The 114,639-nt window shown below is 68.9% G+C and carries 93 protein-coding genes and 1 tRNA gene (2 of these 94 cut by a window edge); 34 read left to right on the top strand and 60 right to left on the bottom strand.

Annotated elements, in window-relative coordinates:
- Positions 1–1,126: the 5' portion of an IlvD/Edd family dehydratase gene (locus ACAM42_RS22330; RefSeq protein WP_369629449.1), read on the bottom strand. Its footprint begins 665 nt before the window's first position; the window shows 1,126 of its 1,791 coding nt (coding positions 1–1,126); its start codon is at positions 1,124–1,126; the stop codon falls past the left edge of the window.
- A gap of 260 nt (positions 1,127–1,386) precedes the next feature.
- On the opposite strand from ACAM42_RS22330, the gene mutL reads away from it, so the two are divergent.
- Positions 1,387–3,282, top strand: coding sequence for a DNA mismatch repair endonuclease MutL (mutL, locus tag ACAM42_RS22335; RefSeq protein ID WP_369629450.1), 1,896 nt, complete (start codon positions 1,387–1,389; stop codon positions 3,280–3,282).
- A 3-nt stretch (positions 3,283–3,285) separates the two neighbouring features.
- Here the strand turns inward: mutL and ACAM42_RS22340 are convergent, their stop codons facing one another.
- Complete coding sequence (locus ACAM42_RS22340) at positions 3,286–4,851, bottom strand: MFS transporter (RefSeq protein WP_369629451.1); 1,566 nt, start codon at positions 4,849–4,851, stop codon at positions 3,286–3,288.
- Between the two features lie 103 nt (positions 4,852–4,954).
- Here ACAM42_RS22340 and ACAM42_RS22345 point away from each other — a divergent pair, with 103 nt between their 5' ends.
- A complete protein-coding gene (locus ACAM42_RS22345; protein ID WP_369629452.1) occupies positions 4,955–5,758 on the top strand; it encodes a helix-turn-helix transcriptional regulator in 804 nt (267 codons plus the stop codon).
- 215 nt (positions 5,759–5,973) lie between these two features.
- The gene (locus ACAM42_RS22350; protein ID WP_175497121.1) at positions 5,974–6,966 is read left to right on the top strand and encodes an alpha/beta hydrolase; all 993 of its coding nucleotides are present in this window, start codon (positions 5,974–5,976) and stop codon (positions 6,964–6,966) included.
- Positions 6,967–6,997: 31 nt separating this feature from the next.
- On the opposite strand, the gene ACAM42_RS22355 is transcribed toward ACAM42_RS22350, so the two are convergent.
- Genes ACAM42_RS22355 through ACAM42_RS22365 form a run of 3 tightly spaced genes read right to left on the bottom strand, consistent with a single transcriptional unit; the run spans position 6,998 to position 10,130 of the window.
- Positions 6,998–9,262, bottom strand: coding sequence for a molybdopterin cofactor-binding domain-containing protein (locus ACAM42_RS22355; protein WP_369629453.1), 2,265 nt, complete (start codon positions 9,260–9,262; stop codon positions 6,998–7,000).
- A 9-nt stretch (positions 9,263–9,271) separates the two neighbouring features.
- Complete coding sequence (locus tag ACAM42_RS22360; protein WP_062478499.1) at positions 9,272–9,745, bottom strand: (2Fe-2S)-binding protein; 474 nt, start codon at positions 9,743–9,745, stop codon at positions 9,272–9,274.
- A 37-nt stretch (positions 9,746–9,782) separates the two neighbouring features.
- Complete coding sequence (locus ACAM42_RS22365) at positions 9,783–10,130, bottom strand: c-type cytochrome (protein WP_307635475.1); 348 nt, start codon at positions 10,128–10,130, stop codon at positions 9,783–9,785.
- 205 nt (positions 10,131–10,335) lie between these two features.
- Here ACAM42_RS22365 and ACAM42_RS22370 point away from each other — a divergent pair, with 205 nt between their 5' ends.
- The 3 genes from ACAM42_RS22370 to ACAM42_RS22380 all read left to right on the top strand — a co-directional run bounded on the left by ACAM42_RS22370 (position 10,336) and on the right by ACAM42_RS22380 (position 12,993).
- Positions 10,336–11,265, top strand: coding sequence for an AraC family transcriptional regulator N-terminal domain-containing protein (locus ACAM42_RS22370; RefSeq protein ID WP_369629454.1), 930 nt, complete (start codon positions 10,336–10,338; stop codon positions 11,263–11,265).
- 94 nt (positions 11,266–11,359) lie between these two features.
- Positions 11,360–12,346, top strand: coding sequence for a tRNA (adenosine(37)-N6)-dimethylallyltransferase MiaA (miaA, locus tag ACAM42_RS22375; RefSeq protein WP_369629455.1), 987 nt, complete (start codon positions 11,360–11,362; stop codon positions 12,344–12,346).
- Positions 12,343–12,993 (top strand): ABC transporter ATP-binding protein, encoded by a 651-nt coding sequence (locus ACAM42_RS22380; protein WP_369629456.1) that lies wholly within the window; start codon positions 12,343–12,345, stop codon positions 12,991–12,993. The genes miaA and ACAM42_RS22380 overlap by 4 nt, the downstream gene beginning before the upstream one ends.
- A 6-nt stretch (positions 12,994–12,999) precedes the next feature.
- Here ACAM42_RS22380 and ACAM42_RS22385 read toward each other — a convergent pair whose 3' ends face one another.
- Positions 13,000–13,956 (bottom strand): threo-3-hydroxy-L-aspartate ammonia-lyase, encoded by a 957-nt coding sequence (locus ACAM42_RS22385; protein ID WP_369629457.1) that lies wholly within the window; start codon positions 13,954–13,956, stop codon positions 13,000–13,002.
- A 115-nt stretch (positions 13,957–14,071) separates the two neighbouring features.
- On the opposite strand from ACAM42_RS22385, the gene ACAM42_RS22390 reads away from it, so the two are divergent.
- The 5 genes from ACAM42_RS22390 to ACAM42_RS22410 all read left to right on the top strand — a co-directional run bounded on the left by ACAM42_RS22390 (position 14,072) and on the right by ACAM42_RS22410 (position 18,769).
- Entirely contained in the window at positions 14,072–14,776 is a 705-nt protein-coding gene (locus ACAM42_RS22390) for a GntR family transcriptional regulator (RefSeq protein WP_095949049.1), read from the top strand.
- A complete protein-coding gene (locus ACAM42_RS22395) occupies positions 14,773–15,648 on the top strand; it encodes a phytanoyl-CoA dioxygenase family protein (protein WP_369629458.1) in 876 nt (291 codons plus the stop codon). Before ACAM42_RS22390 ends, ACAM42_RS22395 begins: the two co-directional genes overlap by 4 nt.
- A 5-nt stretch (positions 15,649–15,653) precedes the next feature.
- On the top strand, positions 15,654–17,015 hold the full coding sequence (locus tag ACAM42_RS22400) for an NAD(P)H-dependent oxidoreductase (RefSeq protein WP_369629459.1): 1,362 nt from the start codon (positions 15,654–15,656) through the stop codon (positions 17,013–17,015).
- Positions 17,016–17,165: 150 nt separating this feature from the next.
- Positions 17,166–17,540 (top strand): YciI family protein, encoded by a 375-nt coding sequence (locus tag ACAM42_RS22405; RefSeq protein WP_062478473.1) that lies wholly within the window; start codon positions 17,166–17,168, stop codon positions 17,538–17,540.
- Positions 17,537–18,769, top strand: a complete 1,233-nt coding sequence (locus tag ACAM42_RS22410) for an RNA polymerase sigma factor (RefSeq protein WP_369629460.1) — start codon at positions 17,537–17,539, stop codon at positions 18,767–18,769. Before ACAM42_RS22405 ends, ACAM42_RS22410 begins: the two co-directional genes overlap by 4 nt.
- Before the next feature lie 12 nt (positions 18,770–18,781).
- Here ACAM42_RS22410 and ACAM42_RS22415 read toward each other — a convergent pair whose 3' ends face one another.
- Complete coding sequence (locus ACAM42_RS22415) at positions 18,782–19,498, bottom strand: NUDIX domain-containing protein (protein ID WP_369632797.1); 717 nt, start codon at positions 19,496–19,498, stop codon at positions 18,782–18,784.
- A gap of 115 nt (positions 19,499–19,613) precedes the next feature.
- Here ACAM42_RS22415 and ACAM42_RS22420 point away from each other — a divergent pair, with 115 nt between their 5' ends.
- The 3 genes from ACAM42_RS22420 to ACAM42_RS22430 are packed head-to-tail and all read left to right on the top strand — an operon-like array spanning position 19,614 to position 21,718.
- A complete protein-coding gene (locus ACAM42_RS22420; protein ID WP_369629461.1) occupies positions 19,614–20,234 on the top strand; it encodes a DUF4291 domain-containing protein in 621 nt (206 codons plus the stop codon).
- 12 nt (positions 20,235–20,246) lie between these two features.
- The gene (locus ACAM42_RS22425; RefSeq protein ID WP_354345049.1) at positions 20,247–20,822 is read left to right on the top strand and encodes an NADAR family protein; all 576 of its coding nucleotides are present in this window, start codon (positions 20,247–20,249) and stop codon (positions 20,820–20,822) included.
- On the top strand, positions 20,819–21,718 hold the full coding sequence (locus tag ACAM42_RS22430) for an ADP-ribosylglycohydrolase family protein (protein ID WP_369629462.1): 900 nt from the start codon (positions 20,819–20,821) through the stop codon (positions 21,716–21,718). Before ACAM42_RS22425 ends, ACAM42_RS22430 begins: the two co-directional genes overlap by 4 nt.
- Before the next feature lie 12 nt (positions 21,719–21,730).
- On the opposite strand, the gene ACAM42_RS22435 is transcribed toward ACAM42_RS22430, so the two are convergent.
- Entirely contained in the window at positions 21,731–23,161 is a 1,431-nt protein-coding gene (locus ACAM42_RS22435; protein WP_369629463.1) for a serine hydrolase domain-containing protein, read from the bottom strand.
- Between the two features lie 73 nt (positions 23,162–23,234).
- Between ACAM42_RS22435 and ACAM42_RS22440 the strand changes: the two genes are divergently transcribed.
- Positions 23,235–25,820 (top strand): FtsX-like permease family protein, encoded by a 2,586-nt coding sequence (locus tag ACAM42_RS22440; RefSeq protein WP_369629464.1) that lies wholly within the window; start codon positions 23,235–23,237, stop codon positions 25,818–25,820.
- A gap of 4 nt (positions 25,821–25,824) precedes the next feature.
- Here the strand turns inward: ACAM42_RS22440 and ACAM42_RS22445 are convergent, their stop codons facing one another.
- From ACAM42_RS22445 to ACAM42_RS22470, 6 genes are all read right to left on the bottom strand, one after another.
- Complete coding sequence (locus tag ACAM42_RS22445; protein ID WP_369629465.1) at positions 25,825–26,505, bottom strand: RNA polymerase sigma factor; 681 nt, start codon at positions 26,503–26,505, stop codon at positions 25,825–25,827.
- Positions 26,492–38,242 (bottom strand): filamentous haemagglutinin family protein, encoded by an 11,751-nt coding sequence (locus tag ACAM42_RS22450; RefSeq protein WP_369629466.1) that lies wholly within the window; start codon positions 38,240–38,242, stop codon positions 26,492–26,494. Before ACAM42_RS22450 ends, ACAM42_RS22445 begins: the two co-directional genes overlap by 14 nt.
- A gap of 506 nt (positions 38,243–38,748) precedes the next feature.
- On the bottom strand, positions 38,749–39,741 hold the full coding sequence (locus ACAM42_RS22455) for a FecR domain-containing protein (RefSeq protein ID WP_369629467.1): 993 nt from the start codon (positions 39,739–39,741) through the stop codon (positions 38,749–38,751).
- Positions 39,742–39,813: 72 nt separating this feature from the next.
- Positions 39,814–40,341 carry an RNA polymerase sigma factor gene (locus ACAM42_RS22460; protein WP_095949059.1) on the bottom strand — a complete coding sequence of 176 codons (528 nt, stop codon included), beginning with the start codon at positions 40,339–40,341 and terminating at the stop codon, positions 39,814–39,816.
- 3 nt (positions 40,342–40,344) lie between these two features.
- Positions 40,345–41,052: an STN domain-containing protein gene (locus ACAM42_RS22465; protein WP_369629468.1), complete on the bottom strand. Its 708-nt coding sequence runs from the start codon at positions 41,050–41,052 to the stop codon at positions 40,345–40,347.
- Positions 41,053–41,276: 224 nt separating this feature from the next.
- Positions 41,277–43,784, bottom strand: coding sequence for a penicillin acylase family protein (locus ACAM42_RS22470; RefSeq protein ID WP_369629469.1), 2,508 nt, complete (start codon positions 43,782–43,784; stop codon positions 41,277–41,279).
- A 96-nt stretch (positions 43,785–43,880) separates the two neighbouring features.
- Here ACAM42_RS22470 and ACAM42_RS22475 point away from each other — a divergent pair, with 96 nt between their 5' ends.
- Together ACAM42_RS22475 and ACAM42_RS22480 are read left to right on the top strand one after the other, a co-directional pair.
- On the top strand, positions 43,881–44,960 hold the full coding sequence (locus ACAM42_RS22475) for a PLP-dependent cysteine synthase family protein (protein ID WP_070063094.1): 1,080 nt from the start codon (positions 43,881–43,883) through the stop codon (positions 44,958–44,960).
- Between the two features lie 5 nt (positions 44,961–44,965).
- Positions 44,966–46,057 (top strand): lipocalin-like domain-containing protein, encoded by a 1,092-nt coding sequence (locus ACAM42_RS22480; protein ID WP_369629470.1) that lies wholly within the window; start codon positions 44,966–44,968, stop codon positions 46,055–46,057.
- Positions 46,058–46,078: 21 nt separating this feature from the next.
- Here the strand turns inward: ACAM42_RS22480 and ACAM42_RS22485 are convergent, their stop codons facing one another.
- The 8 genes from ACAM42_RS22485 to ACAM42_RS22520 form a co-directional block, all read right to left on the bottom strand.
- Positions 46,079–46,837 carry a hypothetical protein gene (locus tag ACAM42_RS22485; RefSeq protein ID WP_369629471.1) on the bottom strand — a complete coding sequence of 253 codons (759 nt, stop codon included), beginning with the start codon at positions 46,835–46,837 and terminating at the stop codon, positions 46,079–46,081.
- Positions 46,838–47,234: 397 nt separating this feature from the next.
- Positions 47,235–47,684 carry a cupin domain-containing protein gene (locus tag ACAM42_RS22490; RefSeq protein WP_062474067.1) on the bottom strand — a complete coding sequence of 150 codons (450 nt, stop codon included), beginning with the start codon at positions 47,682–47,684 and terminating at the stop codon, positions 47,235–47,237.
- 107 nt (positions 47,685–47,791) lie between these two features.
- A complete protein-coding gene (locus ACAM42_RS22495; protein WP_174254353.1) occupies positions 47,792–48,778 on the bottom strand; it encodes a branched-chain amino acid ABC transporter permease in 987 nt (328 codons plus the stop codon).
- A gap of 10 nt (positions 48,779–48,788) precedes the next feature.
- Positions 48,789–49,664 carry a branched-chain amino acid ABC transporter permease gene (locus ACAM42_RS22500; RefSeq protein WP_062474069.1) on the bottom strand — a complete coding sequence of 292 codons (876 nt, stop codon included), beginning with the start codon at positions 49,662–49,664 and terminating at the stop codon, positions 48,789–48,791.
- 132 nt (positions 49,665–49,796) lie between these two features.
- Positions 49,797–50,993 (bottom strand): ABC transporter substrate-binding protein, encoded by a 1,197-nt coding sequence (locus ACAM42_RS22505; protein ID WP_062474071.1) that lies wholly within the window; start codon positions 50,991–50,993, stop codon positions 49,797–49,799.
- A gap of 31 nt (positions 50,994–51,024) precedes the next feature.
- Positions 51,025–52,224, bottom strand: a complete 1,200-nt coding sequence (locus ACAM42_RS22510; protein ID WP_307693421.1) for an ABC transporter substrate-binding protein — start codon at positions 52,222–52,224, stop codon at positions 51,025–51,027.
- 37 nt (positions 52,225–52,261) lie between these two features.
- Positions 52,262–52,969, bottom strand: coding sequence for an ABC transporter ATP-binding protein (locus ACAM42_RS22515; RefSeq protein ID WP_062474075.1), 708 nt, complete (start codon positions 52,967–52,969; stop codon positions 52,262–52,264).
- A gap of 1 nt (position 52,970) precedes the next feature.
- Positions 52,971–53,741 carry an ABC transporter ATP-binding protein gene (locus ACAM42_RS22520; protein WP_307693422.1) on the bottom strand — a complete coding sequence of 257 codons (771 nt, stop codon included), beginning with the start codon at positions 53,739–53,741 and terminating at the stop codon, positions 52,971–52,973.
- Between the two features lie 340 nt (positions 53,742–54,081).
- Here ACAM42_RS22520 and ACAM42_RS22525 point away from each other — a divergent pair, with 340 nt between their 5' ends.
- The 3 genes from ACAM42_RS22525 (at position 54,082) to ACAM42_RS22535 (ending at position 56,510) form a co-directional block, all read left to right on the top strand.
- Positions 54,082–55,290, top strand: coding sequence for an AGE family epimerase/isomerase (locus ACAM42_RS22525; RefSeq protein WP_369629472.1), 1,209 nt, complete (start codon positions 54,082–54,084; stop codon positions 55,288–55,290).
- Between the two features lie 107 nt (positions 55,291–55,397).
- Positions 55,398–56,015, top strand: a complete 618-nt coding sequence (locus ACAM42_RS22530; protein ID WP_369629473.1) for a cysteine hydrolase family protein — start codon at positions 55,398–55,400, stop codon at positions 56,013–56,015.
- Between the two features lie 51 nt (positions 56,016–56,066).
- A complete protein-coding gene (locus tag ACAM42_RS22535; RefSeq protein WP_369629474.1) occupies positions 56,067–56,510 on the top strand; it encodes a cupin domain-containing protein in 444 nt (147 codons plus the stop codon).
- 16 nt (positions 56,511–56,526) lie between these two features.
- On the opposite strand, the gene ACAM42_RS22540 is transcribed toward ACAM42_RS22535, so the two are convergent.
- The 5 genes from ACAM42_RS22540 to ACAM42_RS22560 are packed head-to-tail and all read right to left on the bottom strand — an operon-like array spanning position 56,527 to position 62,421.
- Positions 56,527–57,435, bottom strand: coding sequence for a LysR family transcriptional regulator (locus tag ACAM42_RS22540; RefSeq protein ID WP_369629475.1), 909 nt, complete (start codon positions 57,433–57,435; stop codon positions 56,527–56,529).
- Between the two features lie 19 nt (positions 57,436–57,454).
- Complete coding sequence (locus ACAM42_RS22545) at positions 57,455–59,017, bottom strand: DHA2 family efflux MFS transporter permease subunit (protein WP_062474087.1); 1,563 nt, start codon at positions 59,015–59,017, stop codon at positions 57,455–57,457.
- A gap of 35 nt (positions 59,018–59,052) precedes the next feature.
- Complete coding sequence (locus tag ACAM42_RS22550; RefSeq protein WP_369629476.1) at positions 59,053–60,378, bottom strand: efflux RND transporter periplasmic adaptor subunit; 1,326 nt, start codon at positions 60,376–60,378, stop codon at positions 59,053–59,055.
- A 35-nt stretch (positions 60,379–60,413) separates the two neighbouring features.
- Entirely contained in the window at positions 60,414–61,892 is a 1,479-nt protein-coding gene (locus ACAM42_RS22555) for an efflux transporter outer membrane subunit (protein WP_369629477.1), read from the bottom strand.
- Positions 61,885–62,421 carry a MarR family winged helix-turn-helix transcriptional regulator gene (locus ACAM42_RS22560; protein WP_159271080.1) on the bottom strand — a complete coding sequence of 179 codons (537 nt, stop codon included), beginning with the start codon at positions 62,419–62,421 and terminating at the stop codon, positions 61,885–61,887. The genes ACAM42_RS22555 and ACAM42_RS22560 overlap by 8 nt, the downstream gene beginning before the upstream one ends.
- 78 nt (positions 62,422–62,499) lie before the next feature.
- On the opposite strand from ACAM42_RS22560, the gene ACAM42_RS22565 reads away from it, so the two are divergent.
- Positions 62,500–64,287: an ABC transporter transmembrane domain-containing protein gene (locus ACAM42_RS22565; RefSeq protein WP_369629478.1), complete on the top strand. Its 1,788-nt coding sequence runs from the start codon at positions 62,500–62,502 to the stop codon at positions 64,285–64,287.
- 22 nt (positions 64,288–64,309) lie between these two features.
- On the opposite strand, the gene ACAM42_RS22570 is transcribed toward ACAM42_RS22565, so the two are convergent.
- The 27 genes from ACAM42_RS22570 to ACAM42_RS22700 all read right to left on the bottom strand — a co-directional run bounded on the left by ACAM42_RS22570 (position 64,310) and on the right by ACAM42_RS22700 (position 90,035).
- Positions 64,310–64,795, bottom strand: coding sequence for a DUF1178 family protein (locus ACAM42_RS22570; RefSeq protein ID WP_369629479.1), 486 nt, complete (start codon positions 64,793–64,795; stop codon positions 64,310–64,312).
- Between the two features lie 7 nt (positions 64,796–64,802).
- Positions 64,803–65,408 carry an NUDIX domain-containing protein gene (locus ACAM42_RS22575; RefSeq protein WP_369629480.1) on the bottom strand — a complete coding sequence of 202 codons (606 nt, stop codon included), beginning with the start codon at positions 65,406–65,408 and terminating at the stop codon, positions 64,803–64,805.
- 5 nt (positions 65,409–65,413) lie between these two features.
- On the bottom strand, positions 65,414–65,719 hold the full coding sequence (locus tag ACAM42_RS22580; RefSeq protein WP_062475381.1) for a DUF2818 family protein: 306 nt from the start codon (positions 65,717–65,719) through the stop codon (positions 65,414–65,416).
- Between the two features lie 16 nt (positions 65,720–65,735).
- Positions 65,736–67,223: an NADH-quinone oxidoreductase subunit NuoN gene (gene nuoN / locus ACAM42_RS22585; protein WP_062475383.1), complete on the bottom strand. Its 1,488-nt coding sequence runs from the start codon at positions 67,221–67,223 to the stop codon at positions 65,736–65,738.
- Between the two features lie 24 nt (positions 67,224–67,247).
- Entirely contained in the window at positions 67,248–68,726 is a 1,479-nt protein-coding gene (locus ACAM42_RS22590; RefSeq protein ID WP_062475386.1) for an NADH-quinone oxidoreductase subunit M, read from the bottom strand.
- 25 nt (positions 68,727–68,751) lie between these two features.
- Positions 68,752–70,797, bottom strand: coding sequence for an NADH-quinone oxidoreductase subunit L (gene nuoL, locus ACAM42_RS22595; protein WP_095746056.1), 2,046 nt, complete (start codon positions 70,795–70,797; stop codon positions 68,752–68,754).
- Positions 70,798–70,804: 7 nt separating this feature from the next.
- Positions 70,805–71,113, bottom strand: a complete 309-nt coding sequence (gene nuoK, locus ACAM42_RS22600; RefSeq protein WP_007837741.1) for an NADH-quinone oxidoreductase subunit NuoK — start codon at positions 71,111–71,113, stop codon at positions 70,805–70,807.
- Positions 71,110–71,769: an NADH-quinone oxidoreductase subunit J gene (locus ACAM42_RS22605; RefSeq protein WP_062475392.1), complete on the bottom strand. Its 660-nt coding sequence runs from the start codon at positions 71,767–71,769 to the stop codon at positions 71,110–71,112. The genes nuoK and ACAM42_RS22605 overlap by 4 nt, the downstream gene beginning before the upstream one ends.
- Positions 71,770–71,806: 37 nt before the next feature.
- Positions 71,807–72,352, bottom strand: a complete 546-nt coding sequence (gene nuoI / locus ACAM42_RS22610) for an NADH-quinone oxidoreductase subunit NuoI (RefSeq protein WP_062475395.1) — start codon at positions 72,350–72,352, stop codon at positions 71,807–71,809.
- 18 nt (positions 72,353–72,370) lie between these two features.
- Positions 72,371–73,447: an NADH-quinone oxidoreductase subunit NuoH gene (gene nuoH / locus ACAM42_RS22615; RefSeq protein ID WP_095949076.1), complete on the bottom strand. Its 1,077-nt coding sequence runs from the start codon at positions 73,445–73,447 to the stop codon at positions 72,371–72,373.
- The gene (gene nuoG / locus ACAM42_RS22620) at positions 73,444–75,609 is read right to left on the bottom strand and encodes an NADH-quinone oxidoreductase subunit NuoG (protein ID WP_369629481.1); all 2,166 of its coding nucleotides are present in this window, start codon (positions 75,607–75,609) and stop codon (positions 73,444–73,446) included. The genes nuoH and nuoG overlap by 4 nt, the downstream gene beginning before the upstream one ends.
- 20 nt (positions 75,610–75,629) lie before the next feature.
- Positions 75,630–76,970, bottom strand: a complete 1,341-nt coding sequence (gene nuoF, locus ACAM42_RS22625) for an NADH-quinone oxidoreductase subunit NuoF (RefSeq protein ID WP_159271073.1) — start codon at positions 76,968–76,970, stop codon at positions 75,630–75,632.
- Positions 76,970–77,512 (bottom strand): NAD(P)H-dependent oxidoreductase subunit E, encoded by a 543-nt coding sequence (gene nuoE / locus ACAM42_RS22630; protein ID WP_062475406.1) that lies wholly within the window; start codon positions 77,510–77,512, stop codon positions 76,970–76,972. Before nuoE ends, nuoF begins: the two co-directional genes overlap by 1 nt.
- 10 nt (positions 77,513–77,522) lie before the next feature.
- Positions 77,523–78,776, bottom strand: a complete 1,254-nt coding sequence (locus tag ACAM42_RS22635; protein ID WP_070063113.1) for an NADH-quinone oxidoreductase subunit D — start codon at positions 78,774–78,776, stop codon at positions 77,523–77,525.
- A gap of 5 nt (positions 78,777–78,781) precedes the next feature.
- Entirely contained in the window at positions 78,782–79,393 is a 612-nt protein-coding gene (locus ACAM42_RS22640) for an NADH-quinone oxidoreductase subunit C (RefSeq protein ID WP_369629482.1), read from the bottom strand.
- 13 nt (positions 79,394–79,406) lie between these two features.
- Entirely contained in the window at positions 79,407–79,886 is a 480-nt protein-coding gene (locus tag ACAM42_RS22645) for an NADH-quinone oxidoreductase subunit B family protein (RefSeq protein WP_007837763.1), read from the bottom strand.
- A gap of 15 nt (positions 79,887–79,901) precedes the next feature.
- A complete protein-coding gene (locus tag ACAM42_RS22650; RefSeq protein WP_055805154.1) occupies positions 79,902–80,261 on the bottom strand; it encodes an NADH-quinone oxidoreductase subunit A in 360 nt (119 codons plus the stop codon).
- 67 nt (positions 80,262–80,328) lie between these two features.
- Positions 80,329–80,413, bottom strand: a tRNA-Leu gene (locus ACAM42_RS22655).
- A 119-nt stretch (positions 80,414–80,532) separates the two neighbouring features.
- Positions 80,533–80,946 (bottom strand): preprotein translocase subunit SecG, encoded by a 414-nt coding sequence (secG, locus tag ACAM42_RS22660; RefSeq protein ID WP_062475415.1) that lies wholly within the window; start codon positions 80,944–80,946, stop codon positions 80,533–80,535.
- A 38-nt stretch (positions 80,947–80,984) separates the two neighbouring features.
- Positions 80,985–81,749 (bottom strand): triose-phosphate isomerase, encoded by a 765-nt coding sequence (gene tpiA / locus ACAM42_RS22665; protein WP_369629483.1) that lies wholly within the window; start codon positions 81,747–81,749, stop codon positions 80,985–80,987.
- 13 nt (positions 81,750–81,762) lie between these two features.
- Positions 81,763–82,761: an NAD(P)H-quinone oxidoreductase gene (locus ACAM42_RS22670; RefSeq protein WP_307635450.1), complete on the bottom strand. Its 999-nt coding sequence runs from the start codon at positions 82,759–82,761 to the stop codon at positions 81,763–81,765.
- A 90-nt stretch (positions 82,762–82,851) separates the two neighbouring features.
- A complete protein-coding gene (gene pnp, locus ACAM42_RS22675) occupies positions 82,852–85,185 on the bottom strand; it encodes a polyribonucleotide nucleotidyltransferase (RefSeq protein WP_307589260.1) in 2,334 nt (777 codons plus the stop codon).
- 204 nt (positions 85,186–85,389) lie between these two features.
- Positions 85,390–85,656: a 30S ribosomal protein S15 gene (gene rpsO, locus ACAM42_RS22680; RefSeq protein ID WP_056579564.1), complete on the bottom strand. Its 267-nt coding sequence runs from the start codon at positions 85,654–85,656 to the stop codon at positions 85,390–85,392.
- The gene (locus ACAM42_RS22685) at positions 85,653–86,663 is read right to left on the bottom strand and encodes a DMT family transporter (RefSeq protein ID WP_369629484.1); all 1,011 of its coding nucleotides are present in this window, start codon (positions 86,661–86,663) and stop codon (positions 85,653–85,655) included. The genes rpsO and ACAM42_RS22685 overlap by 4 nt, the downstream gene beginning before the upstream one ends.
- A gap of 83 nt (positions 86,664–86,746) precedes the next feature.
- Entirely contained in the window at positions 86,747–87,541 is a 795-nt protein-coding gene (locus ACAM42_RS22690; RefSeq protein WP_369629485.1) for an AraC family transcriptional regulator, read from the bottom strand.
- Between the two features lie 11 nt (positions 87,542–87,552).
- Positions 87,553–88,716 (bottom strand): pyridoxal phosphate-dependent aminotransferase, encoded by a 1,164-nt coding sequence (locus ACAM42_RS22695; protein ID WP_369629486.1) that lies wholly within the window; start codon positions 88,714–88,716, stop codon positions 87,553–87,555.
- Between the two features lie 35 nt (positions 88,717–88,751).
- Positions 88,752–90,035 (bottom strand): branched-chain amino acid ABC transporter substrate-binding protein, encoded by a 1,284-nt coding sequence (locus ACAM42_RS22700; RefSeq protein WP_369629487.1) that lies wholly within the window; start codon positions 90,033–90,035, stop codon positions 88,752–88,754.
- Positions 90,036–90,162: 127 nt separating this feature from the next.
- Between ACAM42_RS22700 and ACAM42_RS22705 the strand changes: the two genes are divergently transcribed.
- Positions 90,163–90,531, top strand: coding sequence for an Hsp20/alpha crystallin family protein (locus ACAM42_RS22705; protein WP_159276089.1), 369 nt, complete (start codon positions 90,163–90,165; stop codon positions 90,529–90,531).
- Positions 90,532–90,721: 190 nt separating this feature from the next.
- Entirely contained in the window at positions 90,722–91,480 is a 759-nt protein-coding gene (locus ACAM42_RS22710; RefSeq protein ID WP_369629488.1) for an alpha/beta hydrolase, read from the top strand.
- Here the strand turns inward: ACAM42_RS22710 and tsaD are convergent.
- Complete coding sequence (gene tsaD / locus ACAM42_RS22715; RefSeq protein ID WP_369629489.1) at positions 91,416–92,477, bottom strand: tRNA (adenosine(37)-N6)-threonylcarbamoyltransferase complex transferase subunit TsaD; 1,062 nt, start codon at positions 92,475–92,477, stop codon at positions 91,416–91,418. The genes ACAM42_RS22710 and tsaD overlap by 65 nt on opposite strands.
- Positions 92,478–92,577: 100 nt before the next feature.
- Here tsaD and ACAM42_RS22720 point away from each other — a divergent pair, with 100 nt between their 5' ends.
- The 4 genes from ACAM42_RS22720 to ACAM42_RS22735 all read left to right on the top strand — a co-directional run bounded on the left by ACAM42_RS22720 (position 92,578) and on the right by ACAM42_RS22735 (position 97,154).
- Entirely contained in the window at positions 92,578–93,843 is a 1,266-nt protein-coding gene (locus ACAM42_RS22720; protein WP_062475447.1) for a nitrate regulatory protein, read from the top strand.
- A 320-nt stretch (positions 93,844–94,163) separates the two neighbouring features.
- On the top strand, positions 94,164–95,411 hold the full coding sequence (locus tag ACAM42_RS22725) for a CmpA/NrtA family ABC transporter substrate-binding protein (RefSeq protein ID WP_062475451.1): 1,248 nt from the start codon (positions 94,164–94,166) through the stop codon (positions 95,409–95,411).
- Between the two features lie 13 nt (positions 95,412–95,424).
- Positions 95,425–96,348, top strand: coding sequence for a nitrate ABC transporter permease (ntrB, locus tag ACAM42_RS22730; protein WP_369629490.1), 924 nt, complete (start codon positions 95,425–95,427; stop codon positions 96,346–96,348).
- Positions 96,345–97,154, top strand: coding sequence for an ABC transporter ATP-binding protein (locus tag ACAM42_RS22735; protein ID WP_070063125.1), 810 nt, complete (start codon positions 96,345–96,347; stop codon positions 97,152–97,154). Before ntrB ends, ACAM42_RS22735 begins: the two co-directional genes overlap by 4 nt.
- A 25-nt stretch (positions 97,155–97,179) precedes the next feature.
- On the opposite strand, the gene ACAM42_RS22740 is transcribed toward ACAM42_RS22735, so the two are convergent.
- The gene (locus tag ACAM42_RS22740) at positions 97,180–98,463 is read right to left on the bottom strand and encodes a type IV pili methyl-accepting chemotaxis transducer N-terminal domain-containing protein (RefSeq protein ID WP_369629491.1); all 1,284 of its coding nucleotides are present in this window, start codon (positions 98,461–98,463) and stop codon (positions 97,180–97,182) included.
- 260 nt (positions 98,464–98,723) lie between these two features.
- Here ACAM42_RS22740 and ACAM42_RS22745 point away from each other — a divergent pair, with 260 nt between their 5' ends.
- On the top strand, positions 98,724–99,989 hold the full coding sequence (locus ACAM42_RS22745) for a nitrate/nitrite transporter (RefSeq protein WP_369629492.1): 1,266 nt from the start codon (positions 98,724–98,726) through the stop codon (positions 99,987–99,989).
- 20 nt (positions 99,990–100,009) lie between these two features.
- Here the strand turns inward: ACAM42_RS22745 and ACAM42_RS22750 are convergent, their stop codons facing one another.
- Entirely contained in the window at positions 100,010–101,728 is a 1,719-nt protein-coding gene (locus ACAM42_RS22750) for a protein kinase (protein WP_369629493.1), read from the bottom strand.
- A gap of 64 nt (positions 101,729–101,792) precedes the next feature.
- On the opposite strand from ACAM42_RS22750, the gene nirB reads away from it, so the two are divergent.
- Genes nirB through cobA form a run of 6 tightly spaced genes read left to right on the top strand, consistent with a single transcriptional unit; the run spans position 101,793 to position 110,032 of the window.
- On the top strand, positions 101,793–104,225 hold the full coding sequence (gene nirB, locus ACAM42_RS22755) for a nitrite reductase large subunit NirB (protein ID WP_369629494.1): 2,433 nt from the start codon (positions 101,793–101,795) through the stop codon (positions 104,223–104,225).
- Between the two features lie 13 nt (positions 104,226–104,238).
- The gene (locus ACAM42_RS22760; RefSeq protein WP_369629495.1) at positions 104,239–105,027 is read left to right on the top strand and encodes a type IV pili methyl-accepting chemotaxis transducer N-terminal domain-containing protein; all 789 of its coding nucleotides are present in this window, start codon (positions 104,239–104,241) and stop codon (positions 105,025–105,027) included.
- A 35-nt stretch (positions 105,028–105,062) separates the two neighbouring features.
- Positions 105,063–105,467, top strand: a complete 405-nt coding sequence (nirD, locus tag ACAM42_RS22765) for a nitrite reductase small subunit NirD (RefSeq protein WP_307588925.1) — start codon at positions 105,063–105,065, stop codon at positions 105,465–105,467.
- A 7-nt stretch (positions 105,468–105,474) separates the two neighbouring features.
- Positions 105,475–108,276 (top strand): molybdopterin-dependent oxidoreductase, encoded by a 2,802-nt coding sequence (locus ACAM42_RS22770; protein WP_369629496.1) that lies wholly within the window; start codon positions 105,475–105,477, stop codon positions 108,274–108,276.
- A 47-nt stretch (positions 108,277–108,323) separates the two neighbouring features.
- Positions 108,324–109,229, top strand: a complete 906-nt coding sequence (gene ybiB, locus ACAM42_RS22775; protein WP_369629497.1) for a DNA-binding protein YbiB — start codon at positions 108,324–108,326, stop codon at positions 109,227–109,229.
- Positions 109,226–110,032, top strand: a complete 807-nt coding sequence (gene cobA / locus ACAM42_RS22780; RefSeq protein ID WP_369629498.1) for a uroporphyrinogen-III C-methyltransferase — start codon at positions 109,226–109,228, stop codon at positions 110,030–110,032. The genes ybiB and cobA overlap by 4 nt, the downstream gene beginning before the upstream one ends.
- Before the next feature lie 11 nt (positions 110,033–110,043).
- Here cobA and ACAM42_RS22785 read toward each other — a convergent pair whose 3' ends face one another.
- The 3 genes in view from ACAM42_RS22785 to ACAM42_RS22795 are tightly spaced (each overlapping or abutting the next) and all read right to left on the bottom strand, a layout consistent with a single transcriptional unit that may run on beyond the window.
- On the bottom strand, positions 110,044–110,376 hold the full coding sequence (locus ACAM42_RS22785; RefSeq protein ID WP_369629499.1) for a copper-binding protein: 333 nt from the start codon (positions 110,374–110,376) through the stop codon (positions 110,044–110,046).
- Positions 110,373–113,540: an efflux RND transporter permease subunit gene (locus ACAM42_RS22790; RefSeq protein ID WP_369629500.1), complete on the bottom strand. Its 3,168-nt coding sequence runs from the start codon at positions 113,538–113,540 to the stop codon at positions 110,373–110,375. Before ACAM42_RS22790 ends, ACAM42_RS22785 begins: the two co-directional genes overlap by 4 nt.
- Positions 113,537–114,639, bottom strand: the 3' portion of a protein-coding gene (locus ACAM42_RS22795) for an efflux RND transporter periplasmic adaptor subunit (protein WP_369629501.1). The gene runs 391 nt beyond the window's last position; 1,103 of the gene's 1,494 nt are visible here — the last part of the coding sequence; its start codon lies off the right edge, out of view — the gene reads right to left on this strand; it ends in the stop codon at positions 113,537–113,539. The genes ACAM42_RS22790 and ACAM42_RS22795 overlap by 4 nt, the downstream gene beginning before the upstream one ends.

Below are 114,639 nucleotides of genomic sequence, written 5' to 3' on the forward strand. Positions count from 1 at the left end.
GCAGCGGCTGGTCGAAGGGGCGGATCACGTCGGCGTCTTTCACCGGCGCGTCGGCGCAGTTGGTCGCCAGGGTGTGGCCGTTGACGGTGCGCGCGTCGGTGCGGATCAGGCCGTGGCGGTGCAGTTCCGCGACCACGGCGGGCACACCACCCGCGCGGTAGAACTCCTCGCCGAGGTACTTACCGGCGGGCTGCATGTCGAGCAGCAGCGGCACGTCGAGGCCGACCTTTTCCCAGTCCTGGATGTTGAGTTCGACACCGGCGTGCTTGGCGATGGCGATGAGGTGGATCGGCGCGTTGGTCGAACCGCCGATGGCCGAGTTGACGACGATCGCGTTCTCGAAGGCCGAGCGCGTGAGGATGTCCGAGGGCTTGAGGTCTTCGCGCACCATGTCGACGATGCGCCGGCCGGTTTCGTAGGCCATCTGGCCGCGCTCGCGGTACGGCGCGGGAATGGCCGCGCAGCCGGGCAGGCTCATGCCCAGTGCTTCGGCCAGGGCGTTCATGGTCGAGGCCGTGCCCATCACGTTGCAGTGGCCGGCCGAGGGCACGGTGGAGCCCACGAGGTCGATGTAGCCGGGGAAGTCGATGCTGCCCTTGGCGAACAGCTCGCGCGCCTTGAACAGCGTGGTGCCGGTGCCGGTGCGCTGGCCTTCGTGCCAGCCGTTGAGCATGGGGCCGCCCGACAGCACGATGGCGGGGATGTTGGCGGTGGCCGCGGCCATCAGCGCGGCGGGCGTGGTCTTGTCGCAACCGGTGGTCAGCACCACGCCGTCGATCGGGTAGCCCGTGAGGATCTCGACGAGCCCCAGGTAGGCCAGGTTGCGGTCGAGCGCGGCCGTGGGGCGGCGGCCGTTCTCCTGGATCGGGTGCATCGGGAATTCCATCGCGATGCCGCCCATCTCGCGGATGCCTTCGCGCACCCGCAGCGACAGCTCGCGGTGGTGGCGGTTGCAGGGCGTGAGGTCGGAGCCGCTTTGCGCGATGCCGATGATCGGCTTGCCCGATTGCAGCTCTTCGCGGGTGAGGCCGTAGTTCAGGAACCAGGCCAGGTGCAGGACCGAGAGCTCGCTGTGTTCGGGGTTGTTGAACCAGGCGGCGGAGCGCAGGGGGCGGGGTGTCGTCATGGCGTCGGCTTTCAGGGTGGTCGGCGAACGCGCGCGGCGGCCCCCTGCGCGGCATGGCGGTGGGCCATGGCGATGTCCTGGGTGTCTCCGGTGCGTTCTTGTTGTGCGAATACGTTGGCGAGAGGGAGCTTAGGTTTTCGCCTTCGCCAAAGCCAATGAGATCGGTTGAGGATCGGTATAAGCGCGCCAAATACACCTCCCGAACACCTCGATACCCTGTAGAAAGTCCGGTCCGCGCCCCCGCTTTTAGAATGTTTCCGGTGAGTGCCCTACCCTCCTCCCTCCCCCCCGCCGAACGCCGCCCGATCCGTGAACTCCCCGACGAGCTGATCAGCCAGATCGCCGCCGGTGAAATGGTCGAGCGCCCCGCCTCGGTGGTGCGTGAACTGCTCGACAACGCGCTGGACGCCGGCGCGCGCCAGATCACCGTGCGGCTGGCCTCGGGCGGCGTGCGGCTGATCTCGGTGGAAGACGACGGCCTGGGCATTCCCCGCGAAGAACTCACGGTGGCACTGCGCCGCCACGCCACCAGCAAGATCGCGAGCCTGAGCGACCTCGAAACGGTCGGCACCATGGGCTTTCGCGGCGAGGCGCTGGCGGCCATCAACGCAATCGCCGAGCTCAGCATCCTTTCGCGCTTCACCGGCGCCGACAGCGCCTTCGTGCTCGACGGCGGCACGGGCGAGCTGCGGCCCGTGGCGCGCTCGGTGGGCACCACGGTCGAGGTGCGCGAGCTGTTCTTTGCCACGCCCGCGCGGCGCAAGTTCCTGAAGACCGACGCCACCGAGCTGGCCCACTGCATCGAGGCCGTGCGCCGCCATGCGTTGGCCCGGCCCGAGGTGGGCTTTTCGGTCTGGCACGACGGCAAGTTGATCGAACAATGGCGCGCCGCCGCCACGCCCGAGCAGCGGCTGGCCGATGCGCTGAGCGACGACTTCGTGTCGCAGAGCGTCTCCGTGCTGCGCGAAGGCGGCCCGGTGCGCGTGGTCGGCCGTGCCGGCATTCCCGACGCGGCGCGCTCGCGCAACGACCAGCAGTTCTTCTACGTCAACGGCCGCTTCGTGCGCGACAAGGTGCTGTCGCACGCGGTGCGCAGCGCCTACGAAGACGTGCTGCACGGCCAGCGCCAGCCGGTGTACGTGCTGTACCTGGAGATCGACCCGGCGCGCGTCGACGTCAACGTGCACCCGACCAAGATCGAGGTGCGCTTTCGCGACGGGCGCGAGGTGCACCAGGCGGTGCGCCACGCCATCGAGGACGCGCTGGCCGCGCCGCGCGCCGGCGATGCGCTGGCACCGGCCGACGCGCCGCCGCAGCCCTTCTTCAAGCAGACCCCGCTGCCGCCGAGCGCCAGCTGGTCGCAGCCCGCGATCCCGTTCCAGGCGCGCGAGCGCGGCACCGGCGACTTCGAGGCCATGTGGCCGCGGCGCACCGAGGAACAGGGGCATGCGCCGGTCACGGCCCCGTCACAGTGGCAGACCGAAGCGCCGGCGATGTCGTTCCGCGCGCCGGTCGGACTGCCCGACAGCGAGGCCCTGGCCCCCATGCCAGCGCCCGTCATGAACCAGGACGCCTGGCCGCTGGGCCGCGCGCTGGCCCAGTTGCAGGGCATCTACATCCTGGCCGAGAACAGCCAGGGCCTGGTGATCGTCGACATGCACGCGGCGCACGAGCGCATCGTCTACGAGCGGCTCAAGACCCAGCTCGACGGCGCGGCCATCACGAGCCAACCGCTGCTGATTCCGGCCACCTTCGCCGCCACGCCGCAGGAAGTGGCCACGGCCGAAGCCTGCGCCGAGGTGCTGCCCACGCTGGGGCTGGAGATCACGCCCTTCTCGGCCCGCACGCTGGCGGTGCGCGCCGTGCCCGGCACGCTGGCCGACGGCGACCCGGTGGAGCTGGCGCGCAGCGTGCTCGCCGAACTGGGCCAGCACGACGCGAGCACCGTGGTGCAGCGCGCGCAGAACGAGCTGCTGTCGACCATGGCCTGCCACGGTGCAGTGCGCGCCAACCGCAAGCTCACCATCGACGAGATGAACGGCCTGCTGCGCCAGATGGAAGCCACCGAGCGCTCCGACCAGTGCAACCACGGCCGGCCGACCTGGCGCCAGCTGTCGATCCGCGAGCTCGATTCGCTGTTCATGCGCGGGCGCTGAGCCTCAAGGTTTCGCGTCATCGGCGGCCACGCCGACATGCCGCAGCGTGACGGCGGCCAGCACTGCCAAGATTGCGATGCTGACGGCGCTGGTGGCTGCGGCGGCATTCAGTCCTGCGAGGAAGGCGGCTTGCGCCTGTTCGAGCACGCCAGCGGGCAATTCATGCGCGACCGCCGTGGCGCCGGCCAGGCTGTCCGATACCGCGCGTTGAAGGTTCACGGCCATGCCGCCGATCGGCTCGCCCATCCGCGTGCGATACACCGCCGTCGTCAGGCTGCCCAGCGTGGCGATGCCCACGGCCAGGCCCAGCTCCTGCACCGTTTCGGACAAGGCCGAGGCCGATCCCGCCTTCTCGGGCGGCGCGGCGCCCACGACCAGGTCGGTCCCCAGCGCGGCGATGGTGCCCAGGCCGAGGTACACGAGCGAGAACGCGGCCGTCACCCACGCGATGCCATGCGGCGTGCGATCGAGCTGGCTCAGCACCAGGTAGCCCACGACCGACAACCCCAGCGCACCCGCCATCACATGGCCCGGCCGGATGCGCCGCGCGAGCAGCGGCGCGGTGATGCCGGCCACCAGCATCGCGAGCGCCGGCGGGCCCATCCACAGCCCGGCCTGCAGTGGTGACAGACCCGCCACCAGCTGCAGGTACTGGGTCACCAGCAGCATCGTCCCACCGACACCGATCAGCCCCACCAGCAGCACCACGAGCGCGACGCTGAAGGCCCGGCTGGCGAACAGGCCGAGGTCGATCAGCGGATGGCGCAACCGCCGTTGCCGCCGGACGAACCCCAGCGCGAACGCCAGCCCACCGACGAGCGCCAGCACGGCGCCAATGCCGATTCCGTCCTTCGCGACCTGCTTGATGCCGTAGACCACCGGCAGCAACGCAAGCAGCGACAGCGCGACGCTGGGCAGATCGAGCCGCCCCTGCTGCGGCGCGCGGTACTCCGGCAGCAGGAACGGCGCGGCCACCAGCAGCAGCCCGACCACCGGCAGCGCGACCAGAAAGGCCGCGCCCCAGCCGTGGTGCGCGAGCAGCAGGCCGCCCACCACGGGCCCGGCCGCCATGCCGAGCGCGAACATGGTCGCCCACAGCCCGATCGCCAGCGCGCGCTGGTGCGGGTGCAGGAACATGTTGCTGATCAGCGCCAGCGTCGACGGCATCAGCGTCGCGCCCGCCACGCCGAGCACGGCACGTGCGGCGATCAGCTGGTTGGCGCTGGTCGAACAGGCCGCGATCACCGACGCCGCGCCGAACGCCGCCGCGCCCACCATGAGCAGCTTGCGCCGCCTGATGCGGTCGCCCAGCGTGCCCATCGTGACGAGGAAGCCGGCAATCATGAAACCGTAGGCATCGACGATCCACAGCGCCTGCGCGCTCGTGGGGCGCAGGTCCAGGGCCAGCGCGGGCAGTGCCAGGTGCAGCAGCGTGAGGTCGAGGCCGAGCAGCAAGGTCGGCAGCGCCAGCAGCGCGAGCCCGGTCCATTCGCGGGCGCCGGCGCGGCCTTCGCGCCTCGCGGCCGGAAGGTGGTCGGAAAGGGAAAGTGAATCGCAAGGTGCGGTCAAAAGGGGCCTCCGGGTGCGCGTTCGGGTTGCGGAAGCCCCATCTTCAGGACAAGATCATCACATTACAATTTAAGCGCTTATCCTATTACTGGAGACAACAGGCTTGATCGAACGCAGCCTCAGCCGCACCAAGAACGAGCTGTCGGAGTTCCTGACCCGGCACCGCCGCAAGCTCACGCCCGCCGATGTCGGCCTGCCCTCGCAGGGGCGGCGCCGCACGCCCGGCCTGCGGCGCGAAGAGGTCGCGGTGATGGCCGGCGTGGGGCTCACCTGGTACACCTGGTTCGAACAGGGGCGCGAGATCCAGGTGTCGCAGAAATTCCTGCTCGGCGTGGCGCATGCCCTGAAGCTGGACGACGCCGAGTGCAGCCACCTGTTCCTGCTGGCCCACAAGCGCCCGCCACCGCCCGAGGCCTATCAGCCGGTGTCGGTCACGCCCCACATCCAGCAGCTGATGGACGACCTGCCAACCCGCCCCGCCTACGTGTGCAACCTGCGCTGGGATGTCGTGGCCTGGAACGCCGCGGCCGAGGCGCTGTTCGGCTTCAGCGCGCGCGAACCCGAAGTGCGCAACCTGCTGCGCATGGTGTTCGCCGACCCCGAACTGCGCCGGCACCTGCCCGCCTGGCGCGACGATGCGCCCGGGCTGCTGGCGCAATTCCGATACGACTTCGCCGTCGCACCCGACGATCCGGCCATGCTGGGTCTGGTCACGGACCTGAAAGCACTCTCCCCCGACTTCCGCCGCTGGTGGGACACCCCCGACAGCGCGCCCGCCCGGCGCGGGCTCGGATGCGTACAGATGGCCGACAGCGGACCGTTGGAGTTTCACCACGAAACCTTGGTGGTCGACACGCACCGGCACCTGCGGATGGTGGTGTATTTCGTGCAGCCGGCGCCGGGCTGAACACCGGGGCCTGTGCGGCAGATAAGCGCCATCAGCGCCGTTTTTGAGGGTTTTCGAGGGTTTTGTGGCGTCATCCACGGTGCGGGCACGCACGTTGCATGGTCTCGTGCCAGGCGCCGGCGAGCGCTGCACAGGGGGAGCTGACACGCGATGCCGACGCGTTTCAGAAAGCAAGCAGATGAACTTTCGGCCGACTTTCGCTGTCCCTCCACCCCATGATCAAACGCTGGCCCCTCCTCGCGTCCATCTTTTCGCTCTGTGCCCTCCTGGCAGCCGGCTGTTCGACCCTCGACGAACGCCAGCGCGAATGGATCTTCCAGCCCAGCGACCGCAGCTGGGGCAATTCGGCCCAGATGACCGAAGGCATGCAGGACGTGTGGATCGACTTCCAGTCGTCCATCACCGGTGAACCGGCGCGCCTGCACGGCCTGTGGCTCGGCGGCGCCCCCGAAACCACCGAGACCCCCGTGCTGCTGTACCTGCATGGTGCGCGCTACAACGTGGCCGGCTCGGCACCGCGCATCCAGCGCATGCACGAGCTGGGCTTCTCGGTGCTGGCCATCGACTACCGCGGCTTCGGCAAGAGCTCCAAGGGCCTGCCCTCGGAAGCCTCGGCCCGCGAAGACGCCCGCGCCGCCTGGACCTGGCTGGCCGCACGCCATCCGCGCCAGCACCGTTACATCTTCGGCCACTCGCTGGGCGGCGCCATCGGCATCGACCTGGCGGCCACGGTGAACGACGAGAGCGGCACCATCGTCGAGAGCACCTTCACCTCCATCGCCGACGTGGCCAGCAGCTTCAAGTGGGGCTGGCTGCCCTTCGGCCCGTTCATCACGCAGCGCTTCGAGGCGATTCGCACGGTCAAGGACATCGGCGCGCCGCTGCTCGTGGTGCACGGCACCGCCGACAGCCTGATCAACCCGACGCTCGGGCGCAAGCTGTACGACGCGGCCACGGTGCCCAAGATGTTCGTGCTGGTCGAGGGCGGCTCGCACCACAACACCAACTCGGTGGGCGCGACGCAGTACCGCGCGGCGCTGTCGCAGCTGTTTCGCATGAAGCCCGAGGACAGCAGCACCGTGGCGGACAGCCGGCCGCAGCCGCGGCTGGTGTCGCCGCGGCCTGCACAGCCTTCATTGCCTTCCGCGGCGCTGTCGCCGCAAGAGGTGCGGGGCGAGGCGCACACGCCCGCCCCCGCCGCCATCTAAACCGGCTTCTTCAACCGGTTCCGTTCCCGCGTCAGGCCGAGGCCAGATCGAACGGCAGCTGGCGCAAGGGCTTGCCCGTCAGCCGCGCCACGGCGTTGGCGAAGGCAGGCGCCAGCGGCGGCAGGCCGGGTTCCCCCATCCCCTTGGGCGCATCGGCACTCGGCACGATGTGCACATCGAACTCGGGCACCTGCGTGATGCGCGCCACGCTGAAGTCGCCGAAGTTGCCCTGCTGCACGACGCCGTCCTTCAGCGTGATGGCGCTGCCCTGCAGGCAGGTCGACAGCCCCATCACCGCCGCGCCCTGCACCTGCGCTTCCACGCTGCGCGGGTTCACCGCCAGGTTGCAGTGCACGCCCGAGGTCACGCGGTGCAGCACGGGCTGGCCGTCCTTCACCGACGCTTCGACCACATAGGCCACCACCGACTCGAAAGACTCGTGCACGGCCACGCCCCAGGCGCGGCCTTCGGCCAGCTTCTTCTTGCCGTAGCCGCTCTTGTCCACGGCCAGCTGCAGCGCGGCGCGGTGGCGCGGGTGCTTGTCGCCGAAGAGGCTCATGCGGTAGGCCACCGGGTCCTGCTTGGTCGTGCGGGCGATCTCGTCGATCAGCGTTTCCATCACGAAGGCGGTGTGCGTGGAGCCCACGCTGCGCCACCACAGCACCGGCACGTTGACCTGCGGGTGGTGCACCGTGAGGCGCATCGGCACGGGGTACGGATCGCGCATGCCCTCGACGGCCGTGGCGTCGATGCCGTCCTTCACCATGGAACCCGCGAACACCGTGCCCGCGGTGATGGACTGGCCGACGATCACGTGGTCCCACGCGAGGATCTTGCCGCGCGCATCGAAACCGATGCGTGCGCGGTGCAGGTGCATGGGGCGGTAGTAGCCGCCCTTGATGTCGTCCTCGCGGCTCCACAGCAGGCGCACGGGGGCGTCTTTCAGGCCGGCGGCGCGCGCGGCCTTGGCGATCTCGCAGGCCTCGACGACGAAGTCGCTCGAGCCCACGAAGCGCCGGCCGAAGCCGCCACCCGCCATCTGCACGTTCACCTTCACCTGCGCGGGGTCGAGCTTCAGCGTGCGTGCCGCGGCCTGGCCGTCGAGGTCGGCGGACTGCGTGCCGACCCACAGCTCGGCGCGGCCGTCCGACAGCTTCACGGTGCAGTTCTCCGGCTCCATGGGCGCGTGGGCCAGGTAGGGAAACACGAACTCGGCCTCGAGCTTGTGCGGCGCGCCGGCCAGCGGCGCCATGTCGGCGTCGAACTTGCGGTTGCCGGGGCGGCCGGCCAGTTCGCGGTACTGGGCCAGCTGCTTGTCGCTGTCGACCTTCTCCACCGCGTCGGTGTTCCACTGCAGCTTGAGCGCGTCGCGACCCAGCTTGGCGGGCCAGTAGCCGTCGGCCACCACGGCCACGCCCTCGGCGCCGCGGTCCAGCGGAATGCGCAGCACGGCCTTCACGCCCTTGACGGCGCGCGCGGCGCTGTCGTCCACCGAGGCCAGACGGGCGCCGAACACCGGCGGATGCGCCACCACGGCCGTGAGCTGGCCGGGCTGCTTCACGTCGATGCCGAAGTCCTGTCGCCCGCTGCTCTTGGCGCGCGCGTCCAAGCGCGTGGTCGGGCGGCCGATGATCCGGAAGTCCTTCGGGCTCTTCAGCGTGACCGTCTCGGGCACCGGCAGGGCCATGGCCGCTTCGGCCAGTTCGCCGTAGCCCGCCTTGCGCCCGCCCGGGCCGATGACCGTGCCGGCCTGCGTGCGCAGCGTGGCCACGTCGACCTTCCAGCGCTGCGCCGCGGCCGACAGCAGCATGGCCCGCGCACGCGCGCCCAGTTCGCGGTACTGCGTGTAGCTGTTCTTTATCGAGTTGGAACCGCCGGTCAGGTGCATGCCGAACAGCGGGTCGGCGTAGGCGGCATCGTTGGTGCCGCTGCGGCTGCGCACCAGGGCCCAGTCGGCGTCGAGCTCTTCGGCCAGGATCATCGGCAGGCCGGTCTGCACGCCCTGCCCGAACTCGAGGCGGTTGATGGTGACCGTGACCTCGCCGTTGGGCGCGATCTGCACGAAGGCCGAGGGCTGTTGCGTCGGCTTGAGTGCGCCGCCGGCCTTGGCCGGACCGTTGGCCTGCGCCATCGCCATGTGAGGGAAAGCGCCGAGCACGAGGCCGCCGGCGCCGGCCATCTTCAGGAAGCTGCGACGGGGCAGCGTGGCGGCCGCGTCGGCGTCATCGGTCGCAGGCTGGGCCATCAGGCGCTGCAGCGCGCGCGGCAGGTCGTTGTAGTCGATGTTGGGCAGCATGTCGGCTCCTTAGGCGAGGGTCTTGGCCGCATCGGCCACGGCGGCGCGGATGCGGGCGTAGGTGCCGCAGCGGCAGATGTTGCCGGCCATGGCCGAGTCGATCTCGTCGGTGCTGGGCTGCTTGCCCTTGGGCAGCGACTGCAGGAAGGCGGTCGCGCTCATGATCTGGCCGCTCTGGCAGTAGCCGCACTGCGCGACGTCGTGCTTGACCCACGCGGCATGCACGGCCGCGCCCACGCGGTCGCTGCCGCCGGTCACGGCTTCGATGGTGGTGATCTTCTTGCCCTCGGCCGCGGCGATGGGCGTGATGCACGAGCGGATGGCCTGGCCGTCCATGTGCACGGTGCAGGCGCCGCACAGCGCCGCGCCGCAGCCGAACTTGGTGCCGGTCATGCCCAGCGTGTCGCGCAGGGCCCAGAGGATGGGGGTGCCGGGGTCGGCGTCGACCGTGTGGTCACGGCCGTTGACGTGGAGCGCGCTCATGTTGGTTTTCTCCGTGGGTAGGTGGGATGGGTCGGATTCACTTGGCGCCGTCGAGCACCCATTGCGCGAGCGCCTGCAGGTCCGCGTCGGGCACCTGGGCTTGCGCGGGCATGGGCATCGCACCCCACTTGCCCGAGCTGCCGGCCTTCATGCTGGCGGCCAGTTGCGCGGCCGTGCCCTTGCCGTCGCCGTAGCGCGCGCCGATCTCTTTCCAGGAAGGGCCCACCACCTTCACGGCGGGCTGGTGGCAGGCCACGCATGCGTACTTCTGCGCCAGCGCGGTGCTGGCAAAGGCGGGCGCGGACCCGGCCATGCTCGCGCCGATGGCCAGTGCGGCCACGAGCGAGGCGGTGATGCGATGCGGATGTCGTTCGTCGTGGGTCATTTCTTTTTTCATCATCGTGGAGGGGAAAGCACGGTCCTCGCGCCGCGCGCGGCGGGACTTCACGGCGGCCAGTGTCCGATGAAGCGCCCGCCGCCACTTGCCCAATCCGCGCGCGTTCTTGCCTGAAACAACGAGACTGCGCCAAAAACGCCAAGCGCATGAGAAGCGCCCGCTAGACTTTGCGCAAGCACCCGAAAGGATTCAGATGGAAGTGCTACAGCCGACGCAGCCAGACGATTCGGCCGTCCTCGGTGCCCTGGCTACGGCCGTCGGGCGCATTGCCCGAAACGACGGCGACCACGCCACCGCCATTCCCGAACTCTCGCTGCACCGTCGCAGCGCCGCGACCGAGCCCGTGCATTGCATCTACGGCTTCGGCCTGGGCATCACCGTCGGCGGACAGAAGCGCGCGGCGCTCGGCGACGAGATCTATGAATACGGCGCCGGCCAGTCGCTGCTGATCACGGCCGACCTGCCCGTGGTGGCCCATGTCACCCGCGCCAGCGCGGCGCAGCCCTTCCTGGGCCTCATGATCCGACTCGATCCGCGCGCCATCGTGCAGGTCGCGACCGAGATGGCACTTCCGCCGCCGTCCAGGGAGCCCCACAACCAGCGCGCCCTGTCACTGGGCGCACTCGACCCGACGCTGCTGGGCACCGTCACGCGGCTCGTCGAGCTGCTGGCCGAGCCCCAGCTCGTTCCGCAGCTCGCGCCGCTGCTGCAAAAGGAGATCGTCGTGCGCCTGCTCGCCGGGCGCCACGGCCCGCAGCTGCAGCGCCTCGTGACCGTCGGCTCGCCCTGCCAGCAGGTGGCGCAGAGCCTGGCGTGGCTCAAGATGAATTTCAGGAAGCCCGTGCAGGCGGACGAGCTGGCCGCGTCGGCGCACATGAGCCCGTCGACCTACCGCCAGCACTTCCGCGCCGTGACCGGCATGAGCCCGATGCAGTACCTGAAGCAGCTGCGCTTGCAGGAAGCCCGGCAGCTGATGCTGAACCAGAACATCGATGCCGGCACCGCCGGCGTGCGCGTGGGCTACGAAAGCGCCTCGCAGTTCAGCCGCGAATACGCGCGCCTGTTCGGTGCGCCGCCGCTGCGCGACATCCGGCGGATGCGGGACGCGACCGCCGTCGCCTGAGCGCTGCGTCGCAGGCAAGCCCCGCGCTGCTGGCTGGCGTTCCAGACAAGCCCCGGGCAGCCGCCCGGTGCGTGCCATTTGCTACCCTCGACGCATGCCCCCCGCTTCCCCTGTTCCCCCGCGCTACATCGCGCTCGCCGGCCCCACCGCGTCCGGCAAGACCGCCGTCGCCCTGGCCGTGGCCCGGCTGCAGCCGGTCGAGATCGTCAGCGTCGACTCGGCACTGGTCTACCGCGGCATGGACATCGGCACCGCCAAGCCCACCGCCGCCGAGCAGGCCGCCGTGCCGCACCACCTGATCGACATCCTCGACGCGCGCGACAGCTACAGCGCCGCAGCCTTCGTGGCCGACGCCACGCGTCTGATCGATGACATCCGCGCGCGCGGCGCACTGCCGCTGCTCGTGGGCGGCACCATGCTGTACTTCAAGGCGCTGTTCGACGGAATCGACGCCATGCCCGCGGCCGACCCCGCCGTGCGCGCGCGCCTGGACGCCGAAGCCGCCGCGCTCGGCTGGCCCGCCATGCATGCGCGGCTGGCGCAGGTCGACCCCGTCACCGCCGCGCGGCTCGCGCCGCAGGACAGTCAGCGCATCCAGCGCGCGCTCGAGGTGTGGGAAAGCAGCGGCCAGCCGCTGTCGAGCTTCCACGCCAGCGACACCAAGGCCGCCAAGGCCGTCGATGGCGGCGTGCTCGTGTCGCTCGAACCGGAGGACCGCGCCTGGCTGCACGGCCGCATCGCCGAGCGCTTCGACACCATGCTCGCAGCCGGTTTTCTCGACGAGGTGAAGGCGCTGCGCGCGCGCGGCGACCTGTCGCCCGACCTGCCCTCGATGCGCTGCGTCGGCTACCGCCAGGCCTGGGAAATGTTCGACGCCTGCGGCGACGCACCGCCCGACGCCAAGGCCCTGAACGAACTGCGCGAGCGCGGCATCGCCGCCACGCGCCAGCTCGCCAAGCGGCAGATCACCTGGCTGCGCAGCATGCCGCAGCGCACCGTGATCGCCTGCGACGCGCCCGATGCGGTGCAGGCCGCCGTGCAGCACATCGCCCACATCGCACGCGGGGCGACGCCCGCATGACGCTGCACCTCACCAACCTCGGCAAGCACTACGGCGATGCACCGGTCTTCGAACACGTGAGCCTGCAGGTCGCGCCCGGCGAGTTCGTCGCCATCGTGGGCGAATCGGGCGTCGGCAAATCGACCTTGCTCAACTGCATGGCCGGCCTCGACAGCTGGGACGAAGGCAGCGTGTCGCACGACGGCACCGACATCGGCGCGCTCGACGGCGAGGCCCGCGCGCTCTGGCGCCGCCAGCACGTGGGCTTCGTGTTCCAGGCCTTCCACGTGCTGCCGCACCTCGACGTGGCGCAGAACGTGTCGCTGCCGCTGATGCTGCTGGGCCGCCCACGCGAAGACGCGCGCGTGGCCCACATGCTCGAAGCCGTCGGCCTGCCCGGCATGGGTTCGCGGCTGCCGCAGACGCTCTCAGGCGGCCAGCTGCAACGCGTGGCCATCGCCCGCGCGCTGGTGCACCGTCCCGCGCTGCTGCTCGCCGACGAGCCTACCGGCAACCTCGACCCGTCCACCGCCGCGAAGGTGATGGACCTGCTGATCGGCCAGACACGCGAGCACGGTGCCTCGCTGGTGCTGGTCACGCACTCGGAGAGCGCGGCGGCGCGCGCGGACCGGTTGCTGCACCTGACGGCGAGCGGTATCCGGGCCTGAAAAGAATCAGCCGATCAGCGACGCGTATCGCGACAGATCGACGTTCCCGCCGCTGATCACGATGCCCACGCGCTGGCCTTCGATGGTCTTCGCCGCCGCAATGGCGCCCGCGAACGCGAGGCACCCCGTCGGCTCCACCACCATCTTCATGCGCTCGGCGAAGAAGCGCATCGCCTCGACGAGCTGCTCGTCGGTGACGGTGAAGATGTCATCTACATCCCGTTGGATGATCCCGAAGGTGTACTCGCCCAGGTGCTGCGTCTGCGCGCCGTCGGCGATGGTCTTGGGTGTTTCGATGTGCACGATCTTCCCGGCGCGCAGCGACTGCTGGCCGTCGTTGCCGGCCTCGGGCTCCACGCCGTAGACCTTGCAGGCGGGCGACAACGCGCGCGCCGACAGCGCCGAGCCCGACAGCAGCCCGCCGCCGCCGAGGCACACGAACAGGTGATCGAGCGGGCCGGTCTCTTCGATGAGTTCCTTCACCGCCGTGCCCTGCCCCGTGAGCACATCGGGGTGGTCGTAGGGCGGAATCATCGTCATGCCGCGCTCCTGCGCGAGCCGCTTGGTCAGCGCCTCGCGGTCTTCGGTGAAGCGGTCGTACATCACCACTTCGGCGCCGTAGCCCTTCGTGGCCGCGACCTTGGCGGCGGGCGCGTCCTTGGGCATGACGATCACGGCCGGCATCGACAGCAGCCGCGCCGACAGCGCGATGGCCTGCGCGTGGTTGCCCGACGAAAAGGCGATCACGCCGCCTTGGCGCTGCGCCGCGTCGAACTTCGACAGCGCGTTGAACGCACCGCGGAACTTGAACGCGCCCATGCGCTGGAAGTTCTCGCACTTGAAGAAGAACTGCGCGCCCCAGCGCTCGTTGGCGGTGGTCGATTGCAGCACCGGCGTGCGGTGGGCATGGCCTTCGAGCCGCGCGGCCGCGGCGATGACGTCGTCGTAGGTAGGGAGTTGCATGGGTCGAGCTTAGCGGCGGCGTGCCGTTCCTTGCAGCCCCGATGGGTAAAAACCCGGGGATGCGCCCCGGTGCCGAAGTCCGTACTCTGTATACAGAGTTCAGAAAAGGCCCACCATGCCCGCCCAGTTGCTCAGCATCGAAGTCGCCCCCGACCTCGTCGACCAGGTCTACCGCGCCCTGCTCGGCGCCATCAGCAGCGGCGCGCTCGCGCCGGGCGAGCGGCTCACGCAGGAGGACATCGCGGCGCGGCTCGCGGTGTCGCGCCAGCCGGTGCTGCAGGCGCTGCGGCTGCTCAAGAAGGACGGCTTCGTGCAGGACGCGCCCGGGCGCGGCGTGCTGGTGGCGCCGCTGGAGGCCGAGGCGATGCGCAAGGTCTACCAGGTGCGCGGCGCGCTCGACGTGCTGGCCGCGCGGCTGGCGGCGCAGCAGCGCTTTCGCATCGACCCGAAGCTCATCGAACGCGGCCGGCGCGCGGCGCGCGGGCGCAATGTCGAAGCCATGATCGACGCCGACGTGGCCTTTCACCAGGCCATCTACGCCGCCTCGGGCAACCCGCTGATCGGCCAGAGCGCCGACCCGCACTGGCGCCACCTGCGCCGCGCGATGGGCGCGGTGCTGCAGGCCGAGCCGCAGCGCGAGTCGCTGTGGGACGAGCACGAAGCCATTGCCGACGCCATTGCCGCCGGCGACGTCGAACGCGCTGCGCGCCTGAGCGACGAGCACGTCTCGCGCGCCAGCGACGCGCTGGCCGAGCGGCTCGCGCAGCAGCTGGCGCGCAGGGCATCCGCATCCCCCACCCGAAAAGGAGACAAGGCATGAAGCTGACCCCCGAGCAACGCGCGCAGTTCGAGCGCGAGGGCTACCTGTTCTTCCCCGGCCACTTCTCACCCGAAGAGACCAAGGTGCTGACCGAGGCGGTGCCCGACCTGTACAGCAAGCGCGCGGCCTTCAACGTGCGCGAGAAAGGCTCCGACGCCGTGCGCACGAACTTCGCGGCGCACCTCATCAGCGAACCCTTCGCGCGGCTGGCGCGGCACCCGCGCATGGTCGAGCCGGTGATGGACCTGTTCGACGAGGCGGTCTACATGCACCAGTTCAAGATCAACGGCAAGATGGCCTTCGAAGGCGACGTGTGGCAGTGGCACCAGGACTACGGCACCTGGCTCAACGACGATCTGATGCCCACCGAGCGCGCGATGAACGTGGCCATCTTTCTGGACGAAGTGACCGAGCACAACGGCCCGCTGATGTTCATTCCGGGCAGCCACCGCAAGGGCGTGGTCGATGCGAAGCATGACCTCACGACCACGAGCTACCCGCTGTGGACGGTCGACAACGACCTGATCCGCCAGCTGGTCGACCGCGCCGGCGGCACGCAGGGCGGCATCGTCTCGCCCAAGGGGCCGGCCGGTTCGATGATCCTGTTCCACAGCTGCCTCGTGCATGCCTCGGGCAGCAACCTCTCGCCCTTCAACCGCGTGGCCGTGTACCTGAGCCTGTGCGCGGTCAGCAACCACATCCGCCGCCACAAAAGGCCCGAGTACATCGCGCACCGCGACTTCACGCCCATCGAGGTGCTGCCCGACGACTGCCTGCTGACGCCCTACCCCGTCGAGGTGCCGTGGAAAGACGGCCTGCCCGAGAGCGCGCTGCGCACCTCGCCCGACGTCATCGAAACCGTGGAAGCCTGACCGCCATGAGCCTGCACACCCGCCTGCAACAGCGCGCCGCCGAAGGCCGCCCCATCCGCATCGGCCTGATCGGCGCCGGCAAGTTCGGCGCCATGTACCTGGCGCAGATCCCGCGCACGCCCGGCGTGCAACTGGTCGCCATTGCCGACCTCTCGCCCGCCGCCGCGCGCGTCAACCTGGAACGCGTGGGCTGGCAGGCCGAGCGCAGCAACGCCGGCTCGGTGCAGGAGGCGCTGAAGACCGGCGCCACCTGGATCACCGACGACTGGCAGGCCGTGACGCGCGAGCCCAGCATCGACATCGTGGTGGAGTGCACCGGCAACCCGATTGCCGCGGTCGACCACTGCCTGGATGCCTTTGCGCACGGCAAGCACGTGGTCAACGTGACGGTCGAGGCCGACGCCTTCTGCGGCCCGCTGCTCGCGCACAAGGCGCAGCAGGCCGGCGTGGTGTATTCGCTGGCCTTCGGCGACCAGCCCGCGCTGATCTGCGACCTGGTCGACTGGGCCCGCACCTGCGGCTTTCCGGTGGTGGCGGCCGGGCGCGGCCACAAGTGGCTGCCGCACTTCACCGAATCGACGCCCGAGACCGTGTGGGGCAACTACGGCCTCACGCCCGAGCAGGCGAAACGGGGCGGGCTCAACCCGAAGATGTTCAACAGCTTCCTCGACGGCTCCAAGCCGTCGATCGAAAGCTCGGCCGTGGCCAACGCCACCGGCCTGGGCGTGCCCTCCGACGGCCTGCTCTATCCGCCCGCGAGCGTGGAAGACATTCCCTTCGTCACGCGTCCGCGCAGCGAAGGCGGCGTGCTGGAGCGCAAGGGCATGGTCGAGGTGATCTCGTCGCTCGAGGCCGATGGCCGCAAGATCCCGTACGACATCCGCATGGGCGTGTGGGTCACGGTCGAGGCCGAGACCGACTACATCAAGAACTGCTTCGAGGAGTACAACGCCCACACCGACCCGAGCGGGCGCTACTTCACGCTGTACAAGCGCTGGCACCTGATCGGGCTCGAAGTGGGCATGTCGGTCGCCAGCGTGGCGCTGCGCGGCGAGCCCACCGGCGTGGCCACCGGCTGGAACGCCGACGTGGTCGCCACCGCCAAGCGCGACCTCGCCGCGGGCGAGATGCTCGACGGCGAAGGCGGCTACACCGTCTGGGGCAAGCTGCTGCCGGCCGAGCGCTCGCTGCGACTGGGCGGCCTGCCGCTCGGGCTGGCGCACAACGTCAAGCTCGTGCGCCCCGTGAAGAAGGGCCAGAGCCTGAGCTGGGCCGACGTGGCGATGGACACCACCACCGCCGCCTACCGGCTGCGCCAGGAAATGGAAGCGCTGTTCACGCCCGCGGTGCGCGCCCGCGCGGCCTGAGCGCGGGGCCTGGCGCCCACGTTGCGCCAAAGAGCGAACAGATCAAGAATCTTCTGCTCGGCACCGGTCCGGTGTCGAAATGACCGGTTGCGGGCCGTCATTGTGGTGAGCGATCTTGCTCGGCAAGCTTTTCCTTCACGGAGAAACACCATGCAGTACATGTTGATGTTCTACCAACCCGCGGCCGAATTCGAACAACGCAACGACGCCTCGTCGCAGGCCTACCGCGCCAGCTGGGTCGCGTACGCCGACGCGGTGCGCCAGTCGGGCATTTCGCTCGGCGGCCACGGCCTGCTGCCGCCCATGACCGGCACCACGCTGCGCGTGCGCGGCGACAAGCGCCAGGTGCAGGACGGCCCCTTCGCCGACACCAAGGAACAGCTCGGCGGCTACTTCGTCGTCGACGTGCCCGACCTCGACGCCGCGCTCGAATGGGCCGCGCGTGCGCCCTGCGCCGCCAGCGGCGGCGTCGAAGTGCGGCCGGTCTTCACCGCCACCGCAGCGGCGGGCGCGAGCCAGACGTGACCACCCCGGCGGCACACCACGCCGCCGAACGCGCGGCACGCGAGTCGTACGGGCGGCTGCTGGCCATCCTGTCCGCCCGCACGCACGACATCGCGGCCTCCGAAGACGCCCTGGCCGACGCCTTCGCCCGCGCGCTCGAGCGCTGGCCCGCCGACGGCGTGCCCGTGCAGCCCGACGCCTGGCTGCTGAGCGTCGCGCGGCACCGCAAGCTCGACGCCTGGCGCCACAGCCGCGTGCAGGACGACGCCACGCAAACGCTGCTGCTGCTCGCCGGCGAGATGGACGAGGCCGACCCCGATGCCGGCACCGTGCCCGACGAGCGCCTGCGCCTGCTGTTCGTCTGCGCGCACCCGGCCATCGACGCCGCCGCGCGCGCGCCGCTCATGCTGCAGACCGTGCTCGGTCTCGACGCCGCGCGCATGGCCGGCGCCTTCCTCACCTCGCCTTCCGCACTGGGGCAGCGGCTGGTGCGCGCCAAGGCCCGCATCCGCGCGGCCGGCATCCCTTTCGAGTACCCGCAGGCGCGCGACCTGCCGCACCGGCTGCGCGACGTGCTCGACGGCATCTACGCCGCCTACGGCACCGGCTGGGACGATGTCGACGGCGCCGACGCCCTGCCGCGCGGCCTGACGACCGAGGCCATCGACCTGGGCCGCATCCTGTGCCGCCTGCTGCCCGCCGAGCCCGAGCCGCTGGGCCTGCTGGCGCTGATGCTGTTCTGCGAGGCGCGCACCGCCGCGCGCCGCACCGAGGCCGGCGCCTACGTGCCGCTCGACCAGCAGGACATCACGCGCTGGGACCACGCGCTGCTGGCCGAGGCCGAGCACCACCTGCGCATCGCGTCGGCCATGCAGTCGCTCGGGCCCTACCAGCTCGAGGCCGCGATCCAGTCGGCCCACTGCGAGCGCCGCGCCGGCGCACCGGTGCCGCCCGAGGTGCTGGTGTCGCTGTACGAAGGCCTGCTCGCGCTGCGGCCGAGCATCGGCGCGCAGGTCAGCCTGGCGTGCGCGCTGGCGAATGCGCGCGGGCCCGAGACCGGGCTGCGCGCGCTCGATGCGATTCCGTCGGACGAAGTGGCGAGCTACCAGCCGTTCTGGGCGGCGCGCGCGCACCTGCTCGCGGCCGGCGGTGCGCGCGTGGCGGCGCGGCAGGCGTACGACCGGGCGATCGGGTTGAGCAGCAATGGCGCGGTGCGGGCGTACCTGCACACGATGTCGGAACGGGCCTGAGGCGACCCGCGCCTACCGCGCATTGAACGTGCGCGGAAACAACGCGGCCTGCGAACGGTCTCGCAGCCGGTACCCCATGGCGGGCCGGCCCAGGCTGCCCGCCACCATGCCCGCTTCTTCCATGAACCCACCGTCCAGCATCCGCTTGCGGAAGGCGCTCTTGTCGATGTCACGGCCCAGCACGACCTCATAGGCGTGCTGCAGCGACGGCAAGGTGAAAGGCTCTTCCAGAAGAAAGGCCGGCAGCGAGGTGTATTCCACCTTGCTGCGCAGACGTGCAACGGCCGCCTCGAGCAGTTCTCCGTGGTCGAACGCCAGACGTTTGCGCAAGGCCGCATCGACCTCGAACCACGCCACCTCGGCGGCGTTGGCGCCGCTTCGCAGTTGCATGGCCTGCGCCGGGATGAGTGCATAGAAGCAGTGCGTGGTCGACCACCCGCGCGGATCGCGCTGCGCCCCGCCCCAACTCCCGAGCTGCTCGAGATAGGGCGTGACCACGCCGGTCTTCTCGCGCAGCTTGCGCAATGCGCAGTCGAGCAACGAGGCATCTTCATCGGTGTTGATGAAGCCGCCCGGCAATGCCCATTTGCCAGGAAACGGCTCGTTGCTGTCGGCCGCCCGTTTCACCAACAAGACCTGCAGCGCGTCGTCGAGCACAGTGAACATCGCCACATCGACAGTGACCAACGGGCGGGGAAAGGTCAAGGCAGGGAACGTTGAGGCGGGCATGGTCACGATCAGCTTGACTCCTGATTTATTAGTTGTACTATACAACCCATCATTAGTTGCACAGAGCAACTCAATGAAATGACAAGAAGAACAACAACGAGAAGAACCCAGAACAATGAACAAGCAGACCACGCCGCTTCCCACCGAGCCCCATCTCGCCCAACGCGAGCGCTGGCCGCAGGACGGAAAGCACATCCTGGCGCATCACGATGCCCAGTCCGTCATCGTCTACCAGGCCTACCGCCCCGCCATCGGCGAATACGCGATCCGGCATGGCCGTCTCGACGGACCGGACTTCAGCCTTTCACGGATGAGCTGGATCAAACCGAACTTCCTCTGGATGATGTATCGCTCCGGCTGGGGCACCAAGGAAGGCCAGGAGGTCACGCTCGGGCTGCGGCTGCGCCGTGCGTTCTTCGAACGGGTCGTGGGTGAGGCCGTCCCTTCGACCTTCGATGCCGAGCGCTATCCTGATCGCGATGCGTGGCAGGAGGCGGTCAACCGCTCCGAGGTTCGCCTGCAATGGGACCCGGACCACGCACCGGCAGGCAACAAGCTGGAACGCCGCGCGATTCAGTTGGGCCTGCGGGGCCGAACGCTCGCCGCGTTTGCGAATGAAGAACTGCTCGAGGTGATCGACATGCGCGCCTTCGTGGACGCTCAGCGCCCGATGGCGCAGAACGACAACCCCGGGCTGCAATTGCCGGTCGAGCATGTGCTCGGCTTCGAATCCTGAGGACCACAAGAAATGACGACGAACAGACCCCACGCGCTGCGCAGCAACGAAGACCTGCTCGCGCACATCGCCCAAGGCCACAAGATCGACTGCCTGTTCTTCTGGGGCCACCAGGTTCCGAAGGACGGCAGCATCGGCAAGAGCTGCTTCAGCCAGTGGTACGAGGCGCCCTTCACTGTCGGAGGCGTCGCGTACCGTACCGCCGAGCATTTCATGATGGCCGGCAAGGCGCGGCTCTTCGGTGACGCGGCCACCTGCGAAAGGATCATCGCCGCGCGCACGCCCGGCGAAGCAAAGAAGCTGGGGCGCCAGATCGGCAACTTCGATGAAGCGGCGTGGCTCGAAGCGCGCTTCGACCTCGTGACACGCGGAAACGTTGCGAAGTTCTCGCAGAACGCGGCGCTCGGCGCGTACCTGCTCGGCACTGGCCGGCAGGTGCTGGTTGAGGCGAGCCCCGTCGATGCGATCTGGGGCATCGGCCTCGCTGCGACGGACGCGGCAGCGCAAGACCCGCGCACCTGGAAAGGCCTGAACCTGCTGGGCTATGCGCTGATGGCGGCCCGCGACGAACTGGGGGCGGCCCCATGAACGCGGCGCGCTACCAGGGGTGCCTGCTCGGGCTGGCCTGCGGCGATGCGGTGGGCACCACGCTGGAGTTCCGCACGCGCGGCACGTTCGAGCCCGTCACCGACATGCGCGGCGGCGGACCTTTCGGCCTGATCCCCGGCGAATGGACCGACGACACCTCGATGGCGCTGTGCCTCGCGGCGAGCCTGATCCATTGCCAGGGCTTCGATGCCACCGACCAGATGAACCGCTACTGCAACTGGCGCAGCGTGGGCTACATGAGCAGCACGGGAAGCTGCTTCGACATCGGCTTCACGGTGTCGGGTGCCCTCACCCGCTACCTCGCATCGGGCGATCCGTTCGCGGGCGACCCCGATCCGCGCACGGCAGGCAACGGCGCGCTGATGCGGCTCGCGCCCGTGCCGATGTTCTACGCGCCGAGCGCCGAAGCCACCTGGCGGCAGGCCGGCGAAAGCACACGCACCACGCACGGCGCGCAGGAGGCCATCGAGTGCTCGCAGCTTTTCGCGTTGCAACTGCGCGCAGCGCTGCAAGGCGAAAGCAAGGCGGCGATCCTTGCCACCGTACCGTTGGCGCCCTTGAGCGAGAAGGTCGCGGCGCTGGCACGCGGCGACTACGCCTCGAAGCCGATCGAACGCATCAAGGGCTCCGGCTATTGCGTCGAATCGCTCGAAGCAGCGCTCTGGTGCTTCGCGCACACCGACTCGTTCGAGCAGGCGGTCCTCGCGGCCACCAACCTGGGTGACGATGCCGACACCACCGCGGCGATCTGCGGCCAGATCGCAGGCGCGTTCTACGGCGTGGACGGCATTCCCGCCGGCTGGCTGCGCCAGCTCGTGATGCGCGACGAGATCACGCAGATGGCCAACGACCTGCTCGCGCTGGCGCAACGCTGAACTCGCCCGCGCTCAATCCGAGGTCACGGCAGCGGCGGCCCCCACGCGCCGCCCTTCGAGCCGGCTGCCACCCTGCGTCAGCGTGACGCCGATCACCTCGCCCCCATCGCCGCGCCGAAACACGAACTGCGCGCCGATGGCCGTCACCGCAAAACGATCCGGCCCCGTGGGCGTGAGAAGGTTGTAGCCCTTGCCCGATTCACGCGCCAGCAAACGCCCGTCGCGCACGGTGAAGCCAAGCACCTGCGCCTTGCCGATGCGGAACTCGCCCGCGTAGTCGGCCAGGCGCTTCGGATCGATGGGCACCTCGGTCGTCGGCACCGGGTAGCGGCTCTTGCCGATGGCGAGCATCACGGGCTGCAGCGGCGCGCGCTGGTTGCTGGCCAGCACGATGAGCGCCTCGCCGGTGTCGGGCGCCAGCAGCCAGAGCGTGCGGTAGCCCTCGGTGACGCCCGCGTGGTAGTAGGTGCGCCGGCCGGTCTCGGGGCCGCGCACCATCACGGCATAACCGATCTCGGCGCCCTCGTAGCGCGCGAGCGGCGTGAGCAGGCGCGCGGCGGCCGGGCCCAGCGGGCCGTGGGCGCCCGCGAGGATGGCGCGGCTGAAGGCCAGCATGTCGGCGGCGGTCGAGCGCAGCGCGCTGGCGGGCGCGTAGGCATGCATGTCGAAGCGGCGCTGGCGCTGGTCGCCCGCGAACGGCGGCGCCATGCGCGAGGCCTTGTCGCCGAGCGGGATCACGGTGTCGTTCATGCCCAGCGGTTCGGTGATTCGCGCACGCACCAGCTCGCCCCACGAGGTGCCGTAGCGCAGCGCCAGCAGCTGTCCGAGCAGCGCCATGCCGAAGTTGCTGTAGCGCGCCTCGCACGGCGCCGCGACGCCCGTGAGGTGGATGCGCGCGAGCGCGGCCCAGAACATCGGCAGGTCGAAGCTGCGGAACTGCTCGGCCAGCGCGGCGCCGCCGGTCACGCCGTCGGCCATCACGGGCAGGCAGCCGGTGTGGGTGACGAGCTGCCGCAGCGTGATCGACGCCACGGCGGGCGGCACGCCCTCGGCATGGCCGGCGAGCAGCTTGCCCACGCTGTCGTCGAGCGCCACGTCGCCGCGCTCCACCGCCTGCGCCAGCAGCAGGCCGGTGAAGACCTTGGTGACCGAGCCGATCTCGAACATCGGCTGCTCCGCGCTGGCGGGCGCAATGGCGCGCGCCACCAGCGGCTCGGGGTTGTGGGCGATGCCGTAGGCGGCCTTGTCGCCGCGCAGCACGCCGACCACCAGCGTGCCGCGCTCGGCGCCGAGCGCGGTGCGGGCCAGCACGGCGGGGTCGCTGGCGAGCGAGAGCGGTGCGGACGGTGGTGCGAGTTGCGCACTCGCCGCGCCCGCCAGCCAGGGCACGAGAAGCCAGGGCGCCAGCCAGCGGCGGCACCAGGCGGAGGGCAGAAGCCGCATCGTCGGAATCCTCGGGCGTGAAGTCGTCATCGTCGAACAGACGCCATCCTGCCACGGCGGCCACAATGACCCCATGCGTGCATTGCTTTCGACTTTCTCCTGGCAGGAACTGCGCCACCACCCCTGGCGCAACGCGGCGGCCGTGCTGGCCGTGATGCTGGGCGTGGCGCTGGCGTTTTCGGTGCAGCTCATCAACGCCTCGGCGCTCGACGAGTTCTCCAGCGCGGTGCGCTCGGTGAACGGCCAGCCCGACCTCGAGGTGCGCGCCGCACAGGGCAGCTTCGACGAGGCCGTGTTCGGCCGGCTCGCGCGCCGGCCCGAGGTGGCGCTGGCGAGTCCGGTGCTCGAGTTCCAGGCCCTGGCCCAGGACCACGACGGGCGCCAGGTGCCGCTGCGCGTGATCGGTGTCGATGCGCTCGCGCTGCCCACCATCGCGCCCGCGCTGATGCCGCAGTCGGCGGCCGGCGCCGACCGCTTCGCGCTGTTCGCGCCCGGCCATGTGTTCCTCAACGCGGCGGCGCGCCAGGCGCTGCAGCTGCCGCTTCAGCCCGCGACCGGTGAAAGCCTGCAGCTGCGCAGCGGCGCCGCGTGGCAGCGCCTTGCGGTGTCGGGCCATGTGACGGCCGGCGGCGCGGCGCTGGCGGTGATGGACATCGCGGTCGCGCAGGAGCTGTTCGGTCCGCTCGGCCAGTTGAGCCGCATCGACCTGCGGCTCGCACCGGGCACCGACCGCGCGGCCTTCGTGGCCGCGCTCGAGAAGTCGCCCGATTGGCCCGCGGGCCTGAAGTTCGCCGAGCCGGGCGACGCGGCCGAGCGCGTGAGCAACCTGTCGCGCGCCTACCGCGTCAACCTCACGGTGCTGGCGCTGGTGGCGCTGTTCACGGGGGCGTTCCTGGTGTTCTCGGTGCTCGCGCTCAGCGTGGCCAAGCGCGCGCAGCAGTTCGCACTGCTCGGCGTGCTGGGCCTCACGCCGCGCGAACGGCTGCGGCTGGTGCTGGCCGAATCGCTGGTGCTCGGGCTGATCGGCAGCGCCGCCGGCCTGGCGCTCGGCACCGCGCTCGCCGCCTTCGCGCTGCGCGTGCTGGGCGGCGACCTGGGCGGCGGCTACTTCGAAGGCGTGGCGCCCCGGTTGCACTGGAGCAGTGGCGCCGCGCTGCTGTACGGCGGACTCGGCGTGGTGGCCGCGCTGGTGGGCGGCTGGTGGCCCGCGCGCGCCGCGCAGGCGCTGCCCGAGGCGCAGACGCTCAAGGGCCTGGGCGCGGCACCCGCGCAGGGCCGCCACCACTGGCTCGCGCTCGGGCTCATCGGCGCGGGCGCGGCGCTGGCCAACCTGCCGGCCATCGGCGGCATTCCGGTGGCGGCGTATCTGTCGGTGGCCTGCCTGCTGGTGGGCGGCATCACCGCCCTGCCCTGGCTCATCGCGCTGTTGTATGACCGCGTGGCGCCCGCGTTTGCGCGGCGCGTGCTGCCGATGCTCGCCGTCGAACGCGCGCGGCGCATGCGCGGCACGGCGGCCGTGGCGGTGAGCGGCGTGGTCGCGAGCCTGAGCTTGGCCGTCGCGCTCACGGTGATGGTCGCGAGCTTTCGCGAGTCGGTCACGCACTGGCTCGACGTGGTGCTGCCGGCCGACCTGTACGTGCGCGCCACCTCGGGCGGGCGCGGCAGCGGCAACAGCGGCGGCACCAGCAGCACCGACACCGCGACCTTCGCGCCGGCCTTCGTGCAGGCGCTGGCGCAACTGCCCGGCGTGGCGCGCACCGGCACGCTGCGCACGCAGTCGCTGCAGCTCGACCCCGCGCAGCCCGCCGTGACGCTGATCGCGCGCAGCCTCGAAGGCGGCGTGGTGCGCGGCCTGCCGCTGGTGGGCGAGGCGCTGCCGGTGCCGCCCGGGCAGACCGGCATCTACGTGAGCGAGCCGATGGTCGAGCTGTACGGCGCGAAGCCGGGCACGGCGTTTTCTCCGCTGTCCGATGCGATGCGCACGGCGACGCCGCAGGTGTTCTTCGTGGCCGGCGTGTGGCGCGACTACGCGCGGCAGTTCGGCGCCATCGCGATGGACGCGCGCGACTTCGAGCGCATCACCGGCGAGCACGACGTGAGCGACGTCGCGCTGTGGCTCGCGCCCGGCGCGTCCGAGGCCGAGGTGCAGGCGGCTGTGCGCGCCCTCGCCTCGCGCGCATCACGCGACGGCGCGGTGGAGCTGGCCTCGGTCGGCCAGATCCGCGCCACCTCGCTGCGCATCTTCGATCGCAGCTTTGCCGTCACCTACTGGCTGCAGGCCGTGGCCATCGCCATCGGCCTGTTCGGCATCGCGGCCAGCTTCAGCGCGCAGGTGCTGGCGCGGCGCAAGGAGTTCGGCCTGCTCGCGCACCTGGGCTTCACGCGGCGGCAGGTGCTGGCCGTGGTGGCCGGCGAAGGCGCGGCCTGGACCGCCATCGGCGCGGTGGCCGGGCTGCTGCTCGGGCTGGCCGTGTCGGTGGTGCTGGTGAAGGTGGTGAACCCGCAGAGCTTCCACTGGAGCATGGACCTGCTGGTGCCCTGGGTGCGGCTGCTGGCGCTGTGCGCGGCCGTGGTGGCGGCCGGCACGTTCACGGCGTGGATGGCCGGGCGCGCCGCGGCGGGGCGCGATGTGGTGCTGGCGGTGAAAGAGGACTGGTAGCGCCTCACTTCTGCGCGCGTGGCGCGCTGGCGCGCATCGGGGCGACGACTTTCTCCTGCCATCGCCGCGAAAGACCGCGTCGGGGCGAAGCGCCCTCCGCCCGCACGGTGTGACCGGACGCATGCGCGCAGTAGTCCAGGGCCTGGCGAAGTGCCGTGTCCACCCGGCGCAAGGAGATGCAATGCCGGTCCGCCACGTCCTGGCGGGTCATCTCCTCGATCTGCAGTGCCACGAGCACCGAGCGATGCCGATGCGAAAGCCGCTGCATCGCCTGCTCCACGGCCTCCATCGCCGAACGCGCCTCGGCGATGGCATCGGGGCCGGGCGCGTGATCGGCCAGGAGATCGAGGGCCGTATCCCATTCGCCCACGTACTGCCAGGACCGGTCGCTGCGCAGGCGGTCCATGGCCAGGTTGCGCGCCGTTCGATAGACATAGGCCCCGGGACTGCGCACGGGCTCCGATGCCGTCATCTCGCCCAGGCGCAGCCAGGCGTCGTGCAGGCACTCGCTGGCCTGGTCGGAACAGCCGAGATCGCGGGCCAACCGGCGATGCAGGTACGTGTAGTTCGCCGTCAGGAATGCCCGCAGCGCCACGCCGGCGGGCTCGCCGTGACCCATGAATGGCCCTTGAAAACAAGGACCGGGATCGAACTCAGCCGCGGACATCGTCTTACTTGCCGGCATGGCGCAACCTGCTCTTCTCGGCGTCGGTCAGCAGCGACATCACCGATGCGTCGAACTGATTGCCGTGCCCAAAGACCTGCACGGGGTTGGCAGGGTCGTACCGAGGCGCAGCGCCCGCTTGCGCGCCGGGGCGTGGCGGCGACGATGCGCCCGCACCGCCCGACGGCAGGCTGTCGTTGCCGAAGCCCAGCACCCGCACCGTGAAGACCGAGGGCAGGTTCTGCCGTGCTGCGGCCCGCTCCTGGCGCATGGACTCCTGCGCCGCCATGGCCGCCGCTGACGCCGCCGCGCTGGCGGTGGTCAGTGCACCGATGTTCACCGCGGCCACCACGGGCAGCCCGGTCGTTTCGCCCTTGACCTGGATGTTGTCGGCGTTGCGCACCTGCAGCGCGGCAATGTTGAGGTTGCTGGCGACCCGGATGCCGGCATCGCCCGCATCGATGGTGCCCCGGGGCGCGACCAGGTCCACGTCGCCTTCGCCCACGGTGCCGATGCCGGCGCCGCTCATGTCGCGCTTTTCCTCCACGGTGATGTTGCCGTCCACGTCCGACGTGACTTCTGGCGCCTGCGGGATGCGCACGGTCTTGGCGCCGCGGCCGGCGTCGATGTCGCCCTGGCTGGACCACAACACCTGGTCGCTGCCCAGCGGCTCGGCCTGCGAGACGAAGGACAGGATGCGCGAACGGTTCACGATGATGTCCCGGTCGGTGAACACATTGACCTGCCCGGGCGAGGCCAGCGTCACCAGGCCGTATCCGTCCGGCACCACCGCGCCCAGCCCCGCCACCTGCAGGCCGCCGCCGGGAGTGAAGACGTTGATGTCGCCCCCCTGGTGGGTGCGCGCGGCCATCCGGGTCGCGGCGATGCTGCCCACGCCGGACCAGCTGCTGCGCCAGTTGTCCGGCAGGTCCGCGGCGTAGCGAACGGGCTGGCCTTCGGCCGTCGCACCGCGGAACAGCGTGTCGATGGCCGCGGAGCCGCGGCGGTAGCCGCCGTTGATCGGACCGTTCTGCCCATCGCCCCCGTTCTGGTCGCGCCCTCCTTCGCGCAGTTCATAGACAAAGACCTGGCGCAGGAACTGCTCGCGCACCAGGGGCGGCAGTTGCCGGTATTGCTCCCACGCCTGCTGCGGGCTCAGCTTGCCGTCCGCGTTGGCGGTCAGGCTGGCGACCTTGTCGGCACCGAGCATGCCTTCCACGAAGGACACCAGGCCCCGGCGCGCCAACTTGGCCAGGTCGCCGCGGTTTTCCACCCCGTCGCTCAGGTACAGCGGCGCCACGGTGCCGTCGGCCAGGGTGGTCTTCAGATAGTCCGGCATGGCGGCCACGTTGGCCGGGTTCAGGTAGGCCCGCTCGAAGGCGTCGTAGCTGGCGGCCTTGTTCATGCCGGCCATCAGGGTGATGCCGGCGCCCTCGGCGGGCAGGGCCTTGATGACGTTCGATTCTTCGCCGAGCGGCGTTGCCGACACGTAGTCCCAATAGCGATTGGCATTGGTGTACAGCGACAGGTTGTTGCCCTGGATGTCGCGCCCGGCCAGCAGCAGCAGGGATCCCGGCCCTTGCAGCGCGGTGCGGCTGCCCCTGTCGTAGTAGTAGGCCGCCGCGTCGCCGCTGTATCGCGCATATCGGTGCGACAGGAGCCTGTTGGCGACAGCCAGGATGTCGTTGCCCGCCGCCAGCATGGTGGTGTCGGTGGGGCGCAGGTTGCGCGCGCTGAGCTCGAAGTTGCGGATGTCGGTGCCGGCCTGCACGTGCACCGATTCCGACGCGATCAGATTCAGGTCGCTGATGGAACCGGTCGCCGCGTACAAGCGGCTGGGCGTGAAGTCATGCACCTGCATCGGCAGCACATCGGGGTTGTCGAACAGCTCCACGCCATTGAGGCTGTTGGTCAGGAACGTGTTCGTCACCGAGAAGCCGCCATAGACCGACTTCAGCGGCGCGCCGAACGCCGATGCCCCGCCCAGCGTGATCGTGAAACCCATCCACGGCCGGAATATCGACGGCCACTTGTCCAGCGTGGTCTGGGTCATGACGATGGCACCCGTGTTCTGCAGGCTGCTGCCGCGCAGGAAGCGCAGGTCTTTCGCGGCCAGCAAAGACAGGTCGCTGCTGTTCGCCGGCGCCATCGCCAGCAGGCCCGCGACGTCGATGTTGCCGCTCAGGGCCGACACGCTGACCTTGGCCGGATACAGGCCCACCATGTCCGTCTGGAGCTTGGTGTCCGTCATGCCGCTCACCAGCCTGGTGGTGTTCTCCGTGTCGTTTCCTGCCACGAATTCCGACTGGTTGACCAGGCGCACGTTGCCGCCGGTGGACACCAGGCTGACGGCGCTGCGCTCTGTCTGACTGCTCATGAACATCGCATGGCTGGACGCGCCGCTGGTGTCCCGGTCGGCCTGGTCGACGTAGGCACGGCGTATCTGCATCGGGTCGATCACGGTCTGCAGGACCAGGTCGCCCAGCGTCTGCAGCTTGAGCGTGGCGTCCGACAGCGCCAGCACGGGCGCGATGTCGTAGGAATAGGCGGTGTTGGGCCAGCTGCTCGAGATGCCGGTCAGGGCATAGCCGGAGGCGCTTGCGCCGGCTTCGATCTCGCCGGCGCCGCGGCCCACGTAGTACTGGCCGGCCTTCAGGGTGCCGCCCGCCGCCACCTGCAGCTGCCCGCCGTTGCGGGTCACCGTGGAGGCCGCGGCATCGCCAGCGGAACGCCCGCCCGTCACGCGCATGGTGCTGGGCAAGGCCACCACCAGGTTCACCAGGTCGCCGCCCGCCGACAGCTTCACGTTGCCGCCGCCCAGCGCGCCCAGGCCCTGCTGGAAGCTGGCGTGGTTCACCCACCAGCTCGGTTGCTGGCCCCGGGCGGACATGACCGGCGCCCAGCTCTCGCCCATGTTGTACGCGTCGTAGTAGCCGGTGGGACTGCTGAGATCTCCGCCATAGCGGCCCTGGCGGAACAGCCATTCGGTCAGGATCTGGTCCGAACGCGCGCCCTGCGCGGTGGGCGCACGCACGCTGCCCTGGACCGCGACATCCACGTGGCCACCTGCGGTGCCGTACTGGGCATCGACGCTGGCGGTGTCGAAGCCGCCGCCCAAGGTGGGATCGGCCTCGGCCCGGCCTGCGGTGTACAGCGCGGACTCCTTGTGCGCCAGCACGAGGTCGCGCCCGGCGCGTACCGTCAGGTCGCCGCTGCCGGTGCGCACCAGCTTGCCGGTGCCCGACTCGGTGCCGGCCGTGCCCACGCGGATCGTGCCGGTGTCGGCTGCAAGCGCGCCCGATGGCCGCGTGGCCAGTGCATCGACCGACCCCAGGTCCGCGCCCGCCACCAGGCGCAGGTTCCACGAGGCCGCCTGCTGCAGCCGCGCCGCCCGGCCCGCGCCGTTGTCGCGGCCCGCCACGTCGAAGCCGTCGCTCAGATGGCCGTCGATGTTCAGGTTGCCGCCGGCGCGCAGCGTGAGCGTGCCTTCGCGGTGCGCCGCACCGAAGCTGTCGAACAGGTTCCAGTCGCGGCCCAGCGTCAGGTCGCCCGGGCTGGTGATCTCGATGCCCGCCGCCAAGGTGTAGGCGGCGGCGTTGCCACCCAGCCTCGCCAGGATGCCTGTGTGGCCTGCAAAGGCATTGGCCTCGGCGATCGCCTGCGGGGCCACGGATTCCACTGTGCCATCCGTGCTGGCATGGCGGCGCACGCCTTCGAGCACCGCGGAGCGCGCGCCCTGCACGACGGCGTTCAGCGCCGTGACGTTCAGGCCGTCGTTGCCTGCGGTGCGCTGCGCCCGCAGTCGCAGCTTGCCGCCTTCGCCGCCGCTCAGGTCCAGCGTGCCACCGGCCAGATGCAGTTGGCCGTCGACCGCTTCCAGGTCGATGCGGCTGCTGCCCAATCCATCGATGGCGTCGGTGGCATGGGCCGCCAGCACCGCGCCAGGCTGCATCGTCAGCCCTGCCCCGCCGACCAGGCGGATGCTGCCGCCGTAGGCCGCGTTGGCCTCGACGCGCGCCGTGCCATCGACAGAGATCACGCCGCGGTCGGTGATGACTTCGAAGTCGGCCACCCGCGTGGTGCCCGCGATCGTGAGGTCGCCCTGGCGGACGTGGAACTGGCGCGAGCGGCTGAAGCCCGCATCGTTGAGCGTTCGCGCCAGCGCGCCGAAATCGTCCAGCCGATCGATGGCCAGCGCGAAGTTGCCACCGTTGCCGCCGGCACCGGCCTGCGCTTGCACAGTGCCACCGAAGTGGACCCGTCCACCGGCCGATGCATCCACCGTCAGGCGGCCCGCGTCGCCACCGCGCGGATGGGCGGACAGGTCCAGCAGGCTGCCCGGGGCCAGGTCGATCAAGCCGCCCCGGGTCGCGAGGCTGATCTGGCCCGCATCCACGTACTGGGCCGCGTCGAAGAAGACTTTTTCCAGGCCCCCCGCGTGCAGGCGGCCCGACGCTGCAACCGTGAGGTTGCCCGTGCCGGCATCGACCGCGATGCTGCCGCCCAGCGCGAGCACCGGCAGCGCCACGGTCACGCCCTGGCCCGACAGATTGAGGCGCGCGCCCAGGCTGGCGCGGCCCAGTGACGCCATCTCTTGCGCATCCAGCTGCGCGTCCTGCTGCAACACCAGTTGGCCCTGCGTTCGCAGGGCCTGGTCTGAGCCGGACACCCCTTGCAGCACCGGCGTGCGCAGCGTCAGCGCCGCCGCACCGGCGTCCAGGCTCCCGGTGCCTTCGCCGGCGATGCGCCGGCTGCCCGACAGCAGCACCTGGTCGAAGCCGGACATCGTCTTGTCGCCCGCGCCCAGCACCAGTTCGCCAGCCGACAGTTCCAGACGACCACCGCCCGTGCCCGCACTGCTCAGCGACGCGCCCGTGTTCTGCAGCGTCAGGTGGGAGGCCTGTACCTGCACGGCATCGGCGCCATGCCCCCGCAGGGCTGCGGCGTCGAACACCACCTGCGCCAGGCCGCGCATGTCGAGCGAGCGATAGAAGTCCAGGCTGCCGTAGCTGTGCAGCGTCAATGACTGCGCGCGCGACAGCTGCGCCAGGGCGTCGGTGTCCAGCACCAGGCCGCCGCTGCCGCCGCCGATGCCGATGCGGCTCGCGGCCACCGACAAGGCCTTGCCCGACAACTGCGCGCCGGCGGCCATCTCGGTGTTGTTGGTGGCGTCGAGCAGCAACGCCTCGCCGCCCTTCAGCAGCGCGCCGGCGCCGATGCGCACCTGGCCGCCGACCGTGGTGTCCACGTTCTCGCGCAGCGCCCGCACGGCCTGGCCGCTGCTCACGCGCACCAGCGCACCCCAGTCTCTGGAAGGCGTGACGATGTGGTCGTCGCTGGTGTCGTTCGGCGTGTTGTTGTCGCTCCACACGGGCGCCACCTGCGGCTTGAGCACCAGGTTCGCCTCGTCGCCCGACGCGGCGCCGTGCGCGCGCAGCACGCTGCCCGACTCGATCGACACCGCATTCGCCGCGGCCAGGATCACCTCCGGGCCGCTCAACGCGGTGCCCGCCGTGTTGCGCAGCACCACGTCGCTGGCGGCCACGTCCACCTGCAGACCGCGCACATTGCCCGTGCGCGTTCCGCCCACCAGCAGGCTGCCCGCGCCGAAGCGCGTCAGGCTGCCGGCATCCACGACCAGGTAGCCGTCGGCGCGCAGGTCGCTGCTGTCCTGCCCCGCGCCGACGATGGCGATCTTGGCGGCGGCGATGTCCACCAGGCTGCCGCGACCGCCCGCATCGGGTTGCGCGCGCAGTTCGCCGTCCAGCGTCAGCGCGCGGTCGGCCTTGAACACCACGGCGCCGCCATCGCGGGCCAGGCGCGGGGTCACGACGTCCTGCCCTGTGAGGCGGTATTGCGTCAGCTTGAACGCATCCGATGAGAAGAAGGCGTTGCCCCGCGCTTCGTTGTATTCGCTGACCTTGCGCACCAGGCTGGCGGGCAGCACGCGCCAGCCCGAGGCCGTGGCATCGCGCGCGCCGCTGATCGTGTTCTGTTCCCGCCCGGCCACGATCGTCGAGCCGTCGCGCAGGCTCACCACCTCGCCACGGGACGCGGCCCACGCCGGCAAGGCCTGGCCCGTGCTCTGCACCGCGAAGGCGCCGGGCAGCAGCGCATAGCGTGCCGGCAGGAGCGTGTACCAGCCGGCGCCCAGGCCTCCGCCGGCCAGCCAGACCTTCTGGCCCGCCGCACCGCCCGCCACGGGCGACAGGCCCTGGTAGCCCGGCAGCACGGCGTACATGCCGGGCAGCGTCAGCACGTCGTGCGAGCCGCCCGAGCCGGGCACGTGCTCCCACGCATGCAGGTCGCCGCCGCCCGCGATGTCCACCACCGCGCCCGCGGCCATGGCCACATCCGGCGCTTGCAGGAGCACGCGCTTTTCCGGCAGGGACGACAGGTAGCGGTTTTCGTCCAGGGAACTGGCATCGCCGGCATTGGCACGGTTGCGGCCCTGCGGGTTGGCCGGGTCCAGCCAGTATTCGGCGTTGCGCAAGCTGCCGTAGAGCACGTCCAGGCCCGCACCGGACACCGAGGTCAGGCTGTTCGTGCCCAGCGTCAGGCGCTCGCCGGCATTCAGCGCAATCTGCCCGAAGGGCGCGCGCAGCACGCCGTCCTGCTCGATGACGGGCGCGTTCAGCGTCAGGCTGCCGCCGGCCGACAGAGGCGCCGCGGCGCTCCCGTTGCCGCGCACGGTGATGGAATGGTCCGAGTTGATTCGCGCCGTGACGGCCGTGGCCGGATAGACCTGCGCGGCCTTGATCTCCAGCGCGCCCCCCACGTCGAGCGTGGCCCGCAGCTGCGGGTCGTCGTAGTCGGTGCCGCCTTCGCTGTAGGCCCCCGCCACGAAGCGCAGGTCGCCGGTGTCCAGCACCGTGCGTTCGAAGCCGCGCAGCTTGACGTCGACGGGCGATGCGGACTCGCCCTTCGCACCCCTGCCTGCGATGTCGATGGCCTGGCTGGCCGACAGGATCAGTTCGCCCGCATTGCGGGCCGGGGCGCCGACCGCACCGACCGCGCCCACCGCACCTGTCAGTGGGTTCAGTTGCAGATGGTGGGCATGCAGGCGCACCACGCCGCCCAGCCCGTCGCTCTGGATGACCGGGGCGGTGATGCCCAGGCGACCGGCGACGCTCAGGTCGACGCCGCTGGCCAGCTGCACGCCCACTTGCGTGGAACGCAGATCGACCGCCGAGAAGCCCGTGTCCTGCAGCGCCTTCGCCGACACGTGCAGGGTGCCGTCCGAAGTGGCGATGTTGCCGATGTGGATCTTGTGGCTCAGTGCCGTTCCGGTGCCGCTCCAGAAATACTTGTTGAGCAGGTCGACCACCCGCTTGTCGATGATCGCGTCGTGCTCCCACGGCGCCCTGTCGGCGCCCGGCCCCGCGGCCAGCGCCGCGCCCGCGTCGAGGACGAGCCCCTTGCTGCTGGACACCGACGTGGGCAGCGTGGTGTTGATCGCGGTGCGCATGGCGCTGCTCATCTTGACGTCGCCGGCGTACTCGTCGCGCACGTCGAGGTTGCCGCTGGTGCCGATGATCCGCGCGTACTTTTCGCCGTTGAAGGTGTACGTGCCGGTGGGGCTCTTGTAGTAGAGGAAGGAGCCGATGTCCGGCGCCACCAGGTCCCCGGACGAACTACCGGCCGCGCTGGTGTCCGTGATGGACAACGACCCGCCCGCCGCCTGCGCATTGCCGCCGTGCGCGCGCAGCCTGGCATTCATGGCACCGCCGGCGGCGGCCTCCATCACGACCGCGCCGCCGTCGCTGCCCAGTTCCTGGTCCACGCGCCGCAGGGCGCCGAGCGCCCCCGTGCCGCGGTCCCAATACGCCACCGTGCCCCGCGCACCCGACACGTCGATCAGCGCACCCGCCTGCGCATCCAACGTGCCGGCGTTCAGCGTGACCGTGCCGCCCGGCAGCACCTTGCCCAGGGGCAGGCGCATGGCCGGGTCGTGGAAGATCTGCGCCACGCCGGGCAGCAGCAACTCGGCCCCGTCGGCCAGCGTCAGGGTTTTCTTGGCGCGGATGTTCAGCGTCCCGGCCGGCGCCTGAAGGCGACCTGCCACCCGCACGGAAGCCTGCCCGGACCCGTCCGCGTCCAGCGAGATCGTGCCGCCGGTTTCGGTCTGGATGCTGGCGTTCGCGTCGATGCGGATGCCGCCGCCGGTCGCACCGGTCGCCAGCGACAGGCCGCCGGGCGCGCGCGCGGCGCGGCGCTGTTCGCTCAGTTCGTCCAGTGCCTTGGGGGCCAGCACATCGCCCAAGGCGCTGCCGCTGGGCAGCGTGCGCAGCGTCGATACCGCGGCGGGCATGTCCCAGCTCGTGGGCTGGATGTGCACCTGTGCGCCTTCCGCGACCACGACGTCCCCGCCGAGCGAACGGATGCCGATCGTGCCGAAGCCGCGCTCGGCGTACAGGGTCTGCGGCAGGTGCAGCGGCTTGGCTGCGCCCGATGCCTTCCCGCCCGTGGCGTCGGCCGCAGGCGCGGCGCCGCCCACCTGCACGTCGCCGATCGCCGTGAGGGTGAGCCGGGACGCATCGCCCCCCGCCCAGCCGCGCAGGTCCAGCGTCTCGAGCGCGGTGTTGTCGAACGCCGTCAGGCTGATGGCCCCGCCGTTGCCGGCCTTCACCTTGCCGGCCTTGCCGCCCGCCGTGACACCGGACAGCCAGCCGCCGCCGGACACGTCCAGCGCCGCGCCGGCGGCCACCTCCACGTTGCCGTACACCGTGCCCAGGCCCTCTTTCATCGGGGTCCCCAGTGCGATCGAGCCGCCGTGGATGGCGCGGCCCAGCGTGACGCCTTGGCCGGTGTCGTTGACCCACTGGCCCGCGACGCTCAGCAGGCTGTTCGCACCCAGGCGCAGCACGCTGTCCGCCTTGCCGCCGGCGCTCAGCGCAATGGCGCCGCCCGGGGCGATGAGCTTGCCCTGGATGTCGAAGTTGCCGGGGATGCCCTGGCCGTCGTAGACCGCGGCCGTGAAGCGCGCCCCCGGCTGCAGAGTCACCACCGCGCTGTCTTCCAGCACGAAGCCGGTGTTGAGGTTCAACTCGATGGCGCCCAGGCCCGAATGGCTCAGCCCCGCGGCGGACAGCCACGTGGTGCGGCCCACGCCCGCGCCAGCGCCGGGGGATTGCCCTTCCGGCTCGGTCAGGAAGGCGTCCTTGCCCAGCGGGCTGTCGATGCTGAAGCCCGCCGGCAGCAGCGCGGGCTTGTCGCTGATGACGACCTGGCCCAGGGTCCACATGCCCTCCTGCGCCCGGTTGGAACCCACCGTGAGGCGGCCGGCCCGAGGCAGCTCGGCCACTTCCTGCACCCGGTCGCCCGGCTGCACCGAGCCCCTGAACTCGCCCTCCAGGATGAAGGCGCTGCCGGCACGGATGTCGATCGAACCGGCATTGCGGCCTTCCTCGTAGCCCGGCTCCCAGCGCCGCCCCGACAGCATCGGATTGACGTAGGTCTGCGTGACGCCCCAGCGCGCATGCGCCTGCAGGTACTGGCCCGCGATGCCCGTGTAGGTCATGTCCGCCGGCGCGGACGACATGGTGTAGGTGCGCCCGTCCGCGCCGCGCAGCCGGGTTTCCGTGTTCCAGCCGTCGCTGTAGCGCACCGAGCCGCCGGACACATCCAGGATGGAACCGGGCCGTGTGATCACCGAGCCATTGGATTGGATGGTGATGTCGCCGCCTCGCGCCGCCAGCTCGGACAGGCCGACCAGGCCGTTGCCCACCCAGCCCGTCACGTCCGCCAGCGGGGTGCCGACCCAGACGCCCTTGAGCGCCTTGCCCGACTCGTCGGTGACCCATTCGACGCCCGCCATGAGCCCCTTGAAGGTGCCCGACCGGCGTCGATCCACGATGACCTTCCGGCCATACAGCCAGGTGTTCGCCTGCAGGTGGGAGTCGCGCAGTTCGTTGATGCGCAGTTCGGCCTCGACGAAGTTGCTGGCCATGTCCACCGGCATCTGCATCAGACCCGCGGTACTGACGGTGGCGTGTTCACCGATGAGGATGCGGCTGCCGTCGCCCACCTGGGTGTTGCGCTGCAGGGCCGCCGGGTTGGCCTGGGCCTGGATGTCGATGTGGCCCGCAGCGGCGGTGACCTGCGCACGGGTCTGCACGTCGATCGTCTTGCCGTAGAGCTCGATGCGCCCGGGCTGGTAGCGGTTGGCCAGCGAGCCGCTTTCGATCCGCGTGGTGTCCTGCCAGTCGTTGACGACCTGGGTGATGCTGTCCGGCCCCAGGGTCAGCGTGCCGCCCGACCAGGCCGTCAGGCGCGGGACGTCGGCCGCCAGGTTGATGTCGATGTTGTGCACGCCCTGGCCCCAGGCGCGCAGGCGGATGGAGCCCGTGCGGTTGTTCAGCGCGGTGCTGGCTTGCAGGATGCCGCCCTGGTGGATCTCGCGTGACACCATCGTGATGTCGCCGTGATCGGCCTGGATGATGCCGGTGTTGTGCACGCTGTAGCCGACCTGGGCCGCGCGCTGCTCCATCAACGGCAGGATGTCGGACACGATGCGCCCGATGAGATAGGGCTGGAAGGCGGGCGCCGTCTGCGGGTTGATCAGGAACTTGGCCGGAAAGAGCCAGGGCCGCACCGACGAGGTGACGGCATCGAAGCCGCGCACGGTGGGGCTGATTTCCTTGGCTTCCAGCCACACGTTCTCGCCGGCGCCCAGCAGCGTTTGGCCACTCGGCGTGCGGATGCTGCCCGCATTGCTGACCTTGGGCGCGAACATCAGCACGTGGCCGCCCTGGCCCGTGATCTGCGCACCGGCCGCCACCTTGACGTCGCCCGGCGGCTTGCCCGGATCGAAGGCCGGGCCCATGTCGGCGAACTGCACGTTCGAATCGACCGGCATCTGCTTGGAGTTCTCGCCGAAGGTGGGAATGCCGACGCCCACTTCGAGGCCGCTCCAGTAACCGGGGTCACCCGATTTCGCGCCCAGGCGCGTGTTGAGGCCGGCCTTGAACTGTTCGTCGCTGAGCTTCAGGCTGGAGGCGACCAGGTTGCGCACGTTGACCTGGCTGCTGCCGGTGAACAGGATGCCGTTGCGATTGATGAGGTAGACGCTGCCCTCGGCCTCGATGCGGCCGGCGATCTGGCTGGGTCGGCCGCTGGGGTCGTTGATGCGGTTGAGCGCGATCCACTCGTTGGCGCCGGTCTTGGCGTGGGTGCCTGCACGCTGGTCGAACTTCACCGTCGTGTTCTTGCCGACGTTGAAGGTCTCCCAGTTCAGGATGGCCTTGTCGGCGGTCTGCTCGATGGTGACCGTGGTCCTGCCGTTCGCTGCGGCCTGCACGGGGTCCCTGGCGTTGAGCCAGCCGGCGGTCAGCGAATTCGTGTCGACCTTCAGGCCGCCTTCGGTAAGGCCGTCCGGCGCGGAGTCGCCGCTGGCCAGCGCCTCGGCCCGCTTCTGTGTCTGCTGTGCCTGCTGCGCGGCGATCGCGCGCGCGGCCAGGTTCAGGTTGGTGATGGACGTCTGCAGCTGCTGGCTCGCCGCCGACGACGGCTGCGTCGGGTGGATCAGGCTGGACGCCGGCGCGCCGTTCGGCAGCTTGCCCGTGGCGATCGCGCCCGCCTGCGCCGCGCCCTTGTCGGCGAACCACGCCGGACTGAACGCTCGCTGCGCGTGCGCGCTGCCGAGGACCCCACCGGCGGCCAGCGCCACCGCGATGGCCCGCGCGAGGGGCGCCCTCCTGAAAACCTGCTGCGCCGCGCGCGCCGGTCGCTTCTTTTCGTTGCACCCACTGATGGTCATTTCTCGTTCCCGCCGAAGTAAAGCCTGTGCCGAAGGAGCTGCGCGCGTCGCGCAGGCCAGCCCCATTCAAGAAGCCCCTGCGATGGCGATCGAAAGCCAAGGCGACAGGAGCCGTCAGTTTCTTGACGGGACGGAAACGTCGAATTCCAGAAGAATATTTTTGGACTCATTGCGGGCGCGCGCGTGTCGCTGCAGCCTCGGTCCGGAAAGTCCTTGCAGATCAACGGCAAGGGCGCGCTGCACCTCGGCAAAGTCACGAAAGCTTCACAGTGGCTGCGCACGACCACCATGGGAAGCCGCGACATCGAGACAGGGTCACCACCCAATCCCGGGGGATCCACCTCTAGTGTGGTGTCCCGCAAATAGCTGCGCAAAATGAAATCGATGCGTTTCGCGTCAGGGCAAGGCGCAAACCGCAGCGATACCCGTAGGTATCGCGAGGATTTGCAACGCCGCCCTGGCGTGAAAGGCGCGATTTCATGCGCAGCTATTTGCGGGACACCACACTAGCTCAGGACCAGCACGCCGGCAGGGAGCGACCGGGCGTTCAAACCGAAGGAGCGCTGCATCTGGAGCAAGGCCAGATCGAGACGGTCGAGCTTGAAGGTCGCGGTGACCGTTTTCCCCCGCAGCGAATCCACCATCAGGACCACACGCCCGGGGCGGTAGCGATTGATCTCGTCCAGCACCACCGACAAGGGAGTCTGCTTGAACACGAGCTCACCGCGCCGCCAGGCAGAAGCCACCTCGGGGTCCGCGGCGGCGATGCCGCTGATCGAGTGGTCGCGGTAGACCGCCTGCTGGCGTGCCAGCAGCACACGGTCGCCGGCCGGATGCTCGATGCGCACGTGCCCCGCCAGGCAGGTCACGCACACCCGCCCTTCCAGGCGGCTGATCTCGAAGCGCGCCGATTCGCCAATGCTGCGACCGGCGCCGGCCAAGACGCTGAAGGTGCGTGCACTGGGCAGCATCTCGATCGCCGCTTCGCCGTTCAGCAACTCCAGCCCCTCGGCCTGGTCGTCCGAGGCCACCCGGCGGATGCTGGTGCGGGTGTTCATGGTCACGTCAACCTGGTCGGACCACGCGATGGCACGCTGCTCGCCGGCGGCTGTGCGCCAGTCCGCACGCCATTCATTGGCCGCGGGCCACAACCCCAGGGGCGAATAGACCGCCACCCCTGCAACACCCGCCGCGGCGGCTGCGCCCGCCACGCCCAGGAAGGCCCGGCGGCTCGCCGCGGGCTTGCGCAGGGTCTCGCGGTGAAGGCTCGCCGCTTCGGCGTCGGTGCGCACCAGCCTGTTCAGCTCGGGTTGAAGCACGCGCCACTGCTGCCGGGCCTCGACGAACGCCGCCTGATGCAAGGGACTCGCGTCGCGCCAGCGGCGGAACGCCTGCGCCTCCCACTGCGTGGCGGCGCCCGAATGCAGCTTGCGCACCCACGCGCGCGCGTCTTCGCGCAGCGTCTCGGGAAGCGTCGGTGGTGAAGGGTGCGTCGTCATGTGGGTTTCAGGGGCCCCGTACTTGATAGACGGTTGCCGACACCGCAATCCGCAAACTATTTCTTCGTGCCGTCATGAAGACCTGCCAGGGCGCGGCTCCAGCCGCGAGAACAGAAGATCCTGCGCGGCCTTCAGTTCGTACTCGACGGTCCGCACCGGAATGCCAAGCCGCGTGGCCACGTCCCGCTGCGACCAGCCCTCCAGGCGAACCAGCAGCAGGATTTCGCGGCGGCGCGGCGGCAGGCGCGACAGCAGGCCGTCCAGCGCCTCCAGCTGCGAACGGGCCTCGGCGACCTCGGCCGGACCGGGCGCCGGGTCCGGCAGCTCGTTCATCAGCATCTCGATGTCGTCGGACAGCAAGACCTGGCTCTGTGCGCGCCGGACGTCGATGGCCAGGTTGACCGCCATGCGCAGCAGGTACGCCTGGGGTGTGGCAATGGGGCCCGCCATGGGCTGGCTGCGCTCCAGCTTCAGCCAGGTTTCGTGCAAGGCGTCTTCCGCCAGTTCGCGATTGCCCAGCCGCACGGCCAGGCGCTGCCTGAGCTGCTCGTAGCGTTGCACCAGGAAGCTGCGCAGCAGCGGGATGACGTTCTCCGTCATGCGTCAGTGCACCGTGGCACAGCGGGGCCCGGGCAACACGTCGTGCGGAAGGATGGCCAGCGTGAGCGGCAGCGCCAGGTCCGCCGGCGGGGGACGGTCCATCTTCAGAGGGGCCAATGCCGCAAGCATGGCGGCGTCCCGCGCGGGGTCTCCCGAAGACGACACCAGGCGGGCCTGGCTGAGGCGGCCCGACGCGGTCACCTGCAGTTGCAGGATCGCGCGGTAGTGGCCGGGGGCCGTGCGCAGATCGGCGCACAGCGCGTCCCAGACACGGGCCTGGACCAGGGCGTCGTACCCGCGTTGCGAGCCACCAGTCGACGCCACCCCGGGCGCCGCTGCAACGCGCTTCAATATGAAGGCACCGGAAAGCTGCGTGTCCACGTCATCCGCAGTGAAACCCGTGCCGGCCAGCAAGGCCCGCAAGGCGGCATGCGGCGCATGGCGCCCGCGCACCGGGGCCGAAGTTCGCCCCGCCACCCACTCGTCGATGAACATCACCGATCGGCCCGACACCGCGGCGTATTGCGCCAGGGCAGCCGCCAAGGGCTGCGCCGGCAGGTCGAAGTCCAGCATCTGCGATTCGGACGACGCGCGGGTGGCGGCATCTGCCGACTGCACGTCGGTGCCCGCGGCCACGGCCTTCGCTGTCGATCCCCAGGCGATGCAGACGCACACTGCCGTGCACGTCAGGCCGGAGACGAAGGCTCGCACGAACCTGTCGTCCCTGCCCCGGCCCAAGCCCCGTCCAACCACTCGCCCACGACCACCATGCGCTGAAGTCAACAAGGAAGAAGTGGATCGTGTCAGCAAGCTTGTGGGCAGTATTTCAACTCCTGCAAGCATCACATCGGCGAATGACGACCGCGTGACGACCGGCAGGGCCGGGCGCGCCGCGGCGGGGCGCGGGGCAGCGCCCTCTTGCGTGACCGGTCCTGCTAGCGCCCCGGCGTCAGCTGGATTCGCTCCACCGTTTCTTTCTCGACCGCGCCGCGGCTGTAGACCAGCGGCACGTATTTGCCTTCGAGCCACAGCGGCGCCAGGTCGCGGTAGTTCGGGCTGTCGGGGTTGCCCGACTGGCCCGGCGTGTTGATGACGCGCGAGGCGTCCCAGTTGCCCACGTCGAGCACCATGCGAAACGACGCGCCGGAGGTCAGCTTGTAGTCGTTCGCGCGGTAGGTGGCCGCCATCGGCGTGAACGACGAGCCGGACATCGGCCAGTCGCCCACCTCGAGCTTCTTGCGCGTGGCCGCATCGACCACGCCGCCCAGCGGATGCCGGAACTCGGCGCGGTGCAAGGCGCCCCACTTCCACGCCGACGTGTCGGGCCCGAGCTTGGCGGACAGCTCCTGCATCGCGGCGGGCAAGGCCGTCAGCAGCAAGGCGTCGCGCTGCGCGTTGCTGACCCAGCCGGACGGGTTCTCCAGCAGCAGCACCATGCGCGTGTTGTCGCCGGGCGCGGCCAGCGCAGCAGCGGCATCGCCCGCCCCCGCCTTGAGCACGGCCTGGCGCAGGAACTTGCTGCTCCACACCTCGTACAACGCGGCGGCCGCGCTGTCGCGGTCCATGGCGCCGTCCCAGCCTTGCAGCAGGCGCAGCGCCGCCGCGGTCTGTGCGTCGTCGCTGCGCTGGCCGGCCAGGAGCTTCAGCACGCGCTGCGCCGGCGTCGCGACGATGTCGTTCTGCATGCGCTCCGAGTCTTCGATGGTGAAGCGCGAACCCGCCGCCACCTTGGCCGCGAACAGTTCCTTGAGCCGGCGCGCGCGGGCCGCATCGCTCCACTCGTAGCCCACGCCCTTCTTCGCGGCGGGATGGTCGGGCGGGATGTTGTTCTCGTTGGCCGTGACCACATAGCCGCGCGCGGGGTTGAACTCCGAGGGCAGCTCGTCGCCGTTGCGAAAGCCCGACCATTCATAGCGGCCGTCGCCCGGCACGGGCATGAGGCCGTCCCAGTTCGGGCGGATCGGCGTGAGCCCGCCCGGAATCCAGCCGACGTTGCCGCTGCTGTCGGCATACACCTGGTTCTCGCCCGGTGCGCCCCAGCGGTTCATGGCGGCGCGGAACTGGTCCCAGTTGCGCGCGCGCATGTAGTCCATCGAACCGAAGTACGGCGCCATGCCGGGCTCCAGCCAGGCGGCGCGCAGGGCGAAGGCGCGGCGCTTGCCGGGCTCCGCGACCAGCACCGGGCCGTGGCGCGTGAAGGTGTTGACCACCTCGCGCGGCGCGGCCTCGCCCTTGACCGCGATGCGCTCGGTGACGCGCGTCATCGGCTCCCAGCGGCCCTGGTAGCGGTATTCCTCGGGGTTGCCCGGGTTCAGTTCGTACACGTACAGGTCTTCCTGGTCCATGTAGAAGCGCGTGAGGCCGAAGGCGATGGTGCCGTTGTGGCCGATCGACAGGCCCGGCAGGAAGGGCTCGCCGGCGCCGATGGCGTCCATGCCGGGCGCGCTCAGGTGCGTCATGTAGCGCAGGCTCGGCGCGCCGTGCGCGCGGTGCGGGTCGTTGGCCAGAATCGGCCGGCCCGTGGACGTGAGCTTCGGCGCGATGACCCAGTTGTTGCTGCCGTAGGCGGCCGTGGGATCACCCTGCGCCGCCTCGTCCTGCTCGGCCTTCGCGGCGATCGCCTCGGCGCTGCCGGGCAGCAGCGCGACCGGCGCGGAAGACGCGCCCGCGTTCATGCCCACGCGCGTGTTCTCCTTGGTGAAGCGCGGCGCATCGGTCGCCCGCAGGTAGGCCGCGCGCAGCTCCGCCACCGGAAGGCTGCAGGGATCGAAGCCCTCGGGCACCTTGGGCGTCACCGGCGGATCGAGTTCGCGGCGCAGCCAGTCGGCCTTGGCGCCCGGCGCGCCGGCGCAGAACGCGCGTGCGCGGTCGACCTCCGACGTGAAGTTCAGCGTGAGCCCGTGGTGCCGGATGCGCACCACGTCTTCGGGCGACCACGTGGCCGGCTGGTAGCCCAGCAGCGCGAACTCGGTCGGCAGCAGCGCGGGCTGCGCACGCACCTGCGCCACGTAGGCATTGACGCCGGCCGTGAAGGCCTCGGCCACGCGCTTGGCGTCGGAGCCGTAGGCCAGCCATTCGCGGTACATGTCGCCGCGGTAGAGCACGGCGCGCGCGGCGCGGTCGCTCTCGACCCAGGCGGGGCCGAAGTCCTTCGCCATCTCGCCCAGGCCGCGCTTGCGCCACAGGTCCATCTGCCAGAGCCGGTCGCGCGCGGCGATGAAGCCCTGCGCCACGAAGGCGTCGTAGAGCGTGCCGGCGTACAGGTGCGGCACACCCCAGCGGTCGACCAGCACTTCGGCGGGCTTCTCCAAACCAGGCACCGCGAAGGATGAGGAGGGTCGCGTGGGCGTGTTCACGCCCGGGGCATTGGACGCACACCCTGCGAGGGCGAGCACCGCCAGCGACACGGCGCCCAGGGAAAGCCGATGGTTCATTCTCTTCATGCAGTTCGTCTCCGGTCTTGTTGTGGATTGGCAGCGGGCAGTATCCCGATTTCTGTCACCCGCCGGGTTACAAGGCATGACTTGTAGACTGGCGCTATGCAGCCCACCACCCCTTCAACCTCCTCCTGCGACAGCTGGCTCGCCGGCGCGATCCGCCGCATCGAAGCCGACTACCAGCGCAGCGCCGACACGCACCTCATTCCGCTGCCGCTGCCCGCACTGGCCGCGCACGGCATCGACCTGTACCTGAAGGACGAATCGACGCACCCCACCGGCAGCCTCAAGCACCGGCTCGCGCGCTCGCTGTTCCTGTACGCGCTGTGCAACGGCTGGGTGCGCGAAGGCACGACCATCGTCGAGGCCTCGAGCGGCTCCACCGCCGTGAGCGAGGCCTACTTCGCGCGGCTGCTGGGCCTGCCCTTCATCGCCGTGATGCCGCGCAGCACCTCGCCCGAGAAGGTGGCGCAGATCGCCTTCTACGGCGCGAGCTGCCACTTCGTGGACCACGCGGCGCAGGTGTACGACGAGGCCCGCGCGCTGGCCGAGCGCACCGGCGGCCACTACATGGACCAGTTCACGTACGCCGAGCGCGCGACCGACTGGCGCGGCAACAACAACATCGCCGAGAGCATGTTCCAGCAGATGGCGCGCGAGCGGCATCCGGTGCCCGCGTGGATCGTGGTGGGCGCCGGCACCGGTGGCACCAGCGCCACCATCGGGCGCTACCTGCGCTTTCGCTGCCACGACACGCAGGTGTGCGTGGCCGACCCCGAGGGCTCGGTGTTCTCGGCCTACCACCGCAGCGGCGACGCCACGCTCACGGCGCCCGGCTCGCGCATCGAAGGCATCGGCCGCCCGCGCGTGGAGCCCAGCTTCGTGCGCACGCTGGTCGACCGCATGCTCGAAGTGCCCAACCTCGACTCGGTGGCCGCCATGCATGCGCTGTCGGCGCTGCTGGGCCGCAAGGTCGGCCCGTCGACCGGCACCAACTTCGTCGGCATGCTGGCCGTGGCGCACGAGATGCGCGCAGCCGGCCAGCAGGGCTCGATCCTGTCGCTGCTGTGCGACGCGGGCGAACGCTACCTGCCGAGCTACCACGACGCCGACTGGGTGCGCAACGCCTTCGGCGACATCGCGCCGGCGCAGCAACGCATCGACGCGCTGGTGGCGGGTTGATGGCCATGCGCCCGCCCCGTGGCCTCATCGCGCGGCGGCAGCTGTTGCTGCTGGCCGCGCTGGCCGCCTCGGGCGCGCCGCATGCCGCCTGGGCCCTGCCCGCGAAGGCGCTGCAGTTTCCACGCGACTTCGGCAGCCACCCCGAGCTGCGCACCGAGTGGTGGTACATCACCGGCCACGGCCAGACCGCCGCGGGCCGCGCGTTCGGCTTCCAGGTGACCTTCTTCCGCTCGCGCGTCGACGCCACGCAGGCCATGCGCTCGGCCTTCGCCGCCAAGCAACTCGTGTTCGCGCACGCCGCCGTCACCGACCTCGAAGGCCGCGTGCTGCGGCACGACCAGCGCATCGCACGCGCGGGCTTCGACGTGGCCTCGGCCAGCGAGGCCGACACCGACGTGCGGCTGCGCGACTGGTCGCTGGTGCGCGACGCCGGCAGCGGCGCCTACACCGCGCGCATCCCCGCCGGCGAATTCACGCTCGACCTGCGCTTCGCGCCGTCGCAACCCGTGCTGCTGCAGGGCCGCGAAGGCCTGTCGCGCAAGGGCCCCGAGCCCGAGCAGGCGAGCTACTACTACAGCGAGCCGCAGCTGCAGGCACAGGGCCGCCTCACCTTGCAAGGCCAGGCCCCGTTCGAGATCGCCGGCACCGCGTGGCTCGACCACGAGTGGAGCGAGGCGCTGATGCACCCCGAGGCCGTGGGCTGGGACTGGATCGGCATGAACCTCGACGACGGCAGCGCGCTCACCGCCTTCCACCTGCGCCGCCGCGACGGCAGCGCGCTGTGGTCGGGCGGCTCGTTCCGCCCGCGCGGCGGCGCGGCGCGCATCTTCCAGCCCGGCGAGGTGCGCTTCGAGGCGCTGCGCAGCTGGACCAGCCCGCGCACGCGCGCGAGCTACCCCACGCACTGGCGCATCGACACGCCCGCGGGCCGCTTCGAGGTGCAGGCCCTGCTCGACGACCAGGAACTGGACAGCCGGGGCTCCACGGGCGGTGTGTACTGGGAAGGCTTGAGCGAGCTGCGCGATGCGCAGCAGGGCCAGCGCGTGGGGCGCGGTTACCTCGAGATGACGGGGTACGCGGCGCCGCTGCGGCTGTGAGCCGAAGCCCGGCGCGAGGGGCTACTTCACGCCCTGGCTCAGCGCCTGCGCCGTGTTGCGCGACAGCGCGCGGACGTGGTCGTCGATCGCCGAAGCGACCGGCGCGAACTCGGCAGTGCTCAACCGCTTGAGGTCGCGCGGTTCCGGGAAATCCTTGAGTTGCCGCACCCGTTGCCGCTGCTGGGCGAGCATCGGCTCGTAGGCCGCGAGGTTCAGCGGCGGGTCCATGACGAAGACCTTGGCTTCGATCGCGGGCACCGCGAAGTAGCGCGTCGACCCCAGCATGCTGCGCGTGAAGAGGCCCGAGTTCTGCATGAAGCTCTCGCCGCAGGGCCCACCGGTGCACTCCATGCGCGCCTGCGTTTTCGTCGCCTCGACGAGGACCACGGCGGAGATCTGATCGTCCTTCAGCTTTCGTGCAGCCCACGCCTGCGCGGGATTCGCGATCCAGCGACCGTCCTTGAAGACGGCCAGCGCGTTGACGGAGGTCGTGGCAAAGCTCGTCAGGCGCACCACCTGGAAGCCGGCCTTTTCGAGCTCCGACGTGAAGGCCTCGTAGACCTTGGCCGTGGGGTTCCAGGGAAACGGGTACGTGGTCGAGAAGTTGTTGAAGACGGTCGTGCCCACGTGCATGTGTTCCGCGGATGCGGTGGGGATGCGCACCAGCAGGCCGACCTTTGCGCCCTTCGCGAGCTGGCCGCCGTTCGGCGGCAGCGGCGGTGGGGTCATGCACCCTGTCAGCGCGAGCGCCACGAAAAGTGCGAGCAGCCAACTGCGCATGGGGGTCTCCTCCATCTTCTTGTCGGTGTGGGCCTGTGCGGCCGGGTGCGGATGATTGTGCCGAGCGCTGCATGCGGCGTCGCCACGGGAACCGGTGGTTTTGGATAGAGTCGGCCTCACGCCATGCCGAGCAGCCCACCGCCCACGAACCCCACACGCCGCCAGAAGCTGCGCACGGCATTCATCGCGGTCGCCGTGTTCGCGGCGATCGCCCTCGCGGGAGTGCTGTTGGGCTCCGGCCGCAGCGGCAATTCGACAGGCCTCGCAGGCCGCGAAATCTGCCGGGCAACCTGCATCGCACGCGGCTGGAAAGACGGCACGATGCAACCCCCATCGCACGCGACGACCGGCTCGACGCAAGGCCCGAACGCGTGTCAATGCCGATGAGGGCCGCGGCTCACGCCGAGACCGTCACCCCATTGCGCGCCAGCACCGCCAGCAGCTTCGGAATGTCGGGCGCCGGCCCGACCGGAATCTCGCGGTCGATGGCGGTGAACATCTGGGCGGCCATCGCGTCCTGCCCCGTGATCTCGAGCATCTGCCCGCCGCCCTTGCCGTAGTGAAAGCCGTGCACCGTGCCGCGCGGCACGTGCACCAGCGTGCCGGGCTGGCACCGATGGGCCTGGCCATCGCACAGGAATTCGACCTCGCCGCCGAGCACATAGAACGACTCGTCCCAGTCGTGGCTGTGCGGTGGTGGGCCCGTGCCTTCGTCGCCGCGCTGGAAGGTGACGCCGTAGCTTTGCGTCGAGGCATTCGACGCCAGCACCGTCACCTGCGTGCCGAGCACGTTGAGCGGCGTTTCGCGCCGCTCGGGTGTGAGGACAAAGTACGGAAGAAGGGCCATGGCCGGCTCCTCGAAGTGGGAGCCGGATTCTGCGCCCCGGGCACGGGGGGCACAAGCGGTGGCGCTGCAGGGAGGGTAACCACCCCGCCGCCGCGCCACCTGCATCGCTACTTCGCGCGGCGGCGCTCGATGAAGGCGATGATCTCGCCCATGATGCCCTTGCGGAAGGCCAGCACGCAGATCACGAAGATCAGGCCCGTGACCATGGTGACCGACTCGCCCAGCGTGTTGAACCAGTCGACGGTCGTGATGCGTGCCAGGAAGTTGCCGAGTTCGCCGATCTTGTTCTCGAGCAGCACGACCACCGCCGAGCCCACGATGGGACCCGACAGCGTGCCCAGGCCGCCCACCAGCGTCATCAGGATGACCTGGCCCGAGGCGGTCCAGTGCACGTCGGACAGCGTGGCAAAGCCCAGCACCAGCGTCTTGAGCGAACCGGCCAGGCCCGACAGCGCGGCCGAGATCACGAAGGCCAGCAGCTTGAAGCGGCTCACGTCGTAGCCCAGCGAGAGCGCGCGCGGCTCGTTTTCCTTGATGCCCTTGAGCACCTGCCCGAACGGCGAATGGATGGTGCGCACGATCAGCAGGAAGGCCGCGACCACGATCACCAGCGCCACGTAGTACATGGTGAGGTCGTTCGACAGGTCGACGATGCCGAAGAGCTTGCCGCGCGGCACGCCCTGCAGGCCGTCTTCGCCGCCCGTGAACTTGGCCTGCAGCGCGACGAAGAACATCATCTGCGCGAGCGCCAGCGTGATCATCGCGAAGTAGATGCCCTGGCGGCGGATGGCCAGCACGCCGAACAGCCAGCCCAGCAAGGCGCCGGTGAGCGTGCCCGCGATCAGGCCCAGCTCGGGCGTGAGGCCCCAGACCTTGATCGCATGGCCCGCCACGTACGCGGAGCCGCCCAGGAAGGCCGCGTGGCCGAAGGACAGCAGCCCGGTGTAGCCCAACAGCAGGTTGAAGGCCGCGGCGAACAGCGCGAAGCACATGAGCTTCATCACGAACACCGGGTAGGCGCCGAAGAACGGTGCGAGCACCAGGGCGACCAGCAGCAGCGCGTAGACGACGGTGGAGATTTTTTTCATGTTCATGCCGCTCGCCTTATTTCTCTTTGCCGAACAGGCCGGCGGGGCGGATGAGCAGCACGATGACCATGATCACGAACACAACCGTCGAAGAAGCCTCGGGATAGAAAACCTTGGTGAGCCCTTCGATGACGCCCAGGCCCAGGCCCGTGAGGATGGCGCCCATGATGGAGCCCATGCCGCCGATCACGACCACCGCGAACACCACGATGATGAGGTTCTGCCCCATCAGCGGCGACACCTGCATCACCGGCGCGGCCAGCACGCCGGCGAAGGCGGCGAGCGCACAGCCGAAGGCGTAGGTCAGCGTGATCATCAGCGGCACGTTGACGCCGAAGGCTTCCACCAGGCGCGGGTTCTCGGTGCCGGCGCGCAGGTAGGCGCCCAGGCGCGTCTTCTCGATCACGTACCAGGTCGCAAAGCAGATCACCAGCGACGCCACGACCACCCAGGCACGGTAGTTGGGCAGCACCATGAAGCCCAGGTCGGTGGCGCTGGACAGCAGCTCGGGCGCGTCGTAGGGCAGCCCCGACACGCCGTAGACCGAGCGGAACACACCTTCGATCAGCAACGTGAGGCCCAGCGTGAGCAGCAGGCCGTAGAGGTGGTCGAGCTTGTAGATCCAGCGCAGCAGCAATCGTTCGATGACCACGCCGAACAGGCCGATGAGGACCGGCGCGGCGATCAGCATCACCCAGTAGTTGACGCCCAGGTACTCCATCGCCATCCAGGTGAGGACGGCCCCGAGCATGAACAGCGCGCCGTGCGCGAAGTTGATGACGTTGAGCAAACCGAAGATCACCGCCAGCCCGAGGCTCAGGATGGCGTAGAACGAGCCGTTGACCAGCCCCAGAAGGAGCTGGCTCAACAAGGCGGGAAGGGAAATATTCATAGACGTTTCAGAAAACCGACGGGCTCTTTCTGTGCGTGGGGGCCGCCGCGCACGGCCGCCCGAAGCGGCCGGCCCGCCCCCCTTGCAAAGGGGGGTTGGCGAAGCGACACGAAGTGCGCGAAGCCTGGGGGGTTACTTCCACAATGCGCAGCGGCTTTCGGCCTTGGTCGTGAAGACTTCTTCGCCCTTCAACTTCTGGACCACCTTGTAGTAATCCCACGGCTGCTTGGATTCGGCCGGCGACTTGACCTGCACCAGGTACATGTCGTGCACGAAGCGGCCGTCGGCGCGGATGCTGCCCTTGGCGTAGAAGTCGTCGATGGGCGTGGACTTGAGCGTGGCCATGACCTTGTCGGCATCGACCGTCTTGGCGGCCTGCACGGCCTTCAGGTAGGTCATGGTGGCCGAGTAGTCGGCGGCCTGGATGTCGGTGGGCATGCGCTTGGTCTTCTCGAAGAAGCGCTTGCCGAAGGCGCGCGTCTTGTCGTCCAGGTTCCAGTCCCAGCTGGTGGTGAGCAGCAGGCCTTCGGTGTTCTTCAGGCCCAGGCTGTGCACGTCGGTCACGAACACCAGCAGGCCCACCATCTTCATGCTCTTGGTGATGCCGAACTCTTTCGCGGCCTTGATGCTGTTGATGGTGTCGCCGCCGGCATTGGCCAGCGCCAGCACCTGCGCCTTGGAGTTCTGCGCCTGCAGCAGGAAGGACGAGAAGTCGGAGGTGTTGAGCGGCGCCTTCACCGAGCCCAGCACGGTGCCGCCCTTTTCCTTCACGACCTTGGTCGCGTCGGCTTCGAGGGCCTGGCCGAAGGCGTAGTCGGCGGTCAGGAAGTACCAGCTCTTGTCGCCACGGCCGATCACGGCCGCGCCGGTGCCCTTGGCGAGCGCGACGGTGTCGTAGGCGTAGTGCACGGTGTAGGGCGAGCACTGTTCGTTGGTGAGCGCCGAGCTGCCGGCGCCGTTCACGACGAAGACGCGCTTCTTCTCCTGCGCCACCTTGGCCATGGCCAGGGCCGTGCCGGAGCTGGTGCCGCCGAACAGCATGGTCAGGCCCTGCGTGTCGATCCACTCGCGCGCCTTGGAGGCGGCGATGTCGGCCTTGTTCTGGTGGTCGGCCGTGAGCAGCTCGATGGGCATGCCGTTGACCTTGCCGCCGAAGTCGTCGATGGCCATCTGGATCGCCAGCGCGCCGTTCTTGCCTTCGACGTCGGCGTACAGGCTCGACATGTCGGTGACGAAGCCGATCTTGACCTTGTCCTGTGCCTGGGCGGCACCGGCGGCCAGCGCAGCGGCGGCGAAAACGGCGGAGAGAGCGAATGTGGTGGTCTTCATGGATGTTGTTCCTGTGGGGTGTTCGGTGGTGTCACTTCCAGAGCGTGCACTTGGACTCGGCCTTGGTGGTGAACACCGTGTCGCCGGGCAGCTTCTTCACGAGCTTGTAGTAGTCCCACGGCGTCTTCGATTCGGCGGGCGACTTGACCTGCATCAGGTACATGTCGTGCACGTAGCGGCCGTCGGGGCGGATCTGGCCGGTGCCGAAGAAGTCGTTGAGCTTCATCTTCTTGAGCTCGGCCATGACCTTGTCGGCATCGTCGGTCTTGGCGGCGTCCACGGCCTTGAGGTAGGTCATGGTGGCCGAGTAGTCGGCGGCCTGGATCTCGGTGGGCATGCGCTTGGTCTTGTCGAAGAAGCGCTTGGCGAACTTGCGGGTCTCGTCGTTCAGATCCCAGTACCAGCTGGTGGTGAACTGCAGGCCCTCGGTGTTCTTCAGGCCCAGGCTGTGCACGTCGCTCAGGAAGATCAGCAGGCCGGCCAGCTTCATCGACTTGCCGATGCCGAACTCCTTGGCGGCCTTGATGCTGTTGACGGTGTCGCCGCCCGCGTTGGCCAGGCCCAGGATCTGCGCCTTGGAGTTCTGCGCCTGCAGCAGGAACGACGAGAAGTCGGAGGCGTTGAGCGGATGGCGCACCGCGCCGACGATCGTGCCGCCCTTGGCCTTCACGACCGTGGAGGTGTCGGCTTCGAGCGCGTGGCCGAAGGCGTAGTCGGCCGTCAGGAAGAACCAGGTCTTGCCGCCGCCGTCGACCACCGCGGCGCCGGTGCCCTTGGCCAGCGCGACGGTGTCGTAGGCGTAGTGCACGGTGTAGGGCGAGCACTGTTCGTTGGTGAGCGCCGAGGAGGCCGCGCCGTTGTTGAAGTACACGCGCTTCTTCTCGGCCGCGACCTTGGCCAGCGCCAGGCCCACGCCCGAGTTGGTGCCGCCGAAGACCATGCTCAGGCCTTGCGTGTCGATCCACTCGCGCGCCTTCGAGGCGGCGATGTCGGGCTTGTTCTGGTGGTCGACGGTGAGCAGCTCGACCGGCTTGCCGGCCGCCTTGCCACCGAAGTCGTCGATGGCCATCTGGATCGCCAGCGCGCCGTTCTTGCCTTCGAGGTCGGCGTACAGGCTGGACATGTCGGTGATGAAGCCGATCTTGACCTTGTCCTGGCCTTGCGCCTGGGCGGACGCTGCGAGCGCCAGTGCGCTGAAAGCCAGGGCGAAAGCGGTGAGCCGATTTTTCATGGATGTCTCCAGCAGTAGCAAGAAGGGGTGAAAGAACTCAGACGCCGAGCAACTCGGTCAGCACGGGCATCTTGGCTTCGAGCTCGGCGGCGCCGAACTTCTCGACGATGCGGCCGTGCTCCATCACGTAGAAACGGTCGGCCAGCGGCGCCGCGAAGCGGAAGTTCTGCTCGACCATGACGATGGTGTAGCCCTTGGCGCGCAGCGTGGTGATCATGCGGGCCAGCGCCTGCACGATGACGGGCGCCAGGCCTTCGGAGATTTCGTCGAGCAGCAGCAGCTTGGCGCCGGTGCGCAGGATGCGCGCCACGGCCAGCATCTGCTGCTCGCCGCCCGACAGGCGCGTGCCCTGGCTGTGGCGGCGCTCGGCCAGGTTGGGGAACATGGCGTAGATCTCGTCGACCGACATGCCCTGCCCCGCGCCCTTGAGTTCGGGCGGCAGCATCAGGTTTTCTTCGCACGAGAGGCTGGCGAAGATGCCGCGCTCTTCGGGGCAGTAGCCGATGCCCAGGTGGGCGATGCGGTGCGTCGCCATCGAGACGGTCTCGACGCCGTTGACCTTGATGCTGCCCTTGCGGGCGCCGGTGAGCCCCATCACGGCGCGCATCGTCGTCGTGCGGCCCGCACCATTGCGGCCCAGCAGCGTGACGACCTCGCCCGGCTGCACGACCATGTCGACGCCGTGCAGCACGTGCGATTCGCCGTACCAGGCCTGCAGGCCCTTGATTTCGAGTGCAGCGGTCATCTCAGTGAGCCCCCTGCATTTCGCCGTCGGTGGTGCCCATGTAGGCCTCCATCACCTGCGGGTTCTTCGAGACTTCGGCGTAGGGGCCTTCGGCCAGCACGGCGCCGCGCTGCAGCACCGTGATGGTGTCGGCGATGGTCGAGACCACGCTCATGTTGTGTTCGACCATCAGGATGGTGCGTCCGGCCGACACGCGCTTGATGAGTTCGGCCACGCGGTGCACGTCTTCGTGGCCCATGCCCTGCGTGGGTTCGTCCAGCAGCATCAGCTCGGGCTCCATGGCCAGCGTGGTGGCGATCTCGAGCGCGCGCTTGCGGCCGTAGGGCAGGTTCACGGTCTGTTCGTCGGCCAGGTCTTCGAGGCCCACCTCGGCGAGCAGTTCGCGGGCGCGCGCATCGAGCGGCTTGAGCGACTTCTCGCTCTTCCAGAAGTGGTACGAGGTGCCGAGCTTGCGCTGCAGGCCCAGGCGCACGTTCTCGAGCAATGTGAGGTGCGGGAACACGGCGGAGATCTGGAACGAGCGGATCACGCCGCGCCGCGCGATCTGCGCCGGGCGTTCGCCCGTGATGTCGTGGCCGTTGAACAGGATCGTGCCGGCCGTGGGCTCGAGGAATTTGGTGAGCAGGTTGAAGCAGGTCGTCTTGCCGGCACCGTTGGGGCCGATGAGCGCGTGGATCGAACCGCGCTTCACCGAGAGGTCGACCTTGCTGACCGCGGTGAATCCCTTGAATTCCTTGGTGAGCTGGCGTGTTTCAAGAATGACGTCGCTCATCTCGCGGCGTCGTCCGTGTGCGGAAAAAAGAAATCGGTCATGCGGTCCATCTCAATGCGCCACCATCGAGCGCGGACCGATTGTTGGTGGCTGCTATGCAATTGCATACTGGGGCAAATGCCTATGCTGCACTGCAACCATTCACAGAGTGCGCACCCTCTGCGCGAGCGACTGTCGTCCCGACGACATTGCGCACCGCAGCACGCACAGGTGCGAACGCGCGATGCATGCACGCGCAAGGTCATGAGGATGTCGAGCACGCATGCACGCTTCGTGAAAAACTGGCGTGCCCGCTGCGCTGCCGCGATGCGCTTTCACCCGGATTGAATCCATCACCGCCATGCCGAACTTCCGCTCACCCGAATTCCTTGCCGACCACGTCGCCCACACGCTGGCGTTCTACGCGCCGCGCAGCCGCGATGCCTCGGGCGGCTTCTTCCATTTCTTCAAGGACGACGGCACCGTGTACGACCGCCGCACGCGCCACCTCGTGAGCAGCACGCGCTTCGTGTTCAACCACGCGATGGCGTGGCGCCGCTTCGGGCGGCCCGACGACCTTGCGGCGGTGCGCCACGGCCTGGCGTTCTTGCAGGCCGCGCATGCGCAGCCGAATGGTGGCTATGCATGGCAGATCGACTGGGATGGCCATCAAGCCACCGTGCAGGACGGCACGCAGCACTGCTACGGCCTGGCCTTCGTGCTGCTGGCGCACGCGCATGCGCTGATGGCCGGCGTCGAGGAAGCACGCACCGGCCTCGCGCACACCCGCGACCTGATGGAACGGCATTTCTGGGAGCCGCAGCACCAGCTGTACGCCGACGAGGCGACACCAAGCTGGCAGGTCGGCCCCTACCGCGGCCAGAACGCCAACATGCACGCCTGCGAGGCGATGCTCGCGGCCTACGACGCCACGCGCGAGCCCTTCTACCTTCAGCGCGCACGCACGCTGGCCGAAAGCATCACGGGCCGGCAGGCTGCGCTCGCCGACGGGCTGGTGTGGGAGCACTACCGCGAGGACTGGTCGGTCGACTGGGCCTACAACCGCGGCGACAAGACCAACATCTTCCGGCCCTGGGGCTTCCAGACCGGCCACCTCACCGAGTGGGCCAAGCTACTGCTGCAGCTCGAGGGCCACCTGGGCCCTGGTGCGCCCGGCACCGAATGGCTCGTGCCGCGCGCACGCCACTTCTTCGACACCGCGATGCAGCGCGGCTGGGACGCCGCGCACGGCGGGCTGGTCTACGGCTTCGGGCCCGACGGCGCGGTGTGCGACGGCGACAAGTACTTCTGGGTGCAGGCCGAAAGCTTCGCCGCCGCCGCCCTGCTCGCGGTGCGTACGGGCGACGCCGGCTACTGGGACTGGTACGACCGGATCTGGGCCTACAGCTGGGACCACTTCGTCGACCACGCGCACGGGGCGTGGTACCGCATCCTCACGCCGCAGAACGCGAAGATCAGCGACGAGAAGAGCCCGGCCGGCAAGACCGATTACCACACGATGGGTGCGTGCCATGACGTGTTGAAGGCGCTGGGCCACGGCGTGAAGTAGCCGCGTCACCCTTCACGATCCGCACAAATCTTGTGCGGCCACGCATCTACCCCGCAGCGCACGGGCTGCCTACGCTTCAGGCCTTCTTTCACTCACGCAGAGAACGCATGAAGCACCCCAGCATTCGCAGCCTCACCGGCGCCGTGCCCACGAGCCGTCTCGATCCCGCCGCCACGGCGCTGATCGCGATCGATTTCCAGAACGAATATTTCGACGGGCGCATGCCCATCCCTGATGGACTGGCCGCCTTGCGCCAGGCGCGGCGCCTGATCGATGCCGCCGACCGGCATGCGATGCCGGTGTTCCATGTGCAGCACGTGGCACCCGCCGACAGCCCGATCTTCGCGGACGGCAGCCACGCCTTCGGCATCCACGATGAACTGAGTCCGGCGTCTCAGCATGCCGTGCTGCGCAAGGCCACGCCGAGCGCTTTTGCTGGCACCACGCTCGAGGCCGAGCTGCAGGCGCGCGGCATCACGACGCTGATCCTCACGGGCCTCATGACGCACATGTGCGTGTCGGCCACGGCCTTCGACGCCGCACCGCGCGGCTACCAGAGCCTCATCGTGGGCGATGCCTGCGCGACGCGCGACCTCGACCTGGAAGAAGGCGGCGTGCTGGGCCACCGCGAGCTGCATCGTGCGGCGCTGCGCGGCGTGTCGGATGTGGTGGCCGAGGTGCGCTCGACCGACGAGGTGCTGCGGCTGCTGGAGGCGGACGCCTGACGCCCTGCCCTTCGCATGCCCCCACGACTCCACCCTCTTCGATCCATGACCATGAAGTTCTCTTCTGCCTTGCTCCTCGCCCTGTCCTGCACCCTGTGCGCGCCGGGCCTCGCAACCGCCGCCACGCCGGCACCCCGCACACCGATCTCGGCGCCGGCCGACACATTGCAATGGCAAGCCCTCGCGGGCGGTATCCGCTACGCCAACGTGCGCGGCAACCTGACGGGCAATGGCCCCTACGAAGCCTTCGTCGAATTCCCGGCCGGCTTCGACAACCCGCACCATCGCCACACGCAGGCGCTCCCGTCCGTCGTGCTCTCCGGTGTGTTCTATGCGATCTTCGATGATGGCAAGAAGGTGCTGTACCCGGCCGGCTCGTACTACCTGCTGCCGGCGCGGCTTCCGCACCGCAGCGGCTGCGAGCCGGGCGCGAACTGTCTGCTGTTCCAGTACCAGAGCGATCGCTTCGACCTGGTGTCCACCGCAGCGAAGTAAGGCGCTGACGCCGCGCTCAGTCGCCCTGCCCGTCCGCGGGCAGGTAGCGCGCAGCGGCGAAGTCGACAAACGCCCGCACCTTCGGCGACAGGTGCCGGTTCTGCGGATACAGCGCGTACAGGTTCAGCGGTTGCTGGCGGTATTCGGGCAGCACGCGCACCAGGTCGCCGCGCGCCACCTGTGCGCGCACGAGGAACGCGGGTGACGCCGCCAGCCCCGTGCCCGCCAGCGCGGCGCTGCGCAGTACGAGCCCGCTGTTGGCCTGCAGCCGCCCGCCGACATCGACTGTGTGGACGCTGCCGTCCGGCGCGGTGAAGCTGGGCTGCGCGGCCTTCGCGGCCAATGAATAGTTCAGGCAGTCGTGCGCCGCCAGGTCGGCGGGCGTTTGCGGCGTGCCGCGCCGCTGCAGGTAGGCGGGCGACGCCACCCACCACTCCTCGAAGCTCGCAAGGCGCTTGACGATCAGCGTCGAGTCCGAGAGTGCATACGCCAGTCGCAATCCCACGTCGAAGCCCTCTTCGATCAGGTCGACGAAGCGGTCGTTGCACACGAGGTCGACCTTGACCTGCGGGTGCGCGTCGAGAAAAGCCGGCAGCCACTGCGCCAGTTCCTCCAGTCCGAAGGACATCGGCGCGTTGATGCGCAGCAGGCCCGTGGGCTCGACCTGGTGCTGCGCCACGACCAGCGCCGCGGTCTCGACCTGGTCGAGGATCTGCCGCGCGTGCTCGTAGTAGGTCTGGCCCGCCTGCGTGAGCGCGAGGCGGCGCGTGGTGCGATTGAGCAGCTGCACGCCCAGCGCCGTTTCCAGCTGCTTGACGTGGCGCGAGACCACCGTGTGCGACACGTCCATCGCGTCGGCCGCGGCGGTGAAGCCGCCGGCCTCCACGACGGCGCGGAACGCCTTCATGGCCGCGAACTGGTCCATGCGCGAGCGCTGCCGGTTGTCAGTGCGCGCCGGCGGCCGCGTCGCCGCCCGCGCCGCCCTTTTGCGGCCGCGCCAGCCACACCAGCGGAATCAGCAGCAGGAACAGCACCGCCGAGGCATAGAAGATGTCGTTCGTCGCGAGCATGAACGACTGCTGGTCGACCAGCCGGTTGATCTGCCCGAGCACCTGCTCGGAACTGAAGCCGCTGCCAGTCAGCCCCGAGATGGCGCTGGTGGCCGCGCTGTTGCCCGGGTTCACCGACTCCACCAGCTGCGCGTGGTGCAGGGCCGCGCGGCTGTCCCACAGCGTGGTCGCGATCGAGGTGCCCATGGCACCCGCCGTGATGCGCAGGAAGTTCGACAGCCCCGACGCGGCCGGGATGCGGTCGGGCGTGAGGCCCGACAGCGTGATGGTCACGAGCGGAATGAAGAAGAACGCCATCGCGATGCCTTGGATGATCGTCGGGATGATGATCGTCACGAAGTCGGCCTGCGTGTTGAAGTTCGAGCGCATCCACAGCACCAGCGCGAACACCAGGAACGAGAAGGTCGCGTAGCGGCGCGGGTCGATCTTGGACACGGTGAGGCCCACCACCGGCGAGAAGAAGATCGCCAGCAGCCCCACGGGCGCCATGATCATCCCCGCCTGCGTGGCGGTGTAGCCCATCCACTGCTGCAGCCACAGCGGCAGCAGCACCACGTTGCCGAAGAACAGGCCGTAGGCAATGGCCGTGGCCACCGCGCCCGACCAGAAGTTGCGGCGCTTGAACAGCGACAGGTCGACCACCGGGTGCTTGTCGGTCAGCTCCCAGACCAGGAAGAAGGCGAAGCCGACCACGGCCACCACGGCCATCGTGACGATCTCGGCCGAGTGGAACCAGTCGAGTTCCTTGCCCTTGTCGAGCATGAGCTGCAGCGAGCCCACCCACAGCACCAGCAGCGCCAGGCCGATGGCGTCGATCGGCACCTTGTGCGTCTTGCTCTCGCGCTTGTGGTACAGCGTCCAGGTGATGGCCGCGGCCACGATGCCCACCGGGATGTTGATGTAGAAGATCCACGGCCACGAGATGTTGTCGGTGATCCAGCCGCCGAGCAGCGGCCCCATCACGGGCGCGACCAGCGTGGTCATCGACCACATCGCCATGGCCAGGCCGGCCTTGGCCTTCGGGTAGCTCGACAGCAGCAGCGTCTGCGACAGCGGGATCATCGGCCCCGCCACGAAGCCCTGCAGCGCGCGAAACAGGATGAGCGTGGTCATGTTGGGTGCCAGGCCGCACAGCAGCGAAGCGACCATGAACAGGATCACGCTGGCCATGAACAGGCGCACCTGGCCGAAGCGCTGGGTCATGAAACCCGTGAGCGGCACCGCGATGGCGTTGGCCACCGCGAAGCTGGTGATGACCCAGGTGCCTTGCGTGGTGCTCACGCCGAGGTCGCCCGAGATGGCCGGCAGCGACACGTTCGCGATCGACGAGTCGAGCACGTTCATGAAGGTGGCGGCGGACAGCGCGACCGTGCCCCACACGCGGGCGGAGCCCTCGAGCGGGGGGTGCGCGATATAGGCAGGAGCAGCAGTGGCCATGGCGCGAGCTGTGAGGGTTCAGCAGCCGGCGGCGATCAGCCCGGCTGGCCCTGCGTGGCGACGTGCGCGGCCGGCGCAGCGTTGGAGGCCGCCGGACGGCTCACCGCCGCCGTGGGCGTACCGCGGCCGAGGTTGGCGGCCACGATGCGGTCCACCTCGGCGTCGGCACCGCGGTCGAGCTGGCTGTAGACCTGCGTCTGCGCGAAGGCGGTGCTGCGCGGTGCGTCGGCCAGCATCTTGCCGGTCTTCTGCGTGATGTCGATCTCGGCGTCCATCGACAGGCCGATGCGCAGCGGGTTGGCCTTGAGCTGCTCGGGGTCGAGCGCGATGCGCACGGGCACGCGCTGCACCACCTTGATCCAGTTGCCGGTGGCGTTCTGCGCCGGCAACAGCGCAAAGGCGGCGCCGGTGCCCACGCCCAGGCCAGCCACCTTGCCGGTGTACTCGACCTTCTTGCCGTAGACGTCGGCGGTGAGCTTCACGGGCTGGTCGATGCGGATGTTGCGCAGCTGCACTTCCTTGAAGTTGGCGTCGACCCACAGCTGGTGCAGCGGCACGATGGACATCATCGGCGTGCCGGCGGCCACGCGCTGGCCCAGCTGCACGGTGCGCTTGGCGACGTAGCCGTCGACCGGCGCGGGCATGGCCACGCGCTGCGTGGCGAGGTAGGCCTCGCGCACCTTGGCGGCGGCGGCCAGCACGCTCGGGTGCTGGGCCACGCTGGTGCCTTCGGTCAGCGACTGGTTGCTGGCCAGCGCCTCGCGCGCGGCGACCACGCCGGCCTGTGCGGCGGCCAGTGCGCTCTTGGCGTTGGCCAGCTGCGTCTCGGCGTGGTTGAGTTCTTCCTTCGACACGGCGCCGTTGCCCGACAGCGCGCGGCGGCGCTGCAGGTCGTCCTGCGCCTTGGCGATGTCGCTCTGGGCCTTGGCGATGTCGCTCTGGCGCAGCGTGACCTGCGCGGCCAGCGAACCGTTGTTCGCGTACAGCGTGCGCACCTGGCGCACGGCCTGCGCGAGCGCGGCCTCGGCCTGCTCGAGCGCGACCTTGGCATCGGCCGGGTCGAGCTGCACCAGCGGCTGGCCGGCCTTCACGAAGTCGGTGTCGTCGGCGCCGATAGCCATGACGGTGCCGCCGATCTGCGGCGTGATCTGGATGACGTTGCCCTGCACGTAGGCGTTGTCGGTGTTCTCGTAATGGCTGGCGACCAGCCATTCGTACAGGCCCCAGCCGCCGCCGGCGACCAGCACCACGGCGGTGAGCGCGGTGAGTGCGCGGCGGCGCTTGCCGTTGCTAGCAGGCGCCTCGGGCGCTGCGGTGGGGGGCACGGGGGAAGCGGATGTCGGAGTGTTGTTATCGCTCATGATGGAGTTCTTTCCGAAGAAGGCGGATCAGCAAATCAGTTCTGGGTGGCGGCCGTCGGCGCCGACGCCGTCGCGGTGGCCGGCGGCTGCCAGCCGCCGCCCAGGGCGCGTGCCAGGCCCACCTGCGTGTCGAGGGCGCGGGCCGCCAGGTCGACCGCGAGGCGGCGCTGGGCCAGCACGGCGGTTTCGGCGGTCAGCACGTTGAGGTAGTTGCCCAGGCCGGCGCGGTAGCGCTGCACGGCAATGTCGTAGGCGCCTTCGGCGGCCGTCTGCGCGGCGCGCTGTTCGGTCTGCTGGCGCGTGATCGACTGCGCGCTCGACACCTGGTCGGCCGCGTCGCGCACGGCATCGAGCACGGTGGCGTTATAGCTTTCGATGGCCACGTCGAGGTCGGCCGACTTGCCGCGCAGGTTGGCGCGCAGGCGCCCGCCCTCGAAGATCGGCAGGTGGATGGCCGGGCCCACGCCCCACTGCTCGCTGCCCGACTTGAGCAGCTTGCCGAAGCCCAGGCTCTGGAAGCCGGCAAAGGCCGTGAGGTTCACGTTGGGATAGAACTGGGTCTTCGCATTGGCCACGTCGCTGGTGGCCGCTTCGACGCGCCAGCGCGCGGCGGCGATGTCGGCGCGGCGGCCCAGCAGGTCGGCCGGGATGTTCGCCTGCAGCGCCATCGGCTTCACGCCCGCGAGCACCGGCGGCTTGAGCGAGGCCGACACGTTGGGCTGGCCCACGAGCGCATCGAGCGCGTGCTGCTGCAGCGCGATCTGCTCGTTGAGCGCTTCGATCTGCTGGCGGGCTTCGGGCAGGCCGCCTTCGCTCTGGCGCAGTTCGAGGCGGGTGTCGAGGCCGGCCGAGACGCGGTCGCGCACCAGCTTGAAGGTCTCGTCGCGCTGGGCCAGCGTGCGCTTGGCCACTTCGACCTGTTCGTTCAGGCGCGCCCACTGGAAGTAGCTGCGCGCCACGTTGCTCGCGAGCAGCACGCGCGCGGCATCGGCGTCGGCTGCGGCGGCATTGGCCGCGCCGAGGGCGGTGTCGAGCGCGCTGCGGTTCTTGCCGAAGAAATCGAGCTCCCAGCTCGCGCCGAGCTGCAGCAGGCCGATGTTCTGCGTCGAGCCGCCCAGCGGCGCCGGGTAGATGTAGTTGCTGTTGAACTTCTGGCGGTTCAGGTTCAGGTCGGCGCCGACCTTGGGCAGCAGCGCCGCGCCGGCGATGTCCGCCGAGGCCTGGGCGCGCACGAGGCGCGCACGCGCGACCTGCAGGTTCGGGTTGCCGGCCACGGCCTGGTCGACCAGCGCATTGAGCTGGCTGTCGCCGAAGGCCTGCCACCACTGGCTGTCCAGGCTGGGCACGTTGGCGCGCGCGGGGTCGGCCGCGATGCCGAGCGTGGATGCATCGCGCAACTTCGCGTGCGAGCCGATGCCGGCCATGTCGGCGCAACCGGCGAGCGCGACCACCGCCAGCGCGGCGGCCACGACGGGCGTGCGGCGCAGCGCGCGCACGGCGAAAGACTCAGTCATTCTTCTCTCCACGGGCCGCGAGGCCCTGTGCGTTGTCGAGGATGCGGCGCAAGTAGTCCTTGAGCTGCTCCCATTCTTCGAGGCTGAAACCGGCCAGGTACTCGTTCTGCACCCGGCTCAGCACATAGGGCACTTCCTTCGCGGCCGCACGGCCTTCGTCGGTGAGTTCGATGTTGACCACGCGGCGGTCTTCGAGCGAGCGCACGCGCCGGCACAGGCCCTTGGCCTCGAGGCGGTCGAGCAGGCGCGTCATGGCGCCGGTGTCGAGCTCGCAGGCGCGGGCCAGTTCGGCCACGGTGGTGGCGGCGCCGACGTGCAGCTTGTACAGCGGCACCCACTGCGGGTAGGTGGGGCTGCCGGGCTCGCACATGCGCGTGCCGACGGTCTGGCCCACGGACGTGACGATGCGGCGCATCAGGTAGCCGATGCTCTCTTCGGCGCGGTAGTCCTCGGCGCGATAGAAGTCAGCCGGCGGGCGCACGGCCTCGTCGGGCGTCGGAGGAACCGGGGAAATGGGGGCATCGCTCATGGCCCAAATATTAGTTGTCATGGCAATTACTGTCAAGGCGACCTTTGTGGGGGCAAGGGCTCGGTAGAATTCGCGCCCATGGCTTCTTCCCCTCCGTCGTCCTCCGCAGCCAAGGGCTCGCCCCGCTCGCTGTCGGGGTTGCGCCCCTTCCTTCGCCCCTACCGCGTGCAGATCGTTCTGGCGGGGGTCTTCCTGGTGATGGCGGCCGTCACGACGCTGGCTTTTCCTATCGCCCTGCGCAGCCTGATTGACGGCGGCCTGGTCAGCGCCGACAAGGGCGCCCAGACCATGGCGCTGCGCGAGCACTTCGGCGCCCTCTTCGCGGTGGCCGTGGCGCTCGGCCTGTTTTCGGCCGCGCGCTTCTACACGGTGAGCTGGCTCGGCGAGCGCGTCACGGCCGACCTGCGCAACGCGGTCTACGGCCACGTGCTGCAGCAGAGCCCGGCCTTCTTCGAGACCACGCAGACCGGCGAGGTGCTGTCGCGCCTCACGGCCGACACCACGCTGGTGCAGACGGTCGTCGGCTCATCGCTGAGCATGGGCCTGCGCAACGCCGTCATGGGCGTGGGCGCGCTGGCGGTGCTGGTCTGGACCAACCCCTATGTGATGGTGCAGGTGCTGGGCATCCTGGTGCTGGTGGTGCTGCCGAGCATGTGGTTCGGCCGCCGCGTGCGCAAGCTGTCGCGCGCCAGCCAGGACCGCGTGGCCGACTCGAGCGCCATCGCGGCCGAGGTGCTGAATGCGATTCCCGTGGTGCAGAGCTACACGGCCGAAGGCCGCGAGGCCGACCGCTTCAACAGCTCGACCGAGAACGCCTTCCACACCGCCGTGCGCCGCACGCGCGCGCGCTCGGTGCTGGTGGCCTTCATCATCATCGCCACCTCGGCCGCCCTGCTCTGGGGCCTGTACGAAGGCACGCAGGCCGTGCTGCGCGGCGACATCACGGCCGGCCACCTGGGCCAGACCGTGGTCTACGTGGCGATCCTGGCGAGCGCCACCGCGGTGCTCGGCGAGGTGTACGGCGACCTGCTGCGCGCGGCCGGCGCCACCGAGCGCCTGATGGAACTGCTGCACGCACCGACGGCCATCGCCTCGCCCGCACGGCCGGCAGTCGCGCCGGTTCCCGCCGCGGGCAGCGCGATCCGCTTCGACGCGATCACCTTCCACTACCCTTCGCGGCCGGGCACGCCGGCGCTGCGCGACTTCAGCCTGGACATCGCGCCGGGCGAGACCTTGGCGCTGGTGGGATCGAGCGGCGCGGGCAAGAGCACGGTGTTCCAGTTGCTGCTGCGCTACTACGACCCGCAGTCGGGCCGCATCGTGCTCGACGGTGCGTCGCTGGACGCGCTTGCGCTGCACGACCTGCGCACCCGCATCGGCCTCGTGCCGCAGGACGCGGTGATCTTCTCGGCCAGCGCCTTCGAGAACATCCGCTACGGCCGGCCCGACGCCAGCGCCGAGGAGGTGCACGCCGCGGCGCGCGCCGCCTTCGCGCACGACTTCCTGCAGGCCCTGCCCGAGGGCTACGACACCTTCCTGGGCGAACGCGGCGTGCGGCTGTCGGGCGGCCAGCGCCAGCGCATCGCGATCGCGCGGGCCATCCTGAAGAACCCGCCGCTGCTGCTGCTGGACGAAGCCACCAGCGCGCTCGACGCCGAGAGCGAACGCATGGTGCAGGCCGCGCTGGAATCGGCGATGGAAAACCGCACCACGCTCGTGATCGCCCACCGCCTGGCGACCGTGCAGAAGGCCGACCGCATCATCGTGCTGGACCACGGCGGCATCGTCGAACAGGGAACGCACGCGGCGCTGGTGGCGCAAGGCGGCGTGTACGCGCGGCTGGCCGCGCTGCAGTTCACGGCCTGACCCGATCGGGCCAGTCGGTCAGTTACTGCAGGGTTTCTTTGAGCGCCGCCGGGATCGGCAGCGCCATCACCGGAATGCCTTCGTCGAGCAGCGCCTCCGTCTGCTCCGGCGTGGCCTGGCCGCGGATGCCACGCTCGGCGGTTTCGCCGTAGTGCATCTTGCGCGCCTCGTCGGCAAAGCGGTCGCCGACGTCTTCGGTCTTGGCCAGCACTTCGCGCACGGCGCGCATCCAGCGGGCTTCGGGTGAAGTCGAAGATGCCGATACCTGCGTGGAAGGCGATGCAGGCGCCGACGGCGCGCGGGCCGTGTCGCCGCGCCCTTCTTCCTTCGGCGCCTTGGCGTTGCTCAGGTTCAGGCGGGGCGCACTCAGCAGCTTGACGATGGCGGTGTCGCCACAGACCGGGCACTCGACGAGGCCGCTGGCGAGCTGGCTGTCGAACGCCTCGTTGGACGCGAACCAGCCCTCGAAGCCGTGGCCGTGCGTGCAGCGGAGATCGAGGACCTTCATGCGCGGATTATCCCGCGCCGCCTTGCGAGGCTGCGGCCTGCCAATCCAGTGCCCATGCGCCCGACAGGACGTTCTGCAGCCACAGGGCGCAGGTGAGCGTCTTCGCGTCGGTCACGGTGCCGTCGCGGCACCAGCCGATGAGCTCCTGCGGCGTGGCGGTGAACACGTCGAGAAACTCGCCGTGGTCGAGCTGGCGCTCGCCCAGCGAGAGGCCGCGTGCGAAGTAGATGTGGATGATTTCGGTCGAGTACGCCACCGCCAGGTGCGTGGCGCCGGCATGCGCCCATTCGCGCGCGGAGTAGCCGGTTTCCTCGAGCAGTTCGCGCTGACCGCACAGCAGCGGATCTTCGCCGGCGTCGAGCTTGCCCGCGGGAAACTCGACGATCACGCGGTCCACCGGGTAACGGAACTGGCGCTCCAGCACCACGCGGCCGTCATCGAGCAGCGGAATCACCACCACCGCGCCGGGGTGCACCACGTACTCGCGCGTGGCGCTGTGGCCGTCGGGCAGGCGGATGGTGTCGCGCTTGGCATGCAGGAACTTGCCCTTGAAGAGCTCTTCGCTGCTGACGAGCGCTTCCTTCAGATGCGAATCGGTGGCGGAAGAAGTCATGTCGGTCAGTGCCTGTGCTTCATCAGGTAGCGCCAGGTGAACCCCGGGAAGGCCAGCACGACGAACAGCGAGGCCGTCACCGCGTAGAACTCCCAGCCCTGGGCGGCGATCTGCCCTGCCCTGCGCTCGAACAGCAGGCCGATGCCGCCGGCAATGAAATACAGCACCACCAGTTCGCCGAAGCGGATGGCGAGCGACTTGTGCGCGGTCGACAGCGGCACCGCCCCGAACAGGCGCTCATTCAGGAACGGCAGGTTGGCGGCCACCAGGGCCACCAGCAGCACCACCCAGACCGACGCGGTTTGCGACACCGTGTTGCGGACCGCGTCAGTGGGCCAGCGTGGCCGCGATGGCGTCGTAGCACAGCGTCATCAGACCGCCGGGCAGCACGCCAAGAATCAGGATCAGCGCGCCGTTGATCGTGAGCACGGTGCGCACGTCGAACGAGGCCGACACGGTGGTCGCCGTGACGGGCGCGTCGAAGTACATGACCTTGACCACGCGCAGGTAGTAGAACGCGCCGATCAGCGAGGTGATCACGGCGAACACCGCCAGGCCGATGTAGATGGCGGCGCCCGAGGCGATCAGCGCCTGCAGCACGGCCAGCTTGGCGTAGAAGCCGACCAGCGGCGGCAGGCCGGCCAGCGAGAACATCGCGATGGCCATCACGCCGGCGTACAGCGGGCTGCGCTGGTTCAGGCCGGCCAGGTCGGTGATCTCTTCGCTTTCGAAGCCTTCGCGCGCCAGCAGCAGGATGATGCCGAAGCTCGCCAGCGTGGTCAGCACGTAGGTCACGACGTAGAACATCGCGGCGCTGTAGGCGGCCTGCGCGTTCTGCGTGCCCTGCAGGTCGGAACCCGCCACCAGGCCCAGCAGCATGAAGCCCATCTGCGCGATGGTCGAGTAGGCCAGCATGCGCTTGAGATTGCTCTGCGCGATGGCAGCCAGGTTGCCGATCACCAGCGACGCCACCGCCAGCACGGCCAGCATCTGCTGCCAGTCGATGGCCAGCGGCTGCAGGCCGTCGACCAGCAGGCGGATGATGATGCCGAAGGCAGCCAGCTCGGGCGCGGCGCCGATCAGCAGCGTGATCGCCGTCGGCGCGCCCTGGTAGACGTCGGGCACCCACATGTGGAACGGTGCGGCACCGACCTTGAACGCCAGGCCGGCCACGATGAAGACCAGGCCGAACACCAGCACCTGGTGGTTCACCTTGCCGGTCGAGATCGCCTTGAACACTTCGTTCAGGTCGAGCGAGCCGGTGGCGCCGTACATCATCGACAGGCCGTACAGCAGGAAGCCGCTGGCCATGGCGCCGAGCACGAAGTACTTCATGGCGGCTTCGCTGGCCACCGCGTTGTCGCGGCGCAGCGCCACGAGCGCGTAGCTCGACAGCGTGAGCAGTTCCAGGCCGAGGTAGATCAGCAGGAAGTTGCTGCCGCCGATCATCACGAACATGCCCAGCAGGGCCAGCATGCTGATCGTGAACATCTCGCCGCCACGCAGCATCTCGCGGTCGGCCGCGTAGGGCCGGCCGTAGACCAGCGTGACCATCAGGGCCAGCGAGGCGAAGCACTTGAGCCAGTTGCCCATCGTGTCGCTCACAACCATGCCGCCGAAGCCGTAGGAGGTCTTGCCGCCGACAGCGGCCAGGCCCGTGAGCACAGCCACCGCCGCCAGCGTGAGCAGCGTCAGGATGTAGGTGCGGGTGCGGCGCGGGCTCGTGTCCGACAGGTCGACCAGCGCAATGATGCAGGCCATGACCAGCAACACGATTTCGGGGTAGATCGTCACCCAGCTGAGTTTGTCAATCATCTCGTTCTCTTCTTCAGCGTGGCATCAGACGGGCAGCTTCGAAATCGCCACGTGGCGCAGAAGCTCGACGACGGAGGCATCCATCGCGTCGGTGAAAGGCTTCGGATACAGGCCCATCCACAGCACGGCGATCGCCAGCAGCGAGAGCATCAGGAATTCGCGGGCGTTGATGTCCTTCAGTTCCTTGACGTGGTCGTTGCCGACCGGGCCCAGGTACACGCGCTTGTACATCCACAGGGTGTAGGCAGCGCCGAAGATCAGTGCGGTGGCAGCGCCCAGGCCGACCCAGAAGTTGGCCTTGACGGCGCCCAGGATCACCATCCATTCACCCACGAAACCGGCGGTGCCCGGCAGGCCGCAGTTGGCCATGGCGAACAGCAGCGCGAACGCGGCGAACTTGGGCATGGTGTTGACCACGCCGCCGTAGTCGGCGATCTGGCGCGAGTGCACGCGGTCGTACAGCACGCCGATGCCCAGGAACATGGCGCCCGACACGAAGCCGTGGGCAATCATCTGCACGATGCCGCCGGACACGCCGAGCTCGTTGAAGATGAAGAAGCCCAGCGTCACGAAGCCCATGTGGGCGACCGACGAATACGCCACCAGCTTCTTCATGTCCTGCTGCACCAGCGCCACCAGGCCCACGTAGATCACGGCGATGAGCGACAGCGCGATCATGAGCCAGGCCCACTCGTGCGAAGCGTCAGGCGCGATGGGCATCGAGAAGCGCAGGAAACCGTAGGCACCCAGCTTCAGCATGATCGCGGCCAGCACGGCCGAACCGCCCGTGGGGGCCTCGACGTGCACGTCGGGCAGCCAGGTGTGGACCGGCCACATCGGCACCTTGACGGCGAAGGCCGCGAAGAAGGCGAAGAACAGGAAGGTCTGCGCGGTCGAACCCAGCGGCAGCTTGTGCCAGCTCAGGATGTCGAAGCTGCCGCCCGACTTGTTGTACAGGAAGATCAGCGCGACCAGCATCAGCAGCGAGCCGAGCAGCGTGTACAGGAAGAACTTGAACGCCGCGTAGATCTTGTTCGGGCCGCCCCAGATGCCGATGATCAGGTACATCGGGATCAGCGTGGCTTCGAAGAACACGTAGAACAGGATGCCGTCGAGCGCCGAGAACACGCCGATCATGAACCCCGACAGGATCAGGAACGCGCCCATGTACTGGTTCACGCGCTCGGTGATCACTTCCCAGGCCGAGATCACGACCACGACCGTGATGAACGAGGTCAGCAGCACCAGCCACAGCGACATGCCGTCGATGCCCAGGTGGTAGTTGACGTTGAAGCGCGAGATCCAGCTCGTCTTCTCGACGAACTGCATCGCGGCGGTTCCGTTCTGGAAGCGCGTGAACAGCGGCACCGTGACCAGGAAGCTCACGATGGCACCGACGAGCGCGACCCAGCGCACGCCCTTGGCGTGCTCGTCGCGGCCAAACGCCAGCAGCACGGCGCCGAATGCGATCGGCACCCAGATGGCAAGGCTCAACAAACCCATTTTTCTTTTTCTCCAGCGTTCGGGCTCAACGTTTGAACCAGACGAAGTACGTCATCAGGATGAAGATGCCCAGCAGCATCGCGAAGGCGTAGTGGTAGATGAAGCCCGACTGCAGCCAGCGCACGACGCCGGCCACGCGACCCACCACCTTCCAGGAACCGTTGACGAGCGCGCCGTCGATCAGCGCCTGGTCGCCGCCCTTCCACAGGCCCGTGCCGAGCAGGCGCGCACCGCGGGCGAGGATGTTCTCGTTGATCCAGTCGAGGTAGTACTTGTTCTCGAGCAGGTTGTAGATCGGGCTGAAGGCGCGCTTGATGGCGGCCGGCAGTGCCGGGTTCATCATGTACATGTAGTACGACAGCGCCACGCCGGCCAGTGCCAGCCAGAACGGTGCGGTCTGCAGGCCGTGGATCGCCATGGCGACCGGGCCGTGGAAGGCTTCCTTGAGCTCGCCCATCGCGTGGTGCTTGGCACCGTCGACGAAGATCGCGTCCTTGAAGAAGCTGCCGAACAGCATCGGGTCGATGGTCATGAAGCCGATCACCACCGAGGGGATCGCCAGCAGCACCAGCGGCAGCCAGACCACCATCGGCGATTCGTGCGGCTTGTGGGCGTCGTGGCCGTGGCCATGGTCGTCGTGTCCGTGCGCGTCGTGCGCATGGTCGTCGTGGTGTGCGTCCGGGTTCTGGTCGTAGCGTTCCTTGCCGTGGAAGACCAGGAAGTACATGCGGAACGAGTAGAACGCCGTCACGAACACGCCGGCCAGCACCGCGTAGTAGGCGAACTGCGCACCCCACAGGTGGCTTTCATGCACGGCCTCGATGATGCTGTCCTTCGAGTAGAAGCCCGAGAAGAACGGCGTGCCGATCAGCGCGAGCGAACCCAGCAGCGAGGTGATCCAGGTGATCGGCATGTACTTGCGCACGCCGCCCATCCAGCGGATGTCCTGGTTGTGGTGCATGCCGATGATCACCGAGCCTGCGCCGAGGAACAGCAACGCCTTGAAGAACGCGTGCGTCATCAGGTGGAACACCGCGACCGAGTAGGCCGAGGCACCGAGCGCCACCGTCATGTAGCCCAGCTGCGAGAGCGTGGAGTACGCGACCACGCGCTTGATGTCGTTCTGGATGATGCCCAGGAAGCCCATGAACAGCGCGGTGATGGCACCGATCACGAGGATGAAGCTCAAGGCCGTGTCGCTCAGCTCGAACAGCGGCGACATGCGCGCCACCATGAAGATGCCGGCCGTCACCATGGTCGCCGCGTGGATCAGCGCCGAGATGGGGGTCGGGCCTTCCATCGAGTCGGGCAGCCACACGTGCAGCGGGAACTGGGCGCTCTTGCCCATCGCGCCGATGAACAGGCAGATGCAGATCACCGTGATGAGCATCCACTCGGTGCCCGGGAAGGTGATGCCGGCCAGCGTGTGGGCCTTGGCGAAGGCCTCGCCGTAGTTCAGCGTGCCGGCGTAGGCGGCGATCAGGCCGATGCCCAGGATGAAGCCGAAGTCGCCCACGCGGTTGACCAGGAAGGCCTTCATGTTCGCGAAGATGGCCGTGGGCTTGTTGAACCAGAAGCCGATCAGCAGGTACGACACCAGGCCCACCGCCTCCCAGCCGAAGAACAGCTGGAGCATGTTGTTGCTCATGACGAGCATCAGCATCGAGAAGGTAAAGAGCGAGATGTACGAGAAGAAGCGGTTGTAGCCGTCGTCTTCTTCCATGTAGCCGATGGTGTAGATGTGGACCATCAGCGACACGAAGGTCACGACGCACATCATCATGGCCGTGAGGCCATCGACCAGGAAGCCGACTTCCATCTTCAGGCCACCGACCATCATCCATTCGTAGATGGTCTGGTTGAAGCGGGCACCGTCGACGATGACCGACTTCAGCGTCATCGCCGAGATCACGAAGGCGACGAACACGCCCAGGATGGTCAGCGAATGCGTGACCTTGCGGCCGATGTGGTTGCCGCCGAACTTCGTGCCGAACAAGCCGGCAAGTGCGGCGCCGACCAGGGGTGCCAGCGGCACGGCCAGCAAGGTGGATGCGGAAAGGGTTGCGCTCATACTGCTGTCAACCCTTGAGCGAGTTGAGTTCGTCGACGTTGATGTTGGACTTGTTGCGGAACAACAGGACCAGCAGCGCCAGGCCGATGGCCGATTCGGCCGCCGCCACCGTCAGGATGAAGAACACGAAGATCTGGCCGTGCATGTCGCCCAGGTAGTGCGAGAAGGCCACGAAGTTCATGTTGACCGCCAGCAGCATCAGTTCGATGGCCATCAGCAGCACGATCAGGTTCTTGCGGTTCAGGAAGATGCCGATCACCGACAGCGCGAAGAGCATCGCGCCGAGCGAGAGAAAGTGTCCGAGCGTGAGCGTCATGCCTTGTTTTCCTTTGCAGCGGCATCCGCTGCCGGGGCCTCAACCACCGGCTCGGCCGCACGCGTGACGGGCATCTGCACGATGCGCACGCGGTCGCGCGCCTTCACGCGCACCTGGTCCGACGGGTTGACGTACTTGCTGTCCTTGCGGGTGCGCAGCGTCAGTGCAATGGCGGCAATGATGGCCACCAGCAGGATGACCGCGGCGATTTCCAGCGGGTAGAGGTATTCGGAATACAGCAGCTTGCCCAGCTCGAGCGTGTTCGAGCTGTTGGGCGAGGTCGTCGCCATGGCGCGCGGGCCTTCGCCCAGGCGGAAGCCGCCCATGAGCACGGCGGCCATTTCGAGCGCGATGAGCGCGCCGATGCCTGCCGCCAGCGGGAAGTGCTTCCAGAAGCCCTCTCGCAGGCCGTCGACGTCGATGTCCAGCATCATCACGACGAACAGGAACAGCACCATCACGGCGCCGACGTACACCAGCACGAGCGAGATCGCCAGGAACTCGGCGCGCAGCAGCAGCCAGATGGCCGAGGCCTGGAAGAAGGCCAGCACCAGATACAGCGCGGCGTACACGGGATTGCGGGAGGTGATGACGCGGAAGGCTGCAAACAGCAGCACCGCGGCAAACAGATAGAACAGACCGGTCTTGACGTCCATTGGAATTCGATTGGTACGGGTTTCGAGCGGAGCCGGCTCAGCGGTACTTGGCGTCGGCCGCCTTGTTCGCCGCGATTTCTTTTTCGTAGCGGTCGCCCACGGCCAGCAGCATGTCCTTGGTGAAGTACAGGTCGCCGCGCTTTTCGCCGTGGTATTCGAAGATGTGCGTCTCGACGATCGAGTCGACCGGGCAGCTCTCTTCGCAGAAGCCGCAGAAGATGCACTTGGTCAGGTCGATGTCGTAGCGCGTGGTGCGGCGCGAGCCGTCGTCACGCACGTCGGATTCGATCGTGATCGCCAGTGCGGGGCACACGGCCTCGCAGAGCTTGCAGGCGATGCAGCGCTCTTCGCCGTTCTCGTAGCGGCGCAGTGCGTGCAGGCCACGGAAGCGCGGCGACAGCGGCGTCTTCTCTTCGGGGAACTGGACGGTGATCTTGCGCGCGAAGGCGTACTTGCCCGTGATGGCCAGGCCCTTGAACAGTTCGAACAGCATGAAGCTGCCCAGGAAGTCCTTGAGCGAGAACGGTGCGGAGGCCAGCTTGGAGGTGCGTCCGAGCCCTCCGGCGGTGTGTGAAGCAGTCATGATGTCGTCGCTTCCTGCTTATTTCCAGATGTTGAACGGCGTCTGCATCCAGCCACCGACCACGACCAGCCACACCAGGGTGACGGGAATGAAGATCTTCCAGCCCAAACGCATGATCTGGTCGTAGCGGAAGCGCGGGAACGTCGAGCGCACCCACAGGAACATGGTGACCACGCAGAAGGTCTTCAGGCCCAGCCAGATCCAGCCCGGAATGAAGCTCAGGAACTCGAACGGCGGCAGCCATCCACCGAGGAACAGCACCACGGTCAGGATCGAGACGAGCCACATGTTGGCGTACTCGGCCAGGAAGAACATCGCGAAGCTCATGCCCGAGTACTCGATCATGTGGCCGGCCACGATCTCGGATTCGCCTTCCACCACGTCGAACGGGTGGCGGTTGGTTTCGGCGAGACCCGAGATGAAGTACACAACGAAGATCGGCAGCAGCGGCAGCCAGTTCCACGACAGGAAGCCAATGCCCATGTCTTGGAACATGCCCTTGCCCTGCACCGTCACGATATCGGACATGTTCAGGCTGCCCGTGACCATCAGCACCACGACGAAGCAGAAGCCCATCGCGATTTCGTAGCTCACCATCTGTGCCGAGGCGCGCAGCGCGCCCAGGAAGGCGTACTTCGAGTTCGAGGCCCAGCCGGCGATGATCACGCCGTACACCTCGAGCGAGGTGATGGCCATCACGAACAGCAGGCCGGCATTGATGTTGGCCAGCGCCACGTCGGGGCCGAAGGGAATCACGGCCCATGCGGCCAGCGCCGGCATGATGGTCATGATGGGGCCGAGCAGGAACAGGCCCTTGTTGGCGACCGTCGGAAGGATGATTTCCTTCGTCATCAGCTTGAGCGCGTCGGCGATCGGCTGCAGCAGGCCCAGCGGCCCGATGCGGTTCGGGCCCACGCGGATCTGCGTGAAGCCGATGGCCTTGCGTTCCCACAGCGTGAGGTACGCCACGGCCAGCATCAGCGGGATCACGACGACGATGATCTTGATCAGCGTCCAGACCACGGGCCAGACGACGGACGTCCACCAGCCTGCGGCGACCAGCCCCTGGCCGAAGCCATGAATTGCGTCGATCATGCCAAGGCCTCCTCGCCACGAGCGGGTGCGGCCTGTGCGCTGTGGCGCGCGTCGGCGGTCAGCTGCAGCGACGGTGCGCGGCGCACGATCGAGTCGAGCTGGTAGATGCTCGCGACCACGGGCGCAGCCACGGCGCCGCTGGCCGCGACGGCCTTGGCGGACGTGGCGTTGCTCAGCGCATTCGCCGGCACGGTGCCCTTGTCACCGACGGTGGCCAGCACCTCGGCGGTCGATTCGAAGGCGAAGCCCGGCAGGCCGAGCAGGTTCGCCAGCACGCGCAGTACCTTCCACGCCGGGCGCGTTTCGCCTTGCGGCTTCACGACGGCATGGAAACCCTGCAGGCGGCCTTCGGCATTGACGAAGGTACCTGGCGTTTCGGTGAACGGGGCGATGGGCAGCAGCACGTCGCTGAATTCGAGGTTGGCCTTGAAGGGGCTCAGCGTGACCACCATTTGCGCATTGCCGATGACATCGGCGGCGGCAGCACCGGCGGCCGAGTCGAACACCGGCTCGGTGTTCAGCAGCAGCACGGCCTTGAGGCCGGAGCCGGCGGCGAGCATGCGGCCGGCATCGAGGCCGCCGTTCTGCGGGAAGGCGCCGACGAGCTGTGCGCCCACGGTGTTGCCCGCTTCGGTCAGGTAGCCGACGGTGGCGCCGGTCTGTGCGCCGATCCAGTTCGCCAGGGCCAGCAGGCTGCTGGCTTGCGCGTGGTGCGCGGCGGCATTGCCGAGCAGGATCGCCTTGCGTTCGCCGCTCAGCAGCGAGGCTGCGATGGCTTGCGCGGCGGCGTCGGGTGCGTTCTTCGGTGCCAGCGGTGCGGCCGCGCCGTTGGTCTGGCCGATGGCCGCGGCCACGGCGGCCAGCGCCTCGACCCATTGGTCGGCGTCGACGATCGACGCTTGCGCCACGTCGATGGCCCAGGCACCGCGGTCGGCCATGAGGCTGGACGAGGTGATCACCGACAACGCGGCGCCCTTGCGCACGGCCTGGCGGATGCGCTGTGCGAACAGCGGGTGTTCCTTGCGCAGGTTCGAACCGACGACCAGCGCGCGCTGCACTTGCGTGAGCGAGGCGATCGAAGTGCCGAGCCAACGCACGCCTTCGAAGGCCGTGAATTCGGCATTGCGCAGGCGGTAGTCGATGTTGTCGCTGCCCAGTTCACGCGTGAGCATGGCGGCGAGCTGCAGCTCTTCGAGCGTGCTGTGCGGGCTGACCAGCGTGCCGATGCTTTGCGCACCGTGGTCGGTCTTGATCTGCTTGAGGCCGTTGGCGACGTACTCGAGCGCCGTCTGCCAGTCGACCTGCTGCCATTGGCCGCCCTGCTTCAGCATGGGCTGCGTCAGGCGTTCCGTGCCGTTGAGCGCTTCGTACGAGAAGCGGTCGCGGTCGGCGATCCAGCATTCGTTGACGTCTTCGTTCTCGAGTGGCACCACGCGCATCACGCGGTTGTTCTTGACCTGGACGATCAGGTTGGCACCGGTGGAGTCATGCGGGCTCACCGACTTGCGGCGCGACAGTTCCCAGGTGCGGGCGCTGTAGCGGAAGGGCTTGCTCGTGAGCGCGCCGACCGGGCAGATGTCGATCATGTTGCCCGACAGCTCGGAGTCGACCGAGTCGCCGAGGAAGGTTTCGATTTCGGAGTGCTCGCCGCGGTGCGACATGCCCAGCTCCATCACGCCGGCCACTTCCTGGCCGAAACGGACGCAGCGCGTGCAGTGGATGCAGCGGCTCATCTCTTCCATGCTGATCAGCGGGCCGACGTCCTTGTGGAACACGACGCGCTTTTCTTCTTCGTAGCGCGAAGAAGAACCGCCGTAGCCGACGGCCAGGTCCTGCAGCTGGCATTCGCCGCCCTGGTCGCAGATGGGGCAATCCAGCGGGTGGTTGATCAGCAGGAACTCCATGACGGACTGCTGGGCCTTGATGGCCTTGTCGCTCTTGGTGCGAACGATCATGCCCTGCGTGACGGGTGTGGCGCAGGCCGGCATCGGCTTGGGCGCCTTTTCCACGTCGACCAGGCACATGCGGCAGTTGGCCGCAATGCTGAGTTTCTTGTGATAGCAGAAGTGCGGGATGTAGGTGCCCGCCTTTTCGGCCGCATGCATCACCATGCTGCCTTCGGTCACTTCGACCTTCTTGCCGTCGAGTTCGATTTCGATCATGTCTGTGTTTCTTCTCGCACTCAGGCCTTGACGGGCGCCGTCGGGACGTGACCCGGAATCAGGGCCTCGAACTCATGGCGGAAGTGCTTGATCATGGCGCGCACGGGCATGGCTGCCGCATCGCCGAGCGCACAGATGGTGCGGCCCATGATGTCGCCGGCCACGGAGTCCAGCAGCTGCATGTCGCTGGGCTTGCCCTGGCCGTTGTGAATGCGGTCCACCACGCGGTAGAGCCAACCCGTGCCTTCGCGGCAGGGGGTGCACTGGCCGCAGGACTCGTGCATGTAGAAGTACGAGAGGCGCTTGAGCGACTCGACCATCGAGCGGCTGTCGTCCATGACGATCACCGCGCCCGAACCCAGCATGGAGCCGGCCTTGGCGATGGAGTCGTAGTCCATGGTGCAGGCCATCATGATGTCGGCCGGCAGCACCGGCGACGACGAGCCGCCGGGGATCACGGCCTTGAGCGTGCGGCCCTTGCGCACGCCGCCGGCCAGCTCGAGCAGCTTGGAGAACGGCGTGCCCATCGGCACTTCGTAGTTGCCGGGCAACTCGACGTCGCCGCTCACCGAGTAGATCTTGGTGCCGCCGTTGTTCGGCTTGCCGCACTCGAGGTAGGCCTGGCCGCCGTTGCGGATGATCCAGGGCACCGCCGCGAAGGTCTCGGTGTTGTTGATGGTGGTCGGCTTGCCGTACAGGCCGAAACTGGCCGGGAACGGCGGCTTGAAGCGCGGCTGGCCCTTCTTGCCTTCGAGCGACTCGAGCAGCGCGGTTTCTTCGCCGCAGATGTAGGCACCGAAGCCGTGGGCGGCGTGCAACTGGAAGTTGTACGTGCTGCCCATGATCTTGTCGCCGAGATAGCCAGCGGCACGTGCCTCTTCAAGGGCGGCCTCGAAGCGGTCGTAGCTCTGGAAGATCTCGCCGTGGATGTAGTTGTAGCCCACGCTGATGCCCATCGCATACGCGGCGATGGCCATGCCTTCGATCACGATGTGCGGGTTGAACTGCAGGATGTCGCGGTCCTTGCACGTGCCGGGCTCGCCTTCGTCCGAATTGCAGACGAGGTACTTCTGGCCCGGGAACTGGCGAGGCATGAAGCTCCACTTCAGGCCGGTCGGGAAACCCGCGCCGCCACGGCCGCGCAGGCCCGAGGCCTTCACTTCGGCGATCACCTGGTCGGGCGTGAGGCCCTCGGTGAGGATCTTGCGCAGCGCCTGGTAGCCGCCGCGCGCTTCGTAGTCGGCCAGGTGCCAGTTGGTGCCGTCCAGGCCTGCATAGATCTGAGCGCCGATGTGGCGGTCATGGAAGCAGGTCTGGACACCGGTGGCCTGGAATTGCGAGAGAACCTGTTCGGGCGTCATCACGAAGCCTCCCCTGGCTTGGCACTGCGCAAACCGTCGATGAGCTGGTCGAGCTTGTCGTTGCTCATGAAGCTGCACATGGTGCGGTCGTTGACCAGCATCACGGGCGAATCGGCGCAGGCGCCCAGGCATTCGCTCTGCTGCAGCGTGAACAGGCCGTCGGCCGTGGTCTCGCCCATCTTGATGCCCAGCTTCTTCTCGAGATGCACGAGCGCGGTGACGCCATCGCGCAGCTGGCACGGCAGGTTGGTGCACACGTTGAGCTTGAACTTGCCCACCGGATGCTGGTTGTACATGTTGTAGAAGGTCGTCACTTCGTGCACGGCGATGGGCGCCATGCCGAGGTAGGCGGCGATCTCGCGCTCGCGCTGCACGCTCACGAAGCCTTCGTCCTGCTGGACGATGGCCAGGCAGGCCATCACGGCCGACTGCTTGCCGGCTTCGGGGTACTTCGCGACCTCGCGCGCAAAGCGCTCGAGGATGGCAGCCTTCAGCGGCGCCGAGGGCGCCGCGTCATGGTGATGGGTTGAGGAAGTCGTCATTCGCTCTTTCTCACCTGTCGATTTCGCCGAACACGATGTCCATCGTGCCAATCACCGCGACAGCGTCGGCGATCATGTGGCCGCGCGACATTTCGTCGAGGGCAGCGAGGTGCGGGAAGCCCGGGGCGCGGATCTTCAGGCGGTACGGCTTGTTGGCGCCGTCGCTCACGAGGTAGATGCCGAACTCGCCCTTGGGGTGCTCGACGGCGGCATACGCTTCGCCTTCGGGCACGTGGAAGCCTTCGGTGAAGAGCTTGAAATGGTGGATCAGCTCCTCCATGTTCGCCTTCATCGATTCGCGCGCGGGCGCGGCGACCTTGTGGTTGCTGGTGATCACCGGGCCGGGGTTGGCGCGCAGCCAGGCCGAGCACTGCTGGATGATCTTGTTGGCCTGGCGCATTTCCTCCACGCGAACCAGATAGCGGTCGTAGCAGTCGCCAGTCTTGCCCACGGGCACGTCGAACTGCATCTGGTCGTAGACGTCGTAGGGCTGCTTCTTGCGCAGGTCCCATTCGACGCCCGAGCCACGCAGCATCGGGCCGGTGAAGCCGAGGTTCAGCGCGCGCTCCGGCGTGACCACGCCGATGCCCACGGTGCGCTGCTTCCAGATGCGGTTGTCGGTGAGCAACGTCTCGTACTCGTCGACCATCTTCGGGAAGCGCTTGCAGAAGTCGTCGATGAAGTCGAGCAACGAGCCCTGGCGGTTCTCATTGAGCTTCTCGATGGCCTTCGCATTCTTGATCTTGCTGACCTTGTACTGCGGCATCGAATCCGGCAGGTCGCGGTAGACACCGCCCGGACGGAAGTACGCCGCGTGCATGCGCGCGCCGGACACGGCCTCGTACATGTCGAACAGGTCTTCACGCTCGCGGAAGCAGTAGATGAGCATGTTCATCGCGCCGCAGTCGAGGCCGTGCGCACCGAGCCACAGCAGGTGGTTCAGCAGGCGGGTGATCTCGGCGAACATCACGCGGATGTACTGCGCGCGGATCGGCACGTCCAGGCCCATCATCCGCTCGATGGCGAGGCAGTAGGCGTGCTCGTTGGACATCATCGACACGTAGTCGAGGCGGTCCATGTAGGGCAGCGACTGGATGAAGGTGCGTGACTCGGCGAGCTTCTCGGTCGCACGGTGCAGCAGGCCGATGTGGGGGTCGGCGCGCTGGATCACTTCGCCGTCCAGCTCGAGCACCAGGCGCAGCACGCCGTGTGCTGCGGGGTGCTGGGGACCGAAGTTGAGTGTGTAGTTCTTGATTTCGGCCATATCTGTCAGTGCAAACCGCCGCCGTAGTTGTCTTCGCGGATCACGCGCGGCGTGATTTCGCGCGGCTCGATCGAGACCGGCTGGTAGACCACGCGCTTCTGCTCTTCGTCGTAACGCATTTCGACGTGACCCGACACCGGGAAGTCCTTGCGGAACGGATGACCGATGAAGCCGTAGTCGGTCAGGATGCGACGCAGGTCGTCGTGGCCGTCGAACACGATGCCGTACAGGTCGAAGGCTTCGCGTTCGAACCACGTGGCGGCGCTCCAGACGGGCTGGAGCGAATCGACCACGGGCAGGTCTTCGCTGGTCGCGAACACCTTCAGGCGCACGCGCTGGTTGAGGCTCACGGAAAGCAGGTGCGAGACGACGCCGTAGCGCTCGCCCTGCCACTCGCCTTCGCGGTAGTCGGAATAATCCATGCCGCACAGGTCGATCAGCTGCTCGAAGCGGCAGCCGGGCGCATCGCGCAGCAGCAGCGCCGCATCGATGTAGTCGGCAGCGCCGACCACGACGGTCACTTCTTCAAGCGCAACCGTCACGCTCTTGGCCTTGGCGCCGAGCGTCTCGGCAATGGTGGCGCGCAGCACCTCCGGCGAAATTGCAAAGTCAGTCATCGTCGGCAATCTCTCAGGCGCGGGCAATGGTGTTGGTGCGGCGAATCTTCTGCTGCAGCTGGATCACGCCGTACAGCAGTGCTTCAGCGGTGGGCGGGCAACCCGGCACATAGACGTCGACCGGCACGATGCGGTCGCAGCCACGCACCACGGAATAGCTGTAGTGGTAGTAACCGCCGCCATTTGCGCAGGAGCCCATCGAGAGCACCCAGCGCGGCTCGGGCATCTGGTCGTAGACCTTGCGCAGCGCCGGCGCCATCTTGTTGCACAGCGTGCCGGCCACGATCATCAGATCGGACTGGCGCGGGCTGGGACGGAACAGCATGCCGAAACGGTCGATGTCGTAGCGGGCAGCGCCCGCGTGCATCATTTCAACCGCGCAGCACGCGAGGCCGAACGTCATCGGCCAGAGAGATCCGGTCTTCGCCCAGTTCACGACCGAGTCGTAGGTCGTGGTGACGAAGCCTTCTTTGAGAACGCCTTCAATGGCCATCGTGTAGCTTCCTTGTCATTCCCAGTCGAGCGCGCCTTTTTTCCACTCGTAGACGAAGCCCACGACGAGGATGGCGAGAAAGATCATCATGGCCCAGAAGCCAACAGCGCCGATTTCCTTGAGCGCAATGGCCCACGGAAAGAGAAAGGCAATCTCGAGATCGAAGAGGATGAAGAGAATCGCGACGAGGTAATAGCGCACGTCGAATTTCATGCGCGCATCCTCGAAGGCTTCGAAGCCGCACTCGTAGGGCGCGTTCTTCGCAGCGTCGGGCCGATTGGGCCCGAGGATGTATCCGATGACTTGCGGGGCGACGCCTACGCCGACCCCGACCAAAATGAACAAAAGGACGGGAAGGTAGGAATCGAGGTTCATCGAGAAATTTTCACCGCTTGCCACCGACAGAAGAACCTCTGGAAAGAGATCTTCTGCCGGTGAGATTTGGTGCGGTCGGCGAGACTCGAACTCGCACAGCTTTCGCCACTACCCCCTCAAGATAGCGTGTCTACCAATTTCACCACGACCGCGGTTTTTAACTGTCCAGATGGCATGAGGTGCCGTTGAGGCATTTGGCTTTCTGAACAGATTTAGAGTTTACCCTGAAATGAAGCCGTTTCTCACGAACGGCTGCATGAAAACAACCTGATTACTTGGCCGGAATCTGGCCGGTGCCCGAAACGGGTGCCACAGGCGCCGAAGCCGCCTTGGCAGGTGCCGCCGCAGCGGGGATTTCGCCCGCAGCGCCAGTCGTCGCAGGAGCGACCGGTACAGCAGGCGCACCCACGGCTGCGCGCTCCAGCAGGCTGCCGCCGCCCGCAGGACGTGCGTGGCTGAAGTAGGCCAGCAGCAGCGTGCAGGCGAAGAACACCGCAGCCAGCACGGCCGTCGTGCGCGAGAGGAAGTTGGCACTGCCGCTGGCGCCGAACAGGCTGCCTGCACTGCCGCTGCCGAAGGCCGCACCCATGTCGGCACCCTTGCCGTGCTGGATCAGGATCAGGCCGATCATTGCCAGCGCCGCCAGCATTTGCACGCCGACCAGAAGATTGAGGACCACGTTCATTCGTTCTTACTCCTAAGTGATGGCTGCCGTTGCCGCGATCAGCGTGCAGCGGCAGAAATGATCTGCAGAAAGTCGGGCGCCTTGAGCGAGGCGCCGCCGATGAGGCCGCCGTCGATGTCGGCCTGCGCCAGCAGTTCGGCGGCATTCGCCGCGTTCATGCTGCCGCCGTACAGAATCTTGATGCCCGCGGCGTGTTCGCTCGCGGCATGGTGCAGTTGCGCACGCAGCACGGCATGCACCGCCTGCGCCTGTTCGGGCGAAGCCGTCTTGCCCGTGCCGATGGCCCAGACCGGTTCGTAGGCCACGACGATCTCGCTGATGCAGTGGCCATTCACATGGATCACCGCGGCCAGCTGGCGCTTGACGATCTCTTCGGTCTGCCCTGCTTCGCGCTGCGTCAGCGTCTCGCCGACGCAGACGATCGGCGTGATGCCATTCGCCAGCGCCGCCGCCGTCTTGGCCGCCACGGCATCGTCGGTTTCGCCGTGGTACTGGCGACGCTCCGAATGGCCCACGATGGCATAGCGCACACCGAAATCCTTCAGCATCGCCGCCGACTGCTCGCCGGTGAACGCACCTTGCGGGTGCGCCGAGATGTCCTGCGCACCGAGGGCCAGCGACGGCGTGTCCGCCAGCAGCGATTGCAGCTGGGCGAAGTACGGCGCAGGCGCGCACAGTACAACGCCGCAGGCCGCGGGGCTGGCGGCCAGCCCTTGCTGCAGGGCCTTCACCAGCGCCTCGTTGGCGGCCAGGCCGCCATTCATCTTCCAGTTGCCGGCAATCAGTTTCTTGAAGGTTGTCATCGCGTTGTTCGTCTCACCAAGTCAGCACGATCTTGCCGATGTGCTGGTTCGATTCCATCAGCGTGTGAGCCTGGGCCGCGCCGCTGGGTTCACCTGCTGCCGCATAGGTGCTGTGGATCACGGGCTTGACCGCGCCGCTTTCGAGCAGCGGCCATACCTTTTCGCGCAGCGCCTTGGCAATGGCGCCCTTGAACGCCACCGGCCGCGGACGCAGCGTCGAGCCGGTGATCGTGAGCCGCCGGCGCAGCACGAGGCCCGCGTTGATCTCGCTCTTCACACCGCCCTGCACCGCAATGATCACCAGCCGGCCGTCTTCGGCCAGGCACTCGACCTCGCGCGCCACGTAGTCGCCAGCCACCATGTCGAGCACCACGTCCACGCCCTTGCCGCCCGTGAGCTGCTTCGCCACTTCGACGAAATCGCTCGTGCGGTAGTTGATCGCGTGGTCGGCGCCGAGTTTCAGGCAGGCTTCGCACTTGTCGTCGCTGCCGGCCGTGACGATCACGGTCGCGCCGAGCGCCTTGGCGATCTGGATCGCCGTGACGCCGATGCCGCTGGAGCCACCCTGGATCAGCAGGGTCTCGCCCTTCTGCAGGCGGCCGCGCTCGAACACATTGCTCCAGACGGTGAAGAAGGTCTCGGGCAGCGAAGCGGCCTCGATGTCGCTCCAGCCCTTGGGCACCGGCAGGCATTGCGCCACAGGCGCCACGCACAGCTCGGCGTAGCCGCCACCGGCGACCAATGCGCACACGCGGTCGCCGACCTTGAAGCCCGCGTCGGCCAGCGCCTTGGCGTCGCCCGACACGATCTCGCCGGCCACTTCGAGGCCCGGCAGGTCGGAGGCGCCGGGCGGCACGGGGTAGTGCCCCATCCGCTGCAGCACGTCCGGGCGATTCACGCCGCTGGCCGCCACGCGGATCAGCAGCTCACCCTCGCCCGCCACCGGGTCGGGACGCGCAGCGACGCGCAGCACCTCGGGGGCGCCGTACGAAGTGATCTCAATGGCTTTCATGGGGGTCTCCGAGGCTCGGATGCCCGCACGGGGCGGGCATCACCACTGTCCACGCGAGAGGCGACGGCACGGGCCGTCGCGCCTCACTGCTTACTCCTGCGGTTCGCGCGGCGCTTGCTGCTGCGACTCGCCGGCGGGCTGCTGTTGCTGCTCGCCGCGGGGCTGTTGCTGCTGGTCGTTGAAGCGCGGTGCGCGCTCGCCACGATCGCCGCCGCGGTCACCGCGGTCGCCACGGTCCGAACGCTCGCGGCGGTCGCCACGGTCGCCGCGATCACCACGGTCTTCGCGCGGCGGGCGCTCGCTGTATTCCATGCCGGCCGGACGCTCGGTCAGGGCCTTCATGGACAGCTTGACGCGGCCCTTTTCGTCGGTCTCGAGAACCTTGACCTTCACGATCTGGCCTTCGCTCAGGTAGTCGGTCACCTTCTCGACGCGCTCGTGCGCGATCTGGCTGATGTGCAGCAGGCCGTCCTTGCCGGGCAGCAGGTTGACCAGTGCGCCGAAGTCCAGGATCTTGGTGATCGGGCCTTCGTAGACCTTGCCGATTTCGACTTCAGCGGTGATCTGCTCGATGCGCTTCTTGGCGAATTCGGCCTTTTCCGGATCGGTCGAGGCGATGGTGATGGTGCCGTCTTCGTCGATGTTGATCGTCGTGCCGGTTTCTTCCTGCAGGCCACGGATGACCGCGCCGCCCTTGCCGATCACGTCGCGGATCTTCTCGGGGTTGATCTTCAGCGTGGTCAGGCGCGGCGCGAACTGCGACACGTCGGCCTTGGCCTCGCCCATCGCTTCTTGCATCTTGCCCAGGATGTGCATGCGCGCTTCCTTGGCCTGTGCCAGTGCGACCTGCATGATTTCCTTGGTGATGCCCTGGATCTTGATGTCCATCTGCAGCGCGGTGATGCCGTTGGTCGTGCCGGCCACCTTGAAGTCCATGTCGCCCAGGTGATCTTCGTCGCCCAGGATGTCGGTCAGCACCGCGAAGCGGTTGTCTTCCTTGATCAGGCCCATGGCGATACCGGCCACGTGCGCCTTCATGGGCACGCCGGCGTCCATCATCGAGAGGCAGCCGCCGCAGACCGAAGCCATCGACGACGAGCCGTTCGACTCGGTGATTTCCGACACCACGCGGATGGTGTACGGGAATTCTTCCTTGGTCGGCAGCACGGCGACGAGCGCGCGCTTGGCCAGGCGGCCGTGACCCACTTCGCGGCGCTTGGTGGAGCCCATGCGGCCCACTTCACCGGTGGCAAAGGGAGGCATGTTGTAATGGAACAGGAAGCGGTCTTCGTACTCGCCGGCCAGCGCGTCGATGCGCTGTGCGTCGCGCTCGGTGCCGAGCGTGGTGACGACCAGGCCCTGCGTCTCGCCGCGCGTGAACAGCGCCGAGCCGTGGGTGCGGGGCAGCACGGAGTTGCGGATTTCGATGGGGCGCACGGTGCGCGTGTCGCGGCCGTCGATGCGCGGCTCGCCTTGCAGGATCTGGCCGCGCACGATGCGCGATTCGATCGCGAACAGCAGGTCGCTGACCTTGCCGGCGTCGAACTCGGCGCCTTCGGCCTTCAGTGCCGTGAAGACGCTGGCATTGGCTTCACGCAGGGCTTGCGTGCGGGCTTGCTTGCTGCGAATTTGATAAACGGCGCGCAGCTTTTCTTCGGCCAGGCCGTTGATCTTGGCGATGAAGTCTTCGTCCTTGGCTTCAGGCACCCAGGTGCCTTCCTTGAGCCATTCCGGCTTGCCGGCGTCACGCACGAGGTCGTGGATCGCGTTGATCGCGATGTTGGCCTGCTCGTGGCCGAACACCACGCCACCCAGCATGATTTCTTCGCTGAGTTGCTGGGCTTCGGATTCGACCATCAGCACGGCGGCTTGCGTGCCGGCGACGACGAGGTCCATCTGCGAATCCTTGCGGGCGGTGGGGCCCGGATTCAGCACGTACTGGCCGTTGATGTAACCCACGCGGGCGGCACCGATCGGGCCGCTGAACGGGATGCCGGAGATCGACAGCGCGGCGCTCACGCCGATCATGGCGGCGATGTCGGCGTCGACTTCAGGGTTCAGCGACACGGTGTGGATCACCACGTGCACTTCGTTCAGAAAACCTTCGGGGAACAGCGGGCGGATCGGACGGTCGATCAGGCGGCTGGTCAGGGTTTCGTGTTCGCTGGGCTTGGCTTCGCGCTTGAAGAAGCTGCCGGGGATCTTGCCGGCGGCGTAGGTCTTCTCGATGTAGTCGACGGTCAGCGGGAAGAAATCCTGGCCCGGCTTGGCGGTCTTGGAGGCGACCACGGTCGCCAGGATCACGGTGCCGTCGATGTCAACCAGCACGGCGCCGGTCGCCTGGCGGGCGATTTCACCGGTTTCCATGACGACGGTCTTGTCGCCCCATTGGAAGGACTTGGTGATTTTGTTGAAGAGGCTCATTGTTGCTCCTATTTTGATAGCGAATCACACAGGATTCGCAAGGGGCGGAGGCTGCTCAGAACACGATGCCATTCCAGCGAAGCTCGGGGCGAACTTCATTGGAATGACACAGCTTCGCTCTGTTGGGCACTCCGAAAGTGGATCGCGAAGTAAAAAACGCCTGAGCTAGCGGACTAACCCAGGCGTTTTTTCATGCGATTCGAATTACTTGCGCAGACCCAGCTTGGCGATCAGCGCGGTGTAACGCTCGGCGTCCTTGGACTTGAGGTAGTCGAGCAGCTTGCGACGGCGGCTGACCATGCGCAGCAGGCCGCGACGACCGTGGTGGTCCTTGGCGTGCGTCTTGAAGTGGGGGGTCAGCTCGTTGATACGGGCGGTCAGCAGTGCGACTTGCACTTCGGGGCTGCCGGTGTCGTTGGCTGCACGGGCGTTGTCCTTGACAACTTCGGCCTTGATGGAGGCTGCGATCATGTTGAATTTCCTTGTTCCGGGATGTTTGACTTGCGGTGAGCACTGGAACTGCCCTCACCGTGCGCCTTGCGGCATGCAAAGCTTTGGGAGTATACATCGGCCGGCTTGGCCGCTCCTTCCCGCCGCCTTCCGTCAAGCGAAACCAGCCCCACGGCCCCCAGCACGCAGGCGGCGCCGGCGACCTGGGCCCACCCCACGGCCTCCCCCAGCCACCACGCCGCCAGGACCAGCGCCGACACCGGCATCAGTGCCGTGAGCAGCGCCGCCTCGGCGCCCCGCAGCCGGGCGGCGCCCGCGTACCAGAACAGGAAACCCGCCACCGTCGGCACCAGCGCGTAGTAGGCCACCCCGGCCAGCGCCTCGGCCGGCACCGGCTGAAGCCACGCGCGCTCCAGCAGCGCCGGAACCACGGACAGCAGCAGCCCCAGTGCGACCATCGCGGTCGATTGCACGAGCGGCGCCAGCGGCACGCGCAGCCGCTTGTTGAGCAGGATGAACAGCGACTCGAGCGCCACCGCCCCCAGCACCAGCAGGTTGCCGAGCAGCGCGGTCGACGTGCGCTCGCCGCCCCCGTCGCCCGGACGCAGCGTGATCGCCAACACGCCCAGGCTCGCGAGCACGATCCCGCCCACCAGGTAGCGCCCCGGCCGCTCGCGCAGCGCCAGCACGGCCACCAGCGCGGCCATGGCCGGCAGCGTGCCGGTCACCACGCCCGCGTCGGCGGCCGGCGCCCAGCGCACGCCCAGGATCAGCAGCACCGTGTAGCCCACGCTGCCCGCCGCCGCCTGGCCCAGCAGCAGCAAGGCGTCGTGGCGGTCCGGGCGCGGCCAGCGCACGCGCAGGAACCCCATCAGCGCCACGAACACGGGCAGCGCCAGCGCAAAGCGCAGCGCGGTCGCCGTGAACGGCGGCAGGCCGCTGGCGATGAGCTTGCTCGCGACCACCGTGCTGCCGACCGTGACCATCGCGAGCGCGCACAGCCACATTCCCTTGCTTCGTTCCGACATCCTGATCGCCTTCCGTTTTGCAGAAAGCGCGAGCGTCTCCCGCCAGGGGCGCGGCGGTCTTGAACGAAATTGCAGGAATCGAGCTAGCGCGCCGCCGCGTACGCCCCGGGCGTGAAGCCCAGGAAGCGCACGAAGGCCCGCGTCATGTGGCTCTGGTCAGAGAAGCCCGCGCCGGCCGCGGCATCGGCCAGCGCCCTGCCCTGCACGATCAGCCGGCGGGCGCGCGACAGCCGGCACTGCTGCAACCAGGCATGCGGCGGCAGCCCGAAGGCGGCAGCAAAGCCGCGCAGCAGCTGGTAGCGGCTCAGGCCGGCCTCACGCGCCAGCTCAGCGAGCGTGGGCGCGTGGATGCAGTCGTCGGCGATGCGTGCACGTGCACGCTCCATCGCTGCCGGCGCCACACGGCGCGGCGACTCAGGAGCCCGCGCGCCAGGGGCATCGCGCAGCAGTTGCAGCACGCCCTGCTCCAGCGCCAGCGCGTCGTCGCCTTCGACGACGGCCGCGAACAGCCGGTCAAAGCCCTGCCGCAGCGCCGGATCGCTCAGCACCGGCCGCGTCAGCTCGAACCCCGTCGGCACCTCGTCCGACAGCAGCGCGGGCGCCAGATGCAGCATGCGCCAGGCCCGCGCTTCGCCGCGCATCGCGACGCCGTCGTGCACCTCGCCCGGATTGACCGTGATGACATCGCCGCGCACCGCTTCGACCGCGCCACGCCCGCTGGCCGAGCGCTGCCCGCCGCGGTCCATCACGCCGATGCCGAACACGTCGTGCATGTGGCGCGGAAAGCTGCGCTTCGATTCGGCTGCGATCGCCTGCAGGCCCGGCAGCGCCGAGCCGCGGATGCGCACGGCATCGACAGGCGCGGACCTCGATGCCATGCCGGAAAACCTCAGCGCGCCTGCTTCGCCAGCCAGCCGCGCAGCCGCTCGACGCCTTGGACCAGCCGCTGCGGGTCTTTCGACGCGAAGCACCAGCGCAGCCAGCCCTGCGCCTCGGGCGCGAAGGCGTTGCCCGGCGCGAGCCCCAGGCCGGCTTCGGCAACGAGGCGCTTGGCGAGGTCGAGCGAATCGCCAAAACCTTCGAGCCGGAAGAAGGCATACATGCCGCCCTTGGCCGGCGCCACCTGCACGCCCGGCACGGCCGCCAGCAGCGGCACCAGCGTGTCGCGGCACTGCTTCAGGTGCGCGACCACGCGCGGCGTGATGTCGGCCGTGTGCTCGAGCGCGGCGATGGCGGCACGCTGCGTGAACACGCTGGCGCACGAGGTGTTGAACTCGATCAGCTTGCCGATGCCGTCGACCATCGCCGGCGGCAGCACCAGCCAGCCGAGGCGCCAGCCGGTCATGAGGAAGCTCTTCGAGAAGCTGTGCGTCACGACAAGGCGGTCGTCGGGCGTCGAGATGTCGAGGAAGCTCGGCGCACAGCCATTCGGCGTGGACTCGAAGTACAGGCGCTCGTACACCTCGTCCGCCAGGATCCAGGTGCCGGTCTCGCGGCAATGGTCGAGCACGGCCTGCTGCTCGTCGCGCGTCATCGTCCAGCCCGTGGGGTTGTTCGGCGCGTTGACGATCAGCAGCTTCGTCTTCGGCGTGACCGCCGCGCGCAACGCGGGCAGGTCGAGCGTCCACTGCCCGTTCACCGGCACCAGCGACACCGTGCGCACCTGCGCGCCCATGATCGCCGGCTGCGCCGTGAGGTTGGGCCACACGGGCGTGACGGCGACCACGTCGTCGCCCGCATCGACCAGCGCCTGCACCGCGAGCATCAGCGCGCTCACGCCGCCCGAGGTGACGGCGATGCGCGAGGCGTCGACCGTCGGGTGCAGGCGGCTGGTGTAGCGCGCGATGGCTTCGCGCAGCTCGGGCAGGCCGAGGTTGTGCGCGTAGAAGGTTTCGCCGCGCTGCAGCGATTCGATGGCCGCCTGGCGGATCACCTCGGGAGTGACCTCGTCGCTCTCGCCGAACCAGAAGGCGAGCACGTCGTCGCGGCCCATGCCGGCGTTGGCAACTTCGCGGATCTTCGAGGCTTCGAGGTGGTGGATGGCTTCACGCATGTCGGGGGGTTCCTGTGCTGTCGGGGTCATGCACCTCAGGGGCGCTTCATCTTGCAAGAGGTGGGCTGCTCGGCGCGTTCGGGCGCGATCGTCTTGATCACGCGAAAGCCGTAGCCCGAGCCCTCGACGTCGAACTGCACGCCGGGCTTGCCCTGCTTGTCCATCACGCCCACCACGAGCTGCTGCTGGAACTGGTGGTCAGCCGCGCGCATGCGCCCGCGCTGGCCGTACAGGCTCACGTCGGCCTGCTCCAGCGCGCGCGCCAGCGGCACGGCCTCGGTGCTGCCCGCGCGTTCCAGCGCCTGCGCGAGCGACTCGACCAACAGCTGCATGCGCATGTGCACGTAGTCGTCGGCCGGGCGCGGAAAGCGCGTGCGGAAGGCCCGGTAGAAGGCCTCGGACTGCGGCGTCTGCACGTTCGGCAGCCAGTCGGCCACGGCAACCACGCGGCCGATGCCCGCGTCGCCGATGGCGGCCGGCGCGCCCAGGGCGTTGCCGTAGAAGGTGTAGAAGCTGCCGTTGAAGCCGGCTTCGCGCGCGGCCTTCACGAGCAGCGTGAGGTCGTTGCCCCAGTTGCCGGTGACCACCGCCTGCGCGCCACTGGCGAGGATCTTGGTGGCGTAGGGCGCGAAGTCCTTCACCTTGCCCATCGGGTGCAGCTCGTCGCCGACGATCTCCACGTCGGGGCGCTGCACGCCCAGCTGGCGGCGCGACTCGCGCAGCACGGCCTGGCCGAAGCTGTAGTCCTGGCCGATCAGGTAGACGCGCTTGAGCGCCGCATCGTCCTTGACCACGTCCATCAGCGCGGCCACGCGCATGTCGGCGTGGGCGTCGAAGCGGAAGTGCCAGAAGCTGCAGCGCTCGTTGGTCAGCACCGGATCGACCGCCGAGTAGTTCAGGAAGATCGCGCGGCGCGAGGGGTCGCGCTCGTTGTTCTTGTCGATGGCGTCGATCAGCGCCGCCGCCGTCACCGACGAGTTGCCCTGCAGCACGATGCGGGTGCCATCGTCCATGGCCGCGCGCAGCGCCGACAGGGCCTCTTCGTTCTGACCCTTGCTGTCGTAGCGGTCCAGTTGCAGCAGCCGCGCGCCGCCCGGCAGCTTCACGCCGCCGCGCGCGTTCACGCGCTCCACGGCCCACTGCAGGTTGCGGAACACGGCCTCGCCGGTGTTGGCGAACGGGCCGCTCATGCTCTCGATGAGCGCCAGCCGGATGGGGGCGGGTTGCGGGGCCTGGGCCAGGCCGGCGAACGGGGTCGCGCATAGCGCCGCCGCTGCGAATTTCAAGGCCTGGCGGCGCCAAATAAAGGGGGTTTTCATTGTCTTGAAACGCGTGCCGATGCGCCTAGATGAGGTGTCAAGCGGCACTCACGATGGAAAGGCCGCGCAGTGTAAGGGACACACATTCCATGTCCCCATTGTGTTCATTCACCCAGGAGTTTTCGCCATGTTCTTCACCCCCACCCACCGCGCGCATTTCGCTCCCCGTGCCCACGACCGCGCTTTCGAGCGCTTCGTGAACGAGGCCTTCGCCGGCGCCCGCCGCTCGCCCCTGGTCGAGCAGGACGACAAGAGCTGGACCCTGTCGCTGGACGTGCCCGGCCTGTCGCGTGAAGACCTGTCGGTGGCCATCGAAGGCGCCGTGGTCCGCATCGAAAGCAAGGCCGAAGCCAAGCGCCAGATCAAGCTCGCCTACGAGCTGCCGCAAGCCATCGACCTGGCCACCAGCGAAGCCAAGCTGGAGAACGGCGTGCTGACCCTGAAGCTGGGCAAGCTGGTGCCGGCAAGCCAGGTTTCGAACTTGCAGATCAACTAGTCCCGGCGATGCCCCCACGAAGAAAATGTTAGTGACAGCTTGTTTTGACTTTAAACAAGCGCCGTATTCACAATAGCGCCGGATAACGTCACATGATGTGACGATTTATTAGTACTTTCTTCTTCGTGGGCATCTCGTAAACGCATCGAGTTCCCGGGCGGTGCGGACAGCGGGTGTGCCTCAAGGCACCATGAAAACGCACCTGCAGTCAGCCAATGACAATGAACGGTCCGACACGCTCCTGATCTTCCTGCCAGGGGCCTACCTCAAGCCCGAAGAGTTCGAGCGCGAGGGTTTCATCAGCGCCGTGCGCGAGCGGCACCTCGCAGCCGACGCACTGCTGGTCGATGCGGACGTCTCCTACTACTACGACCAGACCCTCAGCGAGCGGCTGCACGCCGACGTCATCGAGCCCCAGCGGGCCAAGGGCTACATCTCGATCTGGCTGGTCGGCATTTCCATCGGCGGGTTCGGCGCGCTGATCCACGAACTGGCGCGCCCGGGCTCGGTGGACGGCATCGTGGCGCTGGCACCCTACCTGGGGCGCCGCGTGCTCGGTGCGGAAATCAAGAAGGCCGGCGGCCTGCGCGCCTGGCAGGCGCCCACCGGGCCGCAGCCCGACGAGGAACCCGACCGCAAGCTCTGGCCCTTCTTCCAGCAATACCTGGCGCCGAAGCCCTCCCAGGACCTGCCGCCGCTGTACCTGGGTTTCGGCCTGGCCGACCGCTTTGCCAGCAACCACAAGCTGCTGGCCGACGCCCTGCCTCCGGGGCGCGTGTTCACGACCGAAGGCGGCCACGACTGGCCCGAATGGCGCCAGCTCTGGCGCAACGTGCTCGACGTGCTGCCGCTGCCCTCGCTGGGGCGCGCACGGCAGCAGCCGGCTACGCGGTTTCCGGCAGCGGCGTCTCGGGCGTCATCAGCGATGCCATCGGCCATCGCGGCTTGACGTCGAAGGCATAGCGCTCAGAGGCCTGCGACAGGCCCGATTGCAGCCGCATCGCGGCCGCCATGGCGATCATGGCGCCGTTGTCGGTGCACAGGTGCAGCTCGGGGTAGTGCACGCGCACCTTGCGCTTGGCGCAGGCCGCGTTCAGTTGCTCGCGCAGGTTCTTGTTGGCCCCCACGCCACCCGCCACCACCAGCCGCTTCAGGCCGGTCTGGTCCAGCGCCGCGAGCGACTTCTTCAACAGCACTTCGACGATCGCCGCCTGCGTGGAGGCGGCCAGGTCGGCCTTGCGCGCCTCGAGCTGGTCGCCGAGCTTCTTGGCCTGCGTGAGCACGGCCGTCTTCAGGCCGGCAAACGAAAAGTCGAGATCGCCGCTGTGCAGCAGCGGGCGCGGCAGCTTGAAGGCCGCGGCGTCGCCCTCTTCGGCCAGCTTCGCGAGCCAGGGGCCGCCGGGGTACGGCAGGCCCATGAGCTTGGCGCTCTTGTCGAAGGCCTCGCCGGCCGCGTCGTCGATGGTTTCGCCGAGCAGTTCGTAGCGGCCCACGCCGTCGACCCGCATCAGCTGCGTGTGGCCGCCCGACACCAGCAGCGCCACGAACGGAAATTCGGGCGGATCGGCGCTCAGGAACGGCGACAGCAGATGCCCTTCGAGGTGATGCACCCCCAGCACCGGCTTGCCCAGCGCCACGCCGAGCGCGCAGGCCACACCCGCGCCCACGAGCAGCGCGCCGGCCAGGCCCGGGCCGCGCGTGTAGGCCACCACGTCGATCTCGGCCAGCGAGCGCCCGGCCTCGGCCATGACGGCTTCGGTGAGCGGCAGCACGCGGCGGATGTGGTCGCGGCTGGCCAGCTCGGGCACCACGCCGCCGTAGGCCTGGTGCATGGCGATCTGGCTGTGCAGCGCGTGCGAACGCAGCAGCGGCAGCGCGTCGCCGTGCGACTCGACCAGCGCCACGCCGGTCTCGTCGCAGGATGATTCGATTCCCAACAAGAGCATGGCGCCGAGTGTAGGGGCCGCCCGCCGGCGGCGCCCGCGAAGGGGCAAGCGAGGCACGGAAGTTGCACGAGCGGAAGGCGCCCCTTCTGCGCCCCCACGAATGACTTCCGGCCTGAGCTTCCTGATCGCCGCGCGCCGATGCGAGATCGACGCGCTGGACCAGCTCGCGCGCACCAGCGAGCTGGTCGGCGCCATCGGGCGGCTCGTGCATGCGCTGCAGCGCGAGCGCGGCATGTCGAACGTGTTCCTGGCCTCGCACGGCGGGCGCTTTGCCGACCAGCGCGGCCCGCAGATCGCCGAATGCCTGGCGCTCGAGCAGCAGGTGCGCGCCGGCTTCGACCGGCTCGAGGCCGAGCACCACCGCGCGGTGGGCGCCGGCCACGGCGCGCGCCTGTTCAGCCGCATCGCCTGGGTGCTGCCCGGCCTGGACGCCCTGCCCGCGCTGCGCCGGCGCATCGACGCGCTCGAACTCCAGCCCGCGCAGGCCGTGGCCGCCTTCGCCAAGCTGGTGGCCGGCCTGCTGGCGGTGGTGTTCGAGGCGGCCGACGGCGCCACCGACCCCGAGATCTCGCGCCTGCTGGTGGCGATGTTCAACTTCATGCAGGGCAAGGAGTTCGCCGGCCAGGAGCGCGCCTTCGGCGCCGCCGCGCTCGCGCTGGGCCGGGGCGACGACGCGCAGCGCCAGCAGTGGCGCCACCTCATCGAGTCGCAGGAGCGCTGCTTCCAGGTGTTCATCGATTTCTCGGGCGACGCGGTGCGCACGCTCTGGCACGACAGCCAGTCGGACGCCGTGCTGGCCGAGCTCGAGCGCCTGCGCCGCAAGGGCGCCACCTCGGTGCCGGCCGACGCGCTGCTGAGCCAGGCCTGGTTCGACTGCTGCACGCGGCGCATCGACGCCATGCAGACGGTCGAGAACCGCCTCTCGGCCGACCTGCGCGCGCTGTGCGACCACAAGACCGCCCAGGCCCGCAGCGAGCTGGCCGCGTACCGGCAACTGCTCGGCACGCTGGCCCCGCAGGCCGGCGGCGCGCTGTTCTTCGACGATGCCCAGCAGGCGCAGGACGCCACGCCGGCGCAGCTCGGGCGCCACCTCGAACGCTCGGTGCTCGACATGGTCCAGGAGCAGTCGCAGCGCCTGCAGGCCATGAGCGACGAACTCGACACCGTGCGCGCCTCGCTCAACGAACGCAAGATCGTCGAGCGCGCCAAGGGCCTGCTGATGGCGCACCGCCGCCTGAGCGAGGCCGAGGCGCACAAGATGCTGCGCCAGACCGCCATGAACCAGAAGCGCCGCCTCGTCGACGTGGCCGAGTCGATGCTGGCCATGGCCGACTACCTGCCGCTCGAGCCTGCACCGCGGCGCTGACCCGGGCCGCTTGGATTGGTGCAGCGCACAACAACTGTGCGTCGCCCGGGTTAGCGAGCCAGCAGGAACTTTCTCCTGCACCGGCGCGCCCTGCCAGCTATCTTTTCCATAGCTTCCAACGGCAGGTTCGAGCTGGCACGTCGCTTGCGTAGTCCTTGGCACGGGACCGCAAGGTCTCAAAGGCAGGTTGCACCCAACGGCGGGTGCGGCCCACCGAACCGGACAAAGGCGTCCCCATCCCGCAAGGGCTCGTTCACGAGCAGCCCCTGCGCGGTGCGGACGCCTTTTCGTTTTTGTCTTTCACTTCTGGAGCCCCGCCCATGTCCGATCTGCTGCTGAAAACCAAACTGAGCCGGCGCCGCGTGCTGCAGGCCGCCGCCCTCGGCGCCGTGGGCATCGACCCCGCGCTGCGCGCCGCCGTCTGGGCCCAGGGCTCGGACAAGCCCGAGAAGGAAGAAGTGAAGATCGGCTTCATCCCGCTGACCGATTGCGCCAGCGTGGTGATGGCTTCGGTGCTGGGCATCGACAAGAAGTACGGCGTGAAGATCGTGCCGAGCAAGGAAGCCAGCTGGGCCGGCGTGCGCGACAAGCTCGTGAACGGCGACCTCGACATGGCGCACGTCCTCTACGGCCTCGTGTACGGCATGCACCTGGGCGTGAGCGGCCCGAAGAAGGACATGGCCGTGCTCATGACCCTGAACAACAACGGCCAGGCCATCACGCTGTCGAAGAAGCTGGCCGACAAGGGCGCGGTCGATGCCGCCTCGCTCGCCAAGCTCATCGCCAAGGAAAAGGGCGAATACACCTTCGCCCACACCTTCCCCACCGGCACGCACGCCATGTGGCTCTACTACTGGCTCGCCTCGGCCGGCATCGATCCGTTCAAGGACGTGAAGAACATCACCGTGCCGCCCCCGCAGATGGTGGCCAACATGCGCGTGGGCAACATGGACGGCTACTGCGTGGGCGAGCCCTGGGGCCAGCGCGCGATCATGGACGGCATCGGCTTCACCGGCATCACGACGCAGGACATCTGGAAGGACCACCCCGAGAAGGTGCTGGGCTGCACCGCGGAGTTCACGAAGAAGTACCCGAACACCGCGCGCGCCGTCACGGCCGCGATCCTCGAGGCCGGCAAGTGGATCGACACCGGCCTGCAGAATAAGAACAAGATGGCCGAAACCATCGCCGACAAGAGCTACGTCAACACCAGCGTGGACGCCATCAACCAGCGCATCCTGGGCCGCTACACCAACGGCCTGGGCAAGAGCTGGGACGACCCCAACCACATGAAGTTCTACAACGGCGGCGCCGTGAACTTCCCGTACCTGTCGGACGGCATGTGGTTCCTCACGCAGCACAAGCGCTGGGGCCTCTTGAAGGAGCACCCCGACTACCTGAAGGTGGCCACCGAGATCAACCGCATCGACATCTACAAGCAGGCCGCCGCCGCCACGCAGACGCCCGTGCCCAAGGACGTGCTGCGCACCAGCAAGCTCTTCGACGGCACCGTCTGGGACGGCAAGGACCCGAAGAAGTACGCCGAGTCTTTCAAGCTCCATGTCTGAGGAGAAACGCACCATGGTCAGCGCTGTCTTCCATTCCCCGCTCGACGCCGTGGCCTCGCAGGTCGCCGCGCCCGTGGTGTCCAGGCCCCTGGCACCCGCCCCCGCTGCGGCCGTTGCGGCGGCAGCGCCTGCGCCCCGCACCCGCACGCCCCTGGACCTGCGCGCCTTCTGGATGCGCGTGCTCCCGCCGTTCCTGGGCTTCGGCCTGCTGGTGCTCGTGTGGGAGATCGTGGCCATGAAGAGCACCACCGGCTTTCCCTCGCCGCTGGCCACCTGGCAGCAGGCGCTCACGGTGTTCAGCGATCCGTTCTACAGCAAGGGGCCGAACGACCAGGGCGTGGGCTGGAACGTGCTGTCGTCGCTGCAGCGCGTGGCGCTGGGCTTCGGCCTCGCCGCAGCGGTCGGCATTCCGGCCGGCTTCGCCATCGGGCGCTTCGAGTTCCTCTCGCGCATGTTCAACCCGCTGATCAGCCTGCTGCGCCCGGTGTCGCCGCTGGCGTGGCTGCCCATCGGCCTGCTGGTGTTCAAGGGCGCCAACCCGGCCGCGATCTGGACCATCTTCATCTGCTCGATCTGGCCGATGGTCATCAACACCGCCGTGGGCGTGCAGCGCGTGCCCAGCGACTACATGAACGTGGCCAAGGTGCTCAACCTCAGCGAATGGAAGATCCTCACCAAGATCCTCTTTCCGGCCGTGCTGCCCTACATGCTCACGGGCGTGCGCCTGGCGGTGGGCACCGCGTGGCTGGTGATCGTCGCGGCCGAGATGCTCACGGGCGGCGTCGGCATCGGCTTCTGGGTGTGGGACGAGTGGAACAACCTCAACGTCGCCAACATCATCATCGCGATCTTCGTGATCGGCATCGTCGGCTTGGTGCTGGAGTTCGCGCTCATCAAGCTCGCCACCGCATTCACGTTCGAAGAGGTGAAGTCATGAACGACGATTCCAAGTACATCGAGATCCACAACGTCGAACAGGCGTTCAAGACGCCCAAGGGCCGCTTCGTCGCGCTGCGCGACGTGAACCTGAACGTGGCCAAGGGCGAGTTCGTCACGCTCATCGGCCACTCGGGCTGCGGCAAGTCGACGCTGCTGAACCTCATCGCCGGCCTGACCACGCCCACGCAGGGCGTGCTGCTGTGCGCCAACAAGGAGATCAAGGGCCCGGGCCCCGAGCGCGCCGTGGTGTTCCAGAACCACTCGCTGCTGCCCTGGCTCACCTGCTTCGAGAACGTGTACCTCGCGGTCGAACGCGTGTTCGCGGCCACCGAGAACAAGGCGCAGCTGCGCGAACGCACCGACGCGGCGCTCGCGCTGGTGGGCCTCACGCCCGCGGCGCAGAAGCGCCCCGGCGAAATCTCGGGCGGCATGAAGCAGCGCGTGGGCATCGCCCGTGCGCTGTCGATGGAGCCCAAGGTGCTGCTGATGGACGAGCCCTTCGGCGCGCTCGACGCCCTCACCCGCGCCAAGCTGCAGGACGAGCTGCTCGCCATCGTGCAGAAGACGCGCAGCACGGTCGTCATGGTCACGCACGACGTCGACGAGGCCGTGCTGCTCAGCGACCGCATCGTGATGCTCACCAACGGCCCGGCCGCCACCATCGGCGACGTGCTGGCAGTGGACATTGCGCGCCCGCGCAACCGCGTGGCGCTGGCCGAAGACCCGGCCTATGTGCACGCGCGCAAGGCGGTGATCGATTTTCTCTACACGCGCCAGGCGCATGTGGAGAAGGCCGCGGCCTGACCCGGCAGGCGCAGCACGACGGGCATCAAGACATGATGACCTGCAGGCTGTGCTCGTACCACCCCGTGAGACGCTCGAAGGTGTCCACGAGCGCCTCGCTGGAACGCACCAGCGTGGCGCGCCCCTCGGCACTGTCGAGCGCCTGCACGCCGCCGACGAGGCGCAGCCACTCGTCGCGCGCGCTCGCCAGCCCGGCGCGGATCTCGGGCGAGCTGAGCGGGGCACGCTCCAGCTCCAGCAGCGCGGCTTCGAATTCGTTCATGGTCGGCAGCAGCCGCTCGCGCGAGGCACCGGCCGCGAGTGTCGAGGCCAGCAAGGCGTCCTTGGCCAGTCGCTGCGCGCGCATGCGCTGCCGTCCGCAGATGTTGACGATGCGCAGCGCGCGCCGCGCACCCGAGGCCTCCAGCGCGTCCGTCAGCGCCTCGGCCGCCGACAGCAAGGCCTCGCCGCGCGCATCGATCGCGGCCAGCCCTTGCGATGCGGGCTTGGCCGTCAACAGCGCGGCCAGCGCGAGCCACGCGGCCTGCACCTCGCCGAGCGCCTGCACGCCGGCCGGACCCAGCTCGAGGGCCGTCAGATGATCCAGCGTCTGCTGCACGCGCTCGGTCGACTGCGTGCGCAGCACGCGCGCACGCTGTGCGTCGATGCCGGCCGCGAGCTGCGCCGCGACGCGCACCAGCCGCTGCGAGAGCATGCGCAGCTGGCCCGCGCGGTTGATCGCCTCGGCCCACTGCGCGGCCTCGATGACCGAGCGCGACACCTCGCCCAGCCGCAGGTTGGCGTGCATCGCGGCGCCCCGCAGCAGGCCGAAGGCTTCGTCTTCGCCGATGCCGCGCGCGGACATCAGCAGGCCCTTGGCGCGATCGACCCACTTGCGCTCGTCCATGCGCGTGCGCAGGGCGTCGAGTTCGGTGCGCAGCGCGGCCTCGCGGGTCCAGCGGGCCTGCGCCTGCGCGGTCAGTGCGGCGAGTGCATCGGCGCTGTCGATGGGTACCCACCCGTGCACGCCCGCGGCCACGAGCGCTGCGTGCTGCGCGCCGTCCAGCGGCGCGCTCATCACGCCCAGGGCGCACGGCGGTGCGCCGCCCCAGGGCGCCAGCGCATCGAGCAGCGCGTCGAGCTGCGGCTCTGTTTCATCCAGATGCACCAGGACCATCGACGGTGCGAGCGCCTGCGCGCGCTGCACCAGCGTGTGGCAGCCCGCGCGCCCGAGCACCGCGACGCCCGCGGCATCGATCGACTGCTGCAGCGACGCCGGCAAGGGCTCGCCTTCAGCGGGTTCAGGGGAAAGGACGACGAGAAGGGACATGGCGGCAAGGTGTGGCAAGGCCCGGGAAGCATAGGCCACGCCAGCCTGCATTCGCAGGCACGCCTCTTGCATCGAAGGGGGCACGGTGTAACGAAGCACCGCTTTGGTGAGGCTGCAGGTTCCTGCATCCAACCCGGCCCTCCTCAGGCCGGGCTCACCCCCATGCCGACGGCATTCGCCGCCGGCCTCCCGACTCCACCCCTGTCCGTCGACACGACCGCTGCCCGGTCGCGCCGCGGCTTTTTGCACCTTTGAACGCCATGTCCGGTTTCAGGAATTTCTTGCAGTCAGGCCACAGTCCGACCCTGTTCGCGGCCTTCCTGTACTTCTCGTTCTCCTGCTGCATCTGGGTGCTCAACGGCGCCATGGCGCCCTTCATCGGCGAGACCTTCAACCTCTCGCCCGCGCAGAAGGGCCTGATGCTGTCGGTGCCGATCATCGCGGGCGCGCTCATGCGCTTTCCGCTGGGCCTGCTGTCGCAGTACATCGGCCGCAAGAAGGCCACGCTGGTCGAGATGGGACTCATCGCCGTGGCGATGCTGTTCGGCTTCTTCTTCGTGAAGAGCTTCAACGACCTGCTCGCCATGGGCGTGCTGCTGGGCATCGCCGGCGCGAGCTTCGGCGTGGCGCTGTCGCTGGGCTCGGGCTGGTTCCCGCCGCAGCACAAGGGCCTGGCGATGGGCCTGGTGGGCGCGGGCAACGTGGGCACGGCCGTGTCGGTGCTGGTGGCGCCGCCGCTGGCCAACTGGCTGGGCTGGCAGGCGGTGTACGGCGTGGCCGCCGTCGCGATCCTCATTCCGATGGTCGTGATGGTGTTCTTCGCCAAGGAGCCGCCGGACGTGGACCCGCACGGCAGCTTCCGCGCGCACATCGCCTGCCTGTTCGAAAAAGACGGCTGGGTCTTCAGCCTGATCTACGGCGTGACCTTCGGCGGCTTCATCGGCCTCACGACCTTCCTGCCCTCGTACTACTACGACCAGTTCGGCGTGAGCAAGGTGCAGGCGGGCCAGCTGACGATGCTCGCGGCCTTCATGGGCGCGGCGGTGCGCATCGTGGGCGGCTGGTTGTCCGACCGCTGGGGCGGCGTGAACACGCTCACGGTGGTGCTGCTGGTGGTGGCCGTGGGCCTCGTGCTGGTGGGCTTCTCGTCGGGCTCGCTGGCGCTCACCACGCTGCTGCTGATCGTGTGCTTCGCGGCGCTGGGCGCGGGCAACGGCGCGCTGTTCCAGCTGGTGCCGCTGCGCTGGCCCACGAGCACGGCCGTGGCCGGCTCGATGATCGGCGAGATCGGCGCCCTCGGCGGCGGCCTCGTGCCCAACGCCATGGGCCTGTCGAAGCAGTACCTGGGCAGCTACGCCTGGGGCTTCGTGTTCTTCGGTGCGCTCTCGCTGGCGATGCTGGGCGTGATGCGCGTGATGCAGATCCGCTGGACGCGCACCTGGGCCGAAAAAGGCGGACGCGCGCGCGTCACGCCGGCCCCTGCGGCTGCCAAGCCCTCGCCCGTTCGCAAGGCCGCCCGTTCATGAGCCTCTTCGCCCGCCCCCGCTCAACGTGGCAGGAAGAGAAGCCACACGATGAGCAGCACGTTGAACAGCACCGACACGCCGAGCGCGAGCTGGTACAGCGCGAGCGGGTCGCGGCGGATCAGCGGCGTGGCGGCGGGCGCGTTCACGGGGCGCGAGGCGCCGCGCTCCAGCGCGAGCAGCATCTCCTCGGCGGTCTCGAAGCGTTCGCGCGGGTCGCGGGCCACGGCCTTGCGCACGAGGTGGTCGAGCCACACGGGCACGTCGGGCCGCAGGCGCGAGAGCGCGACCGGATCGCGCCGGTAGCGCGCCACCTGATAGGGCTCGATCTCGCCGTAGGGCAGGTGCCCGCCCAGCCACTGGTAGAGCGTGGCCCCGAGCGCGAACAGGTCGCTGCCCGCATCGGCCACGCCGCCTTCCTCCCACTGCTCGGGGTTGATATAGCTCGGCGTGCCCGCGTGCAGCTCGCGCTGCGCCGCGCCCTCGCGGCCCGAGATCGCCACGCCCAGGTCGAGGATGCGCCAGCGGCCGTCGTCACCCCGGTGCAGGTTGCCGGGCTTGATGTCGCGGTGGACCACGCCGTGGCGGTGCAGCCGCCCGAGTGCGCGGCTCACCTCGATGGCCGCGGCGACCACCTCGGCCACGTTGCCGCGCGTGCCGTCCTTGCGCATCTGCTCGAGCGTGCGCCCACCGTGCCAGTCGAACACGATGTACAGCGCGCTGGCGTCCGGTGCGCGCTCGTGCACGCGCACGAAGCCGCCGCCCTGCCCCACGCGCTGCCCCAGCCAGGCCTCATGCGCCAGCATCGCGCGCTCCTGCGGGTCGCCGGCGCGCGAGGGGTGCAGGGTCTTGAGTGCGACCAGCTCGCGCGTGACCGGATGGCGCGCCTGGTACAGCAGGTGTACGCCGGTGTCGGCCACCAGGCCGGTGACGACGTAGCCGTCGAGCACGTCGCCCACCTTGAGCCACGGCGGCGGCGCGAGCCGGCGGCCGTCGCCGAGTTCGTCGTCGAGCTGGCGCGCATCGAGCCCCACAACGCGGATCACCAGCGCGGTCGCGTTGTCGCGCGTGCCGGCGTCCAGCGCCGCCTGCACCAGCGCCTCGCTCGCGGCCTCGGCGTCGCCCTGCAGCGCGAGCGCGGCCACCTGCTGCGGCTTGAGCACGCCGTGCACGCCGTCGGTGCTGAGCACGAAGCAGTCGCCCACGCGCACATCGCCCTGCAGGTAGTCGACGCGCACCTGGTCGTCCAGGCCGATGGCGCGCGTGAGCCGGCTGCGCATGTCGGGGTGGTCGAAGGCGTGGTCCTGCGTGAGCAGCTGCGCGGGTTCGCCGTCGGCGCGCACGCGCCAGGCACGCGTGTCGCCCACGTGGGCCAGCGTGTAGCTCTGGCCGTGCAGCACCAGCGCGGTGAGCGTGGTGAGCGCCGTGCCGGCGCCCTCCTGCTTGCCCTGGCGGCGGCGGTTGTGGTCGGCCAGCCAGCCGTTCTGCGCGCCGATCAAACGGTCGAGCGCGGCGGTCGGCTCCCAGGTCGCGGGCGTGGCGAAGTAGTCGGCCAGCAAACCCATCACCGTGGTCTGCGCCGCCTCGCGGCCGCGTCCGCCGCTCGAGACCCCGTCGGCAATCGCCGCGATGAGCCCGCGTGCCTCGTCGCCGGCCGGCGCATGCACCGTGCCGGCGAAGTCTTCGTTCGCGTCGCGCGGCCCGCGCTGGCTGCTGTAGCCGATGTCCACTTCAAAGCTCATGGCGCGATTCTGACCGCGCGCCGCGGGCCGTCGTTCGGTTGATTTCCCTGAAAGGTCCCGCCCCATGAAGAAAATGAAACTCGTGATGGTCGGCAACGGCATGGCCGGCGTGCGCACGCTCGAAGAGCTGCTGAAGATCGCACCCGACCTGTACGACATCACCGTCTTCGGCGCCGAGCCGCACCCGAACTACAACCGCATCCTGCTGTCGCCCGTGCTCGCGGGCGAGCAGACGGTGGACGAGATCGTGCTCAACAGCTGGGAGTGGTACAGCGACAACCACATCACGCTGCACGCCGGCAAGAAGGTGGTCGAGGTCGACCGCGTGAAGCGCATCGTGCGCGCCGAAGATGGCACCGAGGCGCCCTACGACCGCCTGCTGATGTGCACCGGCTCCAACCCCTTCATGCTGCCCGTGCCCGGCAAGGACCTGAAGGGCGTGATCGCCTACCGCGACATCGCCGACACCGACTACATGATCGAGACCGCACGCACGCACAAGAACGCCGTGGTCATCGGCGGCGGCCTGCTCGGCCTCGAAGCCGCCAACGGCCTGATGCTGCGCGGCATGACCGTGACGGTGGTGCACGTGATGCCCTGGCTCATGGAGCGCCAGCTGGACGACGTGGCGGGCAAGCTGCTGCAGAAGTCGCTGGAAGACCGCGGCCTGAAGTTCCTCATGGGCGCACAGACGCAGGACCTGGTCGGGGGTGACGATGGCCGCGTGAAAGCCATCCGCTTCAAGGACGGCACCGAGGTCGCCGCCGACCTCGTGGTGATGGCCGTTGGCATCCGCCCCAATGTGGATCTGGCCGAGAAGATGCGCCTGCACTGCAACCGCGGCATCGTGGTGACCGACACGATGCAGACGGTGACCGACGCGCGCATCTACTCGGTGGGCGAATGCGCAGCGCACCGCGGCATCGCCTACGGGCTGGTGGCGCCGCTGTTCGAGCAGGCCAAGGTGGCGGCCAACCACCTGGCGCAGTTCGGCATCGGCCGCTACCTGGGCTCGCTCACCTCGACCAAGCTCAAGGTCACGGGCATCGACCTGTTCAGCGCCGGCGAGTTCATGGGCGGCGAAGGCACCGAAGAGATCGTGATGAGCGACCCCTTCGGCGGCGTCTACAAGAAGCTGGTGCTCAAGGACGACAAGCTCATCGGCGCCTGCCTGTACGGCGACACGGTGGACGGCAGCTGGTACTTCAAGCTGCTGCGCGACGGCCGCAGCGTGCACGACATCCGCGACAAGCTGATGTTCGGCGAATCGAACATCGGCGACACCGGCCACGAGGGCCACAGCAAGGCCGCGAGCATGCCCGACGACGCCGAGGTGTGCGGCTGCAACGGCGTGAACAAGGGCACCATCTGCAAGGCCATCAAGGAGAAGGGCCTGTTCACGCTCGACGAGGTGAAGAAGCACACCAAGGCCAGCGCCAGCTGCGGCTCGTGCACCGGGCTGGTCGAGCAGATCCTGATGTTCACGGCGGGTGGCGACTACTCGGCCACGCCGAAGAAGAAGGCCGTGTGCGGCTGCACCGACATGAGCCACCAGGACGTGCGCGACGCGATCCGCAAGGAGCACTGGCTCACGCACGCCGACGTGTACCGCGGCATGGGCTGGCGCACGCCCAACGGCTGCGCCACCTGCCGCCCGGCCGTCAACTACTACCTCATCAGCACCTGGCCCAAAGAGGCGAAGGACGATCCGCAGAGCCGCTTCATCAACGAGCGCAGCCACGCCAACATCCAGAAGGACGGCACCTACTCCGTCATTCCGCGCATGTGGGGCGGCCACACCACGCCCGACGAGCTGCGCCGCATTGCCGACGCGGCCGACAAGTACAAGATCCCGACCGTCAAGGTCACGGGCGGCCAGCGCATCGACCTCTTGGGCGTGAAGAAGGAAGACCTGGAAGGCGTGTGGAAGGACATCGGCATGCCCAGCGGCTTTGCGTACGCCAAGTCGCTGCGCACGGTGAAGACCTGCGTGGGCAGCGAGTGGTGCCGCTTCGGCACGCAGGACAGCACGCAGATGGGCAAGGACCTGGAGCGCGCGCTGTGGGCCATGTACTCGCCGCACAAGGTTAAGCTGGCCGTGTCGGGCTGCCCGCGCAACTGCGCGGAGGCCGGCATCAAGGACGTCGGCGTGATCGGCGTCGACTCGGGCTGGGAGCTGTACGTGGGCGGCAACGGCGGCATCAAGACCGAGGTGGCGCAGTTCCTCGTGAAGGTGAAGACCGCCGAGGAAGTGATGGAACACGCCGGCGCCTTCCTGCAGCTGTACCGCGAGGAAGGCTGGTACCTGGAGCGCACGGTGCACTACATCGGCCGCGTCGGGCTGGACTACGTGAAGAAGAAGATCCTCGAAGACGTCGAAGGTCGCAAAGCGCTGTGGGAACGGCTGCAGTTCGCGCTCGACGGCGAGCCCGACCCGTGGTTCGAGTCGGCGCAGGCCTCGGTAGATGTGCGGCAGTTTGCGCCGCTGAGCGTGTGATCGGAGCGACCGCTTGAAACGACGACTCTTCATTGCTTCTTCCGCCCTCGCCGCGCTCGCCCCGGTGGGCGCCCGCGCGCAGGTGGCCGACCTCAACGACGCCATCAACAAGGCCGGCCGCCAGCGCATGCTGTCGCAGCGCGCGAGCAAGGCCTACCTGGCGCTGGTGCAGAAGGTGGAGCCGCGCAGCGCGCAGCAGGTGCTTGACCGTTCCGTGGCGCTGTTCGAGCGCCAGCTCGGCGAGCTCAAGGCCTTTGCGCCGACGCCAACGCTGCGCGCCACCTACGACGGCCTGGACGGCGCCTGGCGCGCGTTCCGCACCGAGCTGGCCGATGCCGCGCCCGGCCGGGACGCCGCCGCACGGGTCGTCGCTCTCGACGCCGCCGTGCTCGCGCTGGCCCACCAGGGCACGGCGCAGTACGAGGCCGCCTCGGGCAAGCCGGTCGGGCGGCTGGTCAACATCGCGGGGCGCCAGCGCATGCTGTCGCAGCGCATGGCCAAGTGCTACCTTGCCGCGGCAATGCAGATCGACCCGGCCGGCAGCACCGCCGAGATCGCCAAGGCACGCACCGAATTCCTCGCCGCGCTCGAGCTGCTGCGCAACGCGCCCGAAGCCACCGCACAGATCCGCCAGGAGCTGGTGCTGGCCGACGCGCAATGGATGTTCTTCAACCGCGGCCTGCAGCGCCTGGACGGTGCGGGCGCCTCGCCCGCGCTGATGTCCGACGTGTTCGTGAGCAGCGAGAACCTGCTCGCGATCATGGACCGCGTGACCGGCCTGTACGCCGAGATCAAGACCTGACCCGCGCCCGCCCCCAAAGACAAGAGAGCCCCACCATGAGCGATTGGAAAGCCATCTGCCGCCTCGACGACATCCCCGTGCTCGGCGCCCGCCGCGTGATGCGGCCCGCCGGCCTGGACGTGGCCGTGTTCCGCAATGCCGAGGACCAGGTCTTCGCGCTGCTCGACCGCTGCCCGCACAAGGGCGGCCCGCTGAGCCAGGGCATCGTGTTCGGCACCAGCGTGGCCTGCCCGCTGCACAACTGGGCCATCGGCCTGGACGACGGCTGCGCCCGCTCGCCCGACGAAGGCTGCACGCCGAAGTTCGCGGTGAAGCTGGAAGACGGCGTGGTGCACCTGGACGCCGGCGAACTGGCCACGCACGCGCTCGACCTGGAGCGCCCGGTCGCCGGGCCGCAGCGCCTGGCCGCCGTGACGGTGATGTCCCCGGAAGAAGGTTGAGGCCCGCATGACCCAGGAGACGCGCTCCACCTGCCCGTACTGCGGCGTCGGCTGCGGCGTCATCATCGAATCGCAGGGCGACCAGATCACCGGCGTGCGCGGCGACCCCGACCACCCGGCCAACTTCGGGCGCCTGTGCACCAAGGGCTCGACCTTGCACCTCACGGCCAGCGCGACCGTCACGCGCCAGACGCGGCTGCTGCAGCCCCTGCAGCGCCTCGCGCGCAAGGAGGCGCCCGCGCCCGTGACGTGGGACCACGCGCTCGACCTCGCCGCCGGCAAGTTCGCGCAGGTGGTGCGCGACCACGGCCCCGACGCGGTCGGCTTCTACGTGTCGGGCCAGCTGCTCACCGAGGACTACTACGTCTTCAACAAGCTGGCCAAGGGCCTGGTCGGCACCAACAACATCGACACCAATTCGCGCCTGTGCATGAGCAGCGCCGTGGCCGGCTACAAGCAGACGCTGGGCGCCGACGCGCCGCCGGCCTGCTACGACGACCTGAAGCACGCCGAGTGCCTGTTCATCGTGGGCAGCAACACGGCATGGGCGCACCCCATCCTGTTTCGCCGCATCGAGGACGCGAAAGCCGCGAACCCGGCGCTGAAGATCGTCGTGGCCGACACGCGCCGCACCGACACGGTCGAGATCGCCGACCTGTTCCTGCCGATCCAGCCCGGCACCGACGTGATGCTGTTCCACGGCATGCTGCACCTGATGCTGTGGGAAGGCTGGACCGACAGCGCCTACATCGCGGCCCGCACGAACGGCTTCGACGCGCTCAAGGCCACGGTGCGCGACTGCACGCCCGACACCGTGGCGCAGGTGTGCGGCATTCCGAAGGACGACCTGCTCGCGGCGGCGCGGCTGTTCGCCACCTCGCCCGCCACGCTGAGCCTGTATTGCCAGGGCCTGAACCAGTCGTCCAGCGGCACGGCGAAGAACGCGGCGCTCATCAATCTGCACCTGGCCACGGGCCAGATCGGCAAGCCCGGCGCGGGCCCGTTCTCGCTCACGGGCCAGCCCAATGCGATGGGCGGGCGCGAGGTGGGCGGGCTGGCCAACCTGCTGAGCGCGCACCGCGACCTGGCCAACCCCGAGCACCGCGCCGAAGTGGCCGCGCTGTGGGGCGTGCCCTCGGTGCCCGACAAGCCCGGCAAGACGGCCGTGGAGATGTTCCAGGCCGCGGCCGACGGCGAGATCCGCGCGCTGTGGATCGCCTGCACCAACCCCGCCCAGTCGATGCCCGACCAGGCCACGGTGCGCCGCGCGCTCGAACGCGCCGAGTTCGTCGTGGTGCAGGAAGCCTTCGCCACCACCGCCACCTGCGCCTTCGCCGACCTGCTGCTGCCCGCCACCACCTGGGGCGAGAAGGAAGGCACCGTGACCAACAGCGAGCGCCGCATCTCGCGTGTGCGCCCGGCCGTGCCCGCGCCGGGGCAGGCGCGCAACGACTGGTCGATCGGCGTGGCCTTCGCGCGCCGGCTCGAAGCGCAGCTGGGCCGCACCTTCACGCTGTTTCCGTACGAGAGCGCCGAATCGGTCTGGAACGAGCACCGCGAATCCACGCGCGGGCGCGACCTCGACATCACCGGCCTGAGCTACGCGATGCTCGAGAACGACGGCCCGCAGCAATGGCCGCTGAAGGAAGGCGAGCGCACCGGCCGCGTGCGCCTGTACGAAGACGGCGTGTTCCCCACGCCCGACGGCCGCGCGCGCTTTGTCGACACGCCCTACAAGCCCGTGGCCGAGGCGCGCGAGGCACGCTTTCCCTTCTCGCTGAACACTGGCCGGCTGCGCGACCAGTGGCACGGCATGAGCCGCACCGGCACGGTCGGCAAGCTGTTCGGCCACGTGGCCGAGCCCATGGTGCAGATGAACGCGCAGGACATGGCGCGCCGCCAGATCGCCGAAGGCGACCTGGTGCACCTCACGTCCAAGCGCGGCTCGATCCTGCTGCCCGCGCGCGCCAGCGCCGAGATCGGCCTGAGCCAGGCCTTCGTCGCCATGCACTGGGGCGAGGAGTACCTGAGCGGCTGCTCGTCGACCGGCGTGCGGCTCGCGGGCATCAACGCGCTCACCACGCCGGCCTACTGCCCCACCTCGAAGCAGCCCGAGCTCAAGCACACGCCCGTGAAGATCCTCAAGGCCGAGCTGCCGTGGTCGCTGCTGGCCATGGCCTGGCTGCCCGCCGGCGACGCGCTCACGGCGCAGCGCGCGCTGCAGCCGCTGATGGCGCTGTTCCCCTTCGCCACCTGCGTGCCGTTCGCGGGCAACGCGCCCGGCGAAGAAGAACGCAGCGGCGTGCTGTTCCGCGCCGCCGCGCACGACGCGCCCGACGCCGCGCTGGTCGAAAAAATCGAAGCCCTGCTGGGCCTGCAGACCGCCGACACCCTGCGCTACGCCGACCACCGGCGCGGCCAGCGCCGCGCTGCGCGGCTGGTGCGCCGCGCCGACGGCAGCGCCGGGCTGGAAGCCTTCCTGCTGGGCGGCGACACCAGCGCCGAAGCCTGGATCGCCACCCTGCTGCGCGAGGAACTGCCGGCCCAGAGCTACGGCCGCCTGCTGCTGTCGCCGGGCGCCCGCGCGCCGGTGGCGGTGCAGTCGCGCGGCAAGCCGGTGTGCGCCTGCTTCAACGTGACCGACCGCGCCATCGAGGCCGAGCTGCTGCGCTGCACCGGCAGCGCCGACGAACGGCTGGCGGCGCTGCAGGGGGCGCTGAAGTGCGGCACGAACTGCGGCTCGTGTGTGCCGGAGCTCAAGCGCATGGTGCGGGCCACCCCGGCCGAAGCACTGGCCGTGGGGGCATAAGCCGACTCACATTCCGGCATAAGCGTTGCGGGACAATCCGCCTACCCATGGGAATCAGCCACTACATCAAGGAAATCGGCCGCGGCGCGCGGGGCGCCCGTCCGCTCACGCGCGAGCAGGCCTGCGACCTGTTCGGCCAGGTGCTGGACGGCACGGTCACCGACCTGGAGATCGGCGGCTTCTGCCTGGCCATGCGCATCAAGGGCGAGACGCCCGAGGAGATGGCCGGTTTTCTCGACGCCACGCATGCGCGGCTGAACCCCGTGACGACCCGCGGCGGCCCGCTGATCGTGCTGCCCAGCTACAACGGCGCGCGCAAGCTGCCGGTGCTCACGCCGCTCCTGGCGCTGCTGCTGGCCCGCGAAGGCCTGGCGGTGCTGGTGCACGGCAGCGCGAGCGAAACCTCGCGCGTACTGGCATCGAACGTGCTTTCAGCCCTGGACATGCCCCCGATGACCACGCTCACCCCGATCGCCGCCGGCCAGGTGGGCTTTGCCCCGACCGAGCTGCTGAACCCCGCGCTCAAGCGCCTGCTCGACGTGCGCCGCGTGGTGGGCCTGCGCAACCCCGGCCACAGCGTGGTGAAGCTGATGCGCCCGACCACCGGCCCCTGCGTGGTGGTGGCCAGCTACACGCACCCCGAATACGCCCGCACGATGGGCGAGACCTTCGAGCTCACGGGCATGACCGCCCTGCTCTCGCGCGGCCTCGAAGGCGAGGTGGTCTCCGACCCGCGCCGCACCGCGCAGATCGACGGCTTCGTGCGCGGCGTGCGCAGCGAACTCCAGGCCCAGGCCGCCGGCACCGCCGCCGACGTGCCCGGCCTGCCGAAAGAAATCGACGTCGCCACCACGGCCGCCTACACGCGGCGCGTGCTGGCCGGCGAGCTTCCCGTGCCCGAAGCCATCGCGACGCAAGTCAGGCACATCACCGAACTGGCCTCCCACGCATGAACACCCCTTCCACCCTCATCACCGGCCGCTGCACGCTGGTAGGCGCCGGCCCCGGCGACCCCGAGCTGCTGACCGTCAAGGCCGTCAAGGCGATCCAGGCCGCCACGGTGCTGCTGGTCGACGACCTCGTGAACGACGCCGTGCTCCAGGCCTACGCCCGGCCCGGTGCGCGCATCGTGCACGTGGGCAAGCGCGGCGGCTGCAAGAGCACGCCGCAGGCCTTCATCGAGCGGCTCATGATCACGGCCGTGCGCGAGGGCGAGACCGTGGTGCGCCTCAAGGGCGGCGACCCGTTCATCTTCGGGCGCGGCGGCGAAGAGGTGGAGCACCTGCGCGACGCCGGCATCGAATGCGCGGTGGTCAACGGCATCACCGCCGGCCTGGCCGCCGTGACCTCGCTGGGCGTGCCGCTCACCCACCGCGACCATGCGCAGGGCGTGGTCTTCGTCACCGGCCACGCCAAGACCGGCGCCGGCGCGGCCGAAGACCCGACCGACTGGCGCGCGCTGGCCGCCACGGCGCACAACGCACGCCTCACGCTCGTGATCTACATGGGCGTCTCGGGCGCCGGCCACATCGAGCGCGAACTGCTGCACGGCCTGCCGGGCGACACGCCCGTGGCCGTGGTGCAGCACGCGAGCCTGCCGCACCAGCGCCACCTCGTGACCACGCTTCAGGGCCTGCAGGCCCGCATCGCCGACGCCGGGCTGGCCAGCCCGGCGGTGATCGTGGTGGGCGACGTGCTGCAGGGGCTGGCCGCGGCCGCGCTGCAGCCGGGCGACGCCGGCCGGTTCGGCACCTAGCCGAGCGCCTCTCAGCGCGCAGCTTCGAGGTGCGTGACGGTCGGCTTGCCCTTCACCACCTCGACATGAAACCGGACCTTGTCGCCGGGCTTGACCTGTTCGAGCATCTGCTTCTCGGCCACATCGAAACCCATCGTCATCGGGGGCATCGCCAGGTTGGGGATGTCGCCGTGCTTCAGCACGATCAGGCCGCGGGCCGGATCGATCTTCTGGACCACGGCATCGGTCAGCATGCCCGGCGCGGACGCCTTCGCGGGCGGAGGCTCGCTCTTCGGCGCCTGGGCCTGGGCGGCACCAGCCAGGCTGGCGACCAGTGCGAAGGCAAGGGGATGGAGAAAGTTCATGAAGTGGCTCCTTGATGCGATGAGGGGTTGGAAACAGCAGGCGACAAAGGGGCGCGGCGGCGCAACAGATACCAGGCCGCGGGCACGGCCAGCATGCTCAGCAGCGGCGCGGTGACCATGCCGCCCACCATGGGCGCGGCAATGCGGGTCATGACCTCCGAGCCGGTGCCGCTGCCCCACAGGATGGGCAGCAGGCCGGCCATCACGACGGCCACGGTCATGGCCTTGGGCCGCACGCGCAGCACGGCGCCTTCGCGGATCGCGGCCTGGAGCGTCTCGTCGTTCATCGGCTCGCCGGCATCGAGGCGCCGTGCCAGCGCGTTCTTCAGATAGACCAGCATCACCACGCCGAACTCGGCCGCCACGCCGGCCAGCGCGATGAAACCGACCGCCGTGGCCACCGAGATCGAATGGCCCAGCGCCCAGATGAGCCAGAAGCCACCGACGAGCGAGAACGGCACCGCCGCCATCACGAGCGCCGCATCGGCGAACGAGCGGAACAGCAGGCACAGCAGCACGAAGATCACCGCCAGCGTGGCCGGCACGACCAGCTTCAACCGCTCGGTCGCGCGCGCCAGGTACTCGAACTGGCCGGACCATGACACCGCATAGCCCGCGGGCATCTTCACGGCCTGGTCGACCGCCGCCTGCATGTCGTGGACGGCGGAGCGCAGGTCGCGCCCGCGCACGTCGACGTAGACCCAGCCCGACAGCCGCGCGTTCTCGCTGCGCAGCATCGGCGGGCCGTCTTCGATGGCGATGCGCGCGACGTCGCCCAGCAGCAGCTGCGCGCCCTTTTCCGTCACGAAGGGCAGCTGCCGCAGCCGCTCCAGCGAATCGCGGATCTCGCGCGGGTAGCGCACGTTGATCGGATAGCGCTCGCGGCCCTGGATCGCTTCGCCCACGTTCTCGCCGCCGATGGCCGTGGACACCACGGCCTGCACATCGGCCACCGAGAGGCCGTAGCGCGCGGCCGCCAGCCGGTCAACATCGACATCGATGTAGCGCCCGCCGGTGAGCCGCTCCGCCAGCGCCGACGACACGCCGGGCACGCCCTTCGCCGCCGCCTCGATCTGCGTGGTCAGCGAATCGATCGTGGCCAGGTCCGCCCCCGCCACCTTGATGCCGACCGGGCTCTTGATGCCCGTGGCCAGCATGTCGATGCGGTTGCGGATGGGCGGCACCCACACGTTGGTCAGGCCCGGCACCTTGACGGCGCGGTCCAGTTCCTCGATCAGTCGGTCGGGTGTCATGCCGGCGCGCCATTCGCGCTTCGGCTTGAACTGGATGGTGGTCTCGAACATCTCGAGCGGCGCAGGGTCGGTCGCGGTGTCGGCGCGGCCGGCCTTGCCGAACACGCGCGCGACCTCGGGCACGGTCTTGATGAGGCGGTCGGTCTGCTGCAGCAGTTCGGCCGCCTTCGACACCGACAGCCCCGGCAGCGCCGATGGCATGTAGAGCAGGTCGCCCTCGTCCAGCGGCGGCATGAACTCGCCGCCCAGACGCATCAGCGGCACCACGGTCAGCGCCAGCAGCACCGCGGCGACGGCGAGCGTTCCCTTGGGAAATCGCAGCACCAGCTCCAACGCGGGCCGGTACACGGCCATCAGGAAGCGGTTCACGGGATTGGCGCCTTCGTGCGGAATGCGCCCGCGCACCAGGTAGCCCATGAGCACCGGAATCAGCGTCACCGACAGGCCCGCCGCAGCGGCCATCGCGTAGGTCTTGGTGAAGGCCAGCGGCGAGAACAGCCGCCCCTCCTGTGCCTCGAGCGAGAACACGGGCACGAAGGACAGCGTGATCACCAGCAGCGAGAAGAACAGCGCCGGCCCGACCTCCACCGACGCGTCGGCCACCAGCCGCCATCGCTCTCCCACCGTCGGCTGCCGGCCCTGCGCCGTCTCGAAGGCCTCGATGTGCTTGTGCACGTTCTCGACCATCACGATCGCCCCGTCCACCATCGCCCCGATCGCGATCGCGATGCCGCCCAGCGACATGATGTTGGCGTTGACGCCCTGCCAGTGCATGACGATGAAGGCCGCGAGCACGCCGATCGGCAAGGCCACCACCGCCACGAGCGCCGAGCGCAGATGGAACAGGAAGACCGCGCAGACCAGCGCCACCACGATGAACTCCTCGATCAGCTTGCCGCGCAGGTTGTCGACGGCGCGCTCGATCAGCAGCGAGCGGTCGTAGGTCGGCACGATCTCGACGCCCGGCGGCAGGCCGGGCTTGAGCGTTTCCAGCTTGGCCTTGACGGCCTCGATGGTCGAGCGCGCGTTCTTTCCCGAGCGCATGACGATCACGCCGCCGGCCACCTCGCCCTCGCCGTCGAGTTCGGCGATGCCGCGACGCATCTCGGGGCCGATCTGCACCGTCGCCACGTCGCGCAGCAGCACCGGCGTGGCGCCCGTCACGGCCAGCGGAATGGTGCGGAAGTCGTCCAGCGAACGCAGGTAGCCGCGCGAACGCACCATGTACTCGGCCTCGGCGAGTTCGACGACCGAGCCGCCCGAGGCCTGGTTGGCCTTCTGCAGCGCCGCCACGACCGCCTGCTGCGTGATTCCCAGCGCGCGCATGCGGTCGGGGTCGAGCACCACCTGGTACTGGCGCACCATGCCGCCGATGCTGGCGACCTCGGCCACGTCGGGCACGGTCTTGAGCTCGAACTTGAGGAACCAGTCGTTCAGTGCGCGCAGCTGCCCGATGTCGCGCGTGCCGGTGCGGTCGACCAGCGCGTACTCGTAGACCCAGCCCACGCCCGTGGCATCGGGGCCCAGCGAGGCGTTCGCGCCCGCGGGCAGCCTGCCCTGCACCTGGTTCAGGTACTCGACGACGCGCGAGCGCGCCCAGTACGGGTCGGTCTTGTCGTCGAACAGCACGTAGACGAACGAATCGCCGAAGAACGAGTAGCCGCGCACCGTCTTGGCACCGGGCACGCTGAGCATGGTGGTGGTCAGCGGGTAGGTGACGAGGTCTTCGACCACCTGGGGCGCCTTGCCGGGGAAAGGCGTGCGGATGATGACCTGCGTGTCCGACAGGTCGGGCAGTGCATCGAGCGGCGTGCGCACCACCGACCACCACCCCGCGGCCACCAGGAACAAGGTCGCGATCAGCACCAGGAAGCGGTTGCCGATCGACCAGCGGATGACGGCGGCGATCATCGCTTGGCGCCCGCTTGCATGCGCTGCACGGAGGCCAGCTCGTAGCCGGTGGGGCCGCCTTCCTTGAACTCGAAGCGGACCAGGTCGCCGGGCTGGATGTCCGGGAACGCGTCGGGCGATGCCTTCGCAAAGCCCATCGTCATCGGCGGCCACTTGAGCGTGGCGACGGGGCCGTGCGAGATCGTGAGGCCGTCGGGCGCCACGCTCTCGACCTTGCCTTCGGCCTGGTGCAGCACCGCGGCCGGCGCTGCGGCCGTGGCCGCAGGCGATGCCATGCTGCCCAGCACCGACCGCAGCCGGGCTTCCGAGTCGATGAGGAACTGGCCGCTGGCCACGACCTGCTCGCCTTCATTCAGGCCGGAGATGACTTCGGTGTCGTCACCCAGGTCCGCGCCAGTCGACACGTCGCGCGGCTCGAACGCGCCGTCGGCCTTGCGCACGATGACGACCGCGCGCTTGCCGGCGCGGATGACCGCTTCGGACGGCACGACCAGCCGTGTGGCGGCGGGCCCCGTCACCTGCAGGCGCAGCAGCATGCCGGGCGTGAGCTTGCCGTTCCTGTTGTCGACCTCGAAGCGGGCCTTCAGGGTGCGGGTGGTTGCGTTGACCTCGGGCAGGACCTCGTCGAGCGTGCCGTCGAACGACTGGGCCGCATCGGCCTGGAGAACCGCCCTGACCTTCTGGCCGCGCGCGAGCCGCACGGCCTGCGCTTCCGGAATCTCGGCCACCGCCCAGACCTTCTCCAGGCCCGCGATGCGGAACAGCGTCGTGCCGGGCGTGACCGCGACGCCTTCGCGCACGCCCAGCTCGGCCACCACGCCGTCGGACGGTGCGGTGAGCACGTAGCGCGCCTGCGCCGTGCCGGTTTCCTCGCTGCGGCGGATGAGCTCGGCGGGGATGGACAGGGCCCGCATGCGGTCACGCGCCGCCGCGACGAGGTCGGCGGAAACGCCCGATCGCTGGAGGGCCAGCCACTCGTTCTGCGGGCCCAGCCATTCAGGCGCGAAGACCGTCGCCAACGCCTGCCCCTTGCGCACGCGCTCCATCGGCGCGCGGACCGACAGGCGCTCGACGAAGCCCGCCACGCGCGTTTGCACGA

Origin of the sequence: Variovorax sp. V35, from assembly GCF_041154465.1 — a bacterium.
GTDB lineage: Bacteria > Pseudomonadota > Gammaproteobacteria > Burkholderiales > Burkholderiaceae_C > Variovorax > Variovorax boronicumulans.

Bases quoted from the DNA above. Each gene is read 5' to 3' on its own strand.
- ACAM42_RS22350 (WP_175497121.1), top strand. From the start codon at position 5,974: ATGATCAAACGCTGGCCCCTCCTCGCGTCCATCTTTTCGCTCTGTGCC.
- ACAM42_RS22355 (WP_369629453.1), bottom strand. From the start codon at position 9,262: ATGCTGCCCAACATCGACTACAACGACCTGCCGCGCGCGCTGCAGCGC.
- ACAM42_RS22360 (WP_062478499.1), bottom strand. From the start codon at position 9,745: ATGAGCGCGCTCCACGTCAACGGCCGTGACCACACGGTCGACGCCGAC.
- ACAM42_RS22365 (WP_307635475.1), bottom strand. From the start codon at position 10,130: ATGACCCACGACGAACGACATCCGCATCGCATCACCGCCTCGCTCGTG.
- ACAM42_RS22370 (WP_369629454.1), top strand. From the start codon at position 10,336: ATGGAAGTGCTACAGCCGACGCAGCCAGACGATTCGGCCGTCCTCGGT.
- miaA (WP_369629455.1), top strand. From the start codon at position 11,360: ATGCCCCCCGCTTCCCCTGTTCCCCCGCGCTACATCGCGCTCGCCGGC.
- ACAM42_RS22380 (WP_369629456.1), top strand. From the start codon at position 12,343: ATGACGCTGCACCTCACCAACCTCGGCAAGCACTACGGCGATGCACCG.
- ACAM42_RS22385 (WP_369629457.1), bottom strand. From the start codon at position 13,956: ATGCAACTCCCTACCTACGACGACGTCATCGCCGCGGCCGCGCGGCTC.
- ACAM42_RS22390 (WP_095949049.1), top strand. From the start codon at position 14,072: ATGCCCGCCCAGTTGCTCAGCATCGAAGTCGCCCCCGACCTCGTCGAC.
- ACAM42_RS22395 (WP_369629458.1), top strand. From the start codon at position 14,773: ATGAAGCTGACCCCCGAGCAACGCGCGCAGTTCGAGCGCGAGGGCTAC.
- ACAM42_RS22400 (WP_369629459.1), top strand. From the start codon at position 15,654: ATGAGCCTGCACACCCGCCTGCAACAGCGCGCCGCCGAAGGCCGCCCC.
- ACAM42_RS22405 (WP_062478473.1), top strand. From the start codon at position 17,166: ATGCAGTACATGTTGATGTTCTACCAACCCGCGGCCGAATTCGAACAA.
- ACAM42_RS22415 (WP_369632797.1), bottom strand. From the start codon at position 19,498: ATGCCCGCCTCAACGTTCCCTGCCTTGACCTTTCCCCGCCCGTTGGTC.
- ACAM42_RS22420 (WP_369629461.1), top strand. From the start codon at position 19,614: ATGAACAAGCAGACCACGCCGCTTCCCACCGAGCCCCATCTCGCCCAA.
- ACAM42_RS22425 (WP_354345049.1), top strand. From the start codon at position 20,247: ATGACGACGAACAGACCCCACGCGCTGCGCAGCAACGAAGACCTGCTC.
- ACAM42_RS22430 (WP_369629462.1), top strand. From the start codon at position 20,819: ATGAACGCGGCGCGCTACCAGGGGTGCCTGCTCGGGCTGGCCTGCGGC.
- ACAM42_RS22435 (WP_369629463.1), bottom strand. From the start codon at position 23,161: ATGCGGCTTCTGCCCTCCGCCTGGTGCCGCCGCTGGCTGGCGCCCTGG.
- ACAM42_RS22440 (WP_369629464.1), top strand. From the start codon at position 23,235: ATGCGTGCATTGCTTTCGACTTTCTCCTGGCAGGAACTGCGCCACCAC.
- ACAM42_RS22445 (WP_369629465.1), bottom strand. From the start codon at position 26,505: ATGCCGGCAAGTAAGACGATGTCCGCGGCTGAGTTCGATCCCGGTCCT.
- ACAM42_RS22450 (WP_369629466.1), bottom strand. From the start codon at position 38,242: ATGACCATCAGTGGGTGCAACGAAAAGAAGCGACCGGCGCGCGCGGCG.
- ACAM42_RS22455 (WP_369629467.1), bottom strand. From the start codon at position 39,741: ATGACGACGCACCCTTCACCACCGACGCTTCCCGAGACGCTGCGCGAA.
- ACAM42_RS22460 (WP_095949059.1), bottom strand. From the start codon at position 40,341: ATGACGGAGAACGTCATCCCGCTGCTGCGCAGCTTCCTGGTGCAACGC.
- ACAM42_RS22470 (WP_369629469.1), bottom strand. From the start codon at position 43,784: ATGAAGAGAATGAACCATCGGCTTTCCCTGGGCGCCGTGTCGCTGGCG.
- ACAM42_RS22475 (WP_070063094.1), top strand. From the start codon at position 43,881: ATGCAGCCCACCACCCCTTCAACCTCCTCCTGCGACAGCTGGCTCGCC.
- ACAM42_RS22480 (WP_369629470.1), top strand. From the start codon at position 44,966: ATGCGCCCGCCCCGTGGCCTCATCGCGCGGCGGCAGCTGTTGCTGCTG.
- ACAM42_RS22485 (WP_369629471.1), bottom strand. From the start codon at position 46,837: ATGCGCAGTTGGCTGCTCGCACTTTTCGTGGCGCTCGCGCTGACAGGG.
- ACAM42_RS22490 (WP_062474067.1), bottom strand. From the start codon at position 47,684: ATGGCCCTTCTTCCGTACTTTGTCCTCACACCCGAGCGGCGCGAAACG.
- ACAM42_RS22495 (WP_174254353.1), bottom strand. From the start codon at position 48,778: ATGAACATGAAAAAAATCTCCACCGTCGTCTACGCGCTGCTGCTGGTC.
- ACAM42_RS22500 (WP_062474069.1), bottom strand. From the start codon at position 49,664: ATGAATATTTCCCTTCCCGCCTTGTTGAGCCAGCTCCTTCTGGGGCTG.
- ACAM42_RS22505 (WP_062474071.1), bottom strand. From the start codon at position 50,993: ATGAAGACCACCACATTCGCTCTCTCCGCCGTTTTCGCCGCCGCTGCG.
- ACAM42_RS22510 (WP_307693421.1), bottom strand. From the start codon at position 52,224: ATGAAAAATCGGCTCACCGCTTTCGCCCTGGCTTTCAGCGCACTGGCG.
- ACAM42_RS22515 (WP_062474075.1), bottom strand. From the start codon at position 52,969: ATGACCGCTGCACTCGAAATCAAGGGCCTGCAGGCCTGGTACGGCGAA.
- ACAM42_RS22520 (WP_307693422.1), bottom strand. From the start codon at position 53,741: ATGAGCGACGTCATTCTTGAAACACGCCAGCTCACCAAGGAATTCAAG.
- ACAM42_RS22525 (WP_369629472.1), top strand. From the start codon at position 54,082: ATGCCGAACTTCCGCTCACCCGAATTCCTTGCCGACCACGTCGCCCAC.
- ACAM42_RS22530 (WP_369629473.1), top strand. From the start codon at position 55,398: ATGAAGCACCCCAGCATTCGCAGCCTCACCGGCGCCGTGCCCACGAGC.
- ACAM42_RS22535 (WP_369629474.1), top strand. From the start codon at position 56,067: ATGAAGTTCTCTTCTGCCTTGCTCCTCGCCCTGTCCTGCACCCTGTGC.
- ACAM42_RS22540 (WP_369629475.1), bottom strand. From the start codon at position 57,435: ATGGACCAGTTCGCGGCCATGAAGGCGTTCCGCGCCGTCGTGGAGGCC.
- ACAM42_RS22545 (WP_062474087.1), bottom strand. From the start codon at position 59,017: ATGGCCACTGCTGCTCCTGCCTATATCGCGCACCCCCCGCTCGAGGGC.
- ACAM42_RS22550 (WP_369629476.1), bottom strand. From the start codon at position 60,378: ATGAGCGATAACAACACTCCGACATCCGCTTCCCCCGTGCCCCCCACC.
- ACAM42_RS22555 (WP_369629477.1), bottom strand. From the start codon at position 61,892: ATGACTGAGTCTTTCGCCGTGCGCGCGCTGCGCCGCACGCCCGTCGTG.
- ACAM42_RS22560 (WP_159271080.1), bottom strand. From the start codon at position 62,421: ATGAGCGATGCCCCCATTTCCCCGGTTCCTCCGACGCCCGACGAGGCC.
- ACAM42_RS22565 (WP_369629478.1), top strand. From the start codon at position 62,500: ATGGCTTCTTCCCCTCCGTCGTCCTCCGCAGCCAAGGGCTCGCCCCGC.
- ACAM42_RS22570 (WP_369629479.1), bottom strand. From the start codon at position 64,795: ATGAAGGTCCTCGATCTCCGCTGCACGCACGGCCACGGCTTCGAGGGC.
- ACAM42_RS22575 (WP_369629480.1), bottom strand. From the start codon at position 65,408: ATGACTTCTTCCGCCACCGATTCGCATCTGAAGGAAGCGCTCGTCAGC.
- nuoN (WP_062475383.1), bottom strand. From the start codon at position 67,223: ATGATTGACAAACTCAGCTGGGTGACGATCTACCCCGAAATCGTGTTG.
- ACAM42_RS22590 (WP_062475386.1), bottom strand. From the start codon at position 68,726: ATGGGTTTGTTGAGCCTTGCCATCTGGGTGCCGATCGCATTCGGCGCC.
- nuoL (WP_095746056.1), bottom strand. From the start codon at position 70,797: ATGAGCGCAACCCTTTCCGCATCCACCTTGCTGGCCGTGCCGCTGGCA.
- nuoK (WP_007837741.1), bottom strand. From the start codon at position 71,113: ATGACGCTCACGCTCGGACACTTTCTCTCGCTCGGCGCGATGCTCTTC.
- ACAM42_RS22605 (WP_062475392.1), bottom strand. From the start codon at position 71,769: ATGGACGTCAAGACCGGTCTGTTCTATCTGTTTGCCGCGGTGCTGCTG.
- nuoI (WP_062475395.1), bottom strand. From the start codon at position 72,352: ATGACTGCTTCACACACCGCCGGAGGGCTCGGACGCACCTCCAAGCTG.
- nuoH (WP_095949076.1), bottom strand. From the start codon at position 73,447: ATGATCGACGCAATTCATGGCTTCGGCCAGGGGCTGGTCGCCGCAGGC.
- nuoG (WP_369629481.1), bottom strand. From the start codon at position 75,609: ATGATCGAAATCGAACTCGACGGCAAGAAGGTCGAAGTGACCGAAGGC.
- nuoF (WP_159271073.1), bottom strand. From the start codon at position 76,970: ATGACGCCCGAACAGGTTCTCTCGCAATTCCAGGCCACCGGTGTCCAG.
- nuoE (WP_062475406.1), bottom strand. From the start codon at position 77,512: ATGACGACTTCCTCAACCCATCACCATGACGCGGCGCCCTCGGCGCCG.
- ACAM42_RS22635 (WP_070063113.1), bottom strand. From the start codon at position 78,776: ATGGCCGAAATCAAGAACTACACACTCAACTTCGGTCCCCAGCACCCC.
- ACAM42_RS22640 (WP_369629482.1), bottom strand. From the start codon at position 79,393: ATGACTGACTTTGCAATTTCGCCGGAGGTGCTGCGCGCCACCATTGCC.
- ACAM42_RS22645 (WP_007837763.1), bottom strand. From the start codon at position 79,886: ATGGCCATTGAAGGCGTTCTCAAAGAAGGCTTCGTCACCACGACCTAC.
- ACAM42_RS22650 (WP_055805154.1), bottom strand. From the start codon at position 80,261: ATGAACCTCGATTCCTACCTTCCCGTCCTTTTGTTCATTTTGGTCGGG.
- secG (WP_062475415.1), bottom strand. From the start codon at position 80,946: ATGAACGTGGTCCTCAATCTTCTGGTCGGCGTGCAAATGCTGGCGGCG.
- tpiA (WP_369629483.1), bottom strand. From the start codon at position 81,749: ATGACAACCTTCAAGAAACTGATTGCCGGCAACTGGAAGATGAATGGC.
- ACAM42_RS22670 (WP_307635450.1), bottom strand. From the start codon at position 82,761: ATGAAAGCCATTGAGATCACTTCGTACGGCGCCCCCGAGGTGCTGCGC.
- pnp (WP_307589260.1), bottom strand. From the start codon at position 85,185: ATGAGCCTCTTCAACAAAATCACCAAGTCCTTCCAATGGGGCGACAAG.
- rpsO (WP_056579564.1), bottom strand. From the start codon at position 85,656: ATGATCGCAGCCTCCATCAAGGCCGAAGTTGTCAAGGACAACGCCCGT.
- ACAM42_RS22685 (WP_369629484.1), bottom strand. From the start codon at position 86,663: ATGTCGGAACGAAGCAAGGGAATGTGGCTGTGCGCGCTCGCGATGGTC.
- ACAM42_RS22690 (WP_369629485.1), bottom strand. From the start codon at position 87,541: ATGGCATCGAGGTCCGCGCCTGTCGATGCCGTGCGCATCCGCGGCTCG.
- ACAM42_RS22695 (WP_369629486.1), bottom strand. From the start codon at position 88,716: ATGCGTGAAGCCATCCACCACCTCGAAGCCTCGAAGATCCGCGAAGTT.
- ACAM42_RS22700 (WP_369629487.1), bottom strand. From the start codon at position 90,035: ATGAAAACCCCCTTTATTTGGCGCCGCCAGGCCTTGAAATTCGCAGCG.
- ACAM42_RS22705 (WP_159276089.1), top strand. From the start codon at position 90,163: ATGTTCTTCACCCCCACCCACCGCGCGCATTTCGCTCCCCGTGCCCAC.
- ACAM42_RS22710 (WP_369629488.1), top strand. From the start codon at position 90,722: ATGAAAACGCACCTGCAGTCAGCCAATGACAATGAACGGTCCGACACG.
- tsaD (WP_369629489.1), bottom strand. From the start codon at position 92,477: ATGCTCTTGTTGGGAATCGAATCATCCTGCGACGAGACCGGCGTGGCG.
- ACAM42_RS22720 (WP_062475447.1), top strand. From the start codon at position 92,578: ATGACTTCCGGCCTGAGCTTCCTGATCGCCGCGCGCCGATGCGAGATC.
- ACAM42_RS22725 (WP_062475451.1), top strand. From the start codon at position 94,164: ATGTCCGATCTGCTGCTGAAAACCAAACTGAGCCGGCGCCGCGTGCTG.
- ntrB (WP_369629490.1), top strand. From the start codon at position 95,425: ATGGTCAGCGCTGTCTTCCATTCCCCGCTCGACGCCGTGGCCTCGCAG.
- ACAM42_RS22735 (WP_070063125.1), top strand. From the start codon at position 96,345: ATGAACGACGATTCCAAGTACATCGAGATCCACAACGTCGAACAGGCG.
- ACAM42_RS22740 (WP_369629491.1), bottom strand. From the start codon at position 98,463: ATGTCCCTTCTCGTCGTCCTTTCCCCTGAACCCGCTGAAGGCGAGCCC.
- ACAM42_RS22745 (WP_369629492.1), top strand. From the start codon at position 98,724: ATGTCCGGTTTCAGGAATTTCTTGCAGTCAGGCCACAGTCCGACCCTG.
- ACAM42_RS22750 (WP_369629493.1), bottom strand. From the start codon at position 101,728: ATGAGCTTTGAAGTGGACATCGGCTACAGCAGCCAGCGCGGGCCGCGC.
- nirB (WP_369629494.1), top strand. From the start codon at position 101,793: ATGAAGAAAATGAAACTCGTGATGGTCGGCAACGGCATGGCCGGCGTG.
- nirD (WP_307588925.1), top strand. From the start codon at position 105,063: ATGAGCGATTGGAAAGCCATCTGCCGCCTCGACGACATCCCCGTGCTC.
- ACAM42_RS22770 (WP_369629496.1), top strand. From the start codon at position 105,475: ATGACCCAGGAGACGCGCTCCACCTGCCCGTACTGCGGCGTCGGCTGC.
- ybiB (WP_369629497.1), top strand. From the start codon at position 108,324: ATGGGAATCAGCCACTACATCAAGGAAATCGGCCGCGGCGCGCGGGGC.
- cobA (WP_369629498.1), top strand. From the start codon at position 109,226: ATGAACACCCCTTCCACCCTCATCACCGGCCGCTGCACGCTGGTAGGC.
- ACAM42_RS22785 (WP_369629499.1), bottom strand. From the start codon at position 110,376: ATGAACTTTCTCCATCCCCTTGCCTTCGCACTGGTCGCCAGCCTGGCT.
- ACAM42_RS22790 (WP_369629500.1), bottom strand. From the start codon at position 113,540: ATGATCGCCGCCGTCATCCGCTGGTCGATCGGCAACCGCTTCCTGGTG.